This window comes from Streptomyces sp. NPDC002057 (assembly GCF_040296665.1).
In the GTDB taxonomy this organism is placed as follows: domain Bacteria; phylum Actinomycetota; class Actinomycetes; order Streptomycetales; family Streptomycetaceae; genus Streptomyces.
This window is the reverse complement of sequence record NZ_JBEOXR010000001.1, coordinates 170477-284131: the sequence shown is the minus strand read 5'-3', so window position 1 is coordinate 284131 and position 113655 is coordinate 170477. Positions and strand designations below refer to the sequence as shown.

The window sequence follows — 113655 nt, the reverse complement described above, 5'->3', positions numbered from 1 at the left end:
ACCCTGGCCCTGATGACGACCGCGTCGGTCGCGAGTCTGCGGGCCGCGCCCACGATGGCCGTCTACGGGCTCGCCTGCGTCTTCCTCTACATCGTCCCGGCGATCCTGTTCCTGCTGCCGACCGCCCTCGTCTCGGCCGAGCTCGCCTCGGGCTGGAACGGCGGCGTGTACCGATGGGTGAGCGAAGGCCTGTCGAAGCCGCTCGGCTTCCTCGCCGTGTGGTGCCAGTTCGCGATGACGATCTTCTACTACCCGAGCCTGCTCGCGTTCGTCGCCTCGACCATCGCGTACATCATCGACCCGGCCCTCGCCAGCAACGGCCCGTACACCGCCATCGTCATCATGGTCCTGTACTGGACCGGCGTCTGGATCTCCTCGCGCGGCACCACGGCCCTGGCCGGACTGGCGAGTTGGGGCCTGATCATCGGCACCCTGATCCCCGGCACCGTGCTCGTCGTGCTGGGCATGGTCTTCCTCGGCGAGGGCAACGCGTCGGCGGCGCCGATGGACGCGGCGAACCTCTTCCCGCAGTGGACCGGCCTCGCCAGCCTCGTCCTGATCGTCAACAACTTCCTGTCGTACTCCGGCATGGAGATGAACGCGGTGCACGTCTCCTCGCTCAAGAACCCGGCGAAGGAGTACCCCAAGTCGATGTTCCTCGCGATGGGGCTGGTGCTGCTGATCTTCATCCTGCCCGCGCTCGCCATCAGCTGGGTCGTCCCGTCCGACCAGCTCAGCCTCACCGCCGGCGTCATGCAGGCCTTCGACGCCTTCTTCGCGTACTTCCACATCGGCTGGCTCACCCCGATCGCGGCCGTCGCCCTGGTCGCCGCCTCCCTCGGCGGGATGCTCACCTGGCTCGCCGGGCCGTCCAAGGGCCTGCTGCTGATCTCCCGCGAGGAGGGCTACCTGCCGCCCTTCCTGCAGAAGCTCAACAAGCACGGCATCCAGCAGAACATCCTGGTCACCCAGGGTGTCGTCACCACCGTCATCGCCCTGATGTACGCCCTGATCCCGAACGTCTCCAGCGCCTACTGGATCTTCTCGGTCATCACCACGCAGGTGTACCTCATCGTCTACCTTCTGATGTTCCTCGCCGCGATGCGGCTGCGGAAGACCCAGCCCGACCACCCGCGCGGCTACCGCGCCCCCGCGCTCGGCGTCCTGTGCGTCGTCGGCCTGCTCTCCTCGCTCGCCGCGCTCGCCATCGGCTTCGTACCGTCCTCGCAGTTCGGCGGCGGCAGCGTCTGGGTGTACGTCGGCATCGTCGGCGGCGGACTGCTGCTGCTCGGCGTGCTCATCCCCTGGCTCTTCCTCAAGCTCCGCAAGCCGAGCTGGAAGACGGCCGCCCCCGCCGGCCCCGCCGCCGCGCCGACCACGGAAGGGGGCCCGTCATGAGCCCCACCCGCTTCGCCTCCGAGCACAAGGTCGTCTACTGGGGATCGATCCTGATCCTCATCGCCCTCGCCGTCACCGGACTGATCCGCTACGAGAGCGTGACGAGGAACAGCGAGACGCTCTCCAAGGCCACGCGGCTCCAGGAGGAGCTGGTCCGGGCCGGGTACCCCTCCCCCGACACCGACACCGTCGAGCGACTGCTCGGCACGGACGGCGGGCAGGTCTGCGAGGAGCCGGGCAACGCCCTGAAGACGGCGCTGTGGAAGATCCAGCAGTCCAACGGCGCCGCCGGACCCGGCCAGCGGCCGGTCATCTCCGACACCAGGGCCGTCGAGGCCGAACGGATCGTGCTCCAGGTCTACTGCCCGGACCAGCTCCCCGAGTTCGAGGACGAGCTGGAGGACCTCAAGACCGACGGCACCGTGCGCCGTTGAGGGAGGGGTCCGAGGGGACAGACCCCGGCACCACCGGGCCGTCCGGCGACGGACCCGACGCCCTGCACGGCTTCCTCCGTGACCTCACCCGGTTCATGCTGCGGTACAGCGGCGAGGGAGCCGAAGACGTCGACCGGATCGTCCGCGGGCTCGCCCGGGCCTACGGAGGACGCGCCGAGACCGTCCTCGTCGCGGACGGGGCGGTGCTCTCGGTGACCGCCGGGGGCCGCACCCTCACCTCGACCGTCTCCGCCTTCCCCGACCTCCCCCGGCTCGACCGGGCCGTCGCCCTCAAGACGTTCGTCGAACGCCTGCGGGAGGAACGGCCCGACCTGCCCGAGGCCGCGGCCGGGCTGCGGCGGATCGAGACGCTGCCCGCCACCGTGCCGCGCGCGGCCCGGCTGATCGGCATCGTGCTGTTCTCCCTCGGCTTCGCACCCGCCGTCCAGCCGACCTGGTACGAGATCGGCACCACCGCCCTGCTCGCCACCCTGGTCGCGACGCTGACCGTCCTGTCGGAGCGGCGCCCGCGCCTCGCCCGCGTCCTGCCCCTGCTGGCCGCCACCCTGGTCTCCCTGGTGACCCTGGGACTGCTCCAGCCGGGGCACGTCCACGGCGGCCCGGTGCTCATCATGCTTCCGTCGCTGTTCTTCCTCGTGCCCGGCGACCTGCTCAGCGCGGCCACCGCCGAACTCGTCGGCGGCTTCCTCTCGACCGGCGCCGTCCGCCTGGTCTACGCCCTGGTCCTGCTCCTCCAGCTGTACGTGGGCGTGCTGATCGGCGTCGCCGTCACGGGCACCCCGACCAGCGCGCTCTTCGACGGCGCGCAGGACGCGGAGTTGTCCCGGTGGGTGCTCGTCGGGAGCTGGGCGGTGTTCACGGTGGGCCTGATCCTGGCGTTCGGGGTGCCGTGGCGGATCGCGGGCTGGGTGACGGCGCTCGTGTACCTGGCGCTCGGCGTCCAGGCGGCGAGCACGGCGCTGATCGGCGAGGTCGCCGGCACCTTCGTCGCGGCGATGGCGCTCGCCGCCGCGGCGGACCTGCTCTCCCGGCCCCCCGGACGTCCGCCGCGCCTCGTCCTCTTCCTCGGCGGCTTCTTCACCCTGACCGCCGGGTCCCTGGGCCTGCGGGCCCTCACCTCCCTCGCCGGCGGGCACGTCCTGCACGGCTTCCACGACCTCATGGACTTCGTCACGATCGTCACGACGATCGCGGTCGGGCTCCTCGCGGGTGCGGCGCTCGTCCCGGCGCGGGTGGAACGGGAGTTCCCGTCGGAGCGCGCCTAGGAGCCGTCGTACCGGAGACGTCGTGCCGGAGCCGTCGTGCTGGAGGCGTCGTACCGGAGCCGTCGCGCCGGAGCCGTCGTGCCGGGAGCCGGCCCGGGCCGCCGAAGGCTGCGGGCGGCGGGGGTCCGCCCCCCATGACAGGTACCGGCGGGTGGCGGGGGCCTGCCCCCGTGGCGATCGACCGGTCAGCCGGATGGCCGGGGGAAGCCCGTGTCGGCGAGCGTGGGTCGGTACCGAGCAAGTCGCCCACAGAGAAGGCACCATCGTGCGCATCATCACGGCCACCGCCGTCGCGCTGGCCCTCGTCGGCGGAGTCGCGCCGACCGTCGCCGCCCGACAGCCCACCGCCCCGCAGCCGTCCGCCGACGGAATCTGGCGTACGGACGGCTACGGCACCGTGCTGTCCCTCCGGAACGGAACCCTCCAGGAGTACCAGACCACCGCCGTCAGCTGCGCCGAGGGCGAGTCCGCGCGGCGGACCGGCCCCGGCGTCTACACCACGCCCGACGGCACCGTCCTCACCGTCCGCGTCCAGGGGGGCCGCGGGTCCGTGCGGAAGGACGGCGACGTCGGCGAACGGAACCTGCGCCGGATCCAGGAGCTGCCCGACACCTGTACGGGCCGGGCCCCACGGGATTCGCTCGCCGCCTTCGACGTCTTCTGGCAGACCTTCGAGGAGAACTACCCCTTCTTCGCCGCGAAGGGCGTCGACTGGCACGCCGTACGCGACCGGTACCGGCCGAGGGTGCGCGCGGAGACGGGCAGGGACGAACTCTTCGCCGTCCTGAGCGAGATGGTCGAGCCGCTCCACGACCTCCACGTCGCCGTCGAGGACGGCGACCGGCTCTTCTGGCAGGTCCGCCCCGGCACCGTACGGCCCGACGGGACGCTGGACGCCCGGGTCAAGGCGTTCGTCGTGGAGCGCGACCTCAAGGACGCCCGGAACCTCCAGGACTTCGGCCGGGGCCGGATCACCTACGCCGACCTCCCCGGCGGGCAGGGCTATCTGCGGATCTCCGGGTTCGGCGGGTACGTGGCCGACGGGGCTCCGTACGCCGGCCAGCTGGCCGAGCTCGACCGGGCACTGGACACGGTCCTCGACCAGGAGCGCACCCGGCGCCTGAAGGGCCTGACCATCGACCTGCGGGTCAACGGCGGCGGCTCCGACGCCCTGGGCCTCCACCTCGCCGGGCGTCTCACCGACACCCCGTACCTCGCCTACGCCAAGCGGGCCCGCAACGACCCCGCCGACCCGACCCGGCACACCCGGCCCCGGGCCGCGTACGTCACTCCCGCCGAAGGGCCCCGGTACACCGGGCCGGTCGCCGTGCTGACCGGCGGCTCGACCGTCAGCGCGGGGGAGACCTTCACCCAGGCCCTCATGGAGCGGCCCGGCAGGACGGTCCGGATCGGGCAGCCCACCCAGGGCGTCTTCTCGGACTACCTGGAACGCGAGCTTCCCAACGGCATGGCGGCCTGGCTGCCGAACGAGGAGTACCTGACCCGCTCGGGCAGGACCTTCGACGGCGCGGGCGTTCCGCCGCACCTCACCGAACCGGTCTTCACCCCGGAGGAGTTCGCCGAGGGGAGGGACTCGGCCTTCGACAGGGCCGTCGGCGTCCTGCGGGACCTGTGGGACAGGCCCTAGGCCGAACCCGGCGAACCCGGCGGCCCCACCGGACCCACGGGCCCCCGGGGACCCTTCGGTGGCGTCGCCGTCTCGTCCTCCGCCAGGAACGCCGCCACCGCCAGGGCGAAGAGGAGGCCGAGGGCGAGGCCCAGCACGACCCAGCCCGTGGGATGCGGCCAGAAGACGCACGCCGCGGCCGCCGCCGCGACCAGGATCCAGGTGATCCAGGTGCGGTAGCGGCTCACGAAGGGGCCGACCGGGCCGGTGCGCAGCCCCGCGCGGTCCGCGGTGGAGCGGGCGGCGCCGATGCCGGAGTCCCAGACGCCCCGCGCCAGGACGGCGGGGCGGCTCGGGCCGGAGAGCCAGGCGGCGAGCGCGACGAGGACGCCCAGGGTCGCGAACACCCGCACCGAGGTGCGGAGGTAGCGGACCAGGGTGTCGTAGACGGAGCCCGCCGCGGCCGGGGACACCCCGTCCGGGAGGGCGTTGAGATAGACCGTACGGAAGACGGTGAGCGCGACGCCGAGGACGACGGCCGCCACCGCGACGCCGAGCGCGGCGGCGACCAGGGTCCGGCGCCGGCGCACCGCGAGCAGGACACCGCCGGCGACGAGGAGCACGGCGATCACCGGCAGCCACACACCCATCGCCTGGAGCAGGGCGAAGCCGGTCTTCGCCTTCCCGATGTCGTCGGCCTGAAGGATCGTGAAGTCGGTGTGGATCTCCGGGATGTTGCTCGCCACGGTGAGCCCCGAGTCGACGAGCCGGTCCTTCACCCGCTCGATCACGGGCGCCAGGTCGAGGGTGACGGTGTCGGTGCCGATCTTCACGGCCCCCTCGTCGTCGCCGGTCAGGGCCCGGTCGAGCGAGGTGTGGATCGCCCGGTTGGCATCGGTCCAGATCGTCTCGAACGCCGAGGAGGCGACCACGTCCTGCGCCCGGTCGCGGACGAAGCTGGCGACGGCGCTCTCCAGGGAGCCGCCCAGCTTGCCGAGCGCCTTCTCCACCAGGGGCCGCTGGTCGGGCGCGACCCCCTCCAGGAGGGCGGGCAGGTCGAGGTGGTCCATGACGGCGGTCGTCACCCGGGCGGCGACGGCGGCCTGGACGTCCGGGTCGGAGGCGAGTGGGGCGACCGTCTTCACGTACCGGTCGGTGTCGCCGACGATGTCGGCCGTCCAGGAGGCGACGAGTCCGAGGGGGAGCAGGACGCAGCCGAGGACGATGAGCACGGCGGAGCAGAACGAGCGGAGCCGGTGCCGGGGCGGCCGGGCGGCGGCCCGGTCCGTCTCCAGGGCGGCCACCCGGGCACGGAGCACCGCGAGCTCGTCGGAACCGCCGGGCTCGGAAGCACCCACGTCCTTGGCGTCGTCCACGGCACCCACTCCTCCCGTACAGGGACATGTCGGGGCAATTCTCGGCCGGGTCGGCGCTCCTGTCGCCCTGGGCAAGGCATCGGGGCGTACGCGATCATGCCGTCATGAAGCTGCGCTGCGCCGTACTCGACGACTACCAGGGCGTCGCCCTCTCCTCCGCCGACTGGAGCCCGCTCGCCGACCGCGTCGACGTGCGGGTCCTGCGCGAGCACCTCACCGACCGGGACGCGCTCGTCGCCGCCGTCGAGGAGTGCGAGATCCTCGTCGTCATGCGGGAACGGACCCCCGTCGACGCCGAACTCCTCGCCCGGCTCCCCCGGCTCCGGCTCCTGATCACCTCCGGGATGCGCAACGCCTCCGTCGACGTCGCCGCCGCACGCGCGCGCGGTGTCACCGTCTGCGGCACCGGCAGCGCCTCCGAGCCGCCCACCGAACTCACCTGGGCGCTCCTCCTCGGCCTCGCCCGGCACGTACCGGCCGAGGCCCGCGCCCTGCGCGAGGGCGGGCCCTGGCAGTCCACCGTCGGCGCCGACCTGGCCGGACGGACGCTGGGGCTCGTCGGCCTCGGCAAGATCGGCGCCCGGGTGGCCCGGATCGGCCTCGCCTTCGGGATGGACGTGCGGGCGTGGAGCCCGAACCTGACGCAGGAGCGGGCGGCCGAGCACGGCGTGCGGCTCGCGAAGGGCAAGGGGGAGCTGTGCGCGGAGAGCGACTTCGTCTCGCTCCACATGGTGCTCTCGGACCGCACGCGGGGCCTGGTGGGGGAGCCCGAGCTCCGGGCGATGCGCCCGGACGCGTACCTCGTCAACACCTCCCGGGCGGGTCTCGTCGACGGCGGGGCGCTGCTGCGGGCGCTGCGCGAGGGGTGGATCGCGGGGGCGGGCCTGGACGTCTTCGAGACCGAGCCGCTGCCGCTGGACGACCCCCTGCGGTCGCTGCCGAACGTCCTCGCGCTGCCCCACCTCGGGTATGTGACGGCGTCGAACTACGGGCGGTACTTCGGGGAGGCGGTGGAGGACATCGAGGCCTTCCTGAAGGGCGCGCCGGTACGCGAGCTGGGCTGACCCCACGAGGGGGCGGCCGTCCGGCGGGGGCGGCCGTCCGAGAGGGTCGCCGCGCGAGGGGGCGGCCGTCCGGCGGGGGCGGCCGTCCGAGACGGTCGCCGTGGGAGAGGGTCGCCGTGCGAGGGGAGCGGCGTCCGCTACCCCAGGCTCGTGCGGGCCAGTTCCACGAACTCCTCGTCCGTGAGGCCCAGTTCGCGGGCGTGCTCCGCCGCCTCCCGGAGCCGGGAGACGAGACGGGCGCGGTCGGGGGCGGTGGCGCCGGGGACGATGAGCGCGCCGCGGCCCCGGCGGAGTTCGATCAGGCCCTCCTCGCGGAGCCGCTGGTAGCCGCGGAGGACGGTGTGGACGTTGACGCCGAGGGATTCGGCGAGTTCGCGGGCGGCCGGGAGGCGTTCGCCGGGCGCGGCGGAGCCGTCGGCGAGGGCGCCCCGGACACAGGCGGCGATCTGGTCGCCGAGGGGCACGGCGGAGGCCGGGTCGACACGGAAGAGCACGGTCAGACCTTCCCATGCCGTTCGGCGAGCGTGTTGAGAAGGGCGGCGGCGGTGCGCGCGTCGGGGACGGTGACCGCGAACTCGCGCCCGTTGTCCCGCCGTACGACCAGGGTCTCGCCGGTGTGGACGACCACGCCCGTCCGGTGGGCCCGGACCCGGTAGCCCCAGCCGCCGAAGTCGGCGAGGACGGCGGCGGTGTCGAGCTCACGGACGTCCGCGCCCGCGATCTCGTCGAGCGGGACCCGGACGCGGGGCCGGGGGACCAGCGCGGGCCGTACGGTGACGCCCTGCCGGTCGACGGTGACCCGGACCCGGGCGAGGGCGAGCCCCGGGACCCCGACGACGAGCCCGACCAGGGCGATCAGGGCGTCGGGCCAGGGGGCGAGGAGCAGGCCCGCGGGGACGGCGGCGAGGGCGAGCACCGCGAGGACGGTGAGCGGCCGGGAGCCGGTGGCGCGGGACCAGCCGGCCACCTCGCTCGCGCCGAGCGCGAGCCGGGGGAGCTCGGTCGCACCGGCGGCGTCGGCCGGGGTGCCGGTCGCGTCCTCGGCCGGTACGAGCCGGGTCAGCCCCCAACCCGCGAGGGCGAGCACGGCGGCCGCTGCGGCGCCCACGGCGAGGTTGGTGAGCGGGGAGACGACCCGGGCCGGGTCGGTGGCGTCGAGGTTGTCCCGCACCAGGAGGACGAGCAGTGCTCCGGTGAAGCCGGCCGTCGCCCACGCGCCCCAGAGGGCGGCGCGGCGGACGAGGACCGTCCAGCCGGCGCCGAGTCCGAGGAGCAGGCCGACGCCGACGAGGGTGAAGGCGGTGCGTCCGGTGAAGCCGTCGGCGCGGCCACCGCCGTCCGGGCCGAAGTGGGTGGCGAGGGTGTCGGGGATCCGGTCGTGCCAGAGGGCGAGCAGCAGCAGGTGGCCGGCGAGGACGAGGACGAAGGGGAGCGCGGCGAGGGCGCGGACACGAGGTGTGGCTCGGTGCATGGAGACCTCCGTTGTTCGCATCAGGATAGAACAAGTTGTTCGTACTCCGCTAGAACAACTCGACTTCTCTCCGGGATGCGGACCTCACCCACCGCCTGTCGACTGGTCCCCATGCGCACGAACGGGGGGAGATTCATGCGCCGTCGGCCCGCCGCCACCGGGTACGGGCGGCCGGCCGGCACGTCGATGGCCTCGCCGTACGTCTCCGCCGTGGCCGCGCTCCTGCACCACCAGGGCCTCGACCCGGCCGCCATCACACGGACGATCCGCGACTCGGCCGGTGGGTGAGCGTCAGTCGCGCGGGGCGTCCAGCGTGGCGCGCAGCGCTTCGGCGAACTCCGCCGGGGCACCCTGCTGGCCGAACTCGCCGCCCAGGAAGCCGCCGTGGTGGCTCGGAAAGACGGCGAGCGGGGTGCCGAGCCCCTCGGCGACGGCGGCCGCCGCCCGCGCGGCGAACGTGCCCTCGGACTCCTTCCCCGCGGCGGCGACGATCCGGGTCGGCGCGGCCCGCAGAGCGGTGAAGTCGGGGCGGTAGGAGGTGCAGCCGCGCATGTTCTGCCCGAGCAGCGGGTCGTCGCGCGAGCCGTCGTCCTCGGCCGGCAGACCGAACGCCGCCGGGGAAGGGGCGGGCTCCTCGGCCCAGTTCGCCGGGAAGGGGCCCGTCCGGCTCGTCACCGCGATGAACTTGGCCATCCCGGCCCCCCAGCCGTCCCGCAGGTAGGTCTCGCGGACGTCCGCGCACACCCCGAGGGCCGCCTCCCGGTCGGGGACGACCTGGGCCGTCGGCGGCTCGTGCGCGACGAGGGTGTGCACCAGGTCGCCGCGCCGGGCCACCAGGGCCAGGGCGTTGACGGCGCCGCCGCTGCTCGCGAAGACGTCCACGGGGCCGGAGCCGAGCGCCTCGATCAGCCGGACCAGGTCGTCGGCGTGCTCGTCGGGGAAGGACTCGGCGGCGCCGTCGGTCCGCTCGCTGCGCCCCACCCCGCGCGGGTCGTACGTCACGACGGTCCGGTCGGCGAAGTGGGAGGCGAGGGTGGTGAAGCCGCTGGCGTCCATGGGGGAGCCGATCAGCAGCAGGGGGCGGTCGTCGGTCCCGGTGCCGGGGCGCACGTCGTAGCGCAGGCTCGCGCCGGCGGTGTCCAGGGTCCGGGTGTCGGTCTCAGCCATGGTGATCTCCTCGGTGGTGGGCCTGTCAGGGGGGTAGACCCCCGGCCCCACCGGAACTCATCGGCTCCGCGCCCACCAGAACTCATCGGCTCCGCGCCGCCGGTGGAGATTCCCACCCGGTCCCGGGCCCCCGGGCGGAGACCCGGTCCCGCGCCCACCGAGCAAAGACCCGGCTCCGCGCCCACCGGGCGGAGGTCCCTACTCGGCTCCGCAGTCGTGGTCGGCGGGGTCCACCACGACCCGGTCGAGCAGACCGCGCAGCACCGCCTGTTCGGCCTCGGTCAGGTCGCCGAAGAGTTCGCGCTCCGCCGCGCTCACCGCCGCGTCGACGCGGCGCAGGGCCGCCGCTCCGGCCTCCGTGATCTCCACGATGTGGCGGCGCCGGTCGGCCGGGTCGCGTCGTCGCTCGGCGAGCCCTTCCGACTCCAACTCGTTGAGCACCGCGACGAGTTGGCTGGGGTCGATCTCCATCGCGGCGGCCAGGTCTCGCTGACTCATGGACCGGGGGGCGAGCTGCATCAGGGTCATCGCGTTCCTCGGATGCAGTCCGGCGACGCCCAGGGCGGCGCGGATGCGCGCACCGGTGAGTTCCCCGCGGAAGGAGAGGAGGAAGCCGAGCCGGTCGGTCGGGAGAGCTGCCATGTCATCCACCGTAGCAGCGGCCCTATTGTGGAGCGAGGGAAACCGTTGATACAGTTCAACGATTGAAGCTATCGGACCATTGGAGTGGATCCATGTTCATCGGATATGTCGTCGTCGCCGCACTGCTCGCCTTCGCGCTCTCGGCCTCCGCCTTCCTGGCCTTCAGCCGCAACCCGCAGATCGTCGGCAGCATGACCAAGCTGGACGTGCCGGAGTCCTGGCTGCCGAGACTGGCGACGCTGAAGGCCGCGGGCGCGGTCGGCCTGCTCGCGGGACTCGCCGTACCGGCTCTCGGCGGGGCGGCGGCGATCGGCGTGATCCTCTACTTCATCGGCGCCGCCATCACCCACCTGCGGGCGAAGGACTACGAGCTGGCCCCGGTCGTGATCCTCACCCTGCTCGCGATAGCCGCCCTCGTGCTGCGCACGGCCTCCGCCTGAACGGGAGCCGCACCCGGGAGCCCCGAGCAGGACACCGAGCAGGACACCGGGGGACCGGGTAGGAGTCCCGAGCGGACCCCGAGGGGGAGTTCGGCCAGGAGTCCCGAGCGGGACCCCCACGCACATGGCGAGACGGAACGTCTTGCGGTGGAGCGAACCGTGGCGTACCTTCGATGAAGCGAGACGAGACGTCTCGTCACATTCCTGGAGTCGACGTACCGGAGGCCGCCCTTGTTCCGTGTCCAACTCACCGATGTCAGCAAGCGCTACGACGATCGCCACGTCCACCACAGGACCGTCCTCGACCGGGTCTCCCTCACCGTCCGCCCCGGCGAACGCCTCGGCGTCGTCGGCGACAACGGCTCCGGCAAGTCCACCCTCCTGCGACTCCTCGCCGGCCTGGAGGCCCCCGACAACGGCACGGTGACCGTCGACTCCCCCGGCGGCCTCGGCCACCTCGCCCAGACCCTCGACCTCCCGCCGGCCTCCACCGTCGGCGACGCGATCGACCACGCGCTCGCGGAGATACGGGAGCTGGAGCGGGCCATCCGCGCGGCCGAGGCGGCCCTCGCCGAGACCGGTGACCTCGCCGGGTACGCGGAGCTGCTCGCCCTCCACGAGGCCCGGGGCGGCGGCGGGGCCGACCGGCGCGTCGAGACCACGCTCCGCCGGCTCGGCGAATCCGGCCCGCTCGACCGCGAGCGCGCCCTCGGCACCCTCTCCGGCGGACAGCGCTCCCGGCTCGCGCTCGCCGCCGTGCTCGCGGCCGAACCCGAACTGCTGCTGCTCGACGAACCGACCAACGACCTCGACGACCAGGCGGTGGCCTGGCTGGAGGAGCGGCTGCGCGCCCACCGGGGCACGGTCGTCGCCGTCTCCCACGACCGGACCTTCCTCGACCGGGTGGCCACCGCCGTCCTGGAGGTCGACGAGGACCGCCACACCGTCCGCCGCTACGGCGACGGCTACGCGGGCTACCTCACCGGGCGCGCCGCCGAGCGGGCCCGACGGCAGCGGGAACACGAGGAGTGGAAGGCCGAACTCGCCCGGTACCGGTCCCTGGCGGACACGAACATCGACCGTTTCTCGGCGATTCCGCGCAAGGCCCCGGCCTCGTTCAGCGGGGCGGGCGCCTTCCGGGCCCGGTCACGGGCGCACGGGGCGATGAGCCGGATCCGGGCCGCCCGCGAGCGGCTCGCCCGGCTCACCGCGGACCCGGTGCCCGCGCCCCCGGAGCCGCTCCGCTTCCGCGCCGCGCTCAAGGGCGAGGGCGCGCGCGTGGACCTGGCCGGCCTGCGGGTGGACGGCCGGCTGCGCCTCGACGCCCTCCACCTGGACCCGGGCGAGCGGCTCCTGGTCACCGGGCCGAACGGGGCCGGGAAGACCACGCTCCTGAAGGTCCTCGCGGGCGAACTCGCCCCGGACGGGGGGTCCGTGGGCGTCCCCGCCCGGGTCGGACTGCTCCGTCAGGAAACGGCCCCGCCCACCGACCCCCGTACGGTCGGCGAGGCCTTCGGAGCGGACCGCACGGACGAACTGCTCGCCCTGGGTCTCTTCTCCGCCGGGGACCTGACGACCCCGGTCCGGTACCTGTCGACAGGACAGCGCCGGAAACTGGAACTGGCGCGGCTCGTCACCGAGCCCGCCGATCTCCTCCTCCTCGACGAGCCGACCAACCACCTGGCCCCGGCGCTCGTGGAGGAGATCGAGGCCGCGCTCGCGCTGTACCCGGGCACGCTGGTCGTGGTCACCCACGACCGGCGCCTCCGGGAGGGCTTCCGGGGCCGCCGCCTGGAACTGGCACCGGCCCCCGCCCTCGTGAGGAACTAGGGCTCGCTCAGTCCTCGCCCTCCAGGTCGCCCTCGGTCTCCAGGAACACCTGGCGCAGGGCGGCCAGCGTCTCCGGGTCCGGCTTCTCCCACATCCCGCGCGACTCGGCTTCGAGGAGGCGCTCCGCGATGCCGTGCAGGGCCCAGGGGTTGGCCTCCTTCAGGAAGGCCTGGTTCTCCGGGTCGAGGACGTACTCCTGCGTCAGCTTGTCGTACATCCAGTCGGCGACGACGCCCGTCGTGGCGTCGTACCCGAAGAGGTAGTCGACGGTCGCCGCCAGCTCGAACGCGCCCTTGTAGCCGTGGCGGCGCATCGCCTCGATCCAGCGCGGGTTGACCACGCGGGCGCGGAAGACCCGGGAGGTCTCCTCGACGAGGGTGCGGGTGCGGACGGTCTCGGGGCGGGTGGAGTCGCCGATGTACGCCTCGGGGGCGGTGCCCCTGAGCGCGCGGACGGTCGCCACCATGCCGCCGTGGTACTGGAAGTAGTCGTCGGAGTCGGCGATGTCGTGCTCGCGGGTGTCCGTGTTCTTCGCGGCGACGGCGATCCGCTTGTAGGCGGTCTCCATCTCGGCGCGCGCCGGGCGTCCTTCGAGCCCGCGCCCGTACGCGTACCCGCCCCACACCGTGTACACCTCGGCGAGGTCGGCGTCCGTGCGCCAGTCGCGCGAGTCGATCAGCTGGAGGATGCCCGCGCCGTACGTGCCGGGCCGGGAGCCGAAGATCCGGGTGGTGGCGCGCCGCTCGTCGCCGTGCTCGGCGAGGTCGGCCTGCGCGTGCGCCCGTACGTAGTTGTCCGAGGCGGGCTCGTCCAGGCCGGCGACCAGCCGCACGGCGTCGTCGAGGAGCCCGATGACGTGCGGGAAGGCGTCCCGGAAGAAGCCCGAGATGCGCAGCGTGACGTCGACGCGCGGGCGGCCCAGCTCGGTGAGCGGGATCGGCTCCAGGCCGTTCACGCGGCGCGAGGCCTCGTCCCACAGGGGGCGGACGCCGAGCAGGGCGAGCGCCTCGGCGACGTCGTCACCGGCGGTGCGCATGGCGCTGGTGCCCCACAGGGAGAGGCCCACGGACGTGGGCCACTCGCCGTTGTCGGTGCGGTAGCGCTCCAGGAGGGAGTCGGCGAGGGCCTGTCCGGTCTCCCAGGCGAGCCGGGAGGGCACGGCCTTCGGGTCGACGGAGTAGAAGTTCCGGCCGGTCGGCAGGACGTTGACGAGGCCGCGCAGCGGCGACCCGGACGGGCCGGCCGGGACGAAGCCGCCGTTCAGGGCGTGCACGGCGTGTGACAGCTCGTCGGTGGTGGCGGCCAGGCGCGGCACGACCTGCTCGCAGGCGAACCGCAGGACGGCGTGCACGTCGGGGCCGTACGCGGCGGCCACGGTCGCGACGGCGTCCACGGACCACTCCGCCGCCTCCATCGCCTCGACCAGCTCGCGGGCCTTCGCCTCGGCCTCGTCGGCGGTGGTGCGGGTGGCGGCCGACTCGTCGAGGCCGAGGGCCTCGCGCAGACCGGGGAGCGCCTGCGTGCCGCCCCAGATCTGGCGGGCGCGCAGGATGGAGAGGACCAGGTTGACCCGGGCCTCGCCCTGCGGGGCGCCGCCGAGGACGTGCAGACCGTCACGGATCTGGGCGTCCTTGACCTCGCACAGCCAGCCGTCGACGTGCAGCAGGAAGTCGTCGAAGCCGTCGTCCTCCGGGCGCTGCTGGAGACCGAGGTCGTGGTCGAGCTTGGCGGCCTGGATCAGCGTCCAGATCTGGGCGCGGATCGCGGGCAGCTTCGCCGGGTCCATGGAGGAGATCTGCGCGTACTCGTCGAGGAGCTGCTCCAGGCGCGCGATGTCGCCGTAGGAGTCGGCGCGGGCCATGGGCGGCACGAGGTGGTCGACGAGGGTCGCGTGGACGCGCCGCTTGGCCTGCGTGCCCTCGCCCGGGTCGTTGACGAGGAACGGGTAGATCAGCGGGATGTCGCCGAGGGCCGCGTCGGGGCCGCAGGCGGCGGACAGGCCGGCGTTCTTGCCGGGCAGCCACTCCAGGTTGCCGTGCTTGCCCAGGTGGACCATGGCGTCGGCGCCGAAGCCGCCGTCCTCGGCGCGGGCGGCGATCCAGCGGTAGGCGGCGAGGTAGTGGTGGGACGGCGGGAGATCGGGGTCGTGGTAGATCGCGATCGGGTTCTCGCCGAAGCCGCGCGGCGGCTGGATGAGGATCAGGAGGTTCCCGCGGCGGAGGGCCGCGAGGACGATGTCCCCCTCGGGGTTGCGGGAGCGGTCGAGGAACATCTCGCCGGGCGCCGGGCCCCAGTGCTCCTCGACGTGGGTGCGGAGCGCCTCGGGCAGGGTCGCGTACCAGCGCTTGTAGTCGGCCGCCGGGATGCGGACCGGGTTGCGGGCGAGCTGCTCCTCGGTGAGCCAGTCCTGGTCGTGGCCGCCGGCCTCGATGAGGGCGTAGATCAGCTCGTCGCCGTCGCCGGAGACCACTCCGGGCAGCTCCTCGACGGGCCCGAAGTCGTACCCCTCCGCGCGGAGGCGGCGGAGGAGGGAGACGGCGGAGGCGGGGGTGTCGAGGCCGACGGCGTTGCCGATGCGGGAGTGCTTCGTGGGGTACGCGGAGAGGACGAGCGCCAGCTTCTTCTCGGCGTTCGGGATGTGCCGGAGGCGGGCGTGCCGTACGGCGATCCCGGCGACCCGGGCCGCGCGCTCGGCGTCGGCGACGTACGCGGGCAGGCCGTCCTCGTCGATCTCCTTGAAGGAGAAGGGGACGGTGATCAGGCGGCCGTCGAACTCCGGCACGGCGACCTGGCTGGCGGCGTCCAGCGGGGAGAGGCCCTCGTCGTTCTCCTCCCAGGCGGCGCGCGAGCCCGTCAGGCAGAGCGCCTGGAGGATCGGCACGTCGAGCGCGGCGAGCGCGCCCGCGTCCCAGGCCTCCTCGTCGCCGCCGGCCTGCGCCTCGGCGGGCTTGGTGCCGCCCGCGGCGAGGACGGTGGTGACGATCGCGTCGGCGGTGCGGAGGCGGTCGAGCAGCTCCGGCTCGGGGGCGCGCAGGGATGCCACGTACAGCGGGAGCGGCTGCGCGCCGGCGTCCTCGATCGCCGCGCAGAGGGCGTCGACGAAGCCGGTGTTCCCGCTCATGTGGTGGGCGCGGTAGTAGAGCACGGCGACGGTCGGGCCGGTCGTCGTGCGGGCGGTGCGCTCCAGCGGGCCCCAGGTGGGGGCGGCGGCCGGGGGCTCGAAGCCGTGGCCGGTGAGGAGGGCGGTGTCGGAGAGGAAGCGGGCCAGCTGCTCCAGGTTCCCGGGGCCGCCGTGCGCGAGGTAGGCGTGCGCCTCGGTGGCGACGCCGACGGGGACGGTGGACGCCTCCATCAGCTGCGCGTCGGGTGCCTGTTCGCCGCTGAGGACGACCACGGGCTTTCCGGTGGCGCGGACCGCTTCGAGGCCGTCCTCCCAGGAGCGGAGGCCGCCGAGGAGACGGACGACGACGAGGTCGGCGTCGTCGAGGAGGGCGGGCAGTTCGGCGAGGGGGAGGCGGGAGGGGTTGGCGAAGCGGTACTCCACCGGGCCGCCGGCCGCGCGGGCGCTGAGCAGGTCGGTGTCGGAGTGCGACAGCAGCAGAAGCATGGCGAGCGCAGGCCTTCCTCGGGGTTGTCCGCGCCCCGGGTGGTCGTGTGGATGGCGGGAGTTCCTGACTCACCGGTCCGTGATCGCGCGAAGGCGCGGTCCGGGCCGGCTCACAGTGGCGGGACCGCGCCGGATTCTCACCGGGCTTCCTCCCCGGGGTCCTGGGACCCCATGCCGTCTGCATAGTAGATCGTGAGGTCGGCGGGCCGGGGCGGACGGGAGGGTCGGCCGGATCACACTGCCCGCCCGAGCGTCCCGCGGGCCGGGGCGCAGGGCGGAGCCGGCCGGATCGCACCCGGTGGGTGCCCGGTTCCCCGTCGGTATGCTCGCCGCCATGCCGCCGACCCCGCCCCCGTTGCCCGACCCGGGCGAACCTCGCATTCGGGACCGTGGCGACGCGTGTCCCGGGGCGCTGCGCCTGCACTCCGCCGACGACGGCCGCCTCGCCCGACTCCGCCTGCCCGCAGGCCGCCTGACGGCACGTCAGGCAATGGCCCTGGCGGACGCGGCGGAGAGCCTCGGCGACGGGCGGCTCAGCGTCACCTCGCGCGGCAACGCCGAGCTGCGCGGCCTCGCGGACGACTGCGGGGCGGAGCTGGCCGCGCTCCTCTCCGGGGCGGGCCTGCTGCCCTCCCCCACGCACGAACGCGTCCGCAACATCGTGGCCTCCCCGGCCGCGGGCCTGGACGGACTCGGCGCCGCCGACGTGCAGTTGTGGGCCCGCGCTCTCGACGACCTGCTGTGTTCCGCGCCCTGGGCGGCGGCGCTCTCCGGCCGGTTCCTCTTCGTCCTCGACGACGGCCGGGGCGATGTGGCCGGCCTCGGCGGCGATGTGACCTTGGTCGCAGAAGAGGGCGGTACGGCCCTGCTCCGGGTCGGCTCCCAGTGCCTCCGGGTCCGCGCCGCCGACGCCCCCGGTGCCGCGCTCGCCGCCGCCCGCGCCTTCCTCACCGCCGCCGAAGCCGCCGGAACGGGGGCCTGGCGGGTCGCGGAGCTCCCCGCCGACCACCGGCCCGACCTGAGCGGGCTCGTCGGACCCGGCGGAGCCACCGGACTCGGCGACCCCGGCCACCCCGCTGACGGGCCCGTCCCCGTACCACCGCCGCCCCAGGCCCCGCCCCTCGCGCCCGGGCCGCTCGGCGCCCACGCCCTGCACGTCCTCGCGCCGCTCGGCCGGCTGACCGCCGCCCAGCTGCGGGCCCTGCTCCCCGCCGACGAGGTGCGGTTCACGCCCTGGCGCGGAGCGGTCGTCGTCGGGGCGGAGCACGACCGGCTGCCCGCACTCGCGGCCCACGGACTGATCACCCGGCCCGGCGAACCCGGCGTCGGCGTCACCGCCTGCACCGGGCGGCCCGGCTGCGCCAAGTCCCTCGCCGACGTGCGCGCCGACGCCGCCCGCGCACCGGCGGGGCTCCTGGCCTTCCACTACTCCGGGTGCGAGCGGCGCTGCGGACATCCGCACGGCGTCTGGGCCGGCGCCGTCGCCACCGGCGCCGACACCTATCTGGTGGACGGCGTCCCCGTCCCCCGTACCTCCCTGGCCGAAGCGGTCGCGGCGGCTCGCGCCCCGTCAGCCCACACGACACCCACGAGATGAGCGAGAGCACCACGATGTTCGACTACGAGAAGGACGGGGCGGAGATCTACCGCCGCTCCTTTGCCACGATCCGCGCCGAGGCGGATCTGACGGGCCTGCCCGCCGACGTCGCCCAGGTGGCGGTCCGGATGATCCACGCCTGCGGCATGACCGACCTCGTCCAGGACATCGCGTACTCCCCCGGGGTCGTCGCGAGCGCCCGCGCCGCCCTCCGGGCCGGTGCGCCGATCCTCTGCGACGCGCAGATGGTCGCCAGCGGTGTCACCCGCAAGCGGCTGCCCGCCGACAACGAGGTGATCTGCGCGCTCTCCGACCCGTCGGTGCCGGGGCTCGCCGCCGAGCTGGGCACCACCCGCTCCGCCGCCGCCCTCGAACTGTGGCGGGACCGCCTCGAAGGCTCCGTCGTCGCCATCGGCAACGCGCCCACCGCCCTCTTCCACCTCCTGGAGATGGTCGCGAAGGGCGGGCCCCGCCCGGCCGCCGTCCTCGGCATACCGGTGGGCTTCATCGGCGCCGCCGAGTCCAAGGACGCCCTGGCCGCCCAGGACCTCGGCCTCGACTACCTCGTCGTACGGGGCCGGCGCGGCGGCAGCGCGATGACGGCCGCCGCGATCAACGCGATCGCCCACGAAGCGGAGATCCAGGCATGAGCACCCCGCAGAGCGAGAACACGGCCAAGGGCAGGCTGTACGGGGTCGGGCTCGGCCCCGGCGACCCGGACCTGATGACGGTGGCCGCCGTGAAGGCCATCGCCGCCGCCGACGTCGTCGCGTACCACTCGGCCCGCCACGGCCGCTCCATCGCCCGCTCCATCGCCGCCGAGCACCTCCGCGAGGACCACATCGAGGAGCGGCTGATGTACCCGCTCACGGTGGAGACCACGGACCACCCCGGCGGCTACCGGGGCGCCCTGAACGACTTCTACGAGGAGGCCGCCGCCCGCCTCGCCGCGCACCTCGACGCGGGCCGCACGGTCGCCGTCCTCGCCGAGGGCGACCCGCTGTTCTACGGCTCGTACCAGCACATGCACAAGCGGCTCGCGCACCGCTACGACACGACCGTCCTCCCCGGGGTCACCTCGGTCTCCGCCGCCGCGGCGCGGCTCGGCGAGCCGCTGTGCGAGGCGGAGGAGGTCCTCACGATCATCCCCGGCACCCTGCCGGAGGACGAGCTGACGGCCCGGCTCGCGGGCACCGACTCGGCGGTCGTGATGAAGCTCGGCCGCACCTTCCCCACCGTGAAGCGGGCCCTGGAACGGGCCGGCCGCCTGGAGGACGCCCGCTACGTGGAGCGCGCGTTCATGGCCGGCGAGCGGACCGGCGACCTCGCGGACGTCGACCCCGAGTCCGTCCCGTACTTCTCCGTCGCCGTCCTGCCCTCCCGGATCGACCAGGAGCCACCCGTACGGGAGACGGGCGAGGTCGTCGTCGTCGGCACCGGCCCGGCGGGCGCCCCCTGGCTCACCCCCGAGTCGCGCGGCGCGCTCGTCAACGCCGACGTCCTCGTCGGCTACACCACCTACCTGGACCGGGTGCCGGTGCTGCGCCCCGGCCAGATCCGGCACGGCTCCGACAACAAGGTGGAGTCCGAGCGCGCCGAGTTCGCCCTCGACCTGGCCCGCCGCGGCCACAAGGTCGCGGTCGTCTCCGGCGGCGACCCCGGCGTCTTCGCGATGGCCACCGCCGTCCTCGAGGTCGCCTGCGAACCGGACTACGCCGCCGTTCCCGTACGGGTCCTCCCCGGGGTGACCGCCGCCAACGCGGCCGCCGCCGCCGCGGGCGCCCCGCTCGGCCACGACTACGCGACGATCTCGCTCTCCGACCGGCTCAAGCCCTGGGACGTCATCGAGGCCCGGCTGCGCGCCGCGGCCGCCGCCGACCTGGTCCTCGCGCTGTACAACCCGGGGTCGAGGTCCCGCACCCACCAGGTGGCCGCCGCCCGCGACCTCCTCCTCGACCTGCGCTCCCCGGAGACCCCGGTCGTCGTCGCCCGTGACGTGGGCGGCCCCGAGCAGTCGGTCCGGATCGTCACCCTGAAGACCCTGGAGCCCTCCGAGGTCGACATGCGCACCCTGCTCCTCATCGGCTCCTCGCAGACGCGGGCGGTCGAGCGCGCGGACGGCCGGACGATCACCTGGACGCCACGCCGGTACGGGTGACGGGCCGGGACGGCACGGGTACGGGGTCGGACGGCACGGGTGACGGGCCGCGGCCGGTACGGGTGACGGGCCGGGCGGGTCGTCCGGAGCCCTACGAGCCGCTCCGGGTGAAGGTGCCGAGACCCTCCTGGTCCAGGTACTCGACGCGGACGGTCCTCCCGTCCGGGGAGAACGTGACGCCGGTGAGGCCCACGGCGTTCTCCCCGCGCGTCGGGAAGCTGAACGTGTCGCCCGCGTAGTGCGTCAGCCGGTACGACTGGGGCTCCGGCCCCAGTCGCAGGACCAGGCCGCCGCCCTCCTCGACCACCGTCAGCCGGCCGTAGTAGCTGTTGGCGTACGTGCCGGTGTACGCGCCGGCGTCCTTCGCCGGGGCGGCGTCGGACGGGGGCTTCGCGTAGTCCGTGTCGGACCGGCCCGCGTCCTCCTCCTGCGCGTAGATCGCGTCGAGGAGCGGCAGCCAGTCCCTGCTCGGCTTCCCGTCCTGCGCGGTGTCGAAGAAGTCCAGGGCGACGGCGTCCGCGACACCGGCCGGAGCCCCGTTGGTGAGGACGACGATGCCGAGCTGCTCGCCCGGCAGCATCGTGACGTTGGTGTGCGCGCCGAGGGCGAAGGCGCCGGTGTGCGAGAGGCGCAGCCGCCCCTCGTCGTCGTACGACACGTTCCAGCCGAGGCCGTAGAAGCCGGTCCGGCCCGCCGGTGAGTGCGCCGGGTTCGCGACGGACTCGGGGTGGTGGGTGAGGTCCAGGGCGTCCTCGGCGACGATCCGCCTGCCGTCGAGCTCGCCGTTGGCGAGCTGCAGCCGCAGCCAGACCGCCATGTCACGGGCCGAGGAACTGACCCCGCCGGCGGGGGACTGGGCGTCCGGGTCCCGGACGAACCGGGGCTTCCAGGACCCGTCGGCCTCCTTGACGTGGCCCACGGCCCGGTCGGGGTTCGAGACGAAGTCCTCGAAGGCGGAGCTGGTGTCGTTCATTCCGGCGGGCTTGTAGAGGGTGTCCTCGGCGAGCTGCTCCCAGGGCACGCCCTTCTCGGCGGCGACCGCCTCCGCGGCCGCCGTCAGACCGAAGTTGGTGTAGGCGTAGCTCGCGCGGAACGGGGCGAGGGGCTCGTACCGCAGGCGGGACAGGATGTACTCCTGGTCGAAGCCGAGGTCCTCCAGGAGGTCGCCCGCGTGGTCGGGCAGGCCGCTGCGGTGCGAGAACAGGTCGGCGACCGTCACGTGGGACGTCACCCACGGGTCCTTGAGCCGGAACTCGGGCACCTCGGGGGCGACGGGCCGCTGCCAGCCCTCCACCCCGACGGCCCCGGCGACGACGGTGGAGGCGATCGGCTTCGACACGGAGGCCAGCTGGAAGACGGTGTCGGCGTCGACCCGGGCCGCCTTGCCGACCTCGCGCACCCCGTACCCCTGGATGTGGACGACCTTGCCCTCGTACACGACGGCGACGGAGACCCCGGGCACCCCGGTCCGCTTCATCAGCCCGGCGACACTCCCGTCGAGCCGGCCGACGGCCCGGTCCACATCGGCCCGGTCGAGCTGGGGCGGCGGCTGGGCGGGGGGCGGCTCGGGGGTGGAGGTCGGGGTGGGCGTCGGGGTCGGGCTCGGGGCGGTCCCGGCGAGCGAGCCCGCGCCCAGCACGGACACGATCCCCGCAGTGACCAGCCATCGGACGGTAACCACGCTTCCATTGAACGCCCGCCGGAACCGGCTGTCGCGCGGGAGGAATCGCGTGGGAGGGCCCGACGAGGGAACCCGCCGCCGCGCGGGAGACCCCGTGCTGCGGCGGACCCCCGCGTGAACCGGGTCGAGGTCACCGGACCCGGCGCCCCGACCGAGGGCTGCCCTCACCCCCGCAGTACGGCGGCGGCGGCCTCTTCCGGGGTCGCCGCCGTTCTCACGCCCTCGGGGACCGGCGGGCGGCGGACGACCACGACCGGGATGCCCGCCTCGCGGGCGGCGGTCAGTTTCGGGGCGGTCGCCGCGCCGCCGCTGTCCTTCGTCACCAGGACGTCGATCCGGTGGCGGCGCAGCAGCTCCCGTTCGCCGTCGAGCGTGAAGGGGCCCCGGTCGAGGAGAAGCTCCGTGCGGGCCGGCACCGGGGCCTCGGGGGCGTCCACCGAGCGGACCAGGAACCACTCCGGGCGGTCCGCGAAGACCGCGAGGCCCATCCGGCCGGTCGTCAGGAACACACGGTCGCCGAGACCGTCCAGGGCCTCGGCGGCCTCCTCCAGGGACGCCACCTCGCGCCAGTCGTCCCCGGGCGCCGGGACCCAGCCGGGACGGCGCAGCGCGAGAAGGGGAACATGGGCGGTGGCGGCCGCACGGGCCGCGTGGAAACTGATCCGCTCGGCGAAGGGGTGCGTGGCGTCGATGACCGCGTCCACGGCGTGCTCGCCGATCCACTCCACGAGCCCGTCGACCCCGCCGAACCCGCCGATCCGGACCTCGCCCTCGGGCAGCCGGGGGTTCGCCACCCGCCCCGCGAGGGAGCTGGTGACCCTGACCTCGCCGTGCAGCAGCCCGGCGAGCGCGCGGGCCTCGGCGGTCCCCCCGAGAATGAGTACGTGCACAGGAGCCCCTTCGTGACCACAGGCGGCGGGCGTGAGGCCCAACTCAAGCACACCGGTCTCCGCCCGGGCTGGACGACCGGTGCCTGTGCGACGGCGGCGACGACGGCCGCGTACACGGCCCTCCTGACCGGCGACTTCCCGGACCCGGTGACGATCACCCTGCCGAAGGGGCAGACGCCGTCGTTCGCGCTCACCGCGGAGGAGCTCACCGACGGCGCGGCGATGGCGGCGGTGACGAAGGACGCGGGCGACGACCCGGACGTCACGCACGGGGCGGTGATCCGCTCGACGGTACGGCTCCTCCCGCCGGGCTCCGGCGTCGTCTTCCGGGCCGGCGAGGGCGTCGGCACGGTCACCCTGCCGGGCCTCCCCCTGGAGGTCGGCGAGCCGGCCATCAACCCGGTGCCCCGGCAGCTGATGCGGGAGCACGTGGCGCGGGTCGCCGCCCGGCACGGCGGCGGGGGCGACGTGGAGATCACCGTCTCCGTCGACCACGGCGCCGAGATCGCCCGTTCCACCTGGAACCCCCGGATCGGCATCCTGGGCGGTCTGTCGATCCTCGGCACGACGGGGGTCGTCGTCCCCTACTCGTGCTCGGCGTGGATCGACTCGATCCGCCGGGGCGTGGACGTGGCCCGGGCGGGCGGCCTCACGCACGTGGCGGGCTGCACCGGCTCCACGTCGGAGAAGACGGTGGCGACCCTCTACGACCTGCCGGAGATCGCCCTCCTCGACATGGGCGACTTCGCGGGCGCGGTCCTCAAGTACGTCCGCCGTCACCCGGTCGACCGCCTCACGATCTGCGGCGGTTTCGCGAAGCTCTCCAAGCTGGCGGCGGGCCATCTGGACCTCCACTCGGCCCGTTCCCAGGTCGACAAGACCTTCCTGGCGGACCTGGCCCGCTCGGGGGGCGCTTCGGAGGCCCTGGCGGCGGAGATCGCCGGGGCGAACACGGGTCTGGCCGCCCTCCGTCTCTGCGAGGAGGCCGGCGTCCCCCTCGGCGACCTGGTCGCGGCCCGCGCCCGCGACGAGGCCCTGGCGGTCCTCCGGGGCGCCCCGGTCGCGGTGGACGTCGTCTGCGTCGACCGGGCGGGCACGGTGGTGGGCCGGTCGGAGACGGCGGGACCGGGCGCGGCGGCGTAGGCCCGCCGGGCCGCCCCCGGAGACGTCGGTCCCGCGGCGGTCGCCGGGCCGCCCCCGGAGGCGTCGGTCCCGTGGGCGGGGCCGGACCCCGGCCCGGGGGGCGTTAATCCTCGCGACAGCGACCCGTGCCCGCCCGCACAATGCCGGGATGGCCGACTTCTCCCACAAGCCCACCCTCACCGGCGAGCGCGTCATCCTGCGCCCCGTCACCGAGGCCGACGTTCCCGCGCTGCTGCCGATGTTCGAGGACCCGGAGAACGCCCGGCTCACGGGCATGCACACCGAGTTCGACGAGCCGGCCCTGCGCGCCTGGTACGGGTCGCGGGGCAGCCGGGACGACCGGCTCGACCTCGCCGTGGTGGAGCGGGCCACGGGCACCGTCGTCGGGGAGGCCGTCCTCACCGAGTGGGACGAGGCGAACGAGAGCTGCGCCTTCCGGATCTGCTTCACCCCGGCCGGGATCGGACGGGGCCTCGGCACGGAGGCGACCCGGCTGATCGTCGGGCACGCCTTCGAGGGGCTGGGGCTCCACCGCGTCTGGCTGGAGGTGTACGCCTTCAACCCGCGCGCCCGCCGCGCCTACGAGAAGGCCGGTTTCACGGCCGAGGGCGTCCTGCGCGGGGCGCTGCTGTGGGAGGGCGAGCGGGTGGACGCGACGGTGATGTCGATCCTGGCCCCGGAGTGGCCGACGACCTGAGCCGGGCGCCCGGGCCGCCGGGACATCGGAACGCCGGGCCGCCGGGCCGCCGACTGGACGCGGGCGGCTGTCAGGCCGTCGGGTAGCCGATCTCGCGGGTGTCCTCGGTGAGGTCCGCGAGGGTCAGCTCCGGGTTGAGGGCCGTGACGATCTCCGTCGTCAGGGGGCGCAGGGCGAGGACGTGCCGGACGGCTTCGAGGTCGACGGGACGCTCGTAGTAGTCCGCGGCCCACTCCGCGTACGCCTCGGGCGAGCGGTCCGTGAGCAGGTGGAGGAAGCGGCCGGAACCGTCCGGGTCCTCCCGGTCCTCCAGGCCGGTGAACTCGACCGGGCCCGTGTGCCAGGCCGTGTCCGCGGGCTCGCGCCACAGGCAGGCGGTGGTGACGTGGACGCCGTCCTCGTCCGTGAACGCGGGCTCCGTCAGGTACTCGCGGAAGGCCTCCGGGACCCCGTCGAGCACCCCGGGCCAGGTCTGCCCGTCCGCGACGGGCCCGAACGGGCTCAGCGGCGACTCGTGGTCGAAGACGCGCGCGAAGGCCCCGGCGGGGGAGAGGACGATCGTGTACTCGCCGCCCTCGCCGTCCTTCATGGACGCCAGCTGTTCGGTCTCCGACCAGTGCGCGTCGAAGGAGTAGTACCGGCTCTCCCACTCCGGGCTCAGGACGGCCTCCACCATCGCGAGCCCCCGGCTGTGGTCGCGCAGTTCCTCGATGCCCGGCAGCGCCCGGGCCACGTCGTAGACGGTCATGGGTCCATGAGACCGCACCGGCGCCGACGGCCGACATGCGGCCCCCGGGAGCCGAACCTAGGCTTGCCAGGGCACACCCCCGAGCGAGAGGGAGTCCCATGGCGAAGCGCGGAAACAAGCGTCGGGCCCGCAAGAAGAAGAACGCGAACCACGGCAAGCGGCCGAACGCCTGACGCCGAAGGCCTGACGATGTGCGCCGGGGCCCCGGGGATCGGACTCCTCGGGGCCCCGGCGCGTGCGCACCCGCCTCAGCAGGTGCGGCGGTCGCGCGCCGGGTCGTACAGGTGGCTGTCGCGGAACTCCGAGGCCGCGAGGGTGCGGCCGACCAGGATGACGGCCGTCTTCGTGATGCCCGCCGCCTTCGTCTGCGCGGCGATGTCGTCGAGGGTGCCCCTCAGCACGACCTCGTCGGGGCGGCTGGCCATGGCCACGACGGCGGCCGGGCAGTCCGCGCCGTAGTGGGGGACGAGTTCGGCGACGACCCGGTCGACGTAGCGGGCGGCCAGGTGGAGGACGAGCAGGGCGCCGCTGCGGCCCAGGGTGGCGAGGTCCTCGCCCTCGGGCATGGGCGTCGCCTGCTGCGCGATCCGGGTGAGGATGACGGTCTGGCCGACCGTGGGGACGGTCAGCTCCCGCTTGAGGGCGGCCGCCGCCGCCGCGAAGGCGGGGACGCCGGGCACGACCTCGTACGGGATGCCGTGCGCGTCGAGCCGCCGCATCTGCTCCGCGACCGCGCTGAAGACGGACGGGTCGCCCGAGTGCAGCCGGGCCACGTCCTGGCCGGCCTCGTGGGCGCGGACGATCTCGGCGACGATCTGGTCCAGGTCGAGGTGGGCCGTGTCGACGAGGCGGGTGTCCGGCCCGCATTCGGCGAGCAGCTCGCGCGGGACGAGGGAGCCCGCGTACAGGCAGACCCCGCAGGCCGCGAGCGTCCGCGCGCCCCGCAGGGTGATCAGGTCGGCCGCGCCCGGGCCCGCACCGATGAAGTAGACGGTCATCCCTCTTCAGAACCTTTCGTTACGGACCACTGCGTGACCGGCATCGCCTGGCGCCAGCCGGTGAAGCCGCCGACGGGGACGGCGGTGGCGACGGCGAGCCGGACCAGTTCGCCGCCGTGGCGGCGGTGGCGGTCGGCGAGCAGCGCCTCGGACTCCAGCGTCACGGTGTTGGCGACGAGCCGGCCGCCGGCGGGGAGCGCGTCCCAGCAGGCGTCGAGGAGGCCGGGGGCGGTGAGGCCGCCGCCGATGAAGATCGCGTCGGGGGCGGGGAGGGCCGCGAGGGCCGCCGGGGCCGGGCCGGTGACCACGCGCAGGCCGGGGACGCCGAGGGCGTCGGCGTTGCGCCCGATGCGCGCCGCCCGTTCCGGGGACCTCTCGACCGCGATCGCCCGGCAGGAGCGGTGGCTGCGCATCCATTCGACGGAGATGGAGCCGGAGCCGCCGCCGACGTCCCAGAGGAGTTCGCCGGGGGCGGGGGCGAGGGCGGCGAGGGTGGCGGCGCGTACGTACCGCTTGGTGAGCTGCCCGTCGTGTTCGTACGCCTCGTCGGGCAGTCCGGGCACGGCGCCGAGCCGGAGGGTGTCCGGGTCGCGTACGCAGTCGAGGGCGAGGACGTGGAGCGCGTCGGTCCGCTCGTGGGGCCAGTCGGCGGCGGTCGCGTCGAGGATCCGCTCGCGCGCGCCGCCGAGCTGCTCCAGGACCCGGACGCGGGTGCCGCCCCAGCCGGTCGCGCGGAGGTGGGCGGCGACGTCGGCGGGGGTGCCGGGGCCTTCGCCGAGGACGAGGAGCCGGCGTCCGGGGTGGAGCGCGGCGGAGAGCGCGGCGAGCGGCCGGGCGACGAGGGAGACCGTCTCGACGGTCTCCAGGGGCCAGCCGAGCCGGGCGCAGGCGTAGGAGACGGAGGACGGGTGCGGGTGGATCCGGAGGCGGTCGGCGCCGACGGTCTCGGCGAGGGTGCGGCCGATGCCGTAGAAGGACGGGTCGCCGCTGGCGAGGACGGCGATCTCCCGGCCGCGGTGGGCGTCGAGCAGTCCGGGGACGGCGGGGCGGAGCGGGGAGGGCCAGGTGATCCGCTCGCCGGGGCAGTCGTCCCCGGGGAGCAGGTCGAGCTGGCGGGGGGCGCCGACGAGGACCTCGGCGGCGCGCAGGACGCGGCGGGAGCTCTCGGGGAGTCCGTCCCAGCCGTCCGCGCCGATTCCGACGACCGCTATCGCACCGTTCACGTCGGCGACTTTACGGGAGGGCTTCCGGGGGCCCCGGGGAGCCCCGGGCTCGCGCGGCCTCCGGGGCGCGCACCCGCCCGACCCCCGGGCGGCCCGGGCCCGGGCGGCCTCCGGGGCCCTCACCCGGATGACCACCGGGCCCGGGTCCGGGGCCCGAGGCGCGCGTCCGTGCGGCGTACGGGGCGCCTCCGGCCGGGGGAATAGGGCAGGGGGGTGCGCCGTTGGAGCGAATAGTTTACGATTCAACCAACAGCCCCCGAGGCGAGAGGTGAGCACGATGCAGTTCGGGATCTTCACCGTCGGTGACGTGACGACCGACCCCACCACCGGCCGTACCCCCACCGAGCACGAGCGGATCAAGAACACGGTCGCGATCGCGCTCAAGGCCGAGGAGGTCGGGCTCGACGTCTTCGCGACCGGCGAGCACCACAACCCGCCGTTCGTGCCCTCCTCCCCCACCACCCTCCTCGGGCACATCGCCGCCCGCACGGAGAACCTGATCCTCTCCACCTCCACGACGCTGATCACCACCAACGACCCGGTGAAGATCGCCGAGGACTACGCGACCCTCCAGCACCTCGCCGACGGCCGCGTGGACCTGATGATGGGCCGCGGCAACACCGGCCCGGTCTACCCGTGGTTCGGCCAGGACATCCGGCAGGGCATCCCGCTCGCCATCGAGCACTACGCGCTCCTCCACAAGCTGTGGAGGGAGGACGTGGTCGACTGGGAGGGCAAGTTCCGCTCCGCCCTCCAGGGCTTCACCTCCACCCCGCGCCCGCTCGACGGCGTCCCGCCCTTCGTCTGGCACGGCTCCATCCGCTCCCCCGAGATCGCCGAGCAGGCGGCCTACTACGGGGACGGCTTCTTCGCGAACCACATCTTCTGGCCCAAGCAGCACACCGAGAAGATGGTCCGCCTCTACCGCCAGCGGTACGCCCACTACGGCCACGGCACCCCCGAGCAGGCCATCGTCGGCCTCGGCGGCCAGGTGTTCATGCGCAAGAACTCGCAGGACGCGGTACGGGAGTTCCGCCCGTACTTCGACAACGCGCCGGTCTACGGCCACGGCCCGACCCTGGAGGAGTTCTCCCGGGAGACGCCGCTGACCGTCGGCTCGCCGCAGGAGGTCATCGAGCGCACCCTGTCCTTCCGCGACTACGTGGGCGACTACCAGCGGCAGTTGTTCCTCGTCGACCACGCGGGACTGCCCCTCAAGACCGTCCTGGAGCAGCTCGACATCCTCGGCGAGGAGGTCGTCCCCGTGCTGCGCAAGGAGTTCGCGAACCTGCGCCCGGCCGACGTCCCCGGCACGCCCCCGCTCCACCCCGCCGTCCTCGCCCGGACCACCACCACCACGAAGGAGTCGTAAGCCATGCGGACCCTGAAGCTGGTCGCCGTCTCCGCCGGTCTCAGCTCCCCCTCCTCCACCCGGCTGCTCACCGACCGGCTCCTCCAGGCCGCCCGCTACCGGCTGGCCGAGCAGGAGTACGCCGTCGACGTCCAGGTCGTCGAAGTGCGCGACCTCGCCGTCGACATCGCCAACAACCTCGTCACCGGCTTCCCCTCCGGGCGGCTCCAGGAGGCGATCGACACGGTGACCGGCGCGGACGGGGTCATCGCGGTGACCCCCGTCTTCACCGCCTCGTACAGCGGGCTCTTCAAGTCGTTCTTCGACCTGATCGACCCGGCCGCGCTGACCGGCACCCCGGTCCTGATCGGGGCGACCGGCGGCACCGCCCGGCACTCGCTCGTCCTCGACCACGCCCTGCGGCCGCTCTTCGCCTACCTGCGGGCCCTCGTCGTCCCCACCGCCGTCTACGCGGCGTCGGAGGACTGGGGCTCGGGCGGCGACGAGGCCTCCCCGAAGGGACAGAGGGACGGGCTGCCGTCCCGGATCACCCGGGCGGGCAACGAGTTCGCCGACACGGTCGCGGCCCGGCCGTCCCGGCGCGTGGACGACGACGAAATCGTCCCGTTCGAGCGCCAACTGGCCGATCTCCGCCTGGATTGATCGATTTGTTACGTTGTGGGGGAGGGTTCCCGACAACGAACGGAGGTCGGCGATGGCCGGCAGGATCGTGGTGGGCGTGGACGGATCGGAGCCGTCCCTGAAGGCGCTGAAGTGGGCGGCCGGACAGGCCGCCCTGACCGGGGGCTCCCTGCAGACGGTGATCAGCTGGGAGTATCCGGCCTCGTGGGCGACGCTGATGCCGGGCGCGGCACCGGAGTTCGACCCCGAGCGGCTCGCGAAGCAGATCCTCGACGAGTCCATCGACCAGACCCTCACCCCGGGAGAGGCCGCGGCCGTCACCCGGACGGTCGTCGGCGGCAACGCCCCGCAGGCCCTCCTCGACGCGGCGAGGGGCGCGGCCCTCCTCGTCGTGGGCGACCGCGGCTACAGCGGCTTCAAGGCGGCGATGCTCGGCTCGGTCTCCTCCCACGTCACCCAGCACGCCCCGTGCCCCGTGGTGGTCGTACGGGGCGGGGGCGGCGACTAGAGCTGTCCGGCCCTGGGCGTCGGACCGGGCGGGAAGGGTCCAACAGGCCCTGGAGCCCCGTCGGGCTCAGTCGGCGGGCACCACGTCCGCGACCACGCACGCCACGTTGTCCGGGGCGCCCAGGTCCCGCGCCAGCGCGACCAGGGCCCCGGCCGCGTCGTCCGGGGTGGCGTCCGCGGCGAGCGCACGGCGGATGTCCTCGGCCGGCGCGACCGCGGAAAGCCCGTCCGTGCACAGCAGATAGCGGTCCCCCGGCCGCGCCTCGTGCACGCCGAGTTCCGGCTCGGGCGGCACGTCCCCGCCGTCCAGGGCCTTGAGCAGCAGCGCCCGGTCGGGGCGGTCGGCGGCCTCGGCCGGGTCCAGTTCACCCGCGTCGACCAGCGCCTGGACCACGGTGTGGTCGCGGGTGAGCCGCACGAGCGTGCCGTCCCGCAGCAGGTACGCCCGCGAGTCGCCCACGTGCGCGAGGGCGAGACGGCCGCCCGTCCACAGGGCCGCGGTCAGCGTCGTGCCCGACTCCGGGAGGCCGGCCACCGCGCCGTCGGCGCCGTACACCCCGTCCTCCAGGGCGTTGAGCATGTCCCCGGCGCGTGCCGACGGGGACGGCGGCGGTACGGACCGCAGCGCGGCGACCGCCGCCCGCGCGGCCCGCTCCCCCTCGGGGCCGTACCCGTCGGCGACGGCCAGCAGGTGCGGGCCCGCGTGGGCCGCGTCCTGCTGGCCGTCGCGGACCAGGCCGCGGTCCAGGCGTACCGCGGTCCGCAGCGCGAAGGAGGGTGTCGTGGTCATCTCGATGGGTCCCTTCAGCCGGTCCACCAGGGAGGCCGCCAGGTCGCGCCGGGCCGCCGTCTCCGACTCGATCCGCGCCCAGTGGGCGCGGATCGCGCGGGACGCGGCCGCCGGGTCCGACGCGTACAGCGCGCAGACCCGGCCCACCTCGGCGAGGGGCATGTCGATCCGCCGCAGCCAGCCGATCAGCCGGGCCGGTTCGGCCTGGTCACGGGCGTAGTACCGGTAGCCGGTGAACGGGTCGACGCGGGCGGGCGGCAGCAGACCGAGCTCGTCGTAGCGGCGCAGCGCCTTGGCGGAGAGCCGGGAGACGCGGGCGAAGTCCCCGATGGTCAGCAGGGGCACGGGGGTGGGCACGGACCCGGGCGTGGGCCCGGGCGTGGACACGGACTCGGCGTCGCGCACGGCTCTCTCTCCTCCCTGTGCCGGGCTGTCGGCCCGGCACGGCCGATGGTGGGCCTTCCCCGCGGGGGAAGGTCAAACGGGAGGACCGGCACGGGACCCGGCCCCGCGCACGCCGTCGTCCGGCGCACGACACGGACGCCCGCCCCCCACACGCCGTCGCCCGGCGCGCGACACGGACGACCCGCCCCGCGCACGCCGTGCGTCCCGCCGTCGCCCGGCGCATGATGCCCGTATGGACATCAAGCTGGAACTGATCGGCGTGCCCGTCACCGACATCGACCGGGCCAAGGCCTTCTACGAGCGGGTGGGGTTCCACGCCGACCACGACATCCCGGTCAGCGACGACATCCGCTTCGTCCAGATGACCCCGCCCGGCTCGGCCTGTTCGATCGCCTTCGGCAAGGGGATCACGGAGATGGCCCCGGGCTCCCTCGACAACATGCAGGTCGTCGTCGCGGACATCGAGGAGGCCCACGCCGACCTCACCGGCCGCGGCATCGAGGTGAGCGCGATCGACGACCAGCCGTGGGGCTCGTTCGTCTACTTCGCCGACCCGGACGGCAACCGCTGGTCGGTGCAGCAGACCACCCCGCGGGGCCAGTGACCGCACGCGGCGCTACTTGCGGTTGTAGAGCCGCATCGTGACCGCTCCGAAGACGACGACGAGGACGACCGACCACCCGAGCGTCCAGGCGATGTCGGCGGCCGGCCAGTTGCCCGCCATCAGCTCCCGTACCGCCGTCGCCAGATGGGTGACCGGGCTGTTGTTGACGAAGGCCTGGAGCCACCCCGGCATCGTCTTCGGGTCGACGAAGACGTTCGACAGGAACGTCAGCGGGAAGATCACCATCATCGAGACGCCCATGACGGACTTCTCGCTGCGCAGCAGCAGACCGAACATGGTCCAGATCCACGAGAAGGCGAACGAGAACACCAGCAGCAGCGCGACCCCGAGCAGGACGCCCACGATCCCGCCGTCCGGCCGGTAGCCGATGATCATGCCGACCGTCAGCATCACGGCCGAGGCGATCACATAGCGGACGATGTCGCCGAGGAGATAGCCGACCATCGGCGCGGGCCGCCAGATGGGCAGGGTCCGGAAGCGGTCGAAGACACCCTTCTCGATGTCGGTGTTCACCGAGACCCCCGTGTACATCGTGATCATCACGACGCTCATCACGAGGATGCCGGGCAGCAGGAACTGGATGTAGGCGGAGACCGAGCCGGCCAGCGCACCCCCGAAGAGGTACGTGTACATCAGCACCATCATGATCGGGAACGCCGTCACGTCGAACAGCTGCTCCGGCACGTGCTTGATCTTCAGCATGGCCCGCCAGCCGAAGGTCATCGAGGCGGAGAGCGCGCTGGGGCGCGGTGGGCGGGAGTGTCCGACGAGGAGCGCGGCCAGCTCCTCCGCCCGGGGGGCCTCGAAGTCGACGGCCTCGGCCGTCCGCGTGTCCTTGCCGGTGGAGACGGTGGTCATGCCGCCGTTCCTTTCCTGTCCGTCAGTGCCAGGAACACCTCGTCCAGGCTGGGCTGGCCGAGGGCGAAGTTGTCGACCGTGATCCCGGCCCGCGCCAGCTCCGCGAGCGCCCGCGCGGCCTGCTCGGAGGCGCCGAGGTCCGTCCCGTGGCCGTTGACGGTGGCGGTGAGCGCCACCGGGTCGGGGTCGAGCTGGACGGTGGCCCGCAGGGCCTCGGCGAGGACCCGCTCGGCCCGCGGGCGCTGCTCCGGGTCCCGGAGCCGTACGTGCACCGAACCGGAGCCGACGGAGGCCTTCAGCTCGCCCTTCGTGCCCTCCGCGATCACCTTCCCGTGGTCGATGACGGCGATGCGGGAGGCCAGCTGGTCGGCCTCGTCCAGGTACTGGGTGGTCAGCAGGACGGTGGTGCCCTGGGCGACCACCGCGCGGACGATGTCCCAGACCTGGTTGCGGCTGCGCGGGTCGAGGCCGGTGGTCGGCTCGTCGAGGAAGAGCAGGTCGGGGGTGTTGAGGATGGACGCGGCGATGTCGATGCGCCGCCGCATGCCGCCCGAGTAGTTCTTGACCTGCTTCTCGGCGGCGTCCGCGAGCCCGAACGCGGTGAGCAGCTGCGCGGAGCGCTCGCGGGCGGCGGGCCGGGCGTGGCCGAGCAGCCGGGCGAGGAGGATCAGGTTCTCGGTGCCGGTCAGGTCCTCGTCGACGGAGGCGTACTGACCGGTGAGGCTGACGCGTCCGCGCACGGTGTCGGCGTCCTTGACGACGTCCTTGCCGAAGACGCGGGCCCGTCCGCCGTCGGGACGCAGGAGCGTGGCGAGCACCTTGACGGCGGTCGTCTTGCCGGCGCCGTTGGGCCCGAGCACCCCGTAGACGGTTCCGGCGGGAACGCGCAGGTCGATGCCGTCGACGGCGCGGTTGGTCCCGAAGACCTTGACCAGGCCTTCGGTCTCGATGGCGAGGTCGGTCATACCGTGAGCCCTCCGGGAGAAGACGGCGCTCCTCCCAGTCTCCGTCGCCCCGCCCCGTCCCGCCAGGGCGGGGAACCGTCTCTTCCGCCCGGACCGCGTCCGGGGGCCGGGCCCCGCCCGCCCGGCACGGCCCCGAGACGGACCCCGGGCCGCCGTCCGGGAGGCCGCCCGGGGTGTGCTGACGGCGGGGACGTCAGTACGGCGCGGGCCGTCCGGCGGCGTCCTCGTGGGTGTAGTAGTGGTAGTAGGCGGCGGCGACGTTGACGGCGCCGAAGGCCAGTCCGAGGCCGCTCGACGACAGGATGCTGGCCCCCGACAGGCTGAACAGGAAGCCGACCGCGATGCCCGAGAGGGCGCCCCAGGCGACCGCCCGCAGTTCGCGGGGGAGGGCGCGGCCGTGCCGGTGGAGGGTGTGGATCCCCACGGCGAGGACGATGGCCGAGACGAGGCCGACCCACAGCTGCCCCAGGGTGGTGGGGCCGCCCTGGCGCGCCACGGTCGCCGCGTAGAGGCCGTACAGGACGCCGACGACGATCGGCACCGCCCAACCGTGCGTACTGAACTGGCGCCTCGTGGGCACCGCTGCGTGTGCGGCCATGGCAGGAGCTCCTTGTCTCTCGCCCCCCTGCTGCGTCCCGCACCCTCCAGGGCACACCCCCGGCCGGTGCCCCGCAAGTGGATCAGGCGGCGGGCCGCACGGCGACGGCGTCGATCTCGAAGAGCATGCCCGGCAGGGCGAGCGCCGCGACCCCGCTGAGGGTCTGCGCGGGGAGCCGCTCGCCGAAGTGGGCGTGGAGCGCCTTGCCGAGGACCTCCAGCTTGGCGAGGTCGTGCTCGACGATGTACGTGCCGAGGCGGACGACGTGGGCGAGGCCGAGTCCGACGCCTTCCAGGGCGTGCCGCAGGTTGGTCAGGGAGAGCTCGACCTGGGCGGCGAAGTCGCCGGAGACGGGGGCGCCGGTGGCGTCGGAGGCGTACTGGCCGCCGATGAAGACGAGTTCGCCGGGCGCGGAGACGGCGTGGCTGTAGCCGAAGGGGGTGGGGTCGTGGAGGGTGCCGGGGTTGGTGATGTTCCGCTGGTCGCCGGAGCCCTCGGTGATGTCGGTACGCGTGGTCATGACGGGTCGTTCCTTCCGGAGAGTACGGCCACCGGGCAGGCGGCCAGGGTGAGCGCGGCGCCCGCGAGGAGCACCGTGGTGAGGGGGTACGCGTCGGCCAGCAGCCCGCCGAGGAGGCTGCCGAGGGCGATCGCGAGGCAGAAGACGCTGACGTTGAGGCCGGTGGCGGTCTCGACGTCGTCGGGAGCCGCGGCCATGAACCAGGACTGGAGCGCGACCGAGACCCCGCCGTAGGCGAGCCCCCAGAGGAGCAGCAGTCCGGCGCCGGTGACGGCGGAGCCGCCGACGAGGTGGCTCGCGAGGAGGACGGTGCCGAGCGCGGCGGCGATGACCGCGAGCGTGCGGCCCGGGGCGCGGGCGGCCCGGGCCCCGGCGAGGAAGTTGCCGGCGACGCCCGCGGCGCCGTACCCGAGGAGGAGCGCGCCGAGCAGCGGGCCGGGGATCCCGGAGTGGTCGGTGAGCAGGGGCCGGACGAAGGAGTACGCGAGGAAGTGCCCGGTGACGAGGGCGAGGGTGATCAACAGCCCGGACCGCACCCGCCGGTTGCGGCGGGGGAGGGAGAGGAGCGTGAGGAGGGAGGGGGCGAGGGAGAGGGGAGAGCGGGGGGACGCGGGCGGGGACCCCTCGCCGGGCACGGGCCGGGGTGCCGCGTCGGGCACGGGCCTGGACCCCTCGTCGGGTACGGGCCGGGGTGCCGCGTCGTCGGTCGCTCGGGGTGGGGTTGCGGGCGCCGTGGCCTTCCCCGTTCCGGGCAGTCGGGGCAGCAGGGCACGGAGCGCGGCCGCCGCGAGCAGTGCGAGGAGCCCCGTGGCGGCGAACGCCCAGCGCCAGCCGACCCGTTCGGTCAGGAGGGTGGCGGCGGGGACGCCGAGGACCGAGGCCGCCGAGACGCCGCCGAAGACCACGGCGGTGGCCCGTCCCACGGCGGCGGCGGGCACGAGCCGGGGCGCGAGGCCGCCCGCCAGCGCCCAGAACCCGCCGATCGCGACGCCGAGGAGGACCCGGGCGGCGAGGACGGCCGCGAGGTGTCCGGCGAGGGCGGACACCAGGTTGGCGGCGGCGGAGAGGAGCAGGAGGGCGACCAGGAGCGTGCGGCGGTCGGCGCCGGCCGCGCGGACGGTGACGAGGGGCGCGGCGAGCGCGGCGACGAGGCCGGGCACGGTCACCATGAGGGCGGCGGTGCCCTCGGAGACGGAGAGGTCGGCGGCGGCCGGTGTGAGCAGTCCGACCGGCAGGAGTTCGGCGGTCATGACGGTGAAGATGCCGAGGGTGACGGCGGCGACGGCGGGCCGCCCGCCGTCGGCCTCCCCCGGGTCCCGCAGGCGGTTCCGACCGCTTCTTAACTGGACATCAGACATCCAGAATTCCCCCCTTGTGAAGCCCTCCCGGGCGGGAGGGCGGTCGTGTCAGACGTTGGCGAACCAGCGGCGCAGCCGGTCGGGCGCGGTCGGCGCCTGGAGCTCCGCCCGCTCCCGGACGTCCTCCAGGGTCTGGGCCACGAGCTCGCGCCGCCAGGCCAGGTCGGCCCGGCCCATGGCTCCGGCGATGGCGCACTCGGCGGCGTACGTCCCTCCCGCCCCGGGTCCGTGCTGCCGGATCTCGGTGCAGCGGAAGGCCTCGTCGGGCCCCTCGATCGCGGCGACGACATCCATGAGCGTGATCCGGTCCAGTCCGCGCGCCAGCCGGAAGCCGCCCTTGGGTCCGGAGACCGAGGTGACGATCCCGGCGCGGGCGAGCGCCTGGAGCTGCTTGTTGAGGTAGGCGGGGGGCAGCTCGTGGTAGGCCGCGAGCCGTGCGGCGGTGACCGCGCGGCCCGGTCCGATCCAGGCCAGGTTCAGGCAGCTGTGCAGCGCCCACTCCACGCCCTCGCTCATCTTCATAACCTGGACTCTACATATCCAGAATCAAGAGGGCAAGGAGGGGAGGCCCGCATCGGGAGACCCCTGTCACACGCCCGTGACACGGCGAGGAACCTTCCGTCGCACAAGATCCGTAACTTTGTTCACGCAGCCCGCCGCACCTCCAACGGCCCCACCCGGACGAGTAGACGGCATGCGGCTCTCCTCTTCCTCACCTGCCTTCCAGGAGTCGTCATGCGCACCGCCCTCCGCACCGCCATCACCACCGCCGCCCTCGCCGGTGCCGTCCTCGTCCCGGCCGCCGGCGCCTTCGCCGCGACGCAGCCGCACCCGGCCGGCGCCCCGAAGGCGGCCCCGGCGGCCGCCCCGGCCGCCGAGACCCCGGCCACCGGGGCCCCGAAGGGCGAGACCACGACCGGAGGCACGGCGGGCGGGACGGCGGACGGGACCGAGGGCAAGGACACGGCCAAGGGCGCGACCGGAGGCACGACCGGGGGCGCGGGCGCGACCGGGGGCGCCGGTGACGGTCAGCTCGGCGAGCAGGGCCCGGAGGTCACGGCGGGTACCAGCCTCGGCCGCCGCCCGCTGGCCGACGGCGGCTACGCGGAGCTCCACCGCAAGGACACCGGTGCCTACCTCGCCGACATCCACTCCGCCCAGGGGCAGGTCACGGGCCGCCTGAAGGCGGACGGCAGCGGCGCGGGCGACCAGTTCGGCACCGTCTTCGTCGTCCTGGAGGCCGACGGCACCCTCGCCTCCTGGCGGAACCCGGAGCCGGCCGGCGGCGACTACAGCGAGGTCCGCGAGGGCTGCGCGGTGACCCGGTACGCCGCCGCGCCCTTCCAGGACGTGGACATGGCCCTGACGAACAGCCCCGAGGGCCCGGTCGCCCGGCTCACCCAGAACGGCAAGGTCATCGCGGTCCTCGACGGCGGCCACGACACGGCCCTGTACGGCGGCGCCCGCATCAAGGGCCTGCTCGACCCGGCCCCGGCGGTCCCGAGCCTCCAGATGCGGGTGCACGGCGGCCCGATCCCGTGGGCGGGCCTGGCCTTCCCGGCGGTCCCGAAGGGGTGCGCCACCGACGCCGGGAAGACCCCGGACACGAACACGGGCACGGGCACGGGCACTGGCACCGGCACCGGCACCGGCGCGGACCAGGGCTCCACCCCCGCGCCCGCCCCGCAGCACGCGACCCAGACCGGGGCCGAGGCGGCCACCGCCCCGCAGACCTCCGTCGTCCCCAAGGGCTCCGTCGCCGCCGGCGCGGAGCCGGTCGCCGCCGACCACACCCTCGCCTTCGCGGGCGGCGCCGCCCTCGCGGGCGCGGGCGCGGCCGGTGTCGCCCTGGCCCTGTTCCGCCGCCGCGGAGCCGCCGCCGCCTGATCCCCGTACGAGCCACGCGTCCCGCCGAGCACCGGTGCCCCGCCCTTCCCCGGGCGGGGCACCTCGCGTTTCAGCCGTCCTCGGCCGCCAGCGCCGCCAGCCGTCCGAGCGCCTCGTCGAGCACCGCGTGCGGGGGAGAGGCGAGGCCGATCCGGATCGCGTCCGGGGCCGTGCCCGGGCCCACCGCGAAGGCGCTCCCGGGGGTGACCGCCACACCCGCGCGGGCGGAGGCGGCGGCCGCGAAGGTCTCCGCCCGCCACCGCGCGGGCAGCTCCCACCAGCAGTAGTACGCGTACGGCGAGCTCCGCACGGTGTGTCCGGCCAGCCGCCGCCGCACCAGGGCGTGCCGGGCCTCCGTGTCCGCGCGCTTGGCGGCGACCGCCTCGGCGACCGTTCCGTCGCCGGTCCACCGGGTGGCGGCCGCGAGCCCGAGGCCGCCCGCCGTCCAGGCGCCGGAGCGCAGGGCCTCCGCCACCGCCGTACGCAGCCGTCCGGGCACCACCAGGTAGCCGACGGTCAGCCCGGGGGCGAGCCGTTTGGAGAGGCTGTCGACCAGGAGGACCCGCTCGGGGACGTGGGCGGCGAGCGGGGCGGGCGCGTCCGGTACGAGGAAGGCCCAGGTGGTGTCCTCGACGGCCGTCAGGTCCAGCCTCCTGAGCAGCTCGGCCAGTTCGGCCCGGCGCTCCTGGCCGGCGGTCGAGGAGAGCGGGTTGTGGAGGGTGGGCTGGAGGTAGACGGCGGCCAGCGGCGCCGCCCGGTGGGCCGCCGCGAGCGCCTCGGGCCGTACCCCTTCGGCATCGAGGGCGAGCGGGACGAGCCGGATGCCGAGCCGCTCGGCCACCGCCTTGACCAGGGGGTACGTGAGCACCTCGACGCCCAGCCGGCCGCCGGGCGGGACGAGGGCGGAGAGCGCGGCGGCGATGGCCTGCCGGCCGTTCCCGGCGAAGAGCACACTCTCGGGTTCGGGCGTCCAGCCGGGCCGGGCGAGGACGGCCGCCGCCGCGTCCCGGGCCTCGGGGGTGCCGGTGGCGGCGGCGGGCCGGGAGACGGCCTCGGCCAGCACGTCGGGCCGGGCGAGGGCGGCGAGCGCCCGGGCCATCAGCTCCGACTGTCCTTCGGCGACCGGGTAGTTGAGCTGGAGGTCGACGGGGGCGGCCCCGGTCGCCTCGGCGAGCGCGGGGCCCGGCAGCGGGGGCGCGGCCCGGACGAAGGTGCCGCGTCCGACCTCCCCGACGACCAGGCCCCGGCGGGCGAGTTCGCCGTAGACGCGGATGGCGGTCGAGTTCGCGATGGCGTGGCGGCGGGCGAAGACCCGCTGCGGCGGCAGCCGGTCGCCGGGCCGCAGCCGCCCGTCGCGTACGGCCGCCTCGACCCGGTCGGCGATCCTCCGGTACTCCTCCACGACATCCCCCTCCGTACCGCGTGCTCCTCCACGGCGTGCCCTCCGCACGGCGCCACGATCGCGGCGCTCCCAGCATCGGCGCGGTCCCACCATCGGCGCGCTCCCACCCTCGCACCGCGCCACGATCCCACCGCCCCCACCATTGCACCGAGAGCAAAGATCTTATTGCACCGAGCAGTTGGGGCTGCCTAGCCTGCGGACATGCACGTCACCCGCACCCCCGACGCCGAGATCCACTACGAGGACAAGGGCGAGGGCCCCGCCCTCCTCCTCGTCCACGGCCACCCCTTCGACCACACCATGTGGCAGCCGCAGATCGACCGCTTCTCCCGCACCCACCGGGTGATCGCCCCCGACCTGCGCGGCTACGGCGCCACACCGCTCGGCGCGCACCCGGACTCCACCGGCCTCGACGTCTTCGCCGAGGACCTCGTCGCCCTCCTCGACGACCTGCGCGTCGAGCGCTGCGTCCTCGCCGGCCTCTCCATGGGCGGCCAGATCGCCATGGAGCTCTACCGCCGCCACCCCGAGCGGATCCGGGGCCTCGTCCTCGCCGACACCTTCCCCGCCGCCGAGACCGACGAGGGCAGGACCGCCCGCAACGCCATGGCCGACCGGCTCCTCGCCGAGGGCATGCGGGGGTACGCCGACGAGGTACTGGACCTGATGGTGGCCCCGTACAACACCCACGCCGCCCCCCACGTCCACCGCATGATGCGCTCCACCGACCCGGTCGGCGCCGCCGCCGCCCTGCGCGGCCGGGCCGAGCGCCCCGACTACCGGGAGACGCTCACCACGGTCCCGTTCCCCGCGCTCGTCGTCGTCGGCCGGGACGACACCTACACCCCGGTCGCCGACGCCGAGTCCATGTGCGCGCTGCTCCCCCACGCCACGCTCGCCGTCATCGAACGGGCCGCGCACCTGCCCAACCTGGAACGCCCCGAGGAGTTCGACGCGGCACTGGAGAGCTACCTCGGCTCACTCGTACGGCCCAGCTGAACGGTCGGAACCGGCCGAACGCTCCGACGATGGGGCCATGAGCCAGAACACCGCACCTCCCCGCAAGCCGAGTTCCTCCACCGGCGCCTGGGCCGCCGGAGGCACCCTCTTCGCCGGCGTCCTCATGCTGGTCACCGGCTTCATGGACATCTTCCAGGGCATCGCAGGCATCGCCGAGGACGACGTCTACACCCGCGTCGGCGACTACGTGTTCAAGTTCAACCTGACCACGTGGGGCTGGATCCACCTGATCCTCGGCGTCATCCTCGTGATCGTCGGATACGGCGTCCTCAAGGGCGCGGAATGGGGCCGGGTCGCCGGTATCGCCCTCGCCTCCCTCAACCTCCTCTTCCAGTTCCTCTTCCTGCCGTACCAGCCGTGGTGGGCGCTGTTCTCGATGGCCATCTCGGTCTTCGTGATCTGGGCGCTGGCGACGGACGACGCGTACGGCCCGAACGAGAGGTACTAGGTGGGAGGCATGCGGCGAACCACGGCGGCGGCGCTCACCCTCGCCGCCACGACGGCCCTCGCCCTCACCGGCTGCGACACCGTCAAGGAGACGGCGGGCGGCATCGTCTCCACCGCCACGGCGGCCGTCGCCTCGGCCGCCGAGGAGAAGATGAACGAGGTCAAGGACGGGGTGAACGCCACCGGCGACGTCACCGCCGGAGCGACCCGCACCGACGGGGACCGCACGGTCGCCGAGATCACGGCCACCAACCCGAAGGACGCGAACGCCGACTACACGATCCTGGTCACCTTCCGGGACGCGGACGGCAACTTCCTCGACTCGGTCGTCGTCAGCATCGACGGCGTGGCACCCGGAGCGTCCAAGACCGGTACGGCGCGCAGCAATCGGACGCTCTCGGGCGAACCGAAGGCGGAGATCGGACAGGCCCTGCGACACTGACGGGGTGGACCGAGTCCTGGCCGCCGAGCCCGCAGCCGAGCCCGTGAAGACCCCTGCCCCGACACCCCCTGAGCCGTCCCTCCGGCCCAGGCACCGCGTCACCGCCTGGGCCGCGGGGCTGCTGCTGCCCGTCCCCGCCCTGCTCACGGCCTGCCGCCTCCTCGGCACGGACGCGGTCACGCCCGTGCCACAGCTGCTCTCCCTGCTGCCCTGGTGCGCGGTCCCCGCCGCGCTCGGGCTGCTCCTGGCGGCCGCGGCCCGGCGGCGGGCCCTCGGGGCCGTCGCCGCCGTGGTCCTCGCGGCCACCCTCTGGACGGCGCTGCCGTACGGGCCGGACGCCACCGGCGCGCACGGCCCGGTGGTGGCCCGGCTCAGGGTCCTCGCCTCGAACGTCGAGTTCGGCGAGGCCACCGGGGCGCTCGTCACCACGATCCGGCGGGAACGGCCCCAGCTCGTCTTCGTGTCGGAGTGCGACCGCGCGTGCGGACGGACCCTCACCACCGCCTTCGCCGAGGAACTCCCCCACTACGCGTCCGTGGAGGCCGACGGCTCGGCCGGCTCCGTCATCCTCAGCGCGTACCCGCTCCGCGACTGGCGGATGCTCCCCTCGGCCATGGGCATGCCCGGCGCGACCGCCGAGATCGGCGGGCGGTCCGTACGCCTCCAGCTCGCCCACCCGCTGCCGCCGCTGCCCGGCCAGGTCCACCTGTGGAAACGGGAACTCGGCCTGGTCGAGGACGCCGCCGCCCACGAAGGCCCCCTCCTGATCGCCGGCGACTTCAACGCCTCCCAGGACCACGCCGCCTTCCGCTCCGTGCTCGACGCGGGCGACCTCCACGACGCGGCCCGGCTCACGGGCGCGAGCCGCACCCCCACCTGGCCCATGGAGGGCCCCGTCCCCCCGTACGTCCAGATCGACCACGTCCTGGTCAGCGAGGACTTCACGGCCAGGGACACCCGCTTCCCCGACCTCCCCGGAACGGACCACAGGGCCGTCGTCACCGATCTCGACCTGCACACCGGGCGCTGATCGGCCACGCTTGAGGACATGGACAACGAGGAGATCCTGGACGACATCGGTGCCCTCGTCGAGGAGGAACGCGCCCTGAGACAGCGCACGGGCGGTCTCCTCCCCGAGGAACGCGCCCGCCTGGCCGACCTGGAGGTCCGCCTGGACCAGTGCTGGGACCTGCTGCGACAGCGCCGCGCGAAGGCCGAATTCGGCGAGGACCCGGACACGGCGGCCCTCCGCCCGGCCGCGGAGGTCGAGTCCTACCGCAACTAGCGCCGCGACGAGGCAGGGCGCCACCCCGACCACCGCGGCGCCGGCGCCGCCGGGCACCCCCCTCGGCCACGTACGTTTGGCCCCATGGCGCGCCCACACCCCACCCGCCTCGCCCCGCCCGCCTGGCTCACCGCCGGGTTCAAGCCCGCGGCCGTGCCCATTCCCTGGGCCGCCGTCGCGCGGGCCTCGGTCGCGCTCTCCGCGCCGCTCGCCGTCGGACTGGCCGCCGGGCAACCCGCGTACGGAGCGCTCGTCTCCATGGGCGCGCTCTCCGGGGTCATCGGCGACACCGCCGACGCCTACCGCATGCGGGTCTACAACATCGCCGTGCCCCAGCTCTTCGGTGCCGTCGGCGTCACCCTCGGCACCCTGGTCTTCGGGCACGGCTGGCTCGCCGTCGCCGTGCTGACGCTGGTCGCGCTGGTCTCCGGGATGATCTCCTCGATCGGGGCCGTCGCGTCCGTCTCCGGGCTCCTCCTGCTGCTCAACGCCGTCGTCGGCGCCGGTCTCCCGATGCCCGACCCCTGGTGGAAGGCGCCCCTGCTCCTCACCGTCGGCGGACTGTTCGTCCTCCTGCTCTCCCTGCTCGGCTGGCCGCTGCGGCGCGCCGCACCCGAGCGTTCCGCCGTCGCCGCGACCTACCGGGCCGTCGCCGAGCTGTACGGGGCGACGGGCAGCTCCGCGTACGACGAGAAGCGGCAGGCCGTCACCGCCTCGCTCAACCAGTCCTACGACCTGATCCTGGCCCGCCGCGCCCGCCAGCACGGCCGCGCGCCCTCCCTGGTCCGGCTGCTCGCCCAGCTGAACGTCGTCATCCCGCTGGTCGAGGCCGCCCCCGCCGCCCAGCTGCGGGCCCAGCTCTACGGCCCGCTGTCCCCGACGATCCCGGCGACCGTGCGCGAGCTGGCCGACGCCGTCGAGGAGGGCCGCACCGGGACACCCGTACTCGATCTGCCGGCCCCCGAGCGTCCGGCCGAGAAGGCCGTCGACCACGCCCTGCGGTACGCGGCCGCCGTCGTCCACAAGACCGAGCCCGACGCCTCCAACGTGGACGACCGGCTCGGCCGCCCCGCCGCGCTCCGGGTCCGCGTCCGCCGGGCCACCCGCGCCGTCCTGTTCTCCGAGGCCTCCTGGAGGTACGGGCTGCGGCTCGCGCTCTGCATCGGCCTCGCGCAGGCGCTGGTCTCGCTGATCGCCGTACCCCGCTCGTACTGGGTCGCGCTGACCGTCACGTTCGTGATGAAGCCCGACTTCGGTTCGGTCTTCTCCCGGGCCGTGCTCCGCGCCTTCGGCACCGCCGCCGGCCTGGTCCTCGCCGCCCTCGTCCTGGCCGAGGTGCCGCGCGGCTGGTGGGACGTGCCCGTGATGTGCGTCCTCGCGGCCCTCATCCCGGCCTTCTCCGCGAAGGGTTACGCCTTCCAGACCGCGGCCATCACCCCGGTGATCCTGCTGCTCTCCGACACCCTCAACCAGCAGGGCTTCGACCTGGTCATGCCCCGCCTGTACGACTCGCTCATCGGCTGCGGCATCGCGCTGATCGCCGGATACCTGCTCTGGCCCGAGTCCTGGCACGCCCGGATCGGGGACCGGCTCGCGGACGCCGTCGCCGACACCGCCGCCTATGTGACCTGCGCCTTCGGCGGGGCGGAGGGGCACGGCGGTGACCAGGGGGAGCGGCTGCGGGCCCGGCGGAAGCTCTACCGCGATCTGTCGACCGTACGCTCCGAGTTCCAGCGCGCCCTGACCGAACCGCCGCCCACCGGCGTCCGCGCCGCCGCCTGGTGGCCGCTCGTCGTCGCCGTCGAACGGATCGTGGACGCCACCACGGCTGCCCGGATCCGGGTCGATCACGGCGCCCCGGCCCCCGATCCCGCCGAGGTGGGCGCCGTGGAGCGGGAGTTGCGCGAGCTCGCCGACGGACTGCGGGACACCGACACCCTCGTGGAGGTCCGCACCGACCTCCCCGGCGACGAGAACGGAGTCCTGGAACCCCTCCGTCAGGAGGTCCGCGCGGCCCGCGCCATCGCCGGTCCCGACCTGCGGTAAACCCTCTTCCGGGGGCGCACGGGAGGACTTACCGGCGGTCACGGAGCGGAACCCTCCCCACCGCCGTTACCCGAAGCCACCCGGGCGACTACGATGCGCTCGATCTCACCGTGATCCGCGCCCGCCGCCGTCGGCAACCGGCCCGGCGGACGGGCCACTTCGCCCTGCCTCACCCCCCGCGCCCCGAGGACCCGCCCATGCGCACCACGACGAACAGAGGGCTCCAGCCCAATGTCCTCGGCACTTTCGACACGATCGTGATGGCCGTCGCCGGCAGCGCCCCCGCCTACTCGATGGCCGCGACCACCGCCGTCCTCTTCGGCGCCGTCGGCTACGGGGGCCCCGCCGCCCTGCTCTACTGCGCGATACCGATGTTCGGCATCGTCCTCGCCTACGCCCGCCTCGGGCGGATCGACGTCAACGCCGGTGCCGGCTACTCCTGGGTGGGCCGCACCCTCCACCCGTTCCTCGGCTTCCTCTCCGGCTGGGCCCTGGTCTTCGCCGCCACCGTCTTCATGGTGGCCGGCTCGCTGCCCGCCGGTTCCCTCACGCTCGCCCTGATCGACCCGGACCTCGCCGAGAGCACCCCGCTCGCCGCGGCCGTCGGCGCCGGCTGGTTCCTGATCATGCTGCTCGTCGTCCTGGGCGGCGCCCGGCTCACCGTGCGGGCCCAGCTGATCATGTCGGGCGTCGAGATGGTGATCCTCCTCGGCTTCATCCTGGCCGCCGTGGCCCACCGGGGACGGGCCACCGCCTTCGACTGGTCGTGGTTCGGCCTCGCCCGGTTCGACGGGCCGGAGGGCTTCGCGGCCGGCGCGCTGATCGCCGCGTTCTACTACTGGGGCTGGGACGTCACCAGCAACCTCAGCGAGGAGACCCGCGACAGCCGCCGCACCGCCGGACTCGCCGCGCTCGTCGGCGTCGCCTTCGTCTTCCTCCTCTTCGTGGCCGTCACCGTCGTGGTGAACGTCCTGCTGAGCGCGGAGGAGATCCGTACCGCGGGACCCAACGTCCTCGCCGTCATCGGCCAGGAGATCTGGCCGGGCGTCGGCGGCCGGCTCCTCGTCGTCGCCGTGCTCCTCTCCACCGTCGCCACCCTGGAGACCACCCTCATCCAGGTCACCCGCTCGCTCTTCGCGATGGGCCGCGACCGGACCCTGCCGTCCCCGCTCGGCACCGTGCACCGCCGCTGGAACACCCCGTGGGTCGCGATCGTCACCGTCGGCGGCGCCGCCCTGCTGATGTTCGCCGCCGCCGCGGCCGCCGGCTCGCTCCAGCAGATCCTCCGGGACGCCGTCTCCGCGATCGGCCTGCAGATCGCGTTCTACTACGGCCTCGCGGGCATCGCCGCCGTCGTCGCGTACAAGTCGGTCCTCTTCCGCTCCGTACGGAACCTGGTGCTCGGCGGCCTCTGGCCGCTGCTCGGCTCCGCCTTCATGCTCTGGGCGTTCGTCGAATCGCTCGGCGAACTCTCCACCACCGCCCTCACCATCGGCCTCGGCGGACTGCTCCTCGGCGTGGTCCCGCTCCTCGTGTACTGGCGCAAGGGCAGCGACTACTACCGCCCGGCCCGCCTGGACGCGGTCCGCGCGATGGCGGCCGCGGAGGGCTCCGACCCGGCCACGCGCGCGCGTACCGGCCCCCGGGACAAGAGCTACGCGACGGACTTCTGAGACCCGGACCTCCCGGACCGGACCACCGGGACCGGACCACCGGGACCGGGTCTCCGGGACCGGAACGGATCCGCGTCCGGAACCCGGCGGAACACCCCCCACGCCCACGACTTCTGACGGCAGCCGAACCCGAAGGAGGCCCCCGATGGCCGTACGCCGCCGCTCCGCGCGCTCGGCGCGTCCGGAACGCTTCGTGCCCGACTTCGACCCGGACTTCGGGGACCGCGCGCTGACCGAGGCGCGCCACGACATCGTCATCGGCCGCTGGCAGGGCGTACGGGACCTGCTCGCCGCCACCGGAGACCACTGGGAGCGCCGCACCCACCGGCTGCGGCTCCTCTCGCACGCCGCCGCCGGCAGCTCCACCGTGGAGACCTGGCGGGCCGCCGAACCGGGCAACCCCGACGCGGCCGTCCTGCGGGCGGCCACCGAGGTGGTCCGGGTCTTCGACGCGGCCATCGCCGCCGGCCGGGGCGCCGCCGTCGAACGGGGCCGGATCGACGCCGCCGTCGACGCCTGCCGGAGCGCCGCCGAGGCCGCACCCGCCGACCCCATGCCGTGGGTGTCGCTGCTCTCGGTCGCCCGGCTGTACGAGGGCGGGGTGCCGCGCCGGGAACTGCGCCACTGGTTCGACGAGTTGCGGCGCCGGGACCCGTACAACACGGAGGGCCACATCCAGGTGCTGCGCTACTGGTCGGCGCGGTGGCACGGCACCCACGGCAGCATGTACGACTTCGCCCGCGACGCGGCGGGCGTGGCACCGCCCGGCTCCCCGCTGCCGGTGCTCGTGCAGGTGGCCCGGGTCGAGGAGTACCGGTACATCGCGGACGGCGCCCTCGGCCGCGGCCCGGTGCGCGGCTTCGACCAGCACTGGAAGCACGAACTGGCGGTGACGGAACTGCGCCGCACGCACGCCCGCTGGATCGGCGGCAGGGAACCGGGCCGCCCGGTCGCACCGGAGGAGGTCGGCGACCTCAACTTCCTGGTCCACGCGGCCTGCTACGCGGGCCAGGTGGAGATCGCCCGCGAACTGCTCGGGATGCTGGGCGTCCGGGCGGCCTGGGTGCCGTGGGCCTACACGGGGGACCCGGAGGAGCAGTTCGTACGGTTCAGGGAGGGCCTGGGGGTGCCGGGCGGGGGCCCGGGGGCGGAGTGAGGCTCTCCGCCCCCGGTCCCTCGCGCGTCAGACCCCGATGTCGCGGCCGTCCGTGCGCCAGACGGCGACGACCGACGGCCGGACGATCTTTCCGGGTCCGTCGGGCCACTCCGACTTCGGGTTCTCGACGGAGGCGCCGTCGATCTCGCCCGGGTGCTGCACGGCCACCAGGACGCGGCGGTCCTGGATGATCGGGCCGCAGGTCTCGGCGCCCTTGGGCACGGTCAGGAACTGCTTGAGCTCACCGCGCCGCTCGCCCTGCGTCGCCACGCCGAACAGGCCGTCGTGCGAGCCGAGCTGGGCACCGTCGGTGGAGATCCACAGGTTGCCGTACGGGTCGAACGCCACGTTGTCCGGGCAGGAGATGGGGGAGACCTTCTCCTTGGGGTAGCCCGCGAAGTAGGTGGCCGGGTCGTTCGGGTCGCCGGCGACGAGGAAGAGGCGCCAGGCGAAGCCGTCGGAGGTCGGGTCGTCCCAGTTCTCGGCGAGTTCGAGGATCTGCCCGTGCTTGTTGAGGTTGCGCGGGTTGGCCTCGTCCGCGCCGGCCTTGCCGGCCTTGCCGCGGTCGGTGTTGTTGGTGAGCGCGACGTAGACGCGACCGGTGCGCGGGGACGGCTCGACGTCCTCGGGGCGGTCCATCTTCGTCGCCCCGACCTTGTCACCGGCGAGACGGGTGAAGACGTACACCTCGTCGGCGGTCATGCCGGGGACGTGCGAGACGTCGCCGGTGGCGAGCGGGATCCACACGCCGGAGCCGTCGAACTCGCCGTCGTTGGGGAGCTTGCCGGTGCCGTCGACCTCGGTCGGGGAGTCGCCGGTCAGCTTGGCGACGTACAGCGTGCCCTCGTCGAGCAGCGTCAGGTTGTGCTCACGGGCCGCCCGCGAGCCGCCCTTCTTCATCCGCTTGCTGGAGACGAACTTGTAGAAGTAGTCGAAGCGCTCGTCGTCGCCCATGTAGACGACCGGACGGCCGTCGGCGGTGAGACGGGGCTGCGCGGCCTCGTGCTTGAAGCGGCCGAGCGCGGTGCGCTTGCGGGGCGTGGAGTCGGGGTCGTACGGGTCGAGCTCGACGACCCAGCCGAAGCGGTGGACCTCGTTGGGCTCCTGCGCGAGGTCGAAGCGCTTGTCGAACCGCTCCCACTTGCGCTCGGTGGCACCGGAGCCGACGCCGTAGCGCTTGTCCGTGGCGCTGGAACCGTTGGCGAAGTACTGGTTGAAGTTCTCCTCGCCGTGGAGGGTGGTGCCCCACGGGGTGGTGCCGCCGGCGCAGTTGTTGAGCGTGCCGAGGACCTTGCGGCCGGTCGGGTCGACGGAGGTCTTGAGCAGGTCGCTGCCGGCGGCCGGGCCGGTCACCCGGAACTCGCTCGTCGTGTGCAGACGCCGGTTCAGGTAGTGGCGGCCGACCGGGGTGAGCTTGCCGGAGCGGCGCTCCTCCTGGACGACGACGACCGAGAGGCCGTGCGCGGCCCAGGCGATCTCGACCTGCTCGCGGGTCGGGTTGGCGGCGTCGTAGCCCCGGAACATCAGGACTTCGTCGGTGTACTCGTGGTTGGCGACGAGGACCTGGCGGTCGCGCTCGTCGTCCAGCGGCAGCAGGGAGAGGAAGTCGTTGTTGTAACCGAACTGCCCGGCCTGGGCCTTCGCCGTCTGCTTCTCGGAGTCGAAGGCGGGGGCGCCGCGGAGGATGGGCTCGCCCCAGCGGATGACCACGTTCTGGGAGTAGCCGGAGGGGACGGTGACCTTGTCCGCGGTGTTGGGCGCGACCGGGGTGAAGCGGAGGCCGCGGGCGCCGTCGGTCTTGACGGGGCCGGGTCCGTGACCGTGACCGTTGCCGTGGGCGACGGCCTCCGGGGCCTCGCCGAGCACCGCGGCGCCGCCGACGGCGGAGGCGACGGTCACGACGGCGGCGGCGCGCAGCGCGGAACGGCGGGAGAGGACACCGGCTATGACGTCACCGGCGTACTCGTTGTCGCTGGTGTTGGGCACCTCGTGGAAGCAGGCGTCACCGCACCGGTAACGGCAGGTGAGAGCGGAACGGCCGCCTCCGTGGGGGTTCGTGCTCAGCAGCGGCAGCAGTTTGCGCACTTCGTCCTCCTCCGGCGCACACTGCGCCGACATGCTGTCGGGATGTCTTCGGCCGCGACGCTATGTGTGCACGCCTGCACAGGGACTGCGACGGAGTGAACGCCGAATGAATCCCCGGCAACCGGGGGCCACCGGGGCACCGGAGAGGGAGGAGGTGGCCGCTAACCTTACGTGTCCGCCCTGGCCAGGGATGATCGTCCCGAAACGCCCAGTACGGACATTCACACGCACCCATCTCATGCGAAAGGGTTCGCCCATGGGTATTCGGAGCATGCTGCGCAAGGTATTCGGCCGGGACCGCGAGGAATCCCCGGCGACCTCCGTCCCGCCCCAGACGCGTGAGACCCCGTCCACGTCCCCGGACACCCCGGAGGCCGCGGCCCGCCGCGCGGCGGACGACCTGGTGGCGGCGTCGTTCGACAACCCGCAGATCCCGCGGGCACGCGCGAAGACCCCTGCGGCCGGGGCGAAGACGGCGGTGGCTGCGGCTCCCGCGGCTGAGGCCACGGCGCCTGAGGCCGAGGCTCCCGCGGCTGAGGCCGTGGAGGCGCCGGTCGCGGAAGCGCCGGTGACGGAAGCGCCGGTCGCGGCGGAGACGGTCACGGCCGAGGCGGAGACGCCGGTCGTCGAGGCCGACGCGCCTGCGGCTGAGGCGGAGACGCCGGTTGCCGGGACCGAGACGCCCGCCGCCGAGGCGGACGATGAGCCTGCCGCCGAGGCGGAGGCCCCTGTTGTCGAGGCTGAGGCCCCTGTTGTCGAGGCTGAGGTCTCGGAGACGGCGCCCGAGGAGTCGGCCGAAGCCACCCCGGAGGCAGAGGCGGACGTGGCGGCCGACGCGGAGCCGGACGCGGCCGTAGAGGCGGCGCCCGTGGCCGAACCGGAGCCGGCGGCGGAGCCGCAGGCCGTCGAGTCGGCGGAGACGCCGGACACCGACGAGCCGGCCGCGCCGACCACCCCGGCGGAGGCGACCGCCGTGGCGGCCACCGACACCGCCGGGGCACCGGCGGAGGAGCCCGTGACGGCTCCCGTCGCGGAGACGCCCGCACCGGCTCCGGAGAAGGAGCAGGAGCAGGCGGAGGAGCAGGCGGACGCGGAGCCCGTCGCCGTCGCTCCGGCGGAGGCGACCGTGGTGGCCGCCGACGCGACCCCCGCTCCCGCCCCGGCCGAGCCGGAGCCCGTCGTGGTCGAGGCGCCCGCCCCGGAACCGGAACTCGTCGTCGCGGCGACGGAGGAGCCGCAGGCCCAGGCCGACGAGGCCGCAGCCGAACTGCCCGCGCCGGCCGACGAGGCCGCCGCAGCCGAACTGCCCGCGCAGGCCGACGAGGTTCCGGCGCTGCCGGAAGCCGAGGAAGTCACGGAATCCGTGGCGGCCGAGGGCGCCCCCGCCGGCACGCCCGCTCTCCCCCTCCCCCGGCTCAAGGCCGCCGCCCCGCACCTCGTCGACGCCTACAAGGCCGCCGGGGCCCAGCTCAGGAAGCAGGGGCTCACGGGCGCGCGGGCCGCCGTGTACCTGGTGGTGGACCGGTCGGGTTCGATGCGCGGGTACTTCAAGGACGGCTCGGTGCAGCGGCTCGCGGAGCAGGTCACCGCGCTCGCGGCGCACCTCGACGAGGACGCCACCGTCACGACGGTGTTCTTCTCCACGGACATCGACGGCACCGTCGACCTGACGCCGGCCTCCCTCACTCCCACCCGCGTGGAGGAGGTCAACGCCACCCTCGGTCGCCTGGGCCGTACGAACTACCACCGCGCCGTGGAGGAGGTCCTCGCCCACCACGAGAAGGCGGACCCGGCCCGCCCCGCCCTGGTCGTCTTCCAGACGGACGGCGCGCCGGAGTCGAAGACCGCGGCCACGCAGGCGCTGGCCGAGGCGGCGGGACGTTCGGTGCACTGGCGGTTCGTGGCCTGGGGCGAGGAGGACAACAAGGCCTTCGACTTCGTCCGGAAGCTCGACGCCACTCCTCGTACCGCCGCGTTCTTCGCGGGTACGACCCCGGTCGAGACCCCGCACGCCGCCTTCTACCGCGGGCTGCTCGCCGGTCTGGAGCTCTGAGAACGGGCCGTGGTGACGGTGACCGGCAGGGTCACCGTCACCACGAGCCCGCCGCCCTCCCCCGCGTCCCGCGCCACCGCCCGCACGCTCCCGCCGTGCGCCACGGCGATCGACCGCACGATGGACAGTCCGAGCCCGGCGCCCGGCCCCATCCGGTCCCGGCCCTCGCCCCGCCGGAAGGGTTCGAAGAGTCCGTCGACGTCGTCGGCGGGGACAACGGGCCCGGTGTTGGTGACGGTCAGGACGCCATCGGACACCGACACGCGGACCTCGCCTCCCGGCACGTTGTAGGCGACCGCGTTCGCGACGAGGTTCCGTACCAGCTGCCCGAGCAGCACCCGGCTGCCCCGTACGACCCCGCCGCCGGCCGCCGCCACGACCGCGTCCGCGTACTCCTCCTCGACGACCTCGCCGAGCGCCACGTCCTCCCGTTCCGCGAGCCCCCGATCGCTGCGGGCGAGGAGCAGCAGACCGTCGATGAGCCGTTCGCTGCGCCGGTTGGCGTCGAGCAGGACGTCCCGTACCGCGCAGTCGTCGTCGAGTCCGACCTGGAGGGCGACGCGCTGGGTGGCGAGGGGGGTGCGCAGTTCGTGGGAGGCGTTGGCGATGAACCGGCGCTGGCTGTCGAAGGCGGTCTCCAGGCGTCCGAGCAGCGCGTCGATGGTGTCGCCGAGCTCCTTGAGCTCGTCGTCGGGCCCGCTGACGGCGATCCGGTCGTGGAGGGTGCGTTCGGAGAGGCGGCGGGCGCGGGCGGTCATCTCGTGGACGGGCCGCAGGACGCGCCCGGCGGTCCACCAGCCGACGACGACGGCGCAGCAGGCGGTGACGAGCAGGGCGAGGCAGGACCAGAGGAGCATCTGTTCGCCGGCGGCGCGTCTGATGTCGTCGCCCAGCCGGTACGCCTCGACGACCGCGGCTCCGTCCGTGGGGGACACGACCGCGTCCGTCGCCCAGTCCGTCCCGGCGAGGACGAGCAGGTTCACGACGAGCAGCAGCACCGTGCCGAGGACGAGGAAGGCACCTCCGTACACGAGCGCGATGCGGGTGCGGATGGTGGACCCGGAGCCCAGATACGGCCCGGGCGCCGAGGCGTCGGGCACGTCGGCCCCCGGCGCGGACGCGCTCACAGCCGGTACCCCACGCCCTGCACGGTCCCGATCAGACCCGGCTCGCCGAGCTTGGCGCGCAGTTTGCTCATGCAGACGCGTACGGCACCGGTGAAGGGGTCGGCGTGGACGTCCCAGGCGCGGTCGAGGAGCTCTTCGGCGGAGACGACGGCCCCCTCGGCCTCCAGCAGGATCTGGAGGACGGAGAACTCCTTCGGGGAGAGGTCGAGGTCCCGCCCGTCGCGGCCCGCGGTCCGCCGGACGGTGTCGACGCGGAGCCCGTACCGCTCCAGGAGCGGGGGCAGCGGCGGCCGGGCGGAACGGCGTCGCAGGGCCCGTACGCGGGAGACCAGCTCGGGGAATTCGAAGGGCTTGCCGAGGTAGTCGTCGGCGCCGAGGTCCAGCCCCTCGACCCGGTCGTCGACGCCCGTGGCGGCGGTCAGCATGAGGATGCGGGTGGGGGAGCCGGCGGCCACGAGCCGCCGGGCGACGTCGTCGCCGTGCACGCGGGGCAGGTCGCGGTCGAGGACGAGGACGTCGTAGGGGTGGAGACCGAGGTGGTCGAGGGCGGCGTCGCCGCTGTGGACGGTGTCGACGGCGAAGCCGGCCCGCCGGAGGCCGACGGCGACGAGCGCGGCGAGGTCCCGCTCGTCCTCGGCTACTAGTACTCGCATGCCGTCCATCTTCCCCAGGCCACGACCACGGCGACCCCCGGCCCCGGGCCGCCGGCGCCCGGCGGTCATCGATGTGAGTGGATCTTCGTACGACCGTTAGGATTTCGACCATGGCGGCCACTGGATCCGAGAAGCAGGGGGCGAAGGCGTTCTACGTCACGACCCCCATTTACTACGTCAACGACGCTCCTCACCTGGGCCACGCCTATACGACCGTCGCAGGCGACGTGCTCACGCGCTGGCACCGTCAGCGCGGCGAGAAGGTGTGGTTCCTCACCGGCACGGACGAGCACGGTCAGAAGATCATGCGCACGGCCGAGGCGAACGACGTCACGCCCCAGGCCTGGTGCGACAAGCTCGTCGAGGAGGCGTGGAAGCCCCTCTGGGAGCACCTGAACATCGCGAACGACGACTTCATCCGCACCACGCAGAAGCGTCACACCGACCGCGTGCAGGAGTTCGTGCAGGACCTGTACGACAAGGACGAGATCTACAAGGGCGGGTACGAAGGCCCGTACTGCGTGGGCTGCGAGGAGTACAAGCTCCCCGGCGACCTCATCGAGGCCGAGGACGGCACGAAGCTGTGCGCCGTCCACAAGAAGCCGGTGGAGATCCTCAAGGAGGAGAACTACTTCTTCAAGCTGAGCGAGTACGGCCCGAAGCTCCTGGAGTTCTACGAGGCGAACCCGGGCTTCATCCAGCCGGAGTCGGCCCGCAACGAGGTCGTGAACTTCGTCAAGCAGGGCCTGGAGGACCTCTCCATCTCGCGCTCGACGTTCGACTGGGGCGTCCCGGTGCCGTGGGACGAGAAGCACGTCATCTACGTGTGGATCGACGCGCTCCTGAACTACGCGACGGCCGTCGGCTACAACGAGAACCCGGCGAAGTTCGACGAGACCTTCCCGGCGAACGTGCACCTCATCGGCAAGGACATCCTCCGCTTCCACGCGGTGATCTGGCCGGCGATGCTGATGGCGCAGGGCCTGCCGGTCCCGGGCCGGGTCGCGGCCAACGGCTGGCTGATGGTCGGCGGCGAGAAGATGTCGAAGTCGAACCTGACCGGCATCAAGCCGCAGGACCTGACCTCGCACTTCGGCGTGGACGCGTACCGCTGGTACTTCCTGCGGGCGATCGCGTTCGGCCAGGACGGCTCGTTCTCGTGGGAGGACTTCACCGCCCGCTACACGAGCGAGCTGGCCAACGACTACGGCAACCTGGCGTCCCGCGTGGCCGCCATGGTCGGCAAGTACTTCGACGGCGCGCTGCCGGCCTCGGCGGCCGACGGCGACGCGGAGAAGGCGATCCACGAGGGCCTCGCCAAGGCCGTCGCGACGGCCGACGCGAAGATCGGCGAGGAGCTGGACTTCCAGGCCGGCATCCTGGCGATCTTCGACTTCGTGAAGCAGGTCAACGGCTACATCACGGAGCAGGAGCCCTGGAAGGTCGCGAAGGACGAGTCGGAGGAGGGCCGGGCGCGCCTGGCGACGATCCTCTACACGGCCGCCGAGTCCCTCCGCGCCGTCGCGGTCCTGCTGAACCCGATCATGCCGGAGACCTCGCAGGCCCTGTGGGACTCCCTGGGCGCCGAGGCGTCCCTGGGCGCCCTGGCCGCGCAGCCGGTCCAGTCCGCGGCCACGTGGGGGCAGCTCCCGGCGGGCGCGACGGTGACGAAGGGCGCGGTGCTGTTCCCGCGCCTGGAGGAGAAGAAGGACTGAGTCCCTCCGCTCCTGCCCGTACGGCTGTGGCCGCCGCTCCCGCCCGGGGCGGCGGCCACAGCCGCGTGAGCGCGCGGGTAGGGTCCCCCTTCTGATCATCAGACCGGCCGGTGGGCCGGTCCGTCCACGCCGGGGGGCCTCGACCATGTCCACATCCACGCCCGCTTCCACAGCCACGGGCACGCCCGCTTCCACGCCCGCGGCCGGGTCCACGACCGCGCCGAACCGCCGGTCGGCTCTCGCCGTCCTCGCCGGAGTGGCGGCGGGCGGCTCGCTGCCGTTCGCCGCGGCCACCGCCGCCGTCGGCGCGCCGGGGGTGGGGGGCACGACAGCCGCGCCGGCGGGGGCCACGACAGCCGCTCCGGCGGTGCCCTCGGCGCCCGGCGGAAAGCTCCCGATGGTGGCCGACCCCGGCGACCCGTGGCACTTCGCCGCCCATCCGTCCGGCGCGCTGACCACCCGCGTCCTCCCCGGCACACCCGCCTGCCTGGAGGTGTCCGACGAGGGCGGAGTGCTCGCCGTCCTCACCACCGGCGCCAAGACGGTGACGGTCCGCGGACCGAAGCGCTGGTTCACGGAACAGAAGAAGCCCTTCACCGACCGCTTCCACCGCACACCGGCCGCGGGCTGGGGCGTCTCCCCCGGCGGCGGCACCTGGTCGTCCCACAACGGCGTGGCCGCGAACTACTTCCTGGAGGCCGGGCGCGCCGTCATCGCCCTCACCGATGACGACGCCAGCCGGCACGTCTTCCTCTCCGACCGGCAGGTCGGCGACTTCGACGCCTCCGCCCGCTTCTCCTTCGACACGGTCCCCACTGGCGCTCCCGTCTCACTGGCGCTCTCGTTCGGGGTCCAGGACGTCGACAACCACTACCGGGCACGCCTCGAAGTGACCCCCGCCGGTGACGTACGCCTCGCCCTGGAGAAGGAACTCGCGGACGACACCACCACCTTGGCCGCCGCCGTCACGGTCGACACCGGCTTCGCCGCCTTCGACCACTGGTGGGTGCAGGTGGAGAAGAGCGGTCCCCTGATCCGGGCCCGCGCCTGGCGCGACGGCACGGACACTCCGGAGGACTGGCGCCACACCGTGCGCGACCCCGAGCAGCGGCCGGACAGGGTCTTCGACGCGGGCGCCCTCGGAGTCCGCGCCCTCGCCTCCAAGGGGGCCACGGTGCCGCTGGAGGCGCGGATCTACGACTTCGTGGTCGCCTCCGCCGACTGGCCGGACCCGCCGGTGGTCTGCCACGACACCTGGGTACGGGTCCTGCCCGAGCCCTTCGACGGCACCTGGTCCCCGGCGCTTGAGCAGCGGATCCGTGCCTGGGCCGGGGACACCTCGCCCGACGCCCTCGCGTACGCCTCCATGTTCCGGCCCTACGCGCCCACCGTGACCGACCCCGCGCTCCAGGGCGCGCGGGTCCTCGGCACGTCCGGGTACAGCGACACGGACGGGGCCGGACTGCGCTATGTCGGCGCCGACTTCCACGAGTACATGGGGCTCGCCTGGACCTTCCCCGCCAGCGGCGAGAGCACCGGGGTCCCGGAGACGAAGTGGCGGGGCAACCTCGACTGCTCGGGCTTCGTCCGCATGGTCTACGGCCACCACATGGGCATCCCGATGGTCCTCCACAAGAAGTACAACGGCCTGAACCTGCCCCGTGAGTCGAAGCGGCAGGCCACCTCCGGCCCCGGCACGGTCGTGGCCAAGGGCACCGACGCGCCGCCCTCGCTCGCCGCGCTGCGCGTCGGTGACGTGGTGTTCTTCGACGCGCCCACCGACCCCGCGGACAACGAGGCCACGGCCGGGGTCGTCGACCACACCGGCATCTATGTCGGCCGGGACCAGCACGGCAAACTCCGGTTCGTCTCCAGCCGCAGGACCCCGAACGGCCCGACCATGGCCGACCTGGGGGCCAAGTCGATCCTGAACGGCGCGCCGACCGACCTGTACACGAAGTCCCTGCGGGTGATCCGCCGGTTCTGACGCCCCGCGCGACGGTCAGGCGACCACGAGGACCGCGACGGCGGGCGCCATGTAGACCAGCGGGAAGGGCACGTGGCCGTACGAGCGGGCCCGGAGCACGGTGACCACGGCTCCGGCGAAGTACAGGACGAGCCCGACGGCCGCCAGGGTCCCGACGAGGGGCACGAAGAACCCGACGACCAGCCCCACGGCGCCGGCGACCTTGGCGGCCCCGAGCCAGTTCCACCAGGCCCGGGGCACCCCGTACGCGGCGAGCGGCTCGACGACGAACGTCGCCCGGAGGAAGACCGACGCCCCGGAGAACCCGGCCATGAACGCGGCGACGGCGGTGACGACGGTGGTGGTGGTGGACATGGCGTGGGCTCCTTCAGCCTCTCCGTAGTCCGCCTCGTTCGAGCCGGACACAGCACTGACGGAGCGGGGACGGGATGTGTGACAGGAACGAGAAGGGAAACGGGCGTCCCGAGATCGCTCCCCCGCGATACGGAGGAAAAGCCGGTGAACTCCCGACAGGAAGGTCCGCGCTCATGATCGGGGACGCTGCTGACGACAGCCTTGGCCCGGTTGCTCCCGTCCCGGCCGGGCCGGGCGTGGATCCGACGCTGTGGCGGCGGATCGCGGCCGGTTGCCGCGCCGTCGGAGCGGGCTCGGTGCTCTACGAGTCCGAGGGAGCTGCCGGAGCCCGGCTGTCGATCGGCTCGGGCCATGAGATCGTCCGCCTGCCGTGCGTCCTCTCCACCCCGGACCGTCAGGGCGTCGTGCGGTTGCCCGGCCCGGGGTACGCGCTCCTCGGCGGAACGGCCCGCTTCATGGCGGCGGCCGTGGGCGAAGGCGTCGACGAGGCCCGCGCCCGCTTCGCGCGCTACGCCCGCGCCCTGGCCCACCGGAATCCGGTTCTGGTCACAGTGGCGGCGGCCCATCCGCCCGCACGGCTGGCCTGGTCGCGGCCGGCCGACACCGAACCAGGCAGCGCGGCAGCGCACCAACTGTTCCTGCTCGGCGAGTTCGCGTCGGAGAGACTCGACGCATCCGCCTTCGCCCATGGTTGGTGGGCGGGCCGCCGGGCCGCGCAGACGAAGGGGGAACGACTGCGAGGGCCCCTGGCCGAGCTCTTCGACCAGGTCTCCGCGACCCTGGAGGAGTACGGAACAGACCCCGCCCTCAGAGAGCCGGGGGACCTGTCAGACGCCCAACTGCGCCACGCGATAAGGAACATGATGAACGAAACCGTCTAGGACCGAGTTCGAGGTTCACCGTCCGCCCCGGCCAGGGCGAGGACAGCGGCTTCGACCTCGGGGACCCTTCACCGGCGTCGGCACGTCGTTCCGGCTCGATTTCCGACGCGACCGCCACGGATTCGTGTCGGTCGCGGCCCCGGGGACGCCGCTCGGCAGGCCCGGCGTCGAGGACCTCGCCTCTGCGGTTCTCACTGCCGCGCGGGAGCTGGAGGAGGAGGCCCTTTCGCGCCTTCCCGAAGGAGACGGAGCGAGGAACGACCTCCTCGCCTCCGTGAGCGGATTCCGCTCCGCAACACGGGCAGGAGCGGCGGAGACAGAGTAGGGCGCGTGTTCGTTGCTCGCGTGAACGCACGCGTGGCAGCATGCCCGGGTGAGTGACAACGGGGAAGAAGTGCCGAGGTCTCGGCAGGTTTCGAGACTGTCGGAGTTGGCGGACGCGCACGTCGAAGCGGTGTGTCCGGAGACGGAGGCGGTACCGGAGGACCCGCCCGCGGGGGCCGTACCGCGGGCGGAGGCCACCGACGAGATCGCCGCGGCCCGGCGGGAGTTTGCGCGGGTGCTCGGTGAATTCCGGCGCACCGCCGTCCTGGTGCCGTTCGACGAGCAGGACAGTCTGTGGACCGCGGACCTCAACGGGGTGCGGTGGATCTGCGCGTTCTCGGACGAGGAGGCGCTGGCCCGGTTCGCGGAGGCACGCGGGGACGCGGGGCGGGAGTGGGCGTACCGGGCGATCCTGGGCGCGCGGCTCCTCGACGTGATGGTGCCGATGCTGCCCGGTCCGGGCGGTGTCGCGCTGGACGCGGGCAGTACGGACGGCAGGCTCTTTCCGCCGGTGGCGGGGATCGTGCCGGACGAGGTGGCGGTGGATCTCGGGGGAACGGGGACGCGATGAGTGGGGACAAGCCGGATCTGGCGGCGCCGGCGGCGGCGCTGACGGAGATAGCGCAGGGCATCGACCTGGCGCATGCCGAGCTGAAGGAGCTCGGCATGATCGGGGAGGCGTCGACGGGTCGTGGTTTCTCCGACCTGGCCCTGTCGGGAGTGGAGTTGGGGCACGGCGGTCTGACGTCGGAGTTCGAGACCTTCTGCAACCGCTGGGAGTGGGGCGTCCGCGCGCTGGCGATACGGGGGAACGGCTTCGCGCAGGGCGTCGGCCTGTCGGCGGGGTCGTTCGCGGAGCAGGAGCAGTACATCAAGGACTCGATCAAGATCGGGGCGAACTCCCTCAACGGCAACCCGCACCTGTCCGAGGACGAGGTGAAGGGGATGCGCTGGGACACCATCCGCGACCAGCACATGTGGGACAACGCCGACTGGAGCGGGGAGTCGTTCAGCGAGGCCCACCAGGAGGTCGAGCAGACCTGGAAGAACACGGGCTACGACGTCATGGACGCGCAGCTGGACTCGATGGAGCGCCAGGGGCTGATCGACCCGGCGATGCGTGACCGTCTGGACGGTCAGCTCAAGGCCGACCTCGACCCGGACGAGGCGACCGTGGAACAGGCCGAGCAGCCGCGCTGGGGGGACAACCGCTGATGGTGGACTGGGGAGGTCTGGTCGACAAGGGCATCGACAAGATCGGTGACGGCATCGACAAGGGCAAGCAGCTCGTCGGTGAGGGTGTCGACTATGTGACCGACAAGGCCGGCCAGGGCCTGGACAAGGTCGGGGCGCACGACTGGGCGGACTCGGTCGAGGACTGGGGCGACGAGACCGCCTCGTCGCTCGGCGCGACGGTCGGGGAGCAGCAGCTCGGGCAGACCGAGGAGGCGAACGAGCTCGTCCACGGCAAGCCGGAGAAGATCGCCGAGGCGGTGAAGAACCTCCGGGACTTCCAGAAGGCGTTCGACCTGGTCGGCGGCGGGATGAAGAAGCTGGACTCCGGTCACTGGAAGGGCGAGGCGGCCGACACGTTCCGGGAGAAGTTCCAGACGCTGCCCACCGACTGGCTGCACGCGGCGGACGCCATGGAGAACGCGGCCAAGGCACTGGAGACGTACTCCAAGGCGGTCGTGAGCGCGCAGGGCAAGGCCCGTGAGGCGATAGCCCTCTACAAGGAGGGCGACAAGGACTCCAGGACGGCCGCCGACACGTACAACAAGAAGGTCGACGCCTACAACGCGGCTCGTACCGGCGACAGTCCGCTGCCCGACCCCGGGGAGTTCTCCGACCCCGGCGAGACCAAGCGGCAGCGCGCCCGGGAGATCCTGAACGACGCCCGGAAGGCCCGCGACGAGGCCGGGGACACCGCGAAGGCGGCGGTGACCACCGCGCTCGCCCACGCGCCCAAGGAACCGACGGGGCGCGAGCGGGCCCAGCTGGAGCTGATGGACTACGGCATGGGCCAGGGCATCGAACTGGCCCACTTCGGCGGCGGTGTCGTCAAGGGCGCGGCCGGCCTGGTCAACTTCGTCCGCTCGGTGAACCCCGCGGACGCGTACAACCTGACCCACCCGGCGGAGTACTACAAGGGCGTCAACATGACGCTCGCCGGTCTGGTGTCCACGGCGGCGAACCCGGACCGGGCGCTGAAGAACGCCTGGGACGCGGCGAAGGGCGACCCGTCGGAGTTCCTCGGCCGGCTGGTGCCGGAGATCCTCGGGACGAAGGGCGCGGGTGTCCTGCGCAGCGGGCTGCGCGTCGGTCTGAACGGCAGCAAGCACCTGCCCGACGGGAAGAAGCCGCCCGGCAGCCGCGGGGACCACGAGAAGGACCCGGACAGCAACGGCAAGAAGTGCGGTGAGACGGTCTGCAAGAAGGACCCGATCGACATCGCGACGGGCCGGATGCTGCTGCCCCAGACGGACATCGCCCTGCCCGGCTCCCTGCCGCTCGTCTTCCGGCGCACCTTCGACTCCTCGCGCCGTTCGGGACGCTGGTTCGGCCCGGCGTGGTCGTCGACGGTGGACCAGCGCCTGGAGATCGACGCGGAGGGTGTGGTCTTCAGCTGCGACGAGGGCAGCCTGCTCGCCTACCCGCACCCGGCCCCCGGCGTCCCGGTCGTGCCCACGCACGGCCGGCAGTGGCCGCTGGACCGGGTCGGGGACGGCTACACGATCACCGACCCGGACACCGGCACGGTCCGGCACTTCGCCGACCACACCGACGAACTCGCGCTCCTGGCGCAGATCGACGACCGCAACGGCCGCTGGATCGCCTTCGAACACGACGGGGCAGGTGCCCCGACGGCGATCGTCCACCACGGCGGCTACCACCTGAAGCTCACGACGAGCGAGGGCCGGGTCACGGCCCTCCACCTCGCGGGGGCGGCGCCGGACGGCTCCGACCAGGAGATCCTGCGGTACGGCTACACCGACGGCCACCTGACCGAGGTCACCAACTCCTCGGGCCGCCCGGTCCGCTTCGGCTGCGACGAGCACGGCCGCATCACGTCGTGGACCGACACCAACGGCCACCGCTTCGACTACGTCTACGACGACCGGGACCGCTGCACCTACCAGTCGGGTGCGAACGGCCACCTGGAATCGACCTTCACCTGGGACGACGTCGACCCGGCGACGGGTCTGCGCCTGACGACCGTCACCGACGGCATGGGGCACACCGAGCGCCACCTGATCAACGAACGCGCCCAGGTCGTCGCGGAGATCGACGCGCTGGGCGCGGTCACCCGCTTCGAGTACGACCGGCACAACCGGCTGCTGTCGCACACCGACCCGCTGGGACACGTCGGCCGCGTCACCTACGACGAGCACGGCCGACCGACCAGGGTGGACCGCTCGGACGGTCGCCAGGCGCGGGCCGAGTACGACGAGAACGGTCTCCCCGTACGCGTCATCGGTGCGGACGGCAATGCCGTCCGCCAGACCTTCGACGCACGCGGCAACCGCACGTCGGTCACGGAACCGACGGGCGCGACGACGCACTACGCGTACGACGCGTCGGGTCACCTGCGTTCCACGACCGACGCTCTGGGCAACAGCTCGACCGTGCGGTGCGACAAGGCGGGGCTGGTCGTCTCCTTCACCGACCCCCTCGGCGCGACCACCCGCTATGTGCGCGACGCGTTCGGCCGTCCGGTGACCGTGGTGGACGAGGTCGGAGCGACCACCAGGTTCGAGTGGACGGTCGAGGGGAGACTCGCGCGCCGCCTGGACGCCGATCTCAGCGAGCAGCGGTGGGCCTACGACGGTGAGGGCAATCCCGTCAGCCACACCGACGCCTTGGGCGGAGTCACCGTGCACGAGTACACGGACTTCGATCTGCTGGTGGGCCGGACCGGCCCGGACGGAGTGCGGTACGCCTTCGGCTACGACTCGAACCTGCGCCTGACCGAGGTCACCGATCCACGGGGGCTGACCTGGACCTACACGTACGACCCGGCCGGCCGGGTCGTACGCGAGAGCGACTTCGACGACCGCACCCTCTCGTACGCGTACGACCCGGCCGGTCGGCTCACGTCCCGGACGAACGGTCTGGGAGAGAGCATCCGGTACGAACACAACGCACTGGGTCAGGTGGTGCTCAAGGACGCCGTCGGCACGGTCACCACGTTCGAGTACGACATCTTCGACGAGCTGGCCCGGGCCACCGGCGACGGCGCCACGCTCACCCGGATGCGCGACCGCTTCGGGCGGCTCGAATCGGAGACCGTGAACGGCCGCACGGTCACCTTCACGCACGACGTCCTGGGCCGCCGGACCGGGCGGACGACCCCCTCCGGGGCCGTCAGCACCTGGACGTACGACCCCGCCGGGCGCAGAGCCTCGCTCACCACCTCGGGGCGCACCTTCAGGTTCGAGCACGACGCGGCGGGTCGGGAGCTGGCCCGTCACCTCGGAGAGGACGTCACGCTCCGGCACTCCTTCGACCTCATGGGCCGCCTCAAGGACCAACAGGTCGTCGGCGGGGGCAGCACCCTCCAGCGGCGCGGATACGACTATCGCGAGGACGGCAGCCTCGCCGGCATCGACGACCTGCTCACCGGGGCCCGTCGCTTCGACCTCGACCCGGTCGGACGGGTGACGACGGTGCGCGCGGAGAACTGGACCGAGGAGTACGTCTACGACGCGTCGGGAAACCTGAGCGCCGCCTCCTGGCCGGCGTCCCACCCCGGGCAGGAGGCCACCGGCGCTCGCGGCTACACCGGCACACGTGTCTCCCGCGCGGGCAGTGTCCGTTACGAGTACGACGCGCAGGGGCGGACCGTCCTTCGCCGGAAGACGCGACTCTCGCGCAAAGCCGATACGTGGCGTTACGCGTGGGACGCCGAGGACCGGCTCATATCGGTGACGACACCCGGGGGAACCCTCTGGCGGTACCGGTACGACGCGCTGGGCCGACGCATCGCGAAGCAGCGTCTCGCGGCGGACGGGCGCACCGCACTGGAGGAGATCACGTTCACCTGGGACGGCGTCACGCTGTGCGAGGAGACGAGCCGGGCTTCCGACGTTCCCCACGCGGTCACCCTGACCTGGGATCACGACGAGTTCCGTCCGCTGGCCCAGACGGAACGCATCTCGGGGCGGGACGCTCCGCAGGAGACGATCGACGAGCGGTTCTTCGCCATCGTCACCGATCTCGTGGGCAGCCCGACCGAACTCGTCGAAGAGTCCGGATCTCTTTCCTGGCGCAGTCGCCGCACCTTGTGGGGCACCACGACATGGGCGTCGGACAGCACGGCCTACACCCCGCTGCGCTTTCCCGGGCAGTATTTCGACCCCGAAAGCCTGCTGCACTACAACTACTTCCGGTACTACGACCCGGACGTCTCGCACTACGTGAGTGCGGATCCCATCGGATTGGAGGGCGGCCCGAATCCGCGATGGTACGGCCCCAATCCGTACATGTGGATGGACCCGCTCGGGCTGGCGCTGTGCCGGGCGACGCCGAGGATGGAGGACGGCAACGCGAAGCAGGGATGGCGGCACATCAACGAGCGGCACATCAGCGGTACGGCCAAGGGGGGACACGGGGATCTCATGCCTCCCACCACGACACGCGCGCAGGTGGAGGCAGCGGCGGAGAAGATGGTGGAGAAGGGCAATCGCATGTCCGATCCGAACAACCAATACCAGACGTTCGAGAAACGTATGACAGTGAACGGAATGCGGGCCAATTACCGTCTGGTCGTGGACTCCACCGACGGAAATCGCATCGTCACCTTCTTCCCGATAGGAAAGAGCTACAGCCCGTGATCAGGATGAGCTTCACCGTGCGCCCCGAGCAGGGCGAACCCAGCGACTTCGACCTCGGGGACATCGTCTGCGAGGGGGAGAGCGGAACGGTGGGGTCGGCCGGACACGTCCCCGACCAGGGGATGATGATCTATCTGTCGGTTCCCCTCCTGCTCGACTCGCTCCGTCCCCTCTTCACCGGGGAGAGGAAGGCGGTGTCGTTCGTGGGTACCGACACGTCGTTCCGACTCGACTTCAGGCGCGACCGCAAGGGCGTCGTCACGGTTTCGGCGCCGGGGACGACGCTGGGAAAGTGCACGCTCGAAGAGCTCGGGGCCGAGGTTCTCCGGTCCACTCAGGAACTTGCGGAGAGGGATCTCTCGCATCTTCCCGCGGGGGCCGGTGCGAGAAGTGACCTCCATTCCTCCGTGGAGAGGTTCCGCGCGTCGCTCGTGTGAAATTCCCACGGCGAGCGGAAAGGGCCCGGAATCCGAGTGGATTCCGGGCCCTTCAGCTGCTCGGGCGGTGACTAGCGCGCCGCGTCCGGGTGGACCGCGGCCGTGACGTCGTCCGTCTTCTTCTCGACCGGCTTGCGGAGCTGGATGTTCAGCTCGCGCAGGCGGGACTCGTCGAGTTCCGTCGGGGCGCCCATCAGGAGGTCCTGGGCGTTGCCGTTGAGCGGGAAGGCGATGGTCTCGCGGATGTTGGGCTCGTCGGCGAGGAGCATGACGATGCGGTCGACGCCCGGGGCGATGCCGCCGTGCGGCGGCGCGCCGTACTCGAAGGCGCGGAGCATGCCCGCGAACTCGTGCTCGACGGTCTCCTTCGAGTAGCCCGCGATCTCGAAGGCCTTGAACATGATCTCGGGCTCGTGGTTCCGGATGGCGCCGGAGGAGAGCTCGATGCCGTTGCAGACGATGTCGTACTGCCAGCCGAGGACGTCCAGCGGGTCCTGGGTCTCCAGGGCCTCGAGGCCGCCCTGCGGCATGGAGAACGGGTTGTGCGAGAAGTCGATCTTGCCGGTCTCCTCGTCCCGCTCGTACATCGGGAAGTCCACGATCCACGCGAAGCGGAAGACGTTCTCCTCGAACTGGCCGGCGCGCTTGGCGGCCTCGACCCGGACCGGGCCCATGATCTTGGAGACCTCGTCGAAGTCGCCCGCGCCGAAGAAGATCGCGTGGCCGGGCTCCAGGCCGAGGCGCTCGGCGAGGACCTTGACGTTCTCCTCGGTGAGGAACTTGGCGATCGGGCCGGTGAGGGCGTTGCCCTGGCCGACGCGGACCCAGGCCAGGCCCTTCGCGCCGAGGGAGACCGCGAAGTCGCCGAGGCCGTCGAAGAACTTGCGCGGCTGGTCACCGGTGTTCGGGACGGCGAGCGCGCGGACGTGCTTGCCGGCGAAGGCCTTGAACTCGGAGTTCTCGAAGACGTCGGTGATGTCGACGAGTTCGAGGGAGGTGCGCAGGTCGGGCTTGTCGTTGCCGTACTTGAGCATCGACTCGCGGAACGGGATCCGCGGGAACGGCGAGGTGACGTGGCGGCCGCCGCCGAACTCCTCGAAGAGCTCCGTCATGAGCTTCTCGATCGGCTGGAAGACGTCCTCCTGCTCGACGAAGCTCATCTCGACGTCGAGCTGGTAGAACTCGCCCGGCGAACGGTCGGCGCGGGCGTCCTCGTCGCGGAAGCAGGGCGCGATCTGGAAGTACCGGTCGAAGCCGGAGATCATCAGCAGCTGCTTGAACTGCTGCGGCGCCTGCGGCAGCGCGTAGAACTTGCCCGGGTTCAGGCGGGACGGGACGACGAAGTCGCGGGCGCCCTCGGGGGAGGTCGCGGCGAGGATCGGGGTCGCCATCTCGTTGAAGCCGAGGGCCACCATCTTGGAGCGGATGGAGGCGATGACGGCGGAGCGCAGCATGATGTTGCGGTGCATGCGCTCGCGGCGCAGGTCGAGGAAGCGGTACTCCAGGCGCCGCTCCTCGTTGACGCCGTCGTCGGCGTTGATGGTGAAGGGGATCTGCTTGGCGGCGCCCAGGACCTCGACCGTGGCGGCCTCGATCTCGATGTCGCCGGTGGCGAGCTCCGGGTTGACGTTCTCCGCGCCACGCGAGACGACCTTGCCGTCCACGCGGACGACGGTCTCCTTGGTCAGCTTGTCCAGCACCTCGGCGGCGGCGGTGCCGGGCCGGGCGACGAGCTGCGTGATGCCGTAGTGGTCGCGCAGATCGATGAAGAGGATGCCGCCCAGGTCGCGCCGATTGTGCAGCCAGCCGCTCAGCCGGACGTCGGAGCCGACGTCAGAGGCGCGGAGCTCGCCGCAGGTGTGGGACCTGTACCGATGCATCGTCGTTCATCCAGTCTTCGGGATCTGTGGGTCGTGGGCGCCGCCCGGTGGCCCCTGTCACGGATGTCACAGGACACGCGGGCAGACCCACCCAGGGTACCGGCCGGGCCAAGATCGCTTTTCGAATACTCTCGGTGGCGATCTGCTGTCCGATATTCATAAAGTGGGGCAATGCGCACCGAGGACGTCCTGGCCGCGATCGCGACCGGCCTGTGGCGCTGGGACAACGCGTCCGGGATCGTCTCGCTCGACGCCGAGGCCGCCCGGCTGCTCGGGCTGCCCGCCGAGCCCGTACGGCTCACCGAGGCGGCCGTGCGCTCCCGTTTTCATCCGGTCGACTGGAACGAGATCGACGGGGTCGTGAACCTCGCCGTCGCCGAGGGGACCCTCGCCGAGGCCCGGTTGCGGATCATGGACGGCCACGGCCGGGTGATCCGTACCGTACGGAGCCGTTCCAAGCCCCTCATCCGGGGCAACGACTACCACCTCGTCGGCACGCTCCAGGAGGTCGCCGAGCAGCAGCCGGGGACCGCCGCGCGCACCCCCATCACGGGTGACTGGCGCCGCTCCCGCGAGGCGTTCCTGCTGGACGCGGGGCGGGCGCTCGCGGAGGCGCGGTCCACGGCCGAGGTGCTGCGGGTGGCCGCCTCGCTGTCGATGCCGGGCTTCTCGCCGGACGGGCTCGCGGTCTTCGGCGTGGCGGGCGACCGGCTGACGGTCATCGGCCACCACGGGCACAGCGAGGGCGACGAGGGGCCGTTCTCGTCGATGTCGCTCGACACCGACTACCCGGCGGCCGAGGCCGCCCGCACCGGCCGCGCGATCTACCTGCCGACCCCGGACGAGTACCTGCGCCGCTTCCCCATGACCTGGCCGCTCGCACAGCGCTTCGGGCGCCGCTCCTGGGCCTTCGTGCCGCTGATCGTCGCCGGCCGCACCATGGGGGCCTGGATGGCCGCCTTCAAGCACCCGGTGGCCTTCACGCCCGACGAGCGTTCGGTGCTCACGACGGTGGCGCGGATGCTCGCCCAGGCCCTCGCACGCGCGGGCGTGGCCGAGTCCGAGCGCGAACTGTCGCTCGGACTCCAGCGGACGATGATGCCGGTCCTCGGCCCCGGCATCCCCGGCATCCAGGTCGCCGCCCGGTACGTGCCGACCGGCGGCGGGCTCCAGGTCGGCGGCGACTGGTACGACATGATCCGGCTGCCCGGCGGCACCACCCGCACCGGCGGGCGCGGCTCCGGACGCATCGCCCTCGTCATCGGCGACGTCCAGGGCCACGACGTGCGGGCGGCGGGGCTCATGGGGCAGCTGCGGATCGCCCTGCGCGCGTACGCCTCCGAGGGTCACCGGCCGGACGCCGTCCTCTCCCGCGCCTCCCGCTTCCTGTACGGGATCACCGACGGCGACGACGGGGAGGTGGAGGCCGGTCCGCGCTTCGCCACCTGCCTCTACCTGGAGGTCGACCTGGAGACGGGGACGGTCGACATCGCGCGGGCCGGGCATCCGGACCCGGCGGTCCGCATGAACGACGGAACGGTTCTCCTCCGGCCCACCGCCGGCGGCCTCCCGCTCGGCATCGACCCCGACACCGACTACCCCACCACCCGGCTCACCCTCGAACCCGGCGAGACCCTGATGATCTGCACCGACGGCCTCCTGGAGACCGGCGGCCACGACCTCGACACCGGCTGGGAGCGGGTCAGGAAGCTCCTGGAGTCCCACGACGGCGAGGACCTGGAGCAGCTCGCCGACACGCTCGTGGAGGCCGTCCACGGGCCCGGCTCCCACCACACGACCGGACCGCTCGCCGACCGCCGCGAGGACGACATCGCCGTCCTGCTGCTCTCCCGCAGGCCCGCCGGGGGGCGGCCCGAGGCCCCGCGCCGCACGCTGATGACGATCGCCCAGGCGGAGCCGGAACGGATCGCGGAGGCGCGCGAGCAGGTACGGCAGCTGCTGCACGACTGGGCGGACGGGGACCAGCTCGACTCGGCGGTCCTCATGGTCTCCGAGATGGTCACCAACGTCCTCGTCCACACGGACGGGGACGCGCTCCTGGTCGCGGAGGTCGCCTGCGGCGAGAAGTCGCGGCGGCTGCGCGTCGAGGTCTCCGACAACAGCGACGAACTGCCGCACAAACGCCACCCGGGCGAGATGGCGTCGAGCGGGCGCGGCCTGGTCCTGATGGAGATGCTGGCGGACGCGTGGGGGGTGGACCCGCGCGGCGAGGGCAAGGCGATCTGGTTCGAGCTGAACGAACCGACGTCGGCGGGCACGGGCGGCGGGAGCGGGACCGGGAACGGGACCGGCAGCGACTTCGAGCAGTCCTGAAGCGGTAGTCCTGAAGCAGCAGGCCTGAAGCGGTCCGGTGGCGCCCGGGGTGTTGGGCCGCCGCCCGGTGGGCGTGGGGTCTCCCGCGGGCGCAGACTGGTCTCGTACGGCCGCGCCAGGGGGACCTGGGAGCGTGTCATGGACACCCACAAGGTCGGCAGCGACACCACCGTGCTGGCCGACAGCCTCGCCGTACCGGGGATCGGGCACCTGCCCGCCAACGCCTACGTCGTCACCGCCACCGAACCCGTCGTCGTCGACACCGGTCTCTCCCTCCCCGACCGCGACTTCGTCGAGGCGCTCGGTGAGGTCGCCGACCCGGCCGACGTGCGCTGGATCTGGCTCACGCACCCCGACCGCGACCACACCGGCGGCATCTTCGACCTCCTCGACGCCGCCCCGGACGCGCGCGTGGTCACGACGTTCCTCGGCCTCGGGATCATGTCGACCGAACGGCCGCTGCCCATGGACCGGGTGTACTTCCTCAACCCGGGCGAATCCCTCGACGTCGGTGACCGGGCGCTGCACGCCTTCCGGCCGCCCCTCTTCGACAACCCCTCCACCGTCGGCTTCTACGACGACCGGACCCGGATCTGCTTCAGCTCCGACTGCTTCGGCGGGCCCATGCCGAGCGCCGAGATCGCGGAGAGCGGGCACGCGAGCGACCTCAAGCCGGAGGACCTGCGCGCGGCCCAGCTGCTCTGGGCGACGATCGACAGCCCGTGGGTGCACCTGGTGGACGCGGAGAAGTACCGGGCGACGATCGCGCCGCTGCGCGAGATGAACCCGGAGATCGTCCTGTGCACGCATCTGCCGCCCGCGGTGCGGATGACGGACCGGATGCTGGGGACGATCGCGTCGGTGCCGGACTCCGACCCGTTCGTGGGACCCGACCAGGCGGCCCTGGAGCAGCTCCTCGCCTCCTTCGAGCCGGGCGGTCTGACCCCGGCCTGACGGGGGAGAAAGGGTCCTCCTAGCCGCCGGCCCCCGGACCCGGCTGCGGTTCCGGATCCCCGCGCGGTGCCCCGTACCGGGCGCGCAGCTCGACCAGGACCCCGGTCGCGGCGGCGGTCAGGGGGACGGCGAGCAGCATGCCCAGGATGCCCGCGACGGACGCCCCGGCCGTGATGGCCAGCAGGACCGCGGCCGGGTGCATCTGCACGGTGCGGCTCTGGACGAGCGGCTGGAGGACGTTGCCTTCGAGGACCTGTACGGCCAGGACGATGCCGAGGACCCACAGGGCGATGACGAACCCCCGGTCGGCGAGGGCGACGAGGACGGCGACCGCGCCCGAGAGGAAGGCGCCGAGGTACGGGATGTAGGCGGTGACGAAGACGAGCGCGGCGAGTCCGACGGCGCCGGGCACGTCGAGGACGAGCAGTCCGGCACCGATGAGGACCGCGTCGACGAGGGCGACGAAGGTGGTGCCGCGCATGTACCCCTCGACGGCCCGGAAGGCGCGCCGCGCCATCCCTTCCACGGTGTCGCCGGTGTCGCCGGGGGCGAGCGTGCGCAGGGCGCCGGCGGCCCGGTCGGAGTCCCGCAGGAAGAAGAAGATGAGGATCAGCGCGAGGACGGCGGTGGCGATCACCTCGCCGACGACGCTGATCCCGGTGATCACCCCGGAGGCGGCGGTCCCGCCGAACCGTTTGAGGAGGCCCTCGGCGTTCTTCGCGAGGTCGTCGAGGGAGGTCCCGGCCGCGCCGAAGTGCTTCGCGATGTCGGTGGCGGCCTGGCGCAGCGAGGCGACGATCTGGTCGCCGGTCTCGATGAGCGCGAGCACGACGATGTACGTGGCGCCGCCGACGACCGCGAGGACGGCGACGACGGTGAGGGCGGCGGCGAGCGACTTCTGGACCTTCATCCGCTGGAGCCTGCGGTGGAGCGGCCCGAGGAGGGCGGTGCCGAGGATCGCGAGCAGGACGGGGGTGACGACGGTCTTGAAGACGACGCAGAGCCAGATCCCGACGGCCGCGACCCCGGCGGCGAGCAGCAGGACGGCACACCAGGCGGCGACCCGGCGGGCGGGTTCGGGAAGGAGCGCTCGGGTCGTCTGCACGTGACCACCGGACCACGCTCCCCGGCGTGTCGTCGCGCGCTGACGACCGTACGGGTGACGGGGCGTCAGCGCCTCTCGTACGGGTACGCGTACGGGGCCGGGCGTGGTGCCCGGCCCCGTACGACGTCCGGCGTCACGCGTGCAGGACGTGCGCCGTCATCCGCTCACGACGGCGTCCACCGTCACGGAGGAGGGGCGTGCGTCGCCGCGCGCTCACCGCGTCCGGCTCACTCGCCCATTCCGTGGACCGCCGGGATCGTGCCGAGCCGGCCCGCCTGGAAGTCCTCGAAGGCCTGGCGCAGTTCGGCCTGGGTGTTCATGACGAACGGGCCGTAGTGGGCCATCGGCTCGCGGATCGGCCGGCCGCCGAGGAGGACGACCTCCAGGTCGGGGGTGTTCCCGTCCTGCTTCTCGTCGGCCCGGACGGTGAGCGCGCCGCCCTTGCCGAAGACGGCGGTCTGGCCCAGGTGCACGGGCCGCCGCTCCGCGCCGACGGTGCCGCGTCCGGCCATGACGTACGCGAGGCCGTTGAAGTCCTCGCGCCACGGCAGGCTGATCTCGGCGCCGGGCCGCAGGGTCGCGTGGATCATCGTGATGGGGGTGTGGGTGATGCCCGGCCCGTCGTGGCCGTCGAGCTCGCCCGCGATGACGCGGAGCAGCGCGCCGCCGTCGGGGGAGGTGAGCAGCTGGACCTGGCCGCCTCGGATGTCCTGGTAGCGGGGGGCCATCATCTTGTCGGCGGCGGGCAGGTTCACCCACAGCTGGAGGCCGTGGAAGAGGCCGCCGCTGACGACGAGGGACTCCGGCGGGGCCTCGATGTGGAGGAGGCCCGCGCCGGCCGTCATCCACTGGGTGTCGCCGTTGGTGATGGTGCCGCCGCCACCGTTGGAGTCCTGGTGGTCGAAGACCCCGTCGACGATGTAGGTGACGGTCTCGAAGCCTCGGTGGGGGTGCCAGGGCGTGCCCTTGGGCTCTCCGGGCGCGTACTCCACCTCACCCATCTGGTCCATCATGATGAACGGGTCGAGGTACTGGTAGTTGATCCCGGCGAACGCGCGGCGCACCGGGAAGCCCTCGCCCTCGAAGCCCTGGGGGGCCGTGGTCACGGCCAGGACGGGGCGGGAGACGGCGTCGGCGGGGGCGGCGACGCGCGGCAGGGTGAGCGGGTTCTCGACAGTCACAGCGGGCATGGTGGGCCTCCTTGTGCGACCACTTTAGTTGAACGATGAACTTTCTGCCACCCAGAACACGGAACGCCCGGGAGGAATTCCTCCCGGGCGCTCTCCCACACTCCTCCAGCCTGCGTCAGCCGTACATCCGCCGCATGGCGAAGTCGACCATCTGCTCCACGGCCTTCGCGTCGAAGACCATGCGGTGGTCGCCCTCCATGTCGAGGACGAAGCCGTAGCCGGTCGGCAGCAGGTCGATCACCTCGGCGCCGGTGATCACGAAGTACTTCGACTCCTTGCCCGCGTACCGCCGCAGCTCCTTGAGCGAGGTGAACATCGGGATGACCGGCTGCTGGGTGTTGTGCAGGGCCAGGAAACCGGGGTTGTCGCCGCGCGGGCAGTAGACCTTGGAGGTCGCGAAGATCTGCTGGAAGTCCTCGGGCGCGAGCGTGCCCGTCGTGAAGGCGCGTACGGCGTCGGCGAGGGAGGGCGGCGAGGGCTCGGGGTAGAGCGGGGGCTGCTGCCCGTAGCCGCCCTGCATCCCGGCCTGCATTCCCCCTTGCATACCGCCCTGCATGCCGCCCTGCTGCGGCGGGGCGTACTGCTGCTGCGCACCCGGATTCTGCTCGTAGCCGTACATGGGGCCAGCCTATCGATCCACCGGCACCGGCAGCACTGCCCACGGGCGGCCGAATCCCGGGCCCTTTCCCTGCGGCTCGTGTCACAGATGGCCCGATAGGGGTTGCCCTTATTACCCACGGGTAGCATCATCATGGAGAAGCGTGGGCTACTCACTGGTAGGACGAGTGCCGACACCTTCGCGTATCAGGACATCCGCCTCCCCGAGCCTTACGGAGCCGTCGCCATGGGGCACTACAAGTCGAATCTCCGCGACATCGAGTTCAACCTCTTCGAGGTGCTCGGCCGCGACAAGGTGTACGGCACCGGTCCGTTCGAGGAGATGGACGTCGAGACCGCCAAGAGCATCCTCGACGAGATCCGCCGCCTCGCCGAGAACGAGCTCGCGGAGTCCTTCGCCGACGCCGACCGCAACCCGCCGGTCTTCGACCCGGAGACCAACACCGCCCCGGTCCCTGCCACCTTCAAGAAGTCGTACAACGCCTTCATGGAGTCCGAGTACTGGCGCCTCGGCATCCCCGAGGGCATCGGCGGCACCGTCTCCCCGCGCTCCCTGATCTGGGCGTACGCGGAGCTGCTCCTCGGCTCGAACCCGGCCATCTGGATGTACTCCTCCGGCCCGGCGTTCGCCGGCATCCTCTACACCGAGGGCAACGAGGCGCAGAAGAAGGCCGCGCAGATCGCCGTCGAGCGCCGCTGGGGCTCCACGATGGTCCTGACCGAGCCCGACGCCGGTTCGGACGTCGGCGCCGGCCGCACCAAGGCCACGCAGCAGGAGGACGGCTCCTGGCACATCGAGGGCGTGAAGCGGTTCATCACGTCCGGTGAGCACGACATGGAGGAGAACATCCTCCACTACGTCCTCGCCCGCCCCGAGGGTGCCGGCCCCGGCACCAAGGGCCTCTCCCTCTTCCTCGTCCCGAAGTACGAGTTCGACTGGGAGACCGGCGAGCTGGGCGCCCGCAACGGCGTCTACGCCACCAACGTCGAGCACAAGATGGGCCTCAAGGCCTCCAACACGTGCGAGATGACCTTCGGCGACCAGCACCCCGCCAAGGGCTGGCTGATCGGCGACAAGCACGACGGCATCCGCCAGATGTTCCTCATCATCGAGTTCGCCCGCATGATGGTCGGCACGAAGGCGATCTCCACCCTCTCCACGGGCTACCTCAACGCCCTGGAGTACGCCAAGGAGCGCGTCCAGGGCACCGACCTGGCCAACTTCATGGACAAGGCCGCGCCCAAGGTCACCATCACGCACCACCCCGACGTCCGCCGCTCGCTGATGACGCAGAAGGCGTACGCGGAGGGCATGCGCACCCTCGTCCTCTACACGGCCTCCGTGCAGGACGAGATCGCGATCAAGGAGTCGGCCGGCGAGGACGCCAAGGCGCTGCACGGCCTGAACGACCTGCTGCTGCCGATCGTCAAGGGGTACGGCTCCGAGAAGGGCTACGAGCAGCTCGCGCAGTCGCTCCAGACCTTCGGCGGCTCGGGCTTCCTCCAGGAGTACCCGATCGAGCAGTACATCCGCGACGCCAAGATCGACACCCTCTACGAGGGCACCACGGCCATCCAGGGCCAGGACTTCTTCTTCCGCAAGATCGTCCGTGACCAGGGCGCCGCCCTGAACACGCTCTCCGAGGAGATCAAGAAGTTCCTCGCGGTCGGCACCGGCGGCGAGGAGCTGGCCGGCGCCCGCGACGCGCTCGCCAAGGCCGCCGTCGACCTCGAAGGCATCGTCGGCACGATGATCACCGACCTCACCGCCACCGGCGAGGACGTCAAGAACATCTACAAGGTCGGCCTCAACACCACCCGCCTGCTGCTCGCCTCCGGCGACGTCGTCGTCGGCTACCTGCTTCTCAAGGGCGCGGCCGTCGCCGCCGAGAAGCTGGCCGAGGGCGCGGGGGCCAAGTCCGCCAAGGAAGCGGCCTTCTACCAGGGCAAGATCGCGGCCGCGAAGTTCTTCGCCGCCAACATCCTGCCGAACGTCAGCGCCGAGCGCGCCCTCGCCGAGGCCGTCGACGGCTCGCTCATGGACCTGGACGAGGCCGCGTTCTAAGAAACGCCTCTCGCCCATGCAAGGAACGGCCCGTCCCCGGGGAGGGGGGCGGGCCGTTCTGTACTTTTCCGGGCTCGGTTCGCCTCCGGGGCGCTGGAGTCGGGCTCACGGTCCCGACCGTGCTCGCCTCCTTCGTTCCTCAGGAGGCTCCGCGCGCTCGGGACCGTTCCCCCGACGCGCCCCTTCGGCTCACTCGCCGGTCCTGGTGGGCGCAGGCCCCGCCCCCGGCTCGGGGCGCCCGTTCCTTTTGCGGGGCCCCGTATTCGTATTCCGGTCCCTGCGTAAGGTGGAACCCATGAGCAGCGCAGCTTCCCGTCCCACCGCCGGCCCCTTCGACCGCGGACACACCGACGACCTCATGGCCTTCCTGACGGCCTCGCCCTCGCCGTACCACGCGGTCGCGAGCGCCGCCTCACGCCTTGAGAAGGCCGGGTTCCGCCGGGTCGAGGAGACCGCGGCCTGGGACGGGACGAGCGGCGGGAAGTACGTGATCCGCGGCGGCGCGATCATCGCCTGGTACGTGCCGGAGGGCGCCGCCGCCCACACCCCGTACCGCATCGTCGGCGCCCACACCGACTCCCCCAACCTGCGCGTGAAGCCGCAGCCCGACATGGGCGCGCACGGCTGGCGGCAGGTCGCCGTGGAGGTCTACGGCGGCACCCTCCTCAACACCTGGCTCGACCGCGACCTCGGCCTCGCCGGGCGCCTCACCCTCCGCGACGGCAGCCACCGCCTCGTCAACGTGGACCGGCCGCTGCTGCGCGTCCCGCAGCTCGCCATCCACCTCGACCGGGGGGCCAACGACGGCCTGAAGCTGGAGCGCCAGCGCCACATGCAGCCCGTCTGGGGCATCGGCAAGGTCCACGAGGGCGACCTGATCTCCTTCGTCGCCGCCGAGGCCGGGGTCGACGCCGAGGACGTGACCGGCTGGGACCTGATGGTCCACGCCGTCGAGGCTCCCGCCTACCTGGGCCGGGACCGCGAGCTGCTGGCCGGCCCGCGCATGGACAACCTGCTCTCCGTCCACGCCGCCGTCGCCGCGCTCGCCTCCCTCGCGGGCCGCGACGACCTCCCGTACATCCCGGTCCTCGCCGCCTTCGACCACGAGGAGAACGGCTCCGAGGCCGACACCGGAGCCCAGGGCCCCCTCCTCGGCAACGTCCTGGAGCGCTCGGTCTACGCGCGCGGCGGTTCCTACGAGGACCGGGCGCGGGCCTTCGCCGGCACCGTCTGCCTCTCCTCCGACACCGGCCATGCCGTCCACCCGAACTACGCGGAGCGCCACGACCCGACGCACCACCCGCGCGTCAACGGCGGCCCGATCCTCAAGGTGAACGTCAACCAGCGGTACGCCACCGACGGCAGCGGCCGCGCGGTCTTCGCCGCCGCCTGCGAGAAGGCGGGGGTGCCCTGGCAGTCGTTCGTCTCCAACAACGACATGCCCTGCGGCACGACGATCGGCCCGATCACCGCCGCCCGCCACGGCATCAGCACCGTCGACATCGGCGTCGCGATCCTCTCCATGCACAGCGCCCGCGAGCTGTGCGGCGCGGAGGACCCGTACCTCCTCGCCAACGCGCTGGTCGCCTTCCTGGAGGGCTGAGCCGGGGCGGTCGCCGACCGCGAAACATCGGCGAAAGCCCCCGGTCGGCAGGCTCGTCCCCATGCACCGTCATGAGGGCCCCTCCCGGGGGAAGTTCGCCGCAGGTCTCACCGTCGCCGTCGTGCTCGCCACGGCGGCGGCGGGCGTTCTGATCGGCGCGTACGACGAACGGCCCCCGTGGGGCACGGACATCGCGTACGAGGGGGGCTTCGTCCAGGCCTCCCGCATCCGCGGGTACGACGTGGACGGCTCGCGCACCAAGGCGCTGCTCGCCGGGGAGTGCGCGCTCATGGAGCGGCAGGGGCTGGGCGGCGACCGGGCCGTCCACGACCCGGCGGCGTGGGTGGCCGGGTGCCTGGACGGGGCCGCGGGGCGCCCGTCCAGGAACCAGGGGATCGTCCGCTAGGCGGTCTCGTCCATGCCCGCGAGGATCAGCGGCAGGCGGGCCGTTCCGGCTTCCGTGATCTTCACCGGTACGCCCCAGTCCTGCTGGTGGACGTGGCAGGCCGGGTACTCGTTGGCCGGGTCGTCGTCGCAGGACGCGGCCATCGCCGAGACGTGCAGGACGCCCTCGGTGAGCTCCGGGTTCAGGTCGAGCTCACGGAAGAGGTCGGTGCCCGTGCCCTCGCCGCCGAGCAGCAGCTCGGGCGGGGTGGAGGAGACCAGGAGCCGGGTCGAGGGGCCGTACCGGTCGTCCAGCTTCTGACCGGTCGGCGCCCGGAACACCACGTCGAGCCGGAGGCGCCCGGGGGCGACCTCGGTGGCCTCGCGCCGGGTGCGGTGGGCGACCGCCTCGACCTGGACGGCCTCCTCGGGGAGGCGCAGCCGGGTCAGCCGGTGCCGGGCGGACTCGACGACCACGATGTCGCCGTCGACGAGGACCGCGTCGCTGGGCTCGCGCAGGTCGGTGGCGAGGGTGCTGACCTCGCCGGTGGCGGGGTCGTAGCGGCGCAGGGCGTGGTTGTAGGTGTCGCTGACGGCGACCGAGCCGTCGGGCAGGGCGGTGACGCCCAGCGGGTGCTGGAGCAGGGCCTGGGCGGCGGCGCCGTCGCGGTGCCCGAAGTCGAAGAGGCCGGTGCCGACGGCGGTGTGCACGGTGTACCCCTCGCCGTCCCGCTCGATCCAGCGCAGGGCGCTGGTCTCGGAGTCGGCGATCCACAGCCGGTCCTCGGTGGCGGCGAGCCCGGACGGCTGCGCGAACCAGGCCTCGGCGACGGGGCCGTCGACGAGCCCCTCGTTGGTGGTGCCGGCCGCGACCTCGACGGTCCGCGTGGCCGGGTCGTACGTCCACAGCTGGTGGACGCCGGCCATGGCGATCCACACCTTGCCCTGCCACCAGGCGACGTCCCACGGCGAGGACAGGTCGACCTCCAGGGCGGGCCCGGAGGTGGCGGACCCCTGCCACCACTGCTTGCCGGTGCCGGCGATCCGCTCGATGCCGCCGGTCTCCGGGTCGAGGACGCGCAGGGTGTGGTTCACGGTGTCGGCGACGACGACCGTGCCGTCGGGCAGCCGGGCGAGGCCCTGCGGCTCGCGGAAGACGCCTTCGCCGATGCGCCGGACGACGGTCTCGCCGTCGGCGGCGAGCTCGACGAGCTGGTGCCGGGTGGTGTCGGAGACCAGGAGGTTCCCGGAGGGCAGCAGGATCGCCTTGCCGGGGAAGCGCAGGTCGGTGGCGGCGGGCTCGGGCGCCACGTACGGCCCGTCGCCGCGCCGCAGCGTCCCCTTGGCCTCGTGCTCGGCCTCCAGCTCCTCGACGAGGGTCCGGATCGCGTTGGCGTGCCCCTCACCGGCGTGCTGGGCGACGATGTACCCCTCGGGATCGATGACCACGAGCGTCGGCCACGCGCGCACGGCGTACTGCTTCCAGGTCGCGAGCTCCGGGTCGTCCAGCACGGGGTGGTGGACCTCGTACCGCTCGACGGCGTCGACGACGGCCTGGTGCTCGGCCTCGTGCACGAACTTCGGCGAGTGCACCCCGACGATGACGAGCGTGTCCCGGTGCTTCTCCTCCAGGTCACGCAGCTCGTCGAGCACGTGCAGGCAGTTCACACAGCAGAAGGTCCAGAAATCGAGCAGAACGATCTTTCCTCGCAGGTCGGCGAGGGTGAGGTCGTCTCCTCCCGTGTTCAGCCAGCCGCCCTTGCCGATCAGCTCGGGGGCGCGGACACGGGCGCGGCGGGTGGGGGTCGCGGGCGCGGCATCGTTCATGTTTCAAGGGTGCCATCCCGGCCGGACCACGATCGGGACGGGCCCCGCTCCTTCACCCGCCCCGACAGGTGAGAAGCGCTCCCGGCGGGGCAGGCATACCGGTGTGAAATATCTCGTACGGGACAAGATCTTCGCGATCGGTGACGACTACTGGATCGAGGACGAGCAGGGGCGGCATGCCTTCCTCGTCGACGGCAAGGCCATGCGGCTGCGCGACACGCTGGAGCTGAAGGACCCCGACGGGCAGGTGTTGATCACCCTGCGCCAGAAGATGTTCAGCCTGCGGGACGCCATGACGATCGAGCGGGACGAGCGGGCGCTCGCGACCGTCCGCCGCAAGCGTCTGTCGCTGCTGCGCAACCACTACCGGGTGACGCTCGTCGAGGGGACGGAGCTGGACGTCAGCGGCCGGGTCCTGGACCGGGAGTTCACCGTGGAGTACGAGGGCGAGCTCCTGGCCCACATCTCCCGCCAGTGGTTCCACGTGCGGGAGACGTACGCGGTGAACGTGGTCCGCGAGGACGCCGACGCCGCGCTGCTCGTGGCCGTGGCGGTGTGCGTGATCCGGATGGCCGAGCGGGAGAGGGAGGACTGACCCGGGACGGCGGGGCGGTGCCTAGGCCGCCTTGTGGAGCGCCTGCTCCAGGTCCTCCCACAGGTCCTCGACGTGCTCGATGCCGACCGAGATCCTGACCGTGCCGGGGCCGATCCCGGCCGCCGCGAGGGCCGCCTCGTCGAGCTGGTGGTGGGAGGTGGAGGCCGGGTGCATCACCAGGGTCTTCACGTCGCCGAGGGAGACGCTGAGGGAGGCGAGCCGTACCGCCTCGACGAAGGCACGGCCCGCGTCCCGGCCGCCCGCGAGGTCGACGGAGACCACCCCGCCGCCGCCCCGGGGCAGCAGCCGCGCGGCGATCTCCCGGTCCGGGTGGCTCGCCAGGGCCGGGTGGCGCACGGCCGCGACCGCCGGGTGCGCGGCGAGCCGGGCCGCCAGGTCGGCGGCGCTCGCGCACTGGCGCTCCACGCGCAGGGAGAGGGTCTGCATGCCGCGCAGGGTGAGCCACGCGGCGAACGGGTCGGTGGAGGCGCCCTGTTCGACGGAGTGGCGGCGGACCCTGCGGAACAGCTCGTCGTCCTTGAAGACGGCGGCGCCCCCCAGCACGTCCGCGTGCCCGGCCAGGTACTTGGTGGCGGAGTGGACGACGATGTCGGCGCCGTGCTCCAGCGGCCGGCACAGCAGCGGGGAGGCGAAGGTGTTGTCGACGGCGACCGGGACCCCGGCCTCGGCGGCGACGGCGGCGAGCGCGGGCAGGTCGGAGACGCGGGTGGTCGGGTTGGCGATGGTCTCCAGGTAGAGGAGCCGGGTCTCGGGGCGCAGGGCGGCCCGCACCTCGTCCGGGTCGGTGCCGGAGACGTACGTGACGTCGACGCCCCAGCGGTCGGCGAGGTCGGTGAGGACCGCGTACGTGCCGCCGTACAGGCAGGTCTGGGCGATGACGTGGTCGCCGCTGCCGAGGAGGCCGAGGAGGACGGCGTTCACGGCGCCCATGCCGGAGGCGAAGGAGAGGCCGGCGGCGCCGCCTTCGAGGCGGGCGACGGCGTCCTCCAGGGTGCGGACGGTGGGGTTGCCGAGGCGGGCGTAGAGGAAGGCGTCCCCGGTGGTGAAGGCGGTGGCGAGGGCGTCGGCGGAGTCGAAGGCGAAGACGTGGCCCTGGTGGAGCGGGACGCCGAGGGGCCTGCTGCCCGTGACCTCGACCTGTGGCGGGTGGACGGCGAGGGTCTCGGGACGGGGGGAGTGCGCGGCGGAGGGCGTGTGGCTCATGGGTTCAGTCTGTGGACGGACCGTTTGCCTTCCCAGGTCCAATCCCGGCAGATTGGTTCGGCGATGAAGCCAATCGAGCAGCTGCTGGACACCCACGAAGCCCCCGAGGCGCTGGACGGCCTCGTCTCCCGGCTCGGCCGCTGGTCGGCCGGGCGCGGGCCGCTGTACCTGCTGCTCGCGGCCCGGCTGCGCCGGCTGGTCGACGAGGGGGCGCTGCCGCCGGGCACGCTCCTGCCGCCGGACCGGCGGCTGGCGAAGGCCCTGGCCGTGGGCCGTACGACGGTGGTCGCCGCCTATGACGCCCTGCGCCAGGAGGGGCGGCTGGTACGGCGGCAGGGCAGCGGGACCAGGGTCGCCCCGGCCGCGCTCGCACCGGAGGCGCCCCGGGTGACGGAGACGTCGAACCCGCTCTTCCTGCACCTCCTGGAGGCGCCGGACGACGTGATCCTGCTGAGCTGCGCGGCCCCGACGCAGCCGCCGCCCGAGCTGACGGAGGCGTACCGGACGCTCGTCCTGCCGGTCGGGGACCTGGGCTACCACCCGGCCGGCCTCGGGGCGCTGCGGGAGGCGGTGGCGGAGCGGTACACGGCGCGGGGGGTGCCGACCGGGCCGGGGCAGATCCTGGTCACCACCGGCGCGCAGCAGGGGCTTTCGCTGCTCACCCGGCTGTTCCTCGCGCCGGGGGACGGGGTGCTGGTGGAGGCGCCGACGTATCCGGGGGCGCTCGACCTCTTCCGGGAGGCGGCGGCGGTTCCGCTGCCGGTGGCGGTGGGCCCGGACGGGCTCGACGTGGCGGAGGCGGTGCGGGTGATGGAGCGTCATCGCCCGGCCCTCGCCTATGTGGTGGCGCGGTTCCAGAACCCGACGGGGACGGTGCTGCCGCCGCTCGCGGGACGCCGGCTGGTCGAGGCGGCGAACGCGCTGGGCGTCCCGCTCGTCGACGACGAGGTGCTCGCGGACCTGGGGTTCGGCGTCGACGGGCGGGGCGGCGGGCTCGCCTCGTACGGCGACGTGATCGCGGTCGGCTCGCTCAGCAAGGTCGTGTGGGGCGGTCTGCGCATCGGCTGGGTGCGGGGCCCCGCGCCCCTCGTCGCCCGGCTCGCCCGGCTGAAGGCCCTGCACGACCTGGGGTGCGACGTGCCGTCCCAGCTGGTCGCGGCCCGGCTGCTCGGCGACTTCGCGCCCGTCCTGGCCGCCCGTCTGCGGACCGTCCGCGCGGGCCACGACCATCTGCGCGCCGAACTCGCCCGGCTGCTGCCCTCCTGGTCGTGCGCGCCGACGACCGGCGGGCAGACCGTCTGGGTGCGGCTCCCCCACGGCGACGGCGTCTCCTTCGCGCAGCTCGCCCTCCGTCACGGGGTGGCCGTCCTCCCGGGCTCGACGACCGACGCCCTCGGCGGCAGCGTCCGTCACCTCCGGCTCCATTTCCTCGCGCCGCCCGAGGTGCTGACGGAGGCGGTCCGCCGGCTGGCCGCGGCCTGGGCGGAGTACGTGCCGGGCCCGGCGGACGGCCCGGGGGCCCTCCATGCCATCGTCGTCTGACGCGACGACACGTCGGAGCCGGCCGGACGCGCCGGCCGGGGACCCAGGGGGCGCCATGCACACCACCGTCACACCGTTCTCGCTGCACCCGTGGCAGGAGGGGAAGAAGTACGAGCGGCGGGCGGGCTGGCGCGGCGCCTCGGCCGAGTTCGGCGAGATCACGGTGGAGGCGCCGCTGCGCCAGACGGTGCCGGAGGTGGTGGTGTCGGAGCTGCGGGGCGGTGCGGTGCCGCCGGTCTCGTACGAGGCGCGGGGCATCCACACGGACACGATCCGGCTGCCGACGCTGAACCGGGCGACCCTCCGCGTCGGCGACGCCCTGGTCTCCATGAACCGCAACCGCTTCGGCGCCACCGCCGGACAGCGCGGACTCCACCTGCGGTACGGCGGCGACCGGTACCGGCTCCGGGCCCTGGACCGGCGCTCCTGGGTGCTCGCCCGGGAGGCGGACGCCGAGGACCCGGGGGTCAGCGTCACGGTGCGCGGGACCGGGCGCGGGAAGCGGCGGCGGCTGGACGTCGGGGTGGCGGGCCGGGCGGGCGGGGCCGACCTGGCCCTGGCGCTGATCTTCGCGGGGGTGGACCGCGCGGCACTCACCCGGGGCGGGGCGGTGCGCGCGGGCCTGTCCCGGGTCACGCGGCTGTGGGCGGAGGCCAACTCCTGACCCGGTGGGGGTCGGCCTCAGCGCCGCCGGCGCGCCGGGGGCGCGATGCCGAGGACCCGGTCCTTCAGGGCCGGGAACTGTTCGCGGGTCGTGGTGACCTTCTCCGGGTCGAGGACGGCCCGGAGGATCTCCTCGTCCGGGCCCGCCTCGGCGAGGGTCTCGCCCCAGGGGTCGACGACGATCGAGTGGCCGGCCTGTTCGACGCCCGCGTGGGTGCCCGCCGTACCGCAGGCGAGGACGTACGCCTGGTTCTCGACGGCGCGGGCCCGGGCGAGCAGGCTCCAGTGGGCGCGCCGGCGGGCGGGCCAGCCGGCCGGGACGACGAAGGCCTGGGCGCCCGCGTCGACGAGGCCGCGGAAGAGTTCGGGGAAGCGCAGGTCGTAGCAGGTGCCGACGCCGACGGTGAGGTGCGGCAGGTCGACGGTGACGAGGTCCTCCCCGGCGGCCATCATCACCGCCTCGCCCTTGTCGAAGCCGAAGCGGTGGATCTTGCGGTAGGAGGCGGCGAGTTCGCCGTCGGGGGAGAGGACGAGCGAGGTGTTGTAGAGGGCACCGCCCTCGGCCTCGACGAAGGAGCCGGCGTGCAGCCACACCCCGGCGTCGCGGGCGGCGGCGGCCATCGCCTGGTGGGTGGGCCCGTTCAGGGGCTCCGACTCGGCGGCGAAGAGGTCGGACGCGAAGGCGCCGACGGTCCACAGTTCGGGCAGGACGACGAGGTCGGCGCGGCCGGATTCCTCCCGGACGAGGCGCGCCGCTCGGGCGCGACGGGCGTCGACCGGTTCGTCCGGGTCTACCGCGATCTGGATCAGCGAGGCGCGCACACTACCACCGTCCTGGCATTCGAGCCGTCAACACCGGCCTACGATCGTCACACGAAAGCACTGCCGGGGTGCCTTCGGGCAGCGTAACTTAGCGTCCGAGCCTCCCACCCAGTCGTGTTTGCAGCCCGCGCACCGAAGAACCGCCGAGGGGTCCCGTGACCGTCCATCCCAGCCTGCAGAACTACGCCGACGCCTGGACCCACTCCATCGAGGCGATAGCCGAGCTGGTGCAGCCCCTCGTGGAGGGCGAGTGGAACCGGCCGACACCGTGCCCCGGCTGGTCGGTTCGGGACATCGTCTCCCATGTGATCGGCATGGAGACGGAGATGCTCGGCGACCCGCGGCCGATCCACTCCCTGCCGCGCGATCTCTACCACGTACGCAGCGACTTCGCGCGTTACATGGAGGTCCAGGTCGATGTGCGGCGGCACCACACGGCGCCGGAGATGACCTCGGAGCTGGAGTACATCCTGATCCGCCGGGCGCGGCAGCTCCGTAACGAGACCCGCTCCCCCGACCGCCTGATCCGCGCTCCCCTCGGCGCCGAGCAGTCCCTGGAACTCGCCTACCGGATGCGCGCCTTCGACGTCTGGGTGCACGAGCAGGACCTGCGGGCGGCGCTCGGCGTGCCGGGAAACCTGGACGCGGCGGGCGCGCACGTGACGCGGGACGTGCTGCTCGAAGCGCTGCCGAAGGTGGTCGCGAAGGACGCGGGGGCACCGGCCTCCTCGGCGGTCGTCGTGGACGTCAGCGGCCCGGTGGAGTTCCTGCGGACGGTGCGGGTCGACGCGGAGGGCCGGGGCTCGATAGACGGCGCGCCCTCGCTCGGCCCGGCGGTGACGCTGGCGACGGACTGGGAGACCTTCGTGCGCCTGGCCTGTGGCCGGGTCCGGCCGGCCGAGGTGGCCGACCGGGTCAAGACGGAGGGCGACGAGGAGCTGGCGCGGGCGATCCTCGACAACTTCGCGGTGACGCCCCGCTGAGGTCTCGCGGTCGGGTGTCGGGTTCTCACACGGGGACGTGTACGGCCTCCACGCGGCTGGCGACCAGCCGTTCCCGTTCCCTGCGGTGGGTGCGGGCCTTGAGGCGCAGGATCTGGACGATCCCGACGGCCTCCAGGACGAACACGGAGGAGAACGCGATCCGGTAGTTGTCGCCGGTCGCGTCGAGCAGCACGCCGACGGCGAACAGCGTCGTCATCGAGGCGACGAAGCCTCCCATGTTGACGATGCCGGAGGCGGTGCCCTGGCGCTCCGGCGGGTTGGCCGGGCGGGCGAAGTCGAAGCCGATCATCGAGGCCGGTCCGCAGGCGCCGAGGACCAGGCAGAGGGTGACGAGCAGCCACATCGGCGCGTGGTCACCGGGGTACGCGAGGGTGGTCGCCCACAGCAGCGCGGTCGCGGCGACCGTCCCGAGGGCGAGCGGGGCGCGCGCCGTGTGGTGGCGGGCGATGATCTGCCCGTAGGCGAGGCCGACCATCATGTTCGAGAGGACGACCAGGGTGAGCAGGCTCCCCGCGGTCGACCGGGACAGGCCCTGCGCCTCGACGAGGTACGGAAGACCCCACAGGAGCAGGAAGACCATCGCGGGGAACTGGGTGGTGAAGTGCACCCACATGCCGAGCCGGGTGCCGGGTTCCCGCCAGGACTCGGCGATCTGACGGCGTACGAACGCGGCGCCCGCGTGGGTGGCCGGCTGGGGCTCGTACCCCTCGGGGTGGTCCTTGAGGAAGAGCAGCAGCAGGACGAGGACGACGACGCCCGCGAGGGAGCTGCCGACGAAGGTGGTCGTCCAGCCGAGCCCGTGCAGGGCGCGGGCGATGAAGACGGTGGAGACGAGGTTGCCGGCCATGCCGAAGAGGGCGGCGACCTGGCCGATGAGCGGGCCGCGGCGGGCGGGGAACCAGCGGCTGCCGAGTCGCAGGACGCTGATGAAGGTCATGGCGTCGCCGCAACCCAGGAGGGCGCGGGAGGCGAGCGCGGTGCCGTACGAGGGGGAGAGCGCGAAGCCCAGCTGGCCGAGGGTGAACAGGACGACGCCGAGGACGAGCACCTTCTTGGTGCCGAGCCGGTCGACCATGAGCCCGACGGGTATCTGCATGCCGGCGTAGACGAGCAGCTGGAGTATGGAGAAGGTGGAGAGCGCGGAGGCGTTGACGTCGAAGCGTTCGGCGGCGTCGAGTCCGGCGACGCCGAGGGACGTGCGGAAGATGACGGCGACGAAGTAGACGGCGACGCCGACGCCCCAGACGAGTGCGGCGCGGCGGCCGCCGGGCGGGTCTCCGGGGAGGGTGACGGCGGAGCCGTATCCGTTGCGGCCGCTCACCGGTCCTCACCCCGGACCAGGACCTTGACCCAGCTGAGGTGCTGGCGCACGCAGAGCGCGGCGCCCTCGGTGTCGCCGGCTCTTATGCGGTCGAGGATCTCGGCGTGCTCGGTGATGTTCTTGGCGACGCGGTCGGGCTGGGACTGCATCACGGCGACGCCCATCCGCAGCTGCCGGTCGCGGAGCTGGTCGTAGAGGCGGGAGAGGATCTGGTTGCCGGCGTGCTGCACGATCTCGGCGTGGAAGCACCGGTCGGTGACGGCGACCTCCGCCAGGTCTCCGGCCGCGGCCCGGCGCTTCTGCTCCTCCAGGAGCTCTTCGAGCCGCTCGATGAGGGAGGCGGGGGCGGGCACGGCCCGGCGGACGGCGAACTCCTCGACGAGCAGCCGGGTTTCGACGACGTCGGCGATCTCCTGCGCGGAGACGGCGAGGACGAGGGCGCCCTTCTTCGGGTAGAGCTTGAGCAGCCCTTCCATCTCCAGCTTGAGCAGCGCCTCGCGGACGGGGGTCCGCGACACCCCCACGGCCAGGGCGAGCTCCCCCTCGGTGAGGAGGGTGCCCCCTTCGTAACGGCGGTCGAGCACCGCCTGCTTGACGTGCATGTAGACGCGGTCGGCGGCAGGGGGAGCGGAAGGCATGCGTACAGCTTAGATACAACAAAGGTGCAAGGGCAGCCCCGTCCACGATGTGGGAGGAGACGGGGGCCGGATCGGGCGGGGGCCGGGTCGGACGGGTGCCGGATCAGACAGGGGCCGGATCGAGCGGGGCCGGGTCAGACAGGGGCCGGATCGGGCGGGGGCGGTCGCGGCGATCTCGCGGAGGCGCTCACCCGAGGAGGCGCGCAGAGAAACACCCGGCCGGGAGGGTGCCCTCCCCGGCCGGGTGTTTCACGTGAAACGTGGCGACTCGGGCGTTACGCCCAGGTGATGAGCCGCTTCGGCTGCTCCAGGACCGCGGCGATGTCCGCCAGGAACTTGGAGCCGAGCTCGCCGTCGACCAGACGGTGGTCGAAGGAGAGGGCCAGCGTCGTGACCTGGCGGGCCTTCACCTTGCCCTTGTGGACCCACGGCTGGAGCTTGATCGCACCGACCGCGAGGATCGCGGACTCGCCGGGATTCAGGATGGGCGTACCGGTGTCGACGCCGAAGACGCCGACGTTGGTGATGGTGAAGGTGCCGCCCTGCATCGCCGCCGGGGTCGTCTTCCCCTCGCGGGCGGTCGAGACCAGCTCGCTCAGCGACGCCGAGAGCTCGGGCAGGGTCTGCGCGTGCGCGTCCTTGATGTTCGGCACGAGCAGGCCGCGCGGGGTGGCCGCGGCGATGCCCAGGTTCACGTAGTGCTTGAGGACGATCTCCTGTGCCGCCTCGTCCCAGGCCGCGTTGATCTCCGGGTTGCGCTTGACCGCGACCAGGACGGCCTTGGCGATGAGGAGCAGCGGGTTGACCCGCAGGCCCGCCATGTCCTTGTCGGACTTGAGCTCCTCGACCAGCTTCATCGTGCGCGTGATGTCGAAGGTCACGAACTCGGTGACGTGCGGGGCGGTGAAGGCCGAACCGACCATCGCCGCCGCCGTGGCCTTCCGTACGCCCTTGACGGGCACACGGGTCTCCCGGGCGTCGGACGACACGAGGGCCTGCGCGACGGGCGCGGGCGCCGCGACCGGGGCCGGGGCGGGAGCCGCCACGGGCGCCGGGGTCTCGACGGCCGGAGCGGGCGCCGGAGCGGCCGCCGCGTGGACGTCCTCCCGGGTGATGATGCCGTCCGGGCCGGTCGGGGTGACCGTGGTGAGGTCGACGCCGAGGTCCTTGGCGAGCTTCCGGACCGGCGGCTTGGCCAGCGGCCGGGCACCGGCCGGGGCGTGCCCGTTGAGCTGCTCCGGTACGGAGGCGAGGACCGGGGCGGCCGGAACAGCCGCCGGGGCGGTGCCCGCCGGGGCCTTGCGCGGGCGGCGCTTGGTGGAGGTCGCGGCCACGCCGTACCCGACGAGAACCGGCGTACGGCCCTTGAGCTCGTCGTCCTCGTCCGCCGGGGCAGCCGGAGCCGCCACGACCGGAGCGGCCACGGCCGGGGCCGCCTGGGCCGCCGGGGCCTCGGCCTCGGCGCCGCCGACGTTCACCGAGATGATGACCTGGCCGACGTCGACCGTCGTCCCCTCGGGGAAGAGCAGCTCGTGGACCGTGCCGTCGAAGGGGCTCGGCAGCTCGACGGCCGCCTTGGCCGTCTCGACCTCGCAGACGACCTGCCCGTCGGTGACGGTGTCACCGGGCTGGACGTACCACTTGAGGATCTCGGCCTCGGTCAGGCCCTCGCCCACGTCGGGCATCTTGAATTCGCGGATCGTCACGGTGCTCTCCTCAGTACGCCAGCGAGCGGTCGACGGCGTCGAGCACGCGGTCGAGACCCGGCAGGTACTCCTCCTCCAGGCGCGCCGGCGGGTACGGCGCGTGGTAGCCGCCGACCCGCAGGACGGGGGCCTCCAGGTGGTAGAAGCAGCGCTCCGTGATCCGGGCGGCGATCTCCGCGCCGGAGCCGTAGAACACCGGGGCCTCGTGGACGACGACGAGGCGGCGGGTCTTCTCGACCGACCGCTGGATGGCGTCGAAGTCGATCGGGGACATCGAGCGGAGGTCCAGGACCTCGATCGACCTGCCCTCCTCCTCGGCGGCCGCGGCGGCCTCCAGGCAGACCTTCACCATCGGGCCGTAGGCGGCCAGCGTGAGGGCGGTGCCCTCGCGCGCCACCCGGGCCTTGTGGAGCTCGCCGGGGATGGCCTCGGTGTCGACCTCGCCCTTGTCCCAGTAGCGGCGCTTGGGCTCGAAGAAGATGACCGGGTCGTCGCTCTGGATGGCCTGCTGGAGCATCCAGTAGGCGTCCGAGGAGTTGGACGGCGAGACGACCTTGAGGCCCGGGACGTGCGCGAAGAGCGCCTCGGGGGACTCGGAGTGGTGCTCGACCGCGCCGATGCCGCCGCCGTACGGGATGCGGATGACGACGGGCATCTTGACCTTGCCGAGCGCACGGGCGTGCATCTTGGCGAGCTGCGTGACGATCTGGTCGTACGCGGGGAAGACGAAACCGTCGAACTGGATCTCGACGACCGGCCGGTAGCCGCGCAGGGCGAGACCGATCGCGGTGCCGACGATGCCGGACTCGGCGAGCGGGGTGTCGATCACCCGGTCCTCGCCGAAGTCCTTCTGCAGACCGTCGGTGACGCGGAAGACGCCGCCGAGCTTGCCGACGTCCTCACCCATGATGAGGACCTTGGGGTCGGTCTCCAGCGCCTTGCGGAGCGACTCGTTGAGCGCCTTGGCGAGGGGAAGCTTCTGTGCAGCCATGGTTACTTGACCTCGCCATCCGCGAAGGACGCCTGGTAGGCGGCGAACTGCGCGCGCTCCTCGTCGACGAGCGCGTGACCGTCCGCGTAGACGTTCTCGAAGATCGCCATGTCGTCCGGGTCGGGCATGTTGCGCACGCCCTCACGGACGCGCTTGCCGAGCGCCTCGCTCTCCACCTCCAGCTCCTCGAAGAAGGCGGCGTCGGCGTGGCCCTCGCGCTCCAGGTACGCCTTGAGGCGCAGGATCGGGTCCTTGGCCTCCCAGGCCTCCCGCTCCTCGTCCCGGCGGTACTTCGTCGGGTCGTCGGAGGTGGTGTGGGCACCCATGCGGTAGGTGAAGGCCTCCACGAGGGTCGGGCCCTCGCCGCGACGGGCGCGCTCCAGGGCGGAGCGGGTCACCGCGAGGCAGGCCAGGACGTCGTTGCCGTCGACCCGGACACCGGGGAAGCCGAAGCCTCGGGCGCGCTGGTAGAGCGGGACGCGGGTCTGCCGCTCGGTGGGCTCGGAGATCGCCCACTGGTTGTTCTGGCAGAAGAACACGACGGGGGCGTTGTAGACCGCGGAGAACGTGAACGCCTCGTTCACGTCGCCCTGGCTGGACGCTCCGTCACCGAAGTACGCGATCACGGCGGAATCCGCGCCGTCCTTGGCGATACCCATCGCATAACCCGTGGCGTGCAGGGTCTGGGAGCCGATGACGATCGTGTACAGGTGGAAATTGTTGCTGTTGGGATCCCAGCCACCGTGGTTCACACCGCGGAACATTCCCAGCAGATTCGTCGGGTCCACACCGCGGACCCACGCGACACCGTGTTCGCGATAGGTGGGAAAGACGTAGTCGTCGTCCCGCAGGGCCCTGCCGGAACCGATCTGGGCCGCCTCCTGGCCGAGCAGCGAGGCCCACAGGCCCAGCTCTCCCTGGCGCTGCAGCGAGGTGGCCTCGGCGTCGAAGCGACGGGTGAGGACCATGTCGCGGTAGAGACCGCGCAGCTCCTCGGCGCTCAGGTCGATGTCGTAATCGGGGTGCTGGACGCGCTCTCCCTCGGGCGTCAGCAGCTGGACGAGCTCGGGCTCCGTCGCTCCCGCCTCGGCGCGCGTGCTCGTCTTCTTGGTGGTGCTGGTGCTCGCGCTTGCGGTGCGCTTGGTGCCGCTGCTGCGTCGCGTCGTCTTGCGCGCTGCAGTGCTCTCCACGGTCACGTGCGTGCTCCTCCGTCGGTCCGGCCCCCGGGTTCGCCGGGCAAGGCCAGTGCGGCTCTCCGCCTTATCCGTACCCTTCGCACGGGGTGGGTGCGACGCGGCCGGGGTCGGGCGTGACAGGTGCCCCGGCGAGCGCCCTGTCATAGGCACGTTACCCACAGCGTGGCATTCCCGCGAAACCCCACTTGACCTGCGATTTTGCTTGGATTTCCAAGTAAATCGAGAAAAGTGGGAACAGCGGCTGGTCAGCGCGTCGGGCAACGGCCGTGAGGGCCGCCGGAACATGCGGCACGTTATCCCGCGCACCCCGGGCGCGGGAAGAGCCAATATGTGAGACTGGCTGCGTGCGCGAAGAAGGAAAAATCCGGGTATTTCTGCTGGACGACCACGAAGTCGTCCGGCGCGGCGTCCACGAGCTGCTCTCCGTGGAGGACGACATCGAGGTGGTCGGAGAGGCCGGCACGGCGGCGGACGCGCTGGTCAGGATCCCTGCGACCCGTCCCGACGTCGCGGTGCTCGACGTCCGGCTGCCGGACGGCAGCGGGGTCGAGGTCTGCCGCGAGATCCGTTCGCAGGACGAGGACATCAAATGTCTGATGCTGACCTCGTACGCGGATGACGAGGCGCTCTTCGACGCGATCATGGCCGGGGCCTCGGGGTACGTCCTCAAGGCCATCAGGGGCAACGAACTGCTGAACGCGGTGCGGGACGTGGCGGCCGGCAAGTCGCTCCTCGACCCGGTGGCGACGGCCCGTGTCCTGGAGCGGCTGCGCGACGGCAACAACCCGAAGAGGGACGACAAGCTCGCGAACCTGACGGAGCAGGAGCGCAAGATCCTGGACCTGATCGGCGAGGGCCTGACCAACCGGGTCATCGGCGAGCGGCTCCACCTCGCGGAGAAAACCATCAAGAACTACGTCTCCAGCCTGCTGTCGAAGCTGGGCATGGAGCGGCGCTCGCAGGCCGCGGCGTACGTGGCACGCCTCCAGGCGGAACGCCACTGACGCCACCCGGAAGCCGCGGCCCGTGCCTCACCCGTACGGGCCCGAGCGCGGCCGACGGCACCGTTTCGGGACCTACGTCCCCGCGAAACCGGGGCAGGGGCCCCTTTTCCGACAGGGTGCCGGTGGCGGAGAGTGGAAGCCATGTCCACCGAGGAGATCCGCGCCATCGAGTTGCTCGGCCGCGTGTCGTACGGCCGCGTGGCGACGAGCATGCGAGCGATGCCGTTCGTGGCCCCCGCCCGCCACATCGTGTCCGACAACCGCGTCCTGCTCCGGCTGCACCGGGGGCTCGGCTACCACCGCGCCTGCAACGGCAGCGTCGTCGCCTACGGCGCGGACAACTTCAACTCCGGCTCCGAGCACCTCTGGTCGGTGCAGTTCACCGGCACCGCCGAGATCGTCGAGCCCACCGACGAGGAGCTCGCGGCCTTCGGCACCGAGCCGGAGCTGGTGGACGGCGAGCCCTTCAGCCCGGTCTACATGCGGATCGAACCGCAGTTCGTGACGGTGCACGCACTCGACTACGCGAGCGAGACCCCGGCGACCCGGACCGCCCCCCACTCCGTCCGGCGACACCTCCACCACGTAGCGTGATCTAACATCTGGCGGGTGCCGCGCTCATCTGAAACGCTCACCCCGCCGGACGCCCCGCCCGGCGTCCTCCGAGGTGCTGCCGCCCGGCCCGCCCCGGCCGCCCGGACCTCCGCCGCCCGGCCCGCGCCTCCCGCCCGGACCCTCGGAGCCCGGCCCGTGGCCCCCGCCCGCCCCGTCGGCGCGCCCCCCGTCGGCGCCCTGCTGCGCCGCCACCGGCACGCCGGCGAGCCGCTCTCCTGCGTGCCCGTCACCGAGGGGCTGCTCAACCGCGGCTTCCGCCTCTCCACCACCCGTGGCACCTACTTCCTCAAGCAGCACCTGGACGCCCCCACCGCCGACCGCGCCACCATCGCCCGCCAGCACCGCGCCACCCAGCGGCTGCACGCCCTCGGGCTGCCCGTCGCCCCGCCGCTGCCCGACGCCAGGGGCCGCACGGTCGTCGTCGTCGGCGGCCACTGCTACGCCCTGCACCCCTGGATCGACGGCCGCCACCGCGACGGCACCCAGCTCTCCACCGGCTGCTCCCGACGCCTCGGCACCCTCCTCGGGCAGGTCCACACCGCCCTGGACCGGGTGATGGAGCCCTCGGGACCGGACGGCACCCCGGGAACCGCCGACGACGGCGTCTGCGCGAGCGCCGACCTCCTGGACACCTTCCGGGCCATCGACGAGCTGATCCGCCTCGCCCGCGCGCACCGCCCCCGCGACAGCTTCGACGCGCTCGCCGAGCACCGGCTCAGGGAGCGGCGCCGGCTGCTCGCCCAGCACGCGCACCACCGGCCGCCGCCCGCCGAGGCGGCGGGGTGGGTGCACGGCGACTTCCACCCGCTGAACCTGCTCTACCGGGGCGCGGAGCCCGCCGCGATCGTCGACTGGGACCGGCTCGGGCTCCGCCCGAGGGCCGAGGAGGCGGTCAGGGCGGCCGCGATCTTCTTCGTACGGCCGGAGGGTGAGCTCGCCCTGGAGAAGGTGCGGGCCTACGCGCGCGCGTACCGGCGGGCGACGGGCGCCGACCGCGCCGAGCTGGCGGCGGCGGCGCACCGGGTGTGGTGGGAGCGGCTCAACGACTTCTGGACCCTTCGCTGGCGCTACCAGCTGCACGACCGAAGGGCCGACCCGCAGTTCCCCGCGGTGTCGGCCCTGGCGGTCTGGTGGACGCGTGAGTACGAGGCGGTACGCGACGCGTTCGCGGGCTGAGGCCCGGGGCGACCCGGTCGGCCGGGATCGGACCCGGCCGGGCCAGCCACGGGGTCAGCCCGTCTCGACCACGAGGTCGGCCCGGTCCGGCCGCGGGGTCAGCCCGTCTCGGCGTCGTTGCCCGTCGGAGGGGTGTCCGGGTCGCCGTTGTTGCCCCCGGTGGGGGCCGTGGGCGGCGCGGTCGTCGTGCCCGTGGGCTCCGTCGGCGGGTCCGTCGGCTCCGTCGGCTCGGTGGCCGGATCGGTGGGCGGCTCGGTCGTCCTCGTCGGCTCGCCCGTGGGGTCCGCCGACGTCGGCGGGTCGGTCGGCGGCAGGGTCGTGGGCGGGGGCGTCCACGGTGCCTGGGTGGAGCCGCCGTCCGAGGTGCCCGGGTCCTGCGTGGGCTCTTCGGAGGGCTCCTCCGACGGTGTGGGCTCCTCGGAGACCGTGGACGGCGAGTTGCTGACGGTCGGCGTCGTGCCGCCCGTGTTCCCGTCGTTCTGACCCGCCTTGTCGAGGGCGAAGACGACGCCCGCGACGACCGCGATCACGGCGAGCGCGGCGAACAGCCACACCTTGCCGCGGCGGCCGTTCCCGTCCTGTCCGCCGTACGAGCCGCCCTGGCCGTAGCCGCCGCTGCCGCCCGCGCCGCCGTACCCGCCGACACCGCCGTCGTCCGGGTTCCGCGGGGGAAGGATCGGGCCCTGCGCCGTCTCCCCGTGCATGGGGTGGCCCATCGCGGTCGTCGCGGCCATGCCGCCGACCGGGGTGTGCCCGCCCTCGTGCATCTCGACCGGCCCGGTGTTCCACGTGCCGGTGTGGCCGCCCTGCTGGTGGAGCATCTGGAGGCCGTACTGGATGAGACCGCGCATCTCCTCGGCGCTCTGGAACCGGTCGTCCGGGTCCTTCGCGAGGGAGCGCATCACCAGGCCGTCGAGCTCGGGCGGCACGGACTGCGTGACGTCGGACGGCGGGATCGGCGCGTCCTGGACGTGCTGGTACACGACGGACAGCGGGGTCTCGCCGGTGAAGGGGGGCCGCAGCGCGAGGAGTTCGTAGAGGAGGCAGCCCGTCGCGTACAGGTCGGAGCGGTGGTCGACGGCCTTGCCGAGCGCCTGCTCGGGGGAGAGGTACTGCGGGGTGCCCATGACCATGCCGGTCTGGGTCATCGTCGACTGCGCGCCGTGCAGGGCACGGGCGATGCCGAAGTCCATGACCTTGACGGCGCCGCCGTGGGTGATGATCACGTTCGCCGGCTTGATGTCGCGGTGCACGATGCCGTGCTGGTGCGAGTAGGCCAGCGCCTCCAGGACCCCGGAGACGATGATGAGCGCCTGCTCGGGCCCGGGCGCCTCGGCGCTGAGCAGCAGGTCGCGGATGGTGCGGCCCTCGACGATCTCCATCACGATGTACGGCACGGGCCGGCCGGCCACCAGGTCCTCGCCGGAGTCGTACACGGCGACGATCGCGTGGTGGTTCAGCCCGGCGACGGACTGTGCCTCGCGGGTGAACCGGGCCTTGGAGACCGGGTCCTCGGCGAGGTCGGCGCGCAGCAGCTTGACGGCCACGGTGCGGCCGAGGCGCACGTCCTCCGCGGCGAAGACCTCTGCCATGCCGCCGCGGCCCAGACGGTGCGTCAGGCGGTACCGTCCGTCGCCGACGACTCCGCCGACGCCCCAGGACTCCGCCGACGAGTCGGGCACACCGCCACCTGATCCGGATTCGGGTGCCATCAGTCCTCGCCGTCGTCTGTCGTGCCGTGTCCAGTCGTCACGCTACAGGCTCCGTACGACATCACGGTCCGAGATGGACCGGCCATCCAACCCCTTCCACGTACACCTGTGCAAATTCGATGGGATTCATCCATCACTTCGTGAACGCCGCGGGGGAGCTTCCTGTGCGGAGGGTCACGGAACGGGCACCCGGCTTGACGTGTCACTGCCCTCGGGCAGACTTGGCCAGGAAAATCCGGATCAACGCTGCCACGCGCGCGCAATGGGGGAAGCACAGATGAGCCAGGACGGCGCACAGGGCCGCTATGCGGGCGGTTCGGTCGCGGGCGGCCGGTACCAGCTGCGCGACCTTCTCGGCGAGGGCGGCATGGCGTCGGTGTACCTGGCCTACGACAGCGCGCTCGACCGGCAGGTCGCCATCAAGACGCTGCACACCGAGCTCGGCCGTGAGCAGTCCTTCCGCGAGCGGTTCCGCCGTGAGGCGCAGGCGGTCGCGAAGCTGTCGCACACCAACATCGTCTCGGTCTTCGACACCGGCGAGGACACCCTCGACGGCTCCGTCATGCCGTACATCGTCATGGAGTACGTGGAGGGGCAGCCGCTCGGCTCGGTCCTCGCCGCCGACATCCAGCAGTACGGCGCGATGCCGGCCGACAAGGCGCTGAGGGTCACGTCCGACGTGCTCGCCGCCCTCGAGGTCAGCCACGAGATGGGCCTGGTCCACCGCGACATCAAGCCCGGCAACGTGATGACGACCAAGCGCGGCGTGGTCAAGGTCATGGACTTCGGCATCGCGCGGGCCATGCAGTCCGGGGTCACGTCGATGACGCAGACCGGCATGGTCGTCGGCACCCCGCAGTACCTCTCCCCCGAGCAGGCCCTCGGGCGCCCGGTGGACGCCCGCTCCGACCTCTACTCGGTCGGCATCATGCTCTTCCAGCTTCTGACGGGCCGGCTGCCCTTCGACGCGGACTCCCCGCTGGCCATCGCGTACGCGCACGTGCAGGAGGAGCCGGTCGCCCCGTCCTCCGTCAACCGTTCGCTGACGCCGGCGATGGACGCGCTCGTCGCCCGCGCGCTGCGAAAGAACCCGAACGAGCGGTTCCCGAGCGCGGCGGCGATGCGCGACGAGTGCCTGCGGGTGCTCTCCGCCGGCCAGACCGGCGCCCCGGTGATCGTCCAGGGCGGTCCGGTCAGCAGCGGCGCGGGCGTCGGCTCCGCGGTCTTCCCGCCCGTCGGCCAGACCCCGCCGCCCGGCCCGCACGGCGTGCACCAGCCCTACCAGCCGCCGACCCCGCAGCCGGGGCCGTACGGCCACGCGACCCCCGCGCCCGCCCCGTCCTACGGCTACCCGCAGCAGGCGCCGACGCCCGCGCCGATGGCGTACCAGCACCCGACCCCCGCCCCGGTGTCGTACCAGGCGCCGACCCCCGCGCCGTACGCCCAGACGCACACGCCCGCTCCGACCCGCGGCGGTTCGCGGCGGAACACGCCGCTGATCGCGGGCGCCGTCGTCGCCGCGCTGCTCGCGATCGGCGGCCTGATCCTGGTGCTCAACCGCGAGGACGACCCGGGTACCGAGGCGAACGGCACCGGCGGCACGGACACGCAGCAGAGCCAGACGGCGGCGCCCGGCCACAAGGGTCCCGACCTGACCAAGACCATCGACCCGAAGAAGTGCAGCGAGCCGAAGGAGTCGAGCGACGACCCCGAGAAGTTCGAGGTACCCAACTTCACCTACAAGAACATCCAGTCGGTGAAGGCGTGCGTGCAGGCCGCCGGCTGGAAGATCAAGACCCAGACCCCGGTCGACGAGGCCACGTACGGCGAGGGCACGGTGCTGGAGCAGTACCCGCCGGCCGGTGAGGACATCACCGACAAGGACGCCGACTTCACCCTCAAGATCTCGACGGGCAACCCGCCGCAGTAGGGACGAGCGCCCCGGCGCGGTGGAGGTGGGCGGGCCGGCTCAGTCGATGCCGGCGACCTGCCGCAGCAGATACGGGCCGGGCCGGCACGCACCGGGGGCGAGGCGGGTCGGCGCACGGGTACGGACGCGTGCTGACGCCTCCTTACATCCCGTACGCCTGACGCCGCCGCCCCGGATGCCGGAATTGTCCTGCCATGTGACGCTGAGTTCACCATCTCGGCGGCTCGGTACGGGAGGGGGTCACCCGGTGACTCCAGCATTCCGCAGGGCACGGGCGCGGGCTCTCGGCCCCGCGCTCACCTGCGTGTTCGCCTGCGCGTGTGCCCTGTACGCCACACCCCTCGCGTACGGGGCGGAGGCACCCGGGACGACGACGGTCGGCAGCACGGCGGCGACGCCCACACCCGTCGGCACCCCTCCGACGGCGACGGCGACCCCCACCACGGCCCCACCCACCGCGTCGGCCACTCCGGCCACCTCCCCCACCGCGCCCGTCACGACCGTCACACCGCCGCGCGCCTCTTCCTCCTCGGCGACACCCGCGCCCCCGGCTCCCGCGCCCACCGGCACCGGGGCGGCGCCCTCCCCCACCGCGTCGCGCGCCGAGCCCACCGACGCGCCCACCCCCGACGGCACCGCCTCCCTCGCCGGCCGGCCGGCCGCTGAGGGACGGCCCCGGCCCGGACGCACCGAGCCGTCGACCGCCTCGGCGAGCGCCACGGAGCCGTCTTCCGACGCCTCTCGTACCGAAACTGCAACAGAGCCGGACGCCCCCGAAGAGGTCGAGGAGGAGGCCGAGGCGGTACCCGAGGAGGAGGCCGTCCTGCCGGAAGTGGCGCCCGCCAGCCGGCCGGCCGCCGCGCCGCGCACGGCGACGGAAGCCGTGCCCGCCCTCGTCGACCAGCGGATTCCGGTGCTCACCCTGGGGGTGGGGCTGGCTCTGATGGGGCTCGGCATCGGCTTTCTGGGGCTCCGGATGCGGCGTCGCTGAGCCTTCCGGAACGCCCGGGTCCCCCTTGAGACGGACCTGTCGCTTCCCTCTCAGGACGGTTGTTCGCCTGGGCATACCCGGTATACATACTGAGTATGTCGATCCGCCACGGGCTTCTCGCCCTTCTCGAACGCGGCCCTCGGTACGGCTCTCAGCTCCGTACGGAGTTCGAATCCCGCACCGGTTCCACCTGGCCGCTCAACGTCGGCCAGGTCTACACGACCCTGAGCCGTCTCGAACGGGACGGCATGGTCGCGCAGGGCGGCGAGGACACGGCGGGTCACGCGCTCTACGCGATCACCGACAGCGGCCGCGCCGAGCTCAGGACCTGGTTCGAGAAGCCGGTGGACCGCACCAGCCCCGCCCGTGACGAGCTCGCCATCAAGCTCGCCATGGCCGTGGGCGCCACCGGCGTCGACATCCGCAACGTCATCCAGTCCCAGCGTCGGCACACCGTGAAGGCGATGCAGGACTACACCCGTCTCAAGGCCCAGGCGCTCGCCGCCGTCGAGAACGGCGGGGCCCGGGAACGGGACGACGTGGCCTGGCTGCTCGTCCTGGAGCAGCTGATCTTCCAGACCGAGGCCGAGGCGCGCTGGCTCGACCACTGCGAGGCCCGGCTGATCCGCCTCTCCACGACGCACACCGGCGCCGCCACCGACGCGGGGCCCGCGTCGGGCCCTTCGGCACCGCCGGCCGCGACGTCGGCCCTCACGGAACCGGCACCTCGAACCGAACCGGCCCCGTCGGCGGCCGAGGCCGCCCCACCCGTGGCCGGAGCGCGCTGACCCGCACGGTCGCGCCCCACCAGAACCGCTGAAGCACCACCTTTCCACCGCTCGCTCGCGTACCCGGCCGTCCGCCGCGTACGTCCAAGGGGGGACCCCTCATGTCCGCACAGCAGCCCGTGCTGCAACTCCAGAACCTGACCCGCGTCCACGGCGCGGGTGCCACCGAGGTGCATGCCCTGCGCGGCATCGACCTCGCCGTGTACCCCGGTGAACTCGTCGCCGTCATGGGCCCGTCCGGCTCCGGCAAGTCGACGCTCCTCACCATCGCGGGCGGCCTCGACACCCCCACCTCGGGCCACGTGATCGTCGAGGACACCGACATCACCACCGCGAGCGTCAAGGAGCTCGCGGCCCTGCGCCGCCGCAGCATCGGCTACGTCTTCCAGGACTACAACCTCATCCCGGCCCTCACCGCCGCCGAGAACGTGGCCCTGCCCCGCGAGCTGGACGGGACCTCCGCCCGCAAGGCCCGCGTCGAGGCCCTCAAGGCCCTGGAGGAGATGGGGCTCGGCCACCTCGCCGACCGTTTCCCCGACGAGATGTCCGGTGGACAGCAGCAGCGCGTGGCCATCGCCCGCGCCCTCGTCGGCGACCGCCGGCTGGTCCTCGCCGACGAGCCGACCGGTGCCCTCGACTCCGAGACCGGTGAGTCCGTGCTCGCCCTGCTCCGCACCCGCTGCGACGCCGGTGCCGCCGGTGTCCTCGTCACCCACGAGCCGCGGTTCGCGGCCTGGGCCGACCGGGTCGTCTTCCTGCGGGACGGCGCCATCGTCGACCAGACCGTGCGCAGCGAGGCCGATTCCCTGCTGTCGGGCCAGGTGGCGGAGGCGTGAAGACCTGGTTCCACTCCTGGCGGGCCGCGATCCGCATCGCCCGCCGCGATGCCTGGCGTTCCAAGGGCCGCAGCGCCCTCGTCCTGGCCATGATCGCCCTGCCGATCATGGGCGTCAGCGCTTTCGACCTGACCTTCCGCAGCTCCGAGCTGTCCCCCGCAGAGCGGGCGGACCGCACGATCGGAGCGGCCGACGCCCGGTTCCAGGACCCCGGTTACGGCGGGGTGCCGATCTTCCAGGACCCGCAGGGCGAGATGAACACGCCGGCCAAGGACTACGGGGACTCGCCCTGGCCGAGCGGCTCCACGGATGTCACCAAGACCTTCCCCGCCGGTTCCACCGTCCTCACGGACAGCACCGGTACCGCCAAGCTGACGACGGCTCACGGTCTGCTCTCGACCGAGGTCCGTGAGCTCAAGGCGGCCGATCCGGTCTCGCGCGGCATCATGACGCTCCTGGAGGGGCGTTTCCCGGAGAAGAACGACGAGGTCGTGGCGACCTCGCACTTCCTGGAGACCAGTGGTCTGAAGGTCGGCTCGACCCTTTCCGCCCGCAACTTCGAACGTCCGTACCGAATCGTCGGCTCCTACGAGATTCCCGACGCGCTCAAGGCCGACCAGGTCAACGCGCTGCCCGGAGCCTTCCTCGCGCCCTACGCGAAGGCCGTCGAGAAGGCCGGTCTGCAGAAGCCCGGCATCTCCACGACGTACCTGGTGCGCATGTCCGGTGGTTTCACGTGGAACATGGTCCAGGAGATCAACACCAAGGGTGTGGTCGTCACTTCGCGTGCCGTCCTCCTGAACCCGCCGGCCAAGTCGGAGGTTCCGCTCTACCAGAAGGACGGCTGGGGCGACTACACGTCCAGCCCGGCGGCCGACGCCGCCGCACTCGCCGCCGTCGGCACGGTCGTCGGCCTGGCGATGCTGGAGATCTGCCTGCTCGCCGGACCCGCCTTCGCGGTCGGCGCCCGTCGCTCGCGGCGCCAGCTCGGTCTCGTCGGCGCCAACGGCGGTGCCCGTAGCCACATCCGCGCCATCGTGCTGAGCGGTGGTCTGGTCATCGGTGTCGCCGCCGCCGTCATCGGCACGATCCTCGCCCTGGTCCTCACCCTGGCTCTCCAGCCGGTTCTCGAGGACGTCATGGGGCAGCGGTTCGGCGCCTTCGACATCCGGCCGCTGGAGATCCTCGGCATCGCGCTGCTCGCCGTGGTGACCGGCCTGCTCGCCGCGATCGTCCCGGCCATCACCGCCTCGCGGCAGACCGTCCTCGCCTCGCTGACCGGTCGGCGAGGAATCCGCCGCAGCAGCCGGGTCCTGCCTCTGATCGGCCTCGCGGCCGTCCTGATCGGCGGTGCCATCGCGCTCTTCGGCTCCATGGTCAGCGAGCAGTTCGTCATCGTGGCGGGCGGCTCCGCCATCGCCGAGCTGGGTGTCGTCGCCATGACGCCGGCCCTCGTGGGCCTGTTCGGGCGGAGCGGTCGCTGGCTGCCGCTGTCGCCGCGGCTCGCGCTGCGCGACGCCGTGCGCAACCGGGGCCGTACGGCCCCCGCCGTCGCCGCCGTCCTCGCCGCCGTCGCGGGAACGGTCGCGGTCTCCACGTACATGGCCAGCAGTGAGGCCCAGCACAGGGCCGAGTACCAGGCACAGCTGCCGTACGGGGCGGTCTCCGCCTTCGTCATGGAGGAGGGCGGCCGGGACGTCCCCGCGGTCCGCGAGGCGGTCCAGCGCTTCCTCCCGGTCGACGTCCGCGCCGATGTCGAGCGCGTCACGGTCGGCAAGCCCGGCTGCGAGCCGTGGTCCACCGTTCCCGGATGCGGCCGCTACGAGGTCGTCATCCCCCCGGCGCACGAGTGCCCCCTCTACGCCTCCGTGCCCGGCGGCGGTGACCCCTCCGAGCGGTTCACCCCCGAGCAGCGGCGGAAGATGCTCGCCGACGACTGGCGCTGCGAGCAGTCGTCGAACCCCGGCGGGCTCTACGTCGACGGCGGTCTGCTGGTCGGCGACGCCAAGCTCCTCACGGTCCTCGGCATCGAGGACGCGGGAGCGGTGAAGGCCCTGGCCGAGGGGAAGATCGTCAGCTTCAGCCGCGCCCAGATCGACAAGAACGGCACCATCGGGATCCGCCAGATCACCGACACGGTCGCCGCCGACAAGGCCATGGAGCAGGGCCGCCCGGCACCCGGCAAGGTCAGCTCCGTGCCCGCCTACCGCGTGCCCGGCAGCCCGCAGACCTACGGCGTCCGGGCCCTGATGACCCCGGCCACCGCCAAGGCCGCCGGCCTCATCACCACTCCGTTCGGCGTGTACGCGAGCACCGACCGGCTGCCGGACAGCGAGGCGCGCCAGAGGCTCGACGGTGAGCTCGTCAAGCTCGGCAGCAGCGTCGAACTCCACGTGGAGGAAGGCTTCGTCAACGACAACAGCATCATCCTGCTGTCGCTCGCCGTCTTCGCGGGTCTGGTCACCATCGGCGCCGCCGGTATCGCCACCGGTCTCGCCCAGGCCGACGCCGAGGCCGACCTGAAGACGCTCGCCGCCGTGGGCGCTCCGCCCCGGGTCCGCCGTACGCTCAGCGGTTTCCAGTGCGGAGTCGTCGCCGCGATGGGTGTGATCCTCGGCTCGGGTGCGGGTCTGCTGCCCGCGATGGGCCTCCGGCTCACCGAGGAGCGCCAGCTGATCCGCTACTACGAGGAGTCCGTCGCCCAGGGCTGGGCCACCGCGTCGGATGCGCCGCACCTGCCGATCGTCGTCCCGTGGGAGACGCTGGCGGGCCTGCTCGTCGCCGTACCGCTGGGTGCCGCGCTGCTCGCCGCCCTGGTGACCCGCTCGCGCGGTGCGCTGGCCCGGCGCGCGGCGACCTGACGCTCTTCGTTGCCTTCCTGTGCCCCTGTACGAGGGTGGATCACCCTCGTACAGGGGCACACCCCGTGGTGACGCATGTGTGCGAGAGAATGGCGGCATGGAGATGCCGAGGAATGACAGGTCGCAGGAGAGCCCCCAGGTCCTCATCGTGGGACAGGACGGGATGGCGCTCGGCGGCACTCAGGGCGACGACGAACCCCGCGAGGTCCCGGTGACGGAAATGGTCGAACAGCCTGCGAAGGTCATGCGGATCGGCAGCATGATCAAGCAACTCCTGGAGGAAGTACGCGCGGCACCTCTCGACGAGGCGAGCCGCGTCAGGCTGAAGGACATCCACGCCAGTTCCGTGAAGGAGCTGGAGGACGGGCTCGCGCCCGAGCTGGTGGAGGAACTGGAGCGTCTCTCCCTGCCGTTCACGGACGACGCGATCCCCTCCGAGGCGGAGCTGCGCATCGCGCAGGCCCAGCTGGTGGGCTGGCTGGAGGGCCTCTTCCACGGCATCCAGACGGCGCTCTTCGCCCAGCAGATGGCGGCCCGCGCACAGCTGGAGCAGATGCGCAGCCGGGCGCTGCCCCCGGGTGCGTCCCACGACGATGACGACGACGACCGTGGCCACGGCCACGCGGTCCGCTCGGGGCCCTACCTGTAGGACGGCCGCGCGGACACCGCGAACAAGGACGGAAGGGCCCGGCACGAGGTGTGCCGGGCCCTTCCGTGCGGTGCGGCTGGGGTCACGCCACGGTGCGGCTGGTCGGCCCCGTATGCCCGGCCGGACCGGGCGTCCCGGCCGGATCGGGCGTCCGGCCGGGTGGCGTCGGCGGCCGGGTGGCGTCGCTCAGCCCGGTGGGCTCCCTCCGCCCCTTGCGTCTCTCAGCCCGGTGGCCTCGCTCAGCCCTGGGGTGCGAGGAGCAGGACCTTGCCGACGTGGGTGCCGGACTCCAGGGCCCGGTGGCCCTCGGCGGCGTCCGGCAGCGGCAGCGTGCGGTCGACGACCGGCCGGACCGTGCCCGCGCCGATCAGCGGCCAGACGTGCTCCCGGACGGCGGCGACGATCGCCGCCTTCTCCTGTTCCGGGCGGGAACGCAGCGTGGTCGCCATGACGGCCGCGCGCTTCGCGAGGAGCGCCCCGAGGTTCAGTTCGCCCTTCACCCCGCCCTGGAGGCCGATGACGACGAGCCGGCCGTTCACGGCCAGCGCCTTCACGTTCCGCTCCAGGTACTTGGCGCCGACGATGTCCAGGATGACGTCCGCACCCGCTCCGTCCGTCGCCTTGCCCAGTTCCTCGACGAAGTCCTGCTCGCGGTAGTCGATGAGGATGTCCGCGCCGAGTTCGGCGCAGCGCGCCAGCTTCTCGGGGCCGCCGGCGGTGACCGCGACCCGGGCCCCGACCGCCTTCGCCAGCTGGATCGCCATGGTGCCGATCCCGCTCGCGCCCCCGTGCACGAGCAGCGTCTCGCCCGGCCTCAGGTGCGCGATCATGAAGATGTTGGACCAGACGGTGCAGGCGACCTCGGGAAGCGCGGCGGCCGTGGCCAGGTCGACGCCCTCCGGTACGGGGAGGAGCTGACCGGCCGGGACCACGACCTTCTCCGCGTAGCCGCCGCCCGCGAGCAGCGCGCACACCTCGTCGCCGACGGACCAGCCGGACACCCCCGGACCGAGCGCGGCGATCCGGCCCGAACACTCCAGGCCGGGGTAGGGGGAGCTGCCCGGCGGCGGGTCGTAGAAGCCCTGGCGCTGGAGCAGATCGGCGCGGTTGACGGCGCTCGCCGCCACCTCGACGAGGACCTCGCCCTCGCCGGGTACGGGATCGGGCACCTCGGCCCAGACGAGCGCCTCGGGGCCACCGGGTTCCGGAATCGTGATCGCATACATGGCGGCGAGGCTACTCCCGGAGGGAGCCCGGAGGCCGACAGCCGCCCGGGCCGGTGCGCGGCGACCGACCGGGGGGCCGTCCGGCCGGTCCGGTGCGCCGCGACCGCTCCGGCCCCGCGCTCCTGGGTCAGTCCTCCGGCGGCGTGCGGAGCGGGGTGATCGGGGCGGCGCGCACGATGGTGATCACCCGGTCGGTGAGCTGGAGCGGGCTGGCGGCGGGGTCGTCGTACCCGAGCAGGCGGTGGCCACGGAGCACGCTCACGACGAGGTCCCCGGTCTCCCGCACGCTCTTCCCGACCTCGCTCTTGGTGACCGGGCGCTCCACCAGGTCGAGGCCGGAGCCCTGCTGGATCAGGTCCTCCATGACGGTGCCGGCGCTGGGGCTCAGCACGGAGAGGCCGAGCAGACGCCCGGCGGCGCTGGCGCTGGTGATGACCGCGTCGGCGCCGGACTGGCGGAGCAGCGGCGCGTTCTCCTCCTCGCGGACCGCGGCGACGATCTTGGCTCCCCGGTTGAGCTGGCGGGCGGTCAGCGTGACCAGGACGGCCGTGTCGTCGCGCTGGGTGGCGATGACGATCTGCCGGGCTCGCTGCACCTCGGCGCGGAGCAGCACGTCACTGCGGGTGGCGTCGCCGATGACGCCGACGAACCCGTCCGCGTTCGCCGTCTCGATCACCTTGGTGGAGGGGTCGACGATGACGATCTGTTCCTTGCTCAGCCCGGTCGCGCAGAGGGTCTGGATCGCGGACCGGCCCTTCGTCCCGAAGCCGACGATGACGGTGTGGTCGCGCAAGGTGGACCTCCAGCGGTTCAGCCGGAACTCTTCGCGGGTCCGCTCGGTGAGGACCTCGAGAGTGGTGCCGACCAGGATGATCAGGAACAGCACGCGCAGGGGCGTGACCAGCAGGATGTTGGCGAGCCGGGCCGAGTCGCTGTACGGGACGATGTCGCCGTAGCCGGTGGTGGAGAGCGTCACGGTCGCGTAGTAGGCGCAGTCGAGGAAGTCGAGCGTCCCGTTGGCGTTGTCGTGGTAACCGGCGCGGTCGATGTAGACGATGAGGATCGTCACGAGGAGGACGCCGAGCGCCATGAGGAGTCGCTTGCCGACCTGGCGCAGGGGGCGCTCGACCTCACGGCGGGGCAGTGCGACCCGGGGACCGGAGAGTTTCTCGTCCGCGTGGCGGGCCATCACGTCACGGCTGGGAAGTTTCACGTGAAACACGCTCCTTGGGCCGGTGCGGCCCCCTCTGCCGTCGACCAGGGAAGGTCGAGGACATCCAGGTCTTGGCCGGGGCTCGCGCCGCCGGGCGGGACGACGGCCAGGCCGTCCGCGGCGGCGATGCCACGGAGCATGGCCGGTCCGGTGAAACGCAGGGGTACGGCCAGGCCGTCCCGGCGGACGACCGGGACGAGTCGCGTGTCGTAAGGGTGCCCGTGCACCTCGTCCCGGACGGGTACGCGGAGCGGGGCGGGGTGACCGGCTGCCGAGACCGCCGCGAGCAGGGGCTCGACCAGTGTGAGCAGGCCCGAGACGGCCGCGAGCGGGTTGCCGGGGAGCCCCACGAGGTGGCGGGCGTGGCCCGGACGGGTGGGCTCGGCGCCGAGGCGGGCGAGCAGCATCGGGTGGCCCGGCCGGACCTTCACCCCGTCGACGAGGAGGGTGGCGCCCGCCTTGTCGAGGACCCCGTGGAGGTGGTCCACGGGCCCGGCGGCGGTTCCGCCGGTCGTGACGACGAGGTCGGCGGTGGAGCGGGTGACGGCCGCGTACAGCTCCTCGGCGTCGTCGCCGACCCGGCGGGTGGCGAGGACTTCGGCGCCGAGCGCCGTCAGCCAGGGGCCCAGCATGGGGCCGAGGGCGTCACGGATGAGCCCGTCGTGGGGGAGGCCCGCCGTCAGCAGCTCGTCGCCGAGGATCAGGATCTCCACCCGGGGCCGGGGCGGTACGGGGAGCTCGTCGTAGCCCGCGGCCGCGGCGAGGCCGAGGACGGCGGGGCTCACGACGGTGCCCACGGGCAGCAGCTCGTCACCGGTCCGGCACTCCTGCCCCCGGGGGCGGATGTCCTGACCCGGCACCACGTCCCGCAGGGCGTACAGCTGGGTGCCCCCGGCGACGGCGGCGGGCTCCGCCGCGGTGGGCTCCGCGCGGAAGGGCTCGGTGCGGGCGTGCTCGGTGCGGACCACGGCGGTCGTCCCGGACGGGACACGGGCGCCGGTGGCGATCCGTACGGCCTCACCGGCGACCGGGACGGCCGCGGCCGTGTGCCCGGCGAGGACGGCGCCGTCCTCGCGTACGGTCCAGGGGCCGGGTCCCACGACCGCCCAGCCGTCCATGGCGGAGGTGTCGAAGGGCGGCAGGTCGGTGAGGGCCAGGAGCGGTCCGGCCAGGACCTGGCCGAGAGCCTGCGCGAGCGGAACGCCGAGCGGCGCGCGGCCGGCCCGCGCGGAGTCCCCGGCGCGGGCCGCGACGGCCCGCGCCTCGGGCCAGGCGGTGGCCCGGTGCGGCGGTTCGGCGCGCGCGTCGCCGGCGGTTCCCCGGGGCACCGGGACGGGCTCCTTCAGACTCATCCGGCCTCGTCCTGCTCGGCGGCCCAGCGCTGCGCCAGCGCGGCGGCCTTGCGGGCGGCCTCGGCGACCGCCTCCGATCCGCCGCCACCGGCACTCGCGCTCGCCGCCGCGTATCCGACCAGGAACGTGGTCAGGGGCGCGGCGGGGCGGGCCACTCCATGGGCGGCGTCACGGGCCAGATCCAGCAGCACGCCGGTGTCGACGTCCAGCTCGATGCCCAGTTCGTCCTTGACTGCGGTGATCCATTCGTCCAGCACGGTCCCATGCTCCCTGATGCGGGCCCGGGCCGTGGCGATGTCCTCCCAGGTGTCGCAGTCGAAGGAGGCGAGGGGCCCCGCGGCGACCCGGGTGAGACGCAGGGCACCGGTGAGCACCCGCAGCGGGCCGCCGGCGAGGGTGCCGCGTTGCACGGCGATCAGCTCCAGCTCCCGCCGGAGCGGGGCACCGCGGTACGCGGCGACGAGCGGCTGGTCCCGCCCGTCGGCGTCGGTGAGGAGCGCGGCCTCGGCCGCGGGGTCCTCGGCGAGTGCGCCGAGCAGCCTGCGCACGGTGGCCTCGTCGAGGAAGGGCAGGTCGGCGGAGAGGACGAGCAGGACGTCGGCCCCGGTCTCGCGAACGCCCGCGCCGAGGGCGGCCAGGGGGCCTCCGCCGGGCGGGTCCTCCCTGGTCCAGCGGACGGGGTGGGTGGTCGGGCGGGGATCGCCGACGACCACGGTCCGGTCCGCGCCGCGGCAGGCCGAGAGGACGCGGTCGAGGAGCGGCCGGCCTCCGACCCGTACACCGGGCTTGTCGGCACCGCCGAGGCGCTCGGCGGCTCCTCCGGCGAGTACGACGGCGTCGTGTGCGGTGGTCACCCCAGCAGTATGGGCCGCCGTCCTCCACCCATGTGGGGCGCGTCTCCCTTGGTGAGACGGCGAGGCTGGACCGAGCGGACCTCAAGCCGCCCGGAGGACGGTGCCCCGACCGGCGGTTCGCACGGCCCGAGGGGCGGGGCCGTGCGAACCGGTCCGGTGGTCAGAGCGTGCGGAGCAGGACCGCGGGCTGCTCGACGCAGTCCGCCACGTACCGCAGGAAGCCGCCCGCCGTGCCGCCGTCGCAGACGCGGTGGTCGAAGGTGAACGAGAGCTGCACCACCTGACGGACGGCCAGTTCACCCTGGTGCACCCAGGGCTTGGGGATGATCCGGCCGACTCCGAGCATGGCCGCCTCGGGGTGGTTGATGATCGGCGTGGAGCCGTCGACCCCGAACACCCCGTAGTTGTTCAGGGTGAACGTGCCGCCCGTCAGGTCGGCCGGGGTGAGCGCCGACTCCCGGGCCGCCTCCGTCAGCCGGGCGAACTCCGCCGTCAGCGACTCGGCCGTCCGGGTCCCCGCGTCCTTGACGACGGGAACGACCAGGCCGCGCGGGGTCTGGGCCGCGAAGCCGAGGTGCACGGAGGGCAGTCGGACGATCTCCCGGGCGGCGGTGTCCACCGTGGAGTTGAGCTCGGGGAACCGGGCCAGGGCGTGGACACAGATCCGGGCGAGGAGCGCGAGCAGCGAGATCTTCGGCCCGCCCGCCGCGTTCATCGCCGTCCGTGCGGCCATCAGCTCGGTCGCGTCGGCGTCGACCCAGCAGGTCGCGTCGGGGATCTCGGTACGGCTGCGCGACAGCTTGTCCGCCACGGCGCCGCGGACCCCGCGCAGCGGAATCCGCTCACCCGTGGCGGCGGCGACCGCCGGAGCGGGCGCGGAGGCGGCGGCCGGAGCCATGGCACGTGCGGGCGCCTGCGCGGCGGCCGGCCGCTCCAGGACCGCGATGGCCCGTTCCACATCGGCCCGCAGGATCAGCCCCTCGGGCCCCGATCCGCGCACCTCCCGCAGGTCGAGCCCCCGGTCCCTGGCCAGCTTCCGCACGAGCGGCGAGATGACCGGTACCGGACCGTGGTGCCCACCGCCGGCCACGACGGCCGGAGCGGGAGCGGCGGCCGGAACCGGGGCCGGAACCGGAGCGGCGACGGGCGCGGCGACGGGCGGCGCGGACGTCCGGGCCGCGGCCGGGCTCTCGTGCCGGACCCGGCGGCGACGGGCGACGGGCCCCGCCGTGCCGTACCCGACGAGCACGTTGCCCGAGTACTCCGACGACACCGCCGCGTCCGCCGAACCGGCGGACGCGGCCGGGGCGGTGGTCTGCGCCGCGGCCGGAGCCGGAGCCCCTTCCGTCCCCGTACCGCCCACCGCGACCGTCAGGAGCGGCGCGCCGACGGGCAGTTCGGTGCCCTCCTCGCCGTACCGCGCGGTGACGACACCGCCGTACGGGCAGGGCACCTCGACCATCGCCTTGGCCGTCTCGACCTCGACGACGGGCTGGTCGACGGCGACGACGTCACCGACGCTGACCAGCCACCGGACGATCTCCGCCTCGGTGAGTCCCTCACCGAGGTCGGGCAGCTTGAACTCGAGCACCTGGGCCATCAGCTCCCCGCCTCCCACTGCAGCCGCGCCACCGCGTCCAGGACCCGGTCCACGCCCGGCAGATGGTGCCGCTCCAGCATCGGCGGCGGGTACGGGATGTCGAAGCCCGCGACCCGCAGCACCGGAGCCTCCAGGTGGTGGAAGCAGCGCTCGGTGACGCGCGCGGCGATCTCGGCGCCGGGTCCGCCGAAGCCGGTCGACTCGTGGACCACGACCGCGCGGCCGGTGCGCCGCACCGAGGCGCAGACGGTCTCGTCGTCGAACGGCACGAGCGAGCGCACGTCGACGACCTCCAGGTCCCAGCCCTCCGCCTGCGCGGCCTCCGCCGCCTCCAGACAGACCGGTACCGAGGGGCCGTAGGTGATCAGGGTGGCCCCGGTGCCGGGCCGCCGGACGACGGCCCTGCCGATCGGCTCCACGGGCGCGGGCGCCTCGGGGGACCAGTCGGACTTGGACCAGTAGAGCCGCTTGGGCTCCAGGAAGACCACCGGGTCGTCGGAGGCGATGGCCGCGCGCAGCAGCCCGTAGGCATCCTCGACGGTGGCCGGGGTGACGACGTGGAGCCCGGGGGTGGCCGTGTAGTAGGCCTCGGAGGAGTCGCTGTGGTGCTCGACGCCGCCGATCCCGCCGCCGTACGGCACCCGGATGACGATCGGCATCGGCATCGCGCCCCGGGTGCGGTTCCGCATCTTCGCCACGTGCGAGAGCAGCTGCTCGAACGCCGGGTAGGCGAACGCGTCGAACTGCATCTCGACGACCGGCCGCAGGCCGTACATGGCCATGCCGACGGCCGCGCCGAGGATGCCGGCCTCGGCCAGCGGGGTGTCCGTGACGCGGTCCTCGCCGAACTCCTTGACGAGCCCGTCGGTGACCCGGAAGACCCCGCCGAGCGCGCCGACGTCCTCACCCATCACATGGACGGTCGGGTCCTCGGCCATCGCGTCGCGCATGGCGCGCTGGAGCGCCTGCGCCATCGTGGCGGGCTTGGCCTTCCCGCCGGCACGTGCGCTCCCGGCCGTCGGCCCGGTCGTCGCGGTCGTCATCACGCCTCACCCTCGCCCTCGGCCTCGAGCTCGGCGCGCAGCTGCGCCGCCTGCTCGCGCAGCTGTGTGGTCTGCTCCGCGTACACGTGGGCGAAGAGCTCCATCGGGTCGAGCACCGGGTCGGCGTTCATCCGTTCGCGCAGGTCGGCGGCCATCGTCTCGGCGGCCTCCGTCGCGGCGCGCCTGCCGTCCTCGTCGAGCAGGCCGCGTGCGGTCAGCTCCCGTTCGAGGATGAGGATCGGGTCGTGCGCCCGCCAGGTCTCGACCTCGCCGGCCGCCCGGTAGCGGGTGGCGTCGTCGGCGTTGGTGTGGGCGTCGATGCGGTAGGTGACGGCCTCGACGAGGGTGGGTCCACCGCCGCGCCGGGCTCGGGCCACGGCCTCGGTCAGCACCTGGTGGACGGCGACCGCGTCGTTGCCGTCGACGAGCCGGCCGGGCATCCCGTATCCGACGGCCTTGTGGGCGAGGGAGGGGGCGGCGGTCTGCTTGGCGAGCGGTACGGAGATCGCGAAGCCGTTGTTCTGCACGAGGAAGACCACGGGGGCCTGCCAGACGGCCGCGAAGTTCAGCGCCTCGTGGAAGTCGCCCTCGCTGGTGCCGCCGTCGCCGACCATGGCGAGGGCGACCACGTCGTCGCCCTTGAGCCGGGCGGCGTGGGCGAGGCCCACGGCGTGCGGGAGCTGGGTGGCCAGGGGGGTGCAGAGCGGCGCGACGCGGTGCTCGTGCGGGTCGTACCCGGTGTGCCAGTCGCCGCGCAGCAGGGTCAGGGCCTGGACGGGGTCGAGGCCCCGGGCGACGGCCGCCAGGGTGTCGCGGTACGAGGGGAAGAGCCAGTCCCGCTCCTCCAGGGCCAGCGCGGCGGCGATCTCGCACGCCTCCTGGCCGGTGGAGGACGGGTACACCGCGAGCCTGCCCTGCTTGGTCAGGGCGGTGGCCTGCGTGTTGTACCGGCGGCCGCGGACCAGCTCCGCGTGGAGCCGGAGCAGCAGTGCGGGGTCGGCGTCGGCCACGGCGTCCGTGCCGAGCACGCGGAGCGGCTCGGTGTCGGGCAGCAGCGGGGCGGGGTCGGTCCGCGGCTGCCACGTCGGCGGCGGGGTGGGCCGGTGGGCGGAAGCGGCACCGGGCGGCTCTTGGACTGTCGAACTGCGCTGTTGCAACGAGTCCACCTCCTCGTGGGAGCGGGCATAAGACCCGAAGGCGGGTGGCGCGAGTGTGGCGCGCCTCACCTACCGATTGTTCGGTCGTGGAGTCATTTTGGCTACAGGCACCTCCAGCCTGTGGACAAACGGTTCTCCACAGCCTGGGATATGTGCAGGTCGTCCACCGGAGAGAGGCGGGGGGACATGGCGGATGAACAAATGGCCGTCGACCGGAACGGGGTTCCGGGCGACGACACGGGCGGCGCCCACGGCGGGACCGGCGGCGAGGTGCCCGAGGAGGCGCTGAGCGCGCCGATCGGCGCGCCGACGGGCGCGCTGCCGGCACGCCCGCTGGACGCGATCGACCGCGACATCCTGCGGTTGCTGCAAACGGACGGTCGCGCCTCGGTACGTTCCGTGGCCGAGCGGGTGCACGTCTCGCGGGCCAACGCCTACGCGCGCATCAACCGGCTCATCGACGACGGGGTGATCCGTGGCTTCAGCGCCCGGGTCAACCACGAGCGGGCGGGGCACGGCGCCTCCGCATACATCACGCTCAAGATCGTCCAGAACTCCTGGCGCACGGTCCGCGAGCAGCTCAGGGCGCTGCCGGGCGCCACGCACATCGCGCTGGTCAGCGGGGACTTCGATGTCCTGCTGCTGGTGCACACGCCGGACAACAGGACGCTGCGCGAGCTGGTGCTCACCCGGCTCCAGTCGATCCCGGAGGTGCTGTCCACGCGCACGCTGCTGGTCTTCGAGGAGACGGACCTCAACACGGACCCGCGCGGCTGAACCGGGCCGGGGACGGGGCGGCGGCAAGGGCCGGCGCCCGGACCGGCGGGCGCCCGGCACGGCCCCGGCGAAGCCCGGCCCGCCCCGGCGATGGACCGGGAAGGGCCTCAGCGCGCCCTCAGCGGGCCGTCCGCAGCCCGTCGAAGGCCAGGTGGGCGACGGTCTGGGCGAGCTGCTCACGCTCCGCCGTCGCGTCGGGGTGCGGCCGGTACCACTCCACCAGCGAGTTGATCATGCCGAAGAGGAGCCGGGTCGCGAGCCGGATGTCCACGTCGGCCCGCAGGTCGCCCTCCTCGGCGGCGGCCTTGAGCAGCTCGGCCACCCGGTGGTCGAACTCCCGCCGCCGCTCCATGGCCCACCGCTCGGTGGACGTGTTGCCCCGGACCCGGAGGAGCAGCGTCACGTACGGCAGCTCCGCGATCAGCACCTCGACGGTGCGCCGCGTGACGTACTCGACCCGCTCGACGGCCCGGCCGCGTACGGCCCCCGGTTCGTCGAGGATCGCGAAGAGACCGTCGAGCGCCCGGCTGACCGCGCGCCGGAGCAGCTCCTCCTTGCCGGACACGTGGTGGTAGATCGACGACTTGGAGATCCCGGCCGCCTTGGACAGGTGCTCCATGGAGGTGCCGTCGTAGCCACGCTCGTTGAAGACCCGCACGGCGACCGAGAGCAGCGTCTCGGGGGTGTACGTATCGCGCTTCACGGTGGTCATCACTCGTCCTCCGCGTACTCGGCGTAGCCCCGGCGCACGAGGGCGACGCTCGGCGCGTACCGCCCCGTCCCGTACCGCTCGTGCAGTTCCCCGAGCAGTGCCGACGTACGCCGGAACCCGACCTTCGCGGCCCACTCCAGCGGGCCCGCCGGATAGTTGACCCCGAGCCGCATCGCCGTGTCGACGTCCTCGGCGGTGGCGACCCCCCGGGCGACCGCGTCGGCCGCGAGGTCGGCCAGCATGGCGACCGTCCGGGCGACGATCATGCCGGGGACGTCGCCGATCACGGAGACCTGCTTGCCGAGGGCCTGGAAGAGCCCCACGGCCTCGGCGAGGACCTCGGGCGCGGTCCCCTCCCGGGTGGAGAGCACGATCCGGCTCGCGCGCGCGTAGTCCAGCGCGAGGTCGAAGTAGACGATCTCCTCCTTGTGGTACTCGAAGGAGGTCTCCCCGTCCGCGAGGTTGAGTTCGGCGCCTCCGGGCAGCTTGATGAACCCGCCGTCGCCCCTCTTGCGCCGGACCGTGATCCCGGCCTCCTCGAAGAGCGCCACGAGGGGCTCCGCCGGCCCGAGGTCGCCCCGGACGACGATCCG

Annotated in this window: 99 protein-coding genes and 1 riboswitch (2 of these 100 only partly in view); of the genes, 54 read left to right on the top strand and 45 right to left on the bottom strand. The window is 73.2% G+C overall.

Features of this window, described 5'->3' with window-relative positions:
• The 4 genes from gadC to ABT129_RS01265 form a co-directional block, all read left to right on the top strand.
• Positions 1-1398: the 3' portion of a glutamate/gamma-aminobutyrate antiporter GadC gene (gadC, locus tag ABT129_RS01280; RefSeq protein WP_351895059.1), read on the top strand. The gene continues 84 nt to the left of window position 1, outside the view; 1398 of the gene's 1482 nt are visible here — the last part of the coding sequence; the start codon falls outside the window, past its left edge; it ends in the stop codon at positions 1396-1398.
• Positions 1395-1832, top strand: coding sequence for a hypothetical protein (locus tag ABT129_RS01275; protein WP_351895056.1), 438 nt, complete (start codon positions 1395-1397; stop codon positions 1830-1832). Before gadC ends, ABT129_RS01275 begins: the two co-directional genes overlap by 4 nt.
• A complete protein-coding gene (locus ABT129_RS01270; protein ID WP_351895054.1) occupies positions 1829-3118 on the top strand; it encodes a threonine/serine exporter family protein in 1290 nt (429 codons plus the stop codon). The genes ABT129_RS01275 and ABT129_RS01270 overlap by 4 nt, the downstream gene beginning before the upstream one ends.
• A gap of 265 nt (positions 3119-3383) precedes the next feature.
• Positions 3384-4766, top strand: coding sequence for a S41 family peptidase (locus tag ABT129_RS01265; RefSeq protein ID WP_351895052.1), 1383 nt, complete (start codon positions 3384-3386; stop codon positions 4764-4766).
• Here the strand turns inward: ABT129_RS01265 and ABT129_RS01260 are convergent.
• A complete protein-coding gene (locus ABT129_RS01260; RefSeq protein WP_351895049.1) occupies positions 4763-6121 on the bottom strand; it encodes a hypothetical protein in 1359 nt (452 codons plus the stop codon). The two genes, ABT129_RS01265 and ABT129_RS01260, sit on opposite strands and share 4 nt — an antisense overlap.
• Before the next feature lie 104 nt (positions 6122-6225).
• Here ABT129_RS01260 and ABT129_RS01255 point away from each other — a divergent pair, with 104 nt between their 5' ends.
• Positions 6226-7185: a D-2-hydroxyacid dehydrogenase family protein gene (locus ABT129_RS01255; RefSeq protein WP_351895047.1), complete on the top strand. Its 960-nt coding sequence runs from the start codon at positions 6226-6228 to the stop codon at positions 7183-7185.
• Positions 7186-7322: 137 nt separating this feature from the next.
• Here the strand turns inward: ABT129_RS01255 and ABT129_RS01250 are convergent, their stop codons facing one another.
• Together ABT129_RS01250 and ABT129_RS01245 are read right to left on the bottom strand one after the other, a co-directional pair.
• Positions 7323-7679: a GntR family transcriptional regulator gene (locus ABT129_RS01250; protein ID WP_351895045.1), complete on the bottom strand. Its 357-nt coding sequence runs from the start codon at positions 7677-7679 to the stop codon at positions 7323-7325.
• Between the two features lie 2 nt (positions 7680-7681).
• A complete protein-coding gene (locus ABT129_RS01245) occupies positions 7682-8656 on the bottom strand; it encodes a hypothetical protein (protein ID WP_351895042.1) in 975 nt (324 codons plus the stop codon).
• 111 nt (positions 8657-8767) lie between these two features.
• On the opposite strand from ABT129_RS01245, the gene ABT129_RS01240 reads away from it, so the two are divergent.
• Entirely contained in the window at positions 8768-8944 is a 177-nt protein-coding gene (locus ABT129_RS01240) for a S8 family serine peptidase (RefSeq protein WP_351895040.1), read from the top strand.
• Between the two features lie 3 nt (positions 8945-8947).
• Here ABT129_RS01240 and ABT129_RS01235 read toward each other — a convergent pair whose 3' ends face one another.
• On the bottom strand, positions 8948-9823 hold the full coding sequence (locus ABT129_RS01235) for an alpha/beta fold hydrolase (RefSeq protein WP_351895038.1): 876 nt from the start codon (positions 9821-9823) through the stop codon (positions 8948-8950).
• 198 nt (positions 9824-10021) lie between these two features.
• A complete protein-coding gene (locus tag ABT129_RS01230) occupies positions 10022-10465 on the bottom strand; it encodes a MarR family winged helix-turn-helix transcriptional regulator (protein ID WP_351895035.1) in 444 nt (147 codons plus the stop codon).
• A 92-nt stretch (positions 10466-10557) separates the two neighbouring features.
• On the opposite strand from ABT129_RS01230, the gene ABT129_RS01225 reads away from it, so the two are divergent.
• Both ABT129_RS01225 and abc-f read left to right on the top strand, forming a co-directional pair.
• Entirely contained in the window at positions 10558-10905 is a 348-nt protein-coding gene (locus ABT129_RS01225; RefSeq protein ID WP_351895033.1) for a DoxX family protein, read from the top strand.
• A 231-nt stretch (positions 10906-11136) separates the two neighbouring features.
• Positions 11137-12735 (top strand): ribosomal protection-like ABC-F family protein, encoded by a 1599-nt coding sequence (abc-f, locus tag ABT129_RS01220; RefSeq protein ID WP_351895031.1) that lies wholly within the window; start codon positions 11137-11139, stop codon positions 12733-12735.
• A 7-nt stretch (positions 12736-12742) separates the two neighbouring features.
• Here the strand turns inward: abc-f and cobN are convergent, their stop codons facing one another.
• Positions 12743-16342 carry a cobaltochelatase subunit CobN gene (gene cobN, locus ABT129_RS01215; RefSeq protein ID WP_351895030.1) on the bottom strand — a complete coding sequence of 1200 codons (3600 nt, stop codon included), beginning with the start codon at positions 16340-16342 and terminating at the stop codon, positions 12743-12745.
• A gap of 39 nt (positions 16343-16381) precedes the next feature.
• Positions 16382-16533: riboswitch (cobalamin riboswitch) on the bottom strand.
• 131 nt (positions 16534-16664) lie between these two features.
• On the opposite strand from cobN, the gene ABT129_RS01210 reads away from it, so the two are divergent.
• From ABT129_RS01210 to ABT129_RS01200, 3 genes are read left to right on the top strand one after another with little or no spacing between them, the layout of a single operon-like run.
• Positions 16665-17939, top strand: coding sequence for a ferredoxin-like domain-containing protein (locus ABT129_RS01210; protein ID WP_351895028.1), 1275 nt, complete (start codon positions 16665-16667; stop codon positions 17937-17939).
• On the top strand, positions 17936-18589 hold the full coding sequence (locus tag ABT129_RS01205; RefSeq protein ID WP_351895025.1) for a precorrin-8X methylmutase: 654 nt from the start codon (positions 17936-17938) through the stop codon (positions 18587-18589). The genes ABT129_RS01210 and ABT129_RS01205 overlap by 4 nt, the downstream gene beginning before the upstream one ends.
• Positions 18586-20097: a precorrin-2 C(20)-methyltransferase gene (locus ABT129_RS01200; protein WP_351895023.1), complete on the top strand. Its 1512-nt coding sequence runs from the start codon at positions 18586-18588 to the stop codon at positions 20095-20097. Before ABT129_RS01205 ends, ABT129_RS01200 begins: the two co-directional genes overlap by 4 nt.
• Positions 20098-20188: 91 nt before the next feature.
• On the opposite strand, the gene ABT129_RS01195 is transcribed toward ABT129_RS01200, so the two are convergent.
• Both ABT129_RS01195 and ABT129_RS01190 read right to left on the bottom strand, forming a co-directional pair.
• Positions 20189-21778 carry a serine hydrolase gene (locus tag ABT129_RS01195; protein WP_351895020.1) on the bottom strand — a complete coding sequence of 530 codons (1590 nt, stop codon included), beginning with the start codon at positions 21776-21778 and terminating at the stop codon, positions 20189-20191.
• A 164-nt stretch (positions 21779-21942) separates the two neighbouring features.
• Positions 21943-22668, bottom strand: a complete 726-nt coding sequence (locus ABT129_RS01190; RefSeq protein WP_351895017.1) for a cobalt-precorrin-6A reductase — start codon at positions 22666-22668, stop codon at positions 21943-21945.
• Between the two features lie 12 nt (positions 22669-22680).
• Between ABT129_RS01190 and ABT129_RS01185 the strand changes: the two genes are divergently transcribed.
• Positions 22681-23811, top strand: coding sequence for a cobalt-precorrin-5B (C(1))-methyltransferase (locus ABT129_RS01185; protein WP_351895015.1), 1131 nt, complete (start codon positions 22681-22683; stop codon positions 23809-23811).
• A gap of 148 nt (positions 23812-23959) precedes the next feature.
• Positions 23960-24508 (top strand): GNAT family N-acetyltransferase, encoded by a 549-nt coding sequence (locus ABT129_RS01180; RefSeq protein ID WP_351895013.1) that lies wholly within the window; start codon positions 23960-23962, stop codon positions 24506-24508.
• Positions 24509-24578: 70 nt separating this feature from the next.
• On the opposite strand, the gene ABT129_RS01175 is transcribed toward ABT129_RS01180, so the two are convergent.
• Positions 24579-25256 carry a hypothetical protein gene (locus ABT129_RS01175; protein WP_351895010.1) on the bottom strand — a complete coding sequence of 226 codons (678 nt, stop codon included), beginning with the start codon at positions 25254-25256 and terminating at the stop codon, positions 24579-24581.
• A gap of 98 nt (positions 25257-25354) precedes the next feature.
• Between ABT129_RS01175 and ABT129_RS38020 the strand changes: the two genes are divergently transcribed.
• Entirely contained in the window at positions 25355-25429 is a 75-nt protein-coding gene (locus ABT129_RS38020) for a 50S ribosomal protein bL37 (protein WP_015034725.1), read from the top strand.
• 75 nt (positions 25430-25504) lie between these two features.
• Here the strand turns inward: ABT129_RS38020 and cobM are convergent, their stop codons facing one another.
• Both cobM and cbiE read right to left on the bottom strand, forming a co-directional pair.
• Complete coding sequence (gene cobM, locus ABT129_RS01170; protein ID WP_351895008.1) at positions 25505-26254, bottom strand: precorrin-4 C(11)-methyltransferase; 750 nt, start codon at positions 26252-26254, stop codon at positions 25505-25507.
• Positions 26251-27477 (bottom strand): precorrin-6y C5,15-methyltransferase (decarboxylating) subunit CbiE, encoded by a 1227-nt coding sequence (cbiE, locus tag ABT129_RS01165; protein ID WP_351895005.1) that lies wholly within the window; start codon positions 27475-27477, stop codon positions 26251-26253. Before cbiE ends, cobM begins: the two co-directional genes overlap by 4 nt.
• 277 nt (positions 27478-27754) lie before the next feature.
• On the opposite strand from cbiE, the gene ABT129_RS01160 reads away from it, so the two are divergent.
• From ABT129_RS01160 to ABT129_RS01150, 3 genes are read left to right on the top strand one after another with little or no spacing between them, the layout of a single operon-like run.
• Positions 27755-28849 carry an LLM class flavin-dependent oxidoreductase gene (locus tag ABT129_RS01160; protein ID WP_351895003.1) on the top strand — a complete coding sequence of 365 codons (1095 nt, stop codon included), beginning with the start codon at positions 27755-27757 and terminating at the stop codon, positions 28847-28849.
• A gap of 3 nt (positions 28850-28852) precedes the next feature.
• On the top strand, positions 28853-29491 hold the full coding sequence (locus ABT129_RS01155) for an FMN reductase (RefSeq protein ID WP_351895002.1): 639 nt from the start codon (positions 28853-28855) through the stop codon (positions 29489-29491).
• A 52-nt stretch (positions 29492-29543) separates the two neighbouring features.
• On the top strand, positions 29544-29978 hold the full coding sequence (locus tag ABT129_RS01150) for a universal stress protein (protein WP_351894999.1): 435 nt from the start codon (positions 29544-29546) through the stop codon (positions 29976-29978).
• A 66-nt stretch (positions 29979-30044) separates the two neighbouring features.
• Here the strand turns inward: ABT129_RS01150 and ABT129_RS01145 are convergent, their stop codons facing one another.
• Positions 30045-31112: a MerR family transcriptional regulator gene (locus ABT129_RS01145; protein ID WP_351895287.1), complete on the bottom strand. Its 1068-nt coding sequence runs from the start codon at positions 31110-31112 to the stop codon at positions 30045-30047.
• 292 nt (positions 31113-31404) lie between these two features.
• Here ABT129_RS01145 and ABT129_RS01140 point away from each other — a divergent pair, with 292 nt between their 5' ends.
• Positions 31405-31776, top strand: coding sequence for a VOC family protein (locus ABT129_RS01140; protein WP_351894998.1), 372 nt, complete (start codon positions 31405-31407; stop codon positions 31774-31776).
• A gap of 12 nt (positions 31777-31788) precedes the next feature.
• Here ABT129_RS01140 and ABT129_RS01135 read toward each other — a convergent pair whose 3' ends face one another.
• From ABT129_RS01135 to ABT129_RS01110, 6 genes are all read right to left on the bottom strand, one after another.
• Positions 31789-32655, bottom strand: coding sequence for an ABC transporter permease (locus tag ABT129_RS01135; RefSeq protein ID WP_351894996.1), 867 nt, complete (start codon positions 32653-32655; stop codon positions 31789-31791).
• Positions 32652-33620, bottom strand: coding sequence for an ATP-binding cassette domain-containing protein (locus ABT129_RS01130; protein WP_351894993.1), 969 nt, complete (start codon positions 33618-33620; stop codon positions 32652-32654). Before ABT129_RS01130 ends, ABT129_RS01135 begins: the two co-directional genes overlap by 4 nt.
• A 193-nt stretch (positions 33621-33813) precedes the next feature.
• Positions 33814-34218, bottom strand: coding sequence for a hypothetical protein (locus tag ABT129_RS01125; RefSeq protein ID WP_351894991.1), 405 nt, complete (start codon positions 34216-34218; stop codon positions 33814-33816).
• Between the two features lie 82 nt (positions 34219-34300).
• Positions 34301-34738 (bottom strand): RidA family protein, encoded by a 438-nt coding sequence (locus ABT129_RS01120; protein ID WP_351894989.1) that lies wholly within the window; start codon positions 34736-34738, stop codon positions 34301-34303.
• Entirely contained in the window at positions 34735-36096 is a 1362-nt protein-coding gene (locus ABT129_RS01115; protein ID WP_351894986.1) for an MFS transporter, read from the bottom strand. The genes ABT129_RS01120 and ABT129_RS01115 overlap by 4 nt, the downstream gene beginning before the upstream one ends.
• Positions 36097-36144: 48 nt before the next feature.
• The gene (locus tag ABT129_RS01110; RefSeq protein ID WP_351895285.1) at positions 36145-36612 is read right to left on the bottom strand and encodes an RrF2 family transcriptional regulator; all 468 of its coding nucleotides are present in this window, start codon (positions 36610-36612) and stop codon (positions 36145-36147) included.
• Between the two features lie 219 nt (positions 36613-36831).
• Between ABT129_RS01110 and ABT129_RS01105 the strand changes: the two genes are divergently transcribed.
• Positions 36832-37983, top strand: a complete 1152-nt coding sequence (locus ABT129_RS01105) for a hypothetical protein (protein ID WP_351894984.1) — start codon at positions 36832-36834, stop codon at positions 37981-37983.
• A 70-nt stretch (positions 37984-38053) separates the two neighbouring features.
• Here ABT129_RS01105 and ABT129_RS01100 read toward each other — a convergent pair whose 3' ends face one another.
• Positions 38054-39385, bottom strand: coding sequence for an aminotransferase-like domain-containing protein (locus ABT129_RS01100; protein WP_351894982.1), 1332 nt, complete (start codon positions 39383-39385; stop codon positions 38054-38056).
• Between the two features lie 201 nt (positions 39386-39586).
• Between ABT129_RS01100 and ABT129_RS01095 the strand changes: the two genes are divergently transcribed.
• From ABT129_RS01095 to ABT129_RS01060, 8 genes are all read left to right on the top strand, one after another.
• Positions 39587-40384, top strand: coding sequence for an alpha/beta fold hydrolase (locus ABT129_RS01095; RefSeq protein ID WP_351894979.1), 798 nt, complete (start codon positions 39587-39589; stop codon positions 40382-40384).
• A gap of 37 nt (positions 40385-40421) precedes the next feature.
• The gene (locus tag ABT129_RS01090; protein WP_351894977.1) at positions 40422-40853 is read left to right on the top strand and encodes a DUF7144 family membrane protein; all 432 of its coding nucleotides are present in this window, start codon (positions 40422-40424) and stop codon (positions 40851-40853) included.
• 9 nt (positions 40854-40862) lie between these two features.
• Positions 40863-41294 carry a hypothetical protein gene (locus ABT129_RS01085; protein WP_351894975.1) on the top strand — a complete coding sequence of 144 codons (432 nt, stop codon included), beginning with the start codon at positions 40863-40865 and terminating at the stop codon, positions 41292-41294.
• A gap of 4 nt (positions 41295-41298) precedes the next feature.
• Positions 41299-42324 carry an endonuclease/exonuclease/phosphatase family protein gene (locus ABT129_RS01080; RefSeq protein ID WP_351894972.1) on the top strand — a complete coding sequence of 342 codons (1026 nt, stop codon included), beginning with the start codon at positions 41299-41301 and terminating at the stop codon, positions 42322-42324.
• Positions 42325-42342: 18 nt separating this feature from the next.
• Positions 42343-42579, top strand: coding sequence for a DUF2630 family protein (locus ABT129_RS01075; RefSeq protein WP_351894970.1), 237 nt, complete (start codon positions 42343-42345; stop codon positions 42577-42579).
• 84 nt (positions 42580-42663) lie between these two features.
• Positions 42664-44625, top strand: a complete 1962-nt coding sequence (locus ABT129_RS01070) for an FUSC family protein (protein WP_351894967.1) — start codon at positions 42664-42666, stop codon at positions 44623-44625.
• Positions 44626-44822: 197 nt separating this feature from the next.
• Entirely contained in the window at positions 44823-46298 is a 1476-nt protein-coding gene (locus ABT129_RS01065) for an APC family permease (RefSeq protein WP_351894965.1), read from the top strand.
• Positions 46299-46443: 145 nt separating this feature from the next.
• Positions 46444-47454: a hypothetical protein gene (locus ABT129_RS01060; protein WP_351894963.1), complete on the top strand. Its 1011-nt coding sequence runs from the start codon at positions 46444-46446 to the stop codon at positions 47452-47454.
• A 27-nt stretch (positions 47455-47481) separates the two neighbouring features.
• On the opposite strand, the gene ABT129_RS01055 is transcribed toward ABT129_RS01060, so the two are convergent.
• Positions 47482-49539, bottom strand: a complete 2058-nt coding sequence (locus tag ABT129_RS01055) for a PhoX family protein (protein ID WP_351894960.1) — start codon at positions 49537-49539, stop codon at positions 47482-47484.
• Between the two features lie 256 nt (positions 49540-49795).
• Here ABT129_RS01055 and ABT129_RS01050 point away from each other — a divergent pair, with 256 nt between their 5' ends.
• A complete protein-coding gene (locus tag ABT129_RS01050) occupies positions 49796-51592 on the top strand; it encodes a VWA domain-containing protein (RefSeq protein WP_351894958.1) in 1797 nt (598 codons plus the stop codon).
• On the opposite strand, the gene ABT129_RS01045 is transcribed toward ABT129_RS01050, so the two are convergent.
• Positions 51559-52692, bottom strand: coding sequence for a sensor histidine kinase (locus tag ABT129_RS01045; protein WP_351895283.1), 1134 nt, complete (start codon positions 52690-52692; stop codon positions 51559-51561). The two genes, ABT129_RS01050 and ABT129_RS01045, sit on opposite strands and share 34 nt — an antisense overlap.
• A gap of 23 nt (positions 52693-52715) precedes the next feature.
• The gene (locus ABT129_RS01040; protein ID WP_351894956.1) at positions 52716-53372 is read right to left on the bottom strand and encodes a response regulator transcription factor; all 657 of its coding nucleotides are present in this window, start codon (positions 53370-53372) and stop codon (positions 52716-52718) included.
• Positions 53373-53482: 110 nt separating this feature from the next.
• On the opposite strand from ABT129_RS01040, the gene metG reads away from it, so the two are divergent.
• Both metG and ABT129_RS01030 read left to right on the top strand, forming a co-directional pair.
• Positions 53483-55087: a methionine--tRNA ligase gene (gene metG, locus ABT129_RS01035; protein WP_351894953.1), complete on the top strand. Its 1605-nt coding sequence runs from the start codon at positions 53483-53485 to the stop codon at positions 55085-55087.
• Between the two features lie 145 nt (positions 55088-55232).
• Positions 55233-57074, top strand: a complete 1842-nt coding sequence (locus tag ABT129_RS01030; RefSeq protein WP_351894950.1) for an NlpC/P60 family protein — start codon at positions 55233-55235, stop codon at positions 57072-57074.
• A 15-nt stretch (positions 57075-57089) separates the two neighbouring features.
• Here ABT129_RS01030 and ABT129_RS01025 read toward each other — a convergent pair whose 3' ends face one another.
• Positions 57090-57428, bottom strand: coding sequence for a DoxX family protein (locus ABT129_RS01025; protein ID WP_351894947.1), 339 nt, complete (start codon positions 57426-57428; stop codon positions 57090-57092).
• A 236-nt stretch (positions 57429-57664) separates the two neighbouring features.
• Between ABT129_RS01025 and ABT129_RS01020 the strand changes: the two genes are divergently transcribed.
• The 5 genes from ABT129_RS01020 (at position 57665) to ABT129_RS01000 (ending at position 64904) form a co-directional block, all read left to right on the top strand.
• The gene (locus tag ABT129_RS01020) at positions 57665-58309 is read left to right on the top strand and encodes a hypothetical protein (protein WP_351894945.1); all 645 of its coding nucleotides are present in this window, start codon (positions 57665-57667) and stop codon (positions 58307-58309) included.
• Positions 58310-58739: 430 nt separating this feature from the next.
• Positions 58740-59204, top strand: a complete 465-nt coding sequence (locus tag ABT129_RS01015; RefSeq protein WP_502981604.1) for an SseB family protein — start codon at positions 58740-58742, stop codon at positions 59202-59204.
• Positions 59201-59848, top strand: coding sequence for a hypothetical protein (locus ABT129_RS01010; RefSeq protein WP_351894940.1), 648 nt, complete (start codon positions 59201-59203; stop codon positions 59846-59848). The genes ABT129_RS01015 and ABT129_RS01010 overlap by 4 nt, the downstream gene beginning before the upstream one ends.
• Positions 59848-64467: a putative T7SS-secreted protein gene (locus ABT129_RS01005; protein WP_351894938.1), complete on the top strand. Its 4620-nt coding sequence runs from the start codon at positions 59848-59850 to the stop codon at positions 64465-64467. The genes ABT129_RS01010 and ABT129_RS01005 overlap by 1 nt, the downstream gene beginning before the upstream one ends.
• Entirely contained in the window at positions 64464-64904 is a 441-nt protein-coding gene (locus tag ABT129_RS01000) for a hypothetical protein (protein ID WP_351894935.1), read from the top strand. Before ABT129_RS01005 ends, ABT129_RS01000 begins: the two co-directional genes overlap by 4 nt.
• Before the next feature lie 71 nt (positions 64905-64975).
• On the opposite strand, the gene aspS is transcribed toward ABT129_RS01000, so the two are convergent.
• Positions 64976-66784, bottom strand: a complete 1809-nt coding sequence (gene aspS / locus ABT129_RS00995) for an aspartate--tRNA ligase (RefSeq protein WP_351894933.1) — start codon at positions 66782-66784, stop codon at positions 64976-64978.
• 171 nt (positions 66785-66955) lie between these two features.
• Between aspS and ABT129_RS00990 the strand changes: the two genes are divergently transcribed.
• Both ABT129_RS00990 and ABT129_RS00985 read left to right on the top strand, forming a co-directional pair.
• Positions 66956-69118, top strand: coding sequence for an ATP-binding SpoIIE family protein phosphatase (locus tag ABT129_RS00990; protein WP_351894931.1), 2163 nt, complete (start codon positions 66956-66958; stop codon positions 69116-69118).
• A 138-nt stretch (positions 69119-69256) separates the two neighbouring features.
• Positions 69257-70072: an MBL fold metallo-hydrolase gene (locus tag ABT129_RS00985; RefSeq protein WP_351894929.1), complete on the top strand. Its 816-nt coding sequence runs from the start codon at positions 69257-69259 to the stop codon at positions 70070-70072.
• 19 nt (positions 70073-70091) lie between these two features.
• Here ABT129_RS00985 and ABT129_RS00980 read toward each other — a convergent pair whose 3' ends face one another.
• From ABT129_RS00980 to ABT129_RS00970, 3 genes are all read right to left on the bottom strand, one after another.
• Positions 70092-71177: an AI-2E family transporter gene (locus tag ABT129_RS00980; protein ID WP_351894927.1), complete on the bottom strand. Its 1086-nt coding sequence runs from the start codon at positions 71175-71177 to the stop codon at positions 70092-70094.
• A gap of 227 nt (positions 71178-71404) precedes the next feature.
• Entirely contained in the window at positions 71405-72367 is a 963-nt protein-coding gene (locus ABT129_RS00975) for a pirin family protein (RefSeq protein WP_351894925.1), read from the bottom strand.
• 115 nt (positions 72368-72482) lie between these two features.
• The gene (locus ABT129_RS00970; RefSeq protein WP_351894923.1) at positions 72483-72986 is read right to left on the bottom strand and encodes an SseB family protein; all 504 of its coding nucleotides are present in this window, start codon (positions 72984-72986) and stop codon (positions 72483-72485) included.
• 225 nt (positions 72987-73211) lie between these two features.
• On the opposite strand from ABT129_RS00970, the gene ABT129_RS00965 reads away from it, so the two are divergent.
• The 3 genes from ABT129_RS00965 to ABT129_RS00955 all read left to right on the top strand — a co-directional run bounded on the left by ABT129_RS00965 (position 73212) and on the right by ABT129_RS00955 (position 77059).
• Positions 73212-75050, top strand: a complete 1839-nt coding sequence (locus tag ABT129_RS00965) for an acyl-CoA dehydrogenase (protein ID WP_351894920.1) — start codon at positions 73212-73214, stop codon at positions 75048-75050.
• 295 nt (positions 75051-75345) lie between these two features.
• The gene (locus ABT129_RS00960) at positions 75346-76653 is read left to right on the top strand and encodes a M18 family aminopeptidase (protein WP_351894918.1); all 1308 of its coding nucleotides are present in this window, start codon (positions 75346-75348) and stop codon (positions 76651-76653) included.
• Between the two features lie 61 nt (positions 76654-76714).
• The gene (locus tag ABT129_RS00955) at positions 76715-77059 is read left to right on the top strand and encodes a hypothetical protein (RefSeq protein WP_351894917.1); all 345 of its coding nucleotides are present in this window, start codon (positions 76715-76717) and stop codon (positions 77057-77059) included.
• Here ABT129_RS00955 and ABT129_RS00950 read toward each other — a convergent pair.
• Positions 77056-78864, bottom strand: coding sequence for an NHL domain-containing thioredoxin family protein (locus ABT129_RS00950; protein WP_351894914.1), 1809 nt, complete (start codon positions 78862-78864; stop codon positions 77056-77058). The two genes, ABT129_RS00955 and ABT129_RS00950, sit on opposite strands and share 4 nt — an antisense overlap.
• A 103-nt stretch (positions 78865-78967) precedes the next feature.
• On the opposite strand from ABT129_RS00950, the gene ABT129_RS00945 reads away from it, so the two are divergent.
• Positions 78968-79459 (top strand): LURP-one-related/scramblase family protein, encoded by a 492-nt coding sequence (locus ABT129_RS00945; RefSeq protein ID WP_351894912.1) that lies wholly within the window; start codon positions 78968-78970, stop codon positions 79457-79459.
• Between the two features lie 21 nt (positions 79460-79480).
• Here the strand turns inward: ABT129_RS00945 and ABT129_RS00940 are convergent, their stop codons facing one another.
• A complete protein-coding gene (locus ABT129_RS00940; RefSeq protein ID WP_351894910.1) occupies positions 79481-80683 on the bottom strand; it encodes a trans-sulfuration enzyme family protein in 1203 nt (400 codons plus the stop codon).
• Between the two features lie 63 nt (positions 80684-80746).
• Between ABT129_RS00940 and ABT129_RS00935 the strand changes: the two genes are divergently transcribed.
• Positions 80747-82225 carry an aminotransferase-like domain-containing protein gene (locus ABT129_RS00935; protein WP_351894908.1) on the top strand — a complete coding sequence of 493 codons (1479 nt, stop codon included), beginning with the start codon at positions 80747-80749 and terminating at the stop codon, positions 82223-82225.
• A gap of 55 nt (positions 82226-82280) precedes the next feature.
• On the top strand, positions 82281-82889 hold the full coding sequence (locus tag ABT129_RS00930) for a hypothetical protein (protein ID WP_351894906.1): 609 nt from the start codon (positions 82281-82283) through the stop codon (positions 82887-82889).
• 17 nt (positions 82890-82906) lie between these two features.
• Here ABT129_RS00930 and ABT129_RS00925 read toward each other — a convergent pair whose 3' ends face one another.
• Positions 82907-83710 (bottom strand): carbon-nitrogen family hydrolase, encoded by an 804-nt coding sequence (locus ABT129_RS00925; protein WP_351894904.1) that lies wholly within the window; start codon positions 83708-83710, stop codon positions 82907-82909.
• 155 nt (positions 83711-83865) lie between these two features.
• Here ABT129_RS00925 and ABT129_RS00920 point away from each other — a divergent pair, with 155 nt between their 5' ends.
• Entirely contained in the window at positions 83866-84693 is an 828-nt protein-coding gene (locus ABT129_RS00920) for a maleylpyruvate isomerase family mycothiol-dependent enzyme (protein ID WP_351894901.1), read from the top strand.
• Positions 84694-84718: 25 nt separating this feature from the next.
• Here the strand turns inward: ABT129_RS00920 and ABT129_RS00915 are convergent, their stop codons facing one another.
• From ABT129_RS00915 to pdhA (ABT129_RS00895), 5 genes are all read right to left on the bottom strand, one after another.
• Positions 84719-86035: an MFS transporter gene (locus ABT129_RS00915; RefSeq protein WP_351894900.1), complete on the bottom strand. Its 1317-nt coding sequence runs from the start codon at positions 86033-86035 to the stop codon at positions 84719-84721.
• Positions 86032-86673 carry a GntR family transcriptional regulator gene (locus ABT129_RS00910; protein ID WP_351894898.1) on the bottom strand — a complete coding sequence of 214 codons (642 nt, stop codon included), beginning with the start codon at positions 86671-86673 and terminating at the stop codon, positions 86032-86034. The genes ABT129_RS00915 and ABT129_RS00910 overlap by 4 nt, the downstream gene beginning before the upstream one ends.
• Before the next feature lie 275 nt (positions 86674-86948).
• Complete coding sequence (locus ABT129_RS00905) at positions 86949-88358, bottom strand: dihydrolipoamide acetyltransferase family protein (protein ID WP_351895281.1); 1410 nt, start codon at positions 88356-88358, stop codon at positions 86949-86951.
• Positions 88359-88389: 31 nt separating this feature from the next.
• Positions 88390-89370, bottom strand: coding sequence for an alpha-ketoacid dehydrogenase subunit beta (locus tag ABT129_RS00900; RefSeq protein WP_351894895.1), 981 nt, complete (start codon positions 89368-89370; stop codon positions 88390-88392).
• A 2-nt stretch (positions 89371-89372) separates the two neighbouring features.
• On the bottom strand, positions 89373-90566 hold the full coding sequence (gene pdhA, locus ABT129_RS00895; RefSeq protein ID WP_351894893.1) for a pyruvate dehydrogenase (acetyl-transferring) E1 component subunit alpha: 1194 nt from the start codon (positions 90564-90566) through the stop codon (positions 89373-89375).
• 344 nt (positions 90567-90910) lie between these two features.
• Here pdhA (ABT129_RS00895) and ABT129_RS00890 point away from each other — a divergent pair, with 344 nt between their 5' ends.
• The 3 genes from ABT129_RS00890 to ABT129_RS00880 all read left to right on the top strand — a co-directional run bounded on the left by ABT129_RS00890 (position 90911) and on the right by ABT129_RS00880 (position 93361).
• Positions 90911-91570: a response regulator gene (locus ABT129_RS00890; RefSeq protein WP_351894891.1), complete on the top strand. Its 660-nt coding sequence runs from the start codon at positions 90911-90913 to the stop codon at positions 91568-91570.
• Positions 91571-91711: 141 nt separating this feature from the next.
• Entirely contained in the window at positions 91712-92164 is a 453-nt protein-coding gene (locus tag ABT129_RS00885) for a pyridoxamine 5'-phosphate oxidase family protein (protein WP_351894888.1), read from the top strand.
• Between the two features lie 156 nt (positions 92165-92320).
• A complete protein-coding gene (locus ABT129_RS00880; protein WP_351895279.1) occupies positions 92321-93361 on the top strand; it encodes a phosphotransferase in 1041 nt (346 codons plus the stop codon).
• Positions 93362-93459: 98 nt separating this feature from the next.
• Here ABT129_RS00880 and ABT129_RS00875 read toward each other — a convergent pair whose 3' ends face one another.
• Complete coding sequence (locus tag ABT129_RS00875; RefSeq protein ID WP_351894886.1) at positions 93460-95073, bottom strand: protein kinase domain-containing protein; 1614 nt, start codon at positions 95071-95073, stop codon at positions 93460-93462.
• 277 nt (positions 95074-95350) lie between these two features.
• Here ABT129_RS00875 and ABT129_RS00870 point away from each other — a divergent pair, with 277 nt between their 5' ends.
• From ABT129_RS00870 to ABT129_RS00845, 6 genes are all read left to right on the top strand, one after another.
• Positions 95351-97003: a protein kinase domain-containing protein gene (locus ABT129_RS00870; RefSeq protein WP_351894884.1), complete on the top strand. Its 1653-nt coding sequence runs from the start codon at positions 95351-95353 to the stop codon at positions 97001-97003.
• Between the two features lie 247 nt (positions 97004-97250).
• Complete coding sequence (locus tag ABT129_RS00865; RefSeq protein WP_351894881.1) at positions 97251-97994, top strand: hypothetical protein; 744 nt, start codon at positions 97251-97253, stop codon at positions 97992-97994.
• A 95-nt stretch (positions 97995-98089) separates the two neighbouring features.
• Positions 98090-98782, top strand: coding sequence for a PadR family transcriptional regulator (locus ABT129_RS00860; protein WP_351894879.1), 693 nt, complete (start codon positions 98090-98092; stop codon positions 98780-98782).
• A gap of 101 nt (positions 98783-98883) precedes the next feature.
• A complete protein-coding gene (locus ABT129_RS00855) occupies positions 98884-99618 on the top strand; it encodes an ABC transporter ATP-binding protein (RefSeq protein ID WP_351894877.1) in 735 nt (244 codons plus the stop codon).
• Positions 99615-102479, top strand: coding sequence for an FtsX-like permease family protein (locus ABT129_RS00850; RefSeq protein ID WP_351894874.1), 2865 nt, complete (start codon positions 99615-99617; stop codon positions 102477-102479). Before ABT129_RS00855 ends, ABT129_RS00850 begins: the two co-directional genes overlap by 4 nt.
• Positions 102480-102576: 97 nt before the next feature.
• Positions 102577-103128 (top strand): bacterial proteasome activator family protein, encoded by a 552-nt coding sequence (locus ABT129_RS00845; protein WP_351894872.1) that lies wholly within the window; start codon positions 102577-102579, stop codon positions 103126-103128.
• Between the two features lie 239 nt (positions 103129-103367).
• Here ABT129_RS00845 and ABT129_RS00840 read toward each other — a convergent pair whose 3' ends face one another.
• The 7 genes from ABT129_RS00840 to pdhA (ABT129_RS00810) all read right to left on the bottom strand — a co-directional run bounded on the left by ABT129_RS00840 (position 103368) and on the right by pdhA (ABT129_RS00810) (position 111582).
• Positions 103368-104354, bottom strand: a complete 987-nt coding sequence (locus ABT129_RS00840) for an NAD(P)H-quinone oxidoreductase (protein ID WP_351894869.1) — start codon at positions 104352-104354, stop codon at positions 103368-103370.
• A 127-nt stretch (positions 104355-104481) separates the two neighbouring features.
• Positions 104482-105567, bottom strand: a complete 1086-nt coding sequence (locus ABT129_RS00835; RefSeq protein WP_502981600.1) for a potassium channel family protein — start codon at positions 105565-105567, stop codon at positions 104482-104484.
• Positions 105564-106919, bottom strand: coding sequence for a molybdopterin molybdotransferase MoeA (locus ABT129_RS00830; protein WP_351894867.1), 1356 nt, complete (start codon positions 106917-106919; stop codon positions 105564-105566). Before ABT129_RS00830 ends, ABT129_RS00835 begins: the two co-directional genes overlap by 4 nt.
• The gene (locus tag ABT129_RS00825) at positions 106916-107773 is read right to left on the bottom strand and encodes an NTP transferase domain-containing protein (RefSeq protein ID WP_351894865.1); all 858 of its coding nucleotides are present in this window, start codon (positions 107771-107773) and stop codon (positions 106916-106918) included. Before ABT129_RS00825 ends, ABT129_RS00830 begins: the two co-directional genes overlap by 4 nt.
• A 160-nt stretch (positions 107774-107933) precedes the next feature.
• The gene (locus ABT129_RS00820; RefSeq protein ID WP_351894862.1) at positions 107934-109373 is read right to left on the bottom strand and encodes a dihydrolipoamide acetyltransferase family protein; all 1440 of its coding nucleotides are present in this window, start codon (positions 109371-109373) and stop codon (positions 107934-107936) included.
• Positions 109373-110416: an alpha-ketoacid dehydrogenase subunit beta gene (locus tag ABT129_RS00815; protein ID WP_351894860.1), complete on the bottom strand. Its 1044-nt coding sequence runs from the start codon at positions 110414-110416 to the stop codon at positions 109373-109375. Before ABT129_RS00815 ends, ABT129_RS00820 begins: the two co-directional genes overlap by 1 nt.
• Positions 110416-111582 carry a pyruvate dehydrogenase (acetyl-transferring) E1 component subunit alpha gene (pdhA, locus tag ABT129_RS00810; RefSeq protein WP_351895276.1) on the bottom strand — a complete coding sequence of 389 codons (1167 nt, stop codon included), beginning with the start codon at positions 111580-111582 and terminating at the stop codon, positions 110416-110418. The genes ABT129_RS00815 and pdhA (ABT129_RS00810) overlap by 1 nt, the downstream gene beginning before the upstream one ends.
• 177 nt (positions 111583-111759) lie before the next feature.
• Between pdhA (ABT129_RS00810) and ABT129_RS00805 the strand changes: the two genes are divergently transcribed.
• Positions 111760-112350: an Lrp/AsnC family transcriptional regulator gene (locus tag ABT129_RS00805; RefSeq protein ID WP_351894858.1), complete on the top strand. Its 591-nt coding sequence runs from the start codon at positions 111760-111762 to the stop codon at positions 112348-112350.
• A 118-nt stretch (positions 112351-112468) separates the two neighbouring features.
• Here the strand turns inward: ABT129_RS00805 and ABT129_RS00800 are convergent, their stop codons facing one another.
• Positions 112469-113062: a TetR/AcrR family transcriptional regulator gene (locus tag ABT129_RS00800; protein WP_351894856.1), complete on the bottom strand. Its 594-nt coding sequence runs from the start codon at positions 113060-113062 to the stop codon at positions 112469-112471.
• On the bottom strand, positions 113062-113655 hold the end of the coding sequence (locus tag ABT129_RS00795; RefSeq protein WP_351894854.1) for a 3-hydroxyacyl-CoA dehydrogenase. The gene runs 1095 nt beyond the window's last position; the window shows 594 of its 1689 coding nt (coding positions 1096-1689); its start codon lies off the right edge, out of view; it ends in the stop codon at positions 113062-113064. Before ABT129_RS00795 ends, ABT129_RS00800 begins: the two co-directional genes overlap by 1 nt.

What these genes read in the sequence shown, in the direction of transcription:
- ABT129_RS01275 (WP_351895056.1), top strand. Translation starts at nt 1,395, where the DNA reads ATGAGCCCCACCCGCTTCGCCTCCGAGCACAAGGTCGTCTACTGGGGA.
- ABT129_RS01255 (WP_351895047.1), top strand. Translation starts at nt 6,226, where the DNA reads ATGAAGCTGCGCTGCGCCGTACTCGACGACTACCAGGGCGTCGCCCTC.
- ABT129_RS01245 (WP_351895042.1), bottom strand. Translation starts at nt 8,656, where the DNA reads ATGCACCGAGCCACACCTCGTGTCCGCGCCCTCGCCGCGCTCCCCTTC.
- ABT129_RS01240 (WP_351895040.1), top strand. Translation starts at nt 8,768, where the DNA reads ATGCGCACGAACGGGGGGAGATTCATGCGCCGTCGGCCCGCCGCCACC.
- ABT129_RS01235 (WP_351895038.1), bottom strand. Translation starts at nt 9,823, where the DNA reads ATGGCTGAGACCGACACCCGGACCCTGGACACCGCCGGCGCGAGCCTG.
- ABT129_RS01230 (WP_351895035.1), bottom strand. Translation starts at nt 10,465, where the DNA reads ATGGCAGCTCTCCCGACCGACCGGCTCGGCTTCCTCCTCTCCTTCCGC.
- ABT129_RS01225 (WP_351895033.1), top strand. Translation starts at nt 10,558, where the DNA reads ATGTTCATCGGATATGTCGTCGTCGCCGCACTGCTCGCCTTCGCGCTC.
- cobN (WP_351895030.1), bottom strand. Translation starts at nt 16,342, where the DNA reads ATGCTTCTGCTGCTGTCGCACTCCGACACCGACCTGCTCAGCGCCCGC.
- ABT129_RS01210 (WP_351895028.1), top strand. Translation starts at nt 16,665, where the DNA reads ATGCTCGCCGCCATGCCGCCGACCCCGCCCCCGTTGCCCGACCCGGGC.
- ABT129_RS01205 (WP_351895025.1), top strand. Translation starts at nt 17,936, where the DNA reads ATGAGCGAGAGCACCACGATGTTCGACTACGAGAAGGACGGGGCGGAG.
- ABT129_RS01200 (WP_351895023.1), top strand. Translation starts at nt 18,586, where the DNA reads ATGAGCACCCCGCAGAGCGAGAACACGGCCAAGGGCAGGCTGTACGGG.
- ABT129_RS01180 (WP_351895013.1), top strand. Translation starts at nt 23,960, where the DNA reads ATGGCCGACTTCTCCCACAAGCCCACCCTCACCGGCGAGCGCGTCATC.
- ABT129_RS01175 (WP_351895010.1), bottom strand. Translation starts at nt 25,256, where the DNA reads ATGACCGTCTACGACGTGGCCCGGGCGCTGCCGGGCATCGAGGAACTG.
- cobM (WP_351895008.1), bottom strand. Translation starts at nt 26,254, where the DNA reads ATGACCGTCTACTTCATCGGTGCGGGCCCGGGCGCGGCCGACCTGATC.
- ABT129_RS01160 (WP_351895003.1), top strand. Translation starts at nt 27,755, where the DNA reads ATGCAGTTCGGGATCTTCACCGTCGGTGACGTGACGACCGACCCCACC.
- ABT129_RS01155 (WP_351895002.1), top strand. Translation starts at nt 28,853, where the DNA reads ATGCGGACCCTGAAGCTGGTCGCCGTCTCCGCCGGTCTCAGCTCCCCC.
- ABT129_RS01150 (WP_351894999.1), top strand. Translation starts at nt 29,544, where the DNA reads ATGGCCGGCAGGATCGTGGTGGGCGTGGACGGATCGGAGCCGTCCCTG.
- ABT129_RS01140 (WP_351894998.1), top strand. Translation starts at nt 31,405, where the DNA reads ATGGACATCAAGCTGGAACTGATCGGCGTGCCCGTCACCGACATCGAC.
- ABT129_RS01135 (WP_351894996.1), bottom strand. Translation starts at nt 32,655, where the DNA reads ATGACCACCGTCTCCACCGGCAAGGACACGCGGACGGCCGAGGCCGTC.
- ABT129_RS01130 (WP_351894993.1), bottom strand. Translation starts at nt 33,620, where the DNA reads ATGACCGACCTCGCCATCGAGACCGAAGGCCTGGTCAAGGTCTTCGGG.
- ABT129_RS01125 (WP_351894991.1), bottom strand. Translation starts at nt 34,218, where the DNA reads ATGGCCGCACACGCAGCGGTGCCCACGAGGCGCCAGTTCAGTACGCAC.
- ABT129_RS01120 (WP_351894989.1), bottom strand. Translation starts at nt 34,738, where the DNA reads ATGACCACGCGTACCGACATCACCGAGGGCTCCGGCGACCAGCGGAAC.
- ABT129_RS01115 (WP_351894986.1), bottom strand. Translation starts at nt 36,096, where the DNA reads ATGTCTGATGTCCAGTTAAGAAGCGGTCGGAACCGCCTGCGGGACCCG.
- ABT129_RS01110 (WP_351895285.1), bottom strand. Translation starts at nt 36,612, where the DNA reads ATGAGCGAGGGCGTGGAGTGGGCGCTGCACAGCTGCCTGAACCTGGCC.
- ABT129_RS01105 (WP_351894984.1), top strand. Translation starts at nt 36,832, where the DNA reads ATGCGCACCGCCCTCCGCACCGCCATCACCACCGCCGCCCTCGCCGGT.
- ABT129_RS01095 (WP_351894979.1), top strand. Translation starts at nt 39,587, where the DNA reads ATGCACGTCACCCGCACCCCCGACGCCGAGATCCACTACGAGGACAAG.
- ABT129_RS01090 (WP_351894977.1), top strand. Translation starts at nt 40,422, where the DNA reads ATGAGCCAGAACACCGCACCTCCCCGCAAGCCGAGTTCCTCCACCGGC.
- ABT129_RS01085 (WP_351894975.1), top strand. Translation starts at nt 40,863, where the DNA reads ATGCGGCGAACCACGGCGGCGGCGCTCACCCTCGCCGCCACGACGGCC.
- ABT129_RS01075 (WP_351894970.1), top strand. Translation starts at nt 42,343, where the DNA reads ATGGACAACGAGGAGATCCTGGACGACATCGGTGCCCTCGTCGAGGAG.
- ABT129_RS01070 (WP_351894967.1), top strand. Translation starts at nt 42,664, where the DNA reads ATGGCGCGCCCACACCCCACCCGCCTCGCCCCGCCCGCCTGGCTCACC.
- ABT129_RS01065 (WP_351894965.1), top strand. Translation starts at nt 44,823, where the DNA reads ATGCGCACCACGACGAACAGAGGGCTCCAGCCCAATGTCCTCGGCACT.
- ABT129_RS01060 (WP_351894963.1), top strand. Translation starts at nt 46,444, where the DNA reads ATGGCCGTACGCCGCCGCTCCGCGCGCTCGGCGCGTCCGGAACGCTTC.
- ABT129_RS01050 (WP_351894958.1), top strand. Translation starts at nt 49,796, where the DNA reads ATGGGTATTCGGAGCATGCTGCGCAAGGTATTCGGCCGGGACCGCGAG.
- ABT129_RS01040 (WP_351894956.1), bottom strand. Translation starts at nt 53,372, where the DNA reads ATGCGAGTACTAGTAGCCGAGGACGAGCGGGACCTCGCCGCGCTCGTC.
- metG (WP_351894953.1), top strand. Translation starts at nt 53,483, where the DNA reads ATGGCGGCCACTGGATCCGAGAAGCAGGGGGCGAAGGCGTTCTACGTC.
- ABT129_RS01030 (WP_351894950.1), top strand. Translation starts at nt 55,233, where the DNA reads ATGTCCACATCCACGCCCGCTTCCACAGCCACGGGCACGCCCGCTTCC.
- ABT129_RS01025 (WP_351894947.1), bottom strand. Translation starts at nt 57,428, where the DNA reads ATGTCCACCACCACCACCGTCGTCACCGCCGTCGCCGCGTTCATGGCC.
- ABT129_RS01010 (WP_351894940.1), top strand. Translation starts at nt 59,201, where the DNA reads ATGAGTGGGGACAAGCCGGATCTGGCGGCGCCGGCGGCGGCGCTGACG.
- ABT129_RS01005 (WP_351894938.1), top strand. Translation starts at nt 59,848, where the DNA reads ATGGTGGACTGGGGAGGTCTGGTCGACAAGGGCATCGACAAGATCGGT.
- aspS (WP_351894933.1), bottom strand. Translation starts at nt 66,784, where the DNA reads ATGCATCGGTACAGGTCCCACACCTGCGGCGAGCTCCGCGCCTCTGAC.
- ABT129_RS00990 (WP_351894931.1), top strand. Translation starts at nt 66,956, where the DNA reads ATGCGCACCGAGGACGTCCTGGCCGCGATCGCGACCGGCCTGTGGCGC.
- ABT129_RS00985 (WP_351894929.1), top strand. Translation starts at nt 69,257, where the DNA reads ATGGACACCCACAAGGTCGGCAGCGACACCACCGTGCTGGCCGACAGC.
- ABT129_RS00975 (WP_351894925.1), bottom strand. Translation starts at nt 72,367, where the DNA reads ATGCCCGCTGTGACTGTCGAGAACCCGCTCACCCTGCCGCGCGTCGCC.
- ABT129_RS00970 (WP_351894923.1), bottom strand. Translation starts at nt 72,986, where the DNA reads ATGTACGGCTACGAGCAGAATCCGGGTGCGCAGCAGCAGTACGCCCCG.
- ABT129_RS00965 (WP_351894920.1), top strand. Translation starts at nt 73,212, where the DNA reads ATGGGGCACTACAAGTCGAATCTCCGCGACATCGAGTTCAACCTCTTC.
- ABT129_RS00960 (WP_351894918.1), top strand. Translation starts at nt 75,346, where the DNA reads ATGAGCAGCGCAGCTTCCCGTCCCACCGCCGGCCCCTTCGACCGCGGA.
- ABT129_RS00955 (WP_351894917.1), top strand. Translation starts at nt 76,715, where the DNA reads ATGCACCGTCATGAGGGCCCCTCCCGGGGGAAGTTCGCCGCAGGTCTC.
- ABT129_RS00950 (WP_351894914.1), bottom strand. Translation starts at nt 78,864, where the DNA reads ATGAACGATGCCGCGCCCGCGACCCCCACCCGCCGCGCCCGTGTCCGC.
- ABT129_RS00940 (WP_351894910.1), bottom strand. Translation starts at nt 80,683, where the DNA reads ATGAGCCACACGCCCTCCGCCGCGCACTCCCCCCGTCCCGAGACCCTC.
- ABT129_RS00935 (WP_351894908.1), top strand. Translation starts at nt 80,747, where the DNA reads ATGAAGCCAATCGAGCAGCTGCTGGACACCCACGAAGCCCCCGAGGCG.
- ABT129_RS00930 (WP_351894906.1), top strand. Translation starts at nt 82,281, where the DNA reads ATGCACACCACCGTCACACCGTTCTCGCTGCACCCGTGGCAGGAGGGG.
- ABT129_RS00910 (WP_351894898.1), bottom strand. Translation starts at nt 86,673, where the DNA reads ATGCCTTCCGCTCCCCCTGCCGCCGACCGCGTCTACATGCACGTCAAG.
- ABT129_RS00905 (WP_351895281.1), bottom strand. Translation starts at nt 88,358, where the DNA reads ATGCCCGACGTGGGCGAGGGCCTGACCGAGGCCGAGATCCTCAAGTGG.
- ABT129_RS00900 (WP_351894895.1), bottom strand. Translation starts at nt 89,370, where the DNA reads ATGGCTGCACAGAAGCTTCCCCTCGCCAAGGCGCTCAACGAGTCGCTC.
- ABT129_RS00885 (WP_351894888.1), top strand. Translation starts at nt 91,712, where the DNA reads ATGTCCACCGAGGAGATCCGCGCCATCGAGTTGCTCGGCCGCGTGTCG.
- ABT129_RS00875 (WP_351894886.1), bottom strand. Translation starts at nt 95,073, where the DNA reads ATGGCACCCGAATCCGGATCAGGTGGCGGTGTGCCCGACTCGTCGGCG.
- ABT129_RS00870 (WP_351894884.1), top strand. Translation starts at nt 95,351, where the DNA reads ATGAGCCAGGACGGCGCACAGGGCCGCTATGCGGGCGGTTCGGTCGCG.
- ABT129_RS00860 (WP_351894879.1), top strand. Translation starts at nt 98,090, where the DNA reads ATGTCGATCCGCCACGGGCTTCTCGCCCTTCTCGAACGCGGCCCTCGG.
- ABT129_RS00855 (WP_351894877.1), top strand. Translation starts at nt 98,884, where the DNA reads ATGTCCGCACAGCAGCCCGTGCTGCAACTCCAGAACCTGACCCGCGTC.
- ABT129_RS00845 (WP_351894872.1), top strand. Translation starts at nt 102,577, where the DNA reads ATGGAGATGCCGAGGAATGACAGGTCGCAGGAGAGCCCCCAGGTCCTC.
- ABT129_RS00840 (WP_351894869.1), bottom strand. Translation starts at nt 104,354, where the DNA reads ATGTATGCGATCACGATTCCGGAACCCGGTGGCCCCGAGGCGCTCGTC.
- ABT129_RS00830 (WP_351894867.1), bottom strand. Translation starts at nt 106,919, where the DNA reads ATGAGTCTGAAGGAGCCCGTCCCGGTGCCCCGGGGAACCGCCGGCGAC.
- ABT129_RS00820 (WP_351894862.1), bottom strand. Translation starts at nt 109,373, where the DNA reads ATGGCCCAGGTGCTCGAGTTCAAGCTGCCCGACCTCGGTGAGGGACTC.
- ABT129_RS00815 (WP_351894860.1), bottom strand. Translation starts at nt 110,416, where the DNA reads ATGACGACCGCGACGACCGGGCCGACGGCCGGGAGCGCACGTGCCGGC.
- ABT129_RS00805 (WP_351894858.1), top strand. Translation starts at nt 111,760, where the DNA reads ATGGCGGATGAACAAATGGCCGTCGACCGGAACGGGGTTCCGGGCGAC.
- ABT129_RS00800 (WP_351894856.1), bottom strand. Translation starts at nt 113,062, where the DNA reads ATGACCACCGTGAAGCGCGATACGTACACCCCCGAGACGCTGCTCTCG.